This is a genomic window from Massilia terrae (assembly GCF_024753145.1).
GTDB classification, from domain to species: Bacteria; Pseudomonadota; Gammaproteobacteria; order Burkholderiales; family Burkholderiaceae_D; genus Telluria; species Telluria terrae.
Map to the genome: position 1 here is coordinate 167,804 of NZ_JANUGU010000003.1, position 115,343 is coordinate 283,146.

Below are 115,343 nucleotides of genomic sequence, written 5' to 3' on the forward strand. Positions count from 1 at the left end.
GAAGAAGCGGCTGCGAATGCGTATACGATGTGCAGAATAAATTCGAGAACTCGCGAGTATAGACCCGATACGACAAGCGGTCAACCGCTTTGCCTTCCTGCCGGGGCAGGACGGGAGGTGGCGCGCCGGTTTTGGGCCAGGATGTGGCAAAGTCGACACAAACCTGGGCGGCGTGACGGGGATGGCTTTTCCCTTGGCAATGCGGATAATAGCGGACTTTCGCCCGCCCTGCCCTTCACCGATGCGCTCGCTGCTCCGTCCCGCCAACCTGTACGTGCTGCTGACCTACCTGGCCCTGTCGCTGGTGCCCTTCGCGCCCTGGCTGTACGGGCACGTGGTCGAGCATCCGGGCCAGGTGGTCGCCATCGAATTCCTGTGCTGGGTGACGGCCTGGGCCCTGTTCGGGCGGCCGGCCCGTTTCCACTGGCTGCTGCTGCCGGCCTTCCTGTCGCTGCCGATGGAGCTGTACCTGTTCGCGTTTTATGGAAAAGGCATCTCCTCGCACCAGCTGGGGGTGGTGCTGGAGACCAGTCCGGCCGAAGCGATCGAGTTCCTCGGCAGCAAGATCTGGCTGGTGGCGGCGATCTTCATCGGCGTGCTGGCATGGTGGGCCAGCAGCTGGCGCGCGGCCTGGAACAGCCGCGACCTCGACTGGACCGACGTATCGCGCCGGGTGGTGCTGGCGGCGCTGGGCCTGGCGGTGGCGCTGGTGATCTATGGCGCCACGGTCGGCGTGGCGCCGCCCAAGGTGGCGGCCGCGCCGGCGCCTGTTTCTTCCGGCTACCACATCAAGGTGGAGGCCAGCCCGTCAACGCAGCCGGCGCCGCCACCCTCGGGGCCGGTCCAGTTCGGTTCGTACCCGCTGCCGCTGCTGCCGCACTGGGCCAAGGCGCCGTTCGACAAGGACAGCTTCGCCCAGTCCTGGCCGTTCGGGCTGGGATCGCGCTACTACGATTTCTACCGCGACCGGATGTACCTGGCCGAACTGAACCGGCTGTCGGCCAATTTCCGTTTCCAGGCCCACCCGGCCACGCCCGGCGACAGCCCGCAGCTGGTGGTGCTGGTGATCGGCGAATCGTCGCGCTACGACCGCTGGAGCCTGAACGGCTACGCCCGCGAGACCAACCCGCTGCTGTCGAAGGAAGCCAACCTGGTCACCCTGCCGGACGTGATCACCTCGGTCTCGGCCACTCGCCTGTCGGTCCCGGTGATCATCTCGCGCAAGCGCGCAACCCAGAGCCTGCGCGACGGCTTCGCCGAGAAGTCCTTCATCACGGCCTACAAGGAAGCCGGTTTCAAGACCTTCTGGCTGTCGAACCAGATCTCGTTCGGCAAGTTCGACACCCCGGTGTCGGTGTTCGCCAAGGAGGCCGACGTGGTCGAGTTCATGAACCTGGGCACCTACAACGACGAGTCGAGCTTCGACGAGATCCTGCTCGGTCCCCTGAAGAACGCGGTGAACGATCCGGCGCAGAGGAAGCTGGTGGTGATCCACTCGCTGGGCAGCCACTGGAACTACAGCCACCGCTACCCGGCCAGATTCGACAAGTGGCAACCCTCGCTGTTCGGGGTCGACAAGCCGGTGTACACCGACCTGAAGATCAAGCCGCAGCTGAACAACAGCTACGACAGCTCGATCCTGTACACCGACTGGTTCCTCGACCACGTGATCGGCACGCTCAAGGACAGCGACGTATCGGCCTCGATGGTCTACGTGGCCGACCATGGCCAGACCCTGTACGACGGCAGCTGCCGTATCGCCTTCCACGGCCATAACACCCAATATGAATTCCACGTGCCGGCCTTCGTCTGGTATTCGGACGCCTACCGCGAGCAGTTCCCCGGCAAGGTCGACCAACTGCTGCGCCACCGACGCGCGCACCTGGCGACCGAGAACATGTTCCACACCCTGCTCGACCTGGGCGACATCCGCTACCCGGACGACCGCCTGGATTGGAGCTTCGTGAACAGCCGCTTCAGGCAGCACACGCGCTATGTCGACAGCTATGGCTGGACCGACTACGACAACGCGGTGCTGAAGGGCGACTGCCATGAAGTCATTGCGAAGGGCAAGCCGCTGCGGCGCTGACCAACAAGAGAACGTCATTCCCGCGAAGGCGCGTTAGCGCCGCCGGTGCCGACTTCGGATGAGAAATGGGGTTCCCGCCTTCGCGGGAACGACGATCTCTATAAAGCCGGGATTGCGATCGGCTCCGATAAGCGCTGACCGAGCCATTGCGCAAAGCGCGCCGCCTTGTCGCTGATCTCCGGCGCGAAACCCTGCCCGGCCAGCAGCGCCACCCCGTTGGTCTCCACCAGCACGCCCGGCCGCAGCGTCAGCCCGCCGGCGTCGCGCGCGATGCGGTACGGGTCGAGCCAGCGCGCCAGCAGCGACGCCAGCACCACGTTGTGCGACGAGACCAGCACCAGTCCGCGTGCGGCCAGCGTGTCGAGCACCGCGGCGGCGGCCGACACCGATTCCACGTGATTGGTCCCGCGGAAGATCTCGTCGATCAGGAACACCGCCGCGCCGCCGCTGTCGGCCGCCTGCAGCAGCTCGCGTGCCCGCCGCAGCTCCGCGATGTACAGGCTTTCGCCGCCCAGCAGCGAATCCTCGTTCTGCATGCTGGCGTACAGCGGCAGGTCCGGCAACCGCGCCGCGTGCGCATAGGCGAAGCCGAAGGCGCGCGCGGTGGCCAGCGACAGGCCCAGCGTGCGCAGGAAGGTGCTCTTGCCCACGCCGTTCTGGCCCGAGATGAAGGCGCCCTTGCCGTCAAGCGCGATCGACAGCGGGGCCGCGCCGGCCAGCAGCGGATGCACGGCGCCATCCAGCGCCAGCGCGTCCGGCGCTGATGCCGCGGCCCAGCACCAGCGCGGCGCCGCCTGCAGGTGGCGGGCCAGCGCGACATCCGCCTCCAGCACCGCGCAGCGCTCGTAGCAAGCGGCCAGGAAGTCGCGCTCGGCGAACACCCGTCGCATGCTCTTGAAGTAGTGGTTGACGTTGGCCAGCGCGAACCAGTCACCGTATTCCTGCGCGCCGGGCAGCCATGCGGCGCCGCGCGACAGCGCTCGGTCAAGGCGCCCGGCCTGCTCGCGGCCAAGCGCGAATCCGCCATCGGCCAGCGCCTCGTCCTCGCCCAGCACCCAGCATGTCGCCAGCAGCATGCGCAGCGTGGCCACCGACTGCTTCCATTTCTGGACCCGTTCGTGGTAGCGCATCTGCAGCGCGATCAGCACGTACAGGACGAAGGCCACGCCCAGCCACGCGAACGGCGTCAGCGCCACCGCCGCGATCGAGGCGGCCAGCGCCAGTGGCAGCGGCCAGGTGCGGCCGGCCCACGCGGGAACCGGCGCGCAATCGCCCTCGTACAGCAGCGCGGCCACTTCGGTGTCGGCGTCGCGCAGCGGGCGCAGGCGGCGCTGCAGGTCCTCGAGGCGCGCGGGATCGGCCAGCAGTGCGCGCACCCGGCCGCACTGCGCGTCGCGCCCCGGCTGCGCCGCGCCCGCGCGCAGGCGACGGTACAGCTCCTGCTTGCCGAAGATGCTGGTCTCGCGCGTGAGCTCGTCCAGCCAGGGCTGCAGCAGCAGGTCGTTCCAGGTCTGCCCATCGAGCGCGGGCACGCCTTCGCGCGGCCGCACGCGGTGCAGCTGCGCGACGTCGCCCGGGACGAAGGGGTAGTCCAGCGGCGGCCGTGCGGGACCGGCGAATGCGGCCCGCAGGTGCAGGCCAAGGTGACGCAGCTTGCCGGCGATGGCGCTCATGCTGCCTTTCGGTAGTGGGACAGCCGCCGATGTATGGCCAGCCCGACAATATTCAAGTGCCCACCTGGGGTCAGGTCGTCCAAAGAATCATGATTGCAGCAGAGGAACTCGGCGTGAAGTAGTTGAATTGGAACTTTGACTCATTGGACGACCTGACCCCAGTAGAGGAGCGCCGCCGTCCGTCCGGACGCTGTCCGCGCGTGCCGGTGTCCGGACGCCGCGGACACATGCATGGACCTTAAAAATCAAGCACTTGGCGTTGGCACGCTTCCTGCATTGGATGTGCGCCATCGATACCTGGAACGAAAACCATGATTCGCGATACCTCCGCCCAAGACGCCGTGCTGATCCCGGCACGGTCGCACAACTACAAGAAACCCGCGCTGCTGATCGGCGGCGCGGTCGCCATCGTCGCGCTGGGCGCCATGCTGCTGTCGGCCTGGCGCAGCAGCGACGAATCGGTGAGCGCGGCGCGCATCCGCATCGCCGAAGTCGGCCGCGGCACGCTGGTGCGCGACGCCGCCGTCAACGGCCGCGTGGTGGCCGCCGTCAGCCCGACCCTGTTCTCCACCGCCAGCGCCACCGTCTCGCTGAAGGTGCAGGCCGGCGACACCGTCAAGAAGGGCCAGGTGCTGGCCGTGCTCACCTCGCCCGACCTGTCCGATGCGCTCAAGCGCGAGCAGACCGCGTTCGAACAGCTGCAGGCCGAAGTGGCGCGCCAGGAGATCCTGTCCAAGAAGCAGAAGCTGCTGGCCCAGCGCGAAGCAGACACCGCCGAGATCGAGCGCCTGTCGGCCCAGCGCACGCTGGAGCGTTACCAGGGCGTGGCCAACGACGGCATCATCGCCAAGATCGACTACCAGAAGGCCAAGGACGCGCTCAACTCGGCCGAGATCCGGGCGCACCACGCCGCCGCCGCTGCGGTGCTGGAAAAGGATGACGTCGCGCTCGCGCTCAAGACCAAGAAGAGCCAGCTCGAGAGCGAGCGCCTGTCGCTGGGCGAGGCCCAGCGCAAGGTCGACGAGCTGACCGTGCGCGCCCCCGTCGACGGTTTCATCGGCACCCTCAACGTGCAGGACCGCGCGGTGGTCCCGCCCAACGCGCCCTTGATGACGCTGGTCGACCTGTCGCGCCTCGAGGTCGAGATCGAGGTGCCGGAAAACTACGCGGCCGACCTGGGCATCGGCATGCCGGCCGAGATCACGATCGGGAACAGCACCGTCAAGGGCAAGCTGTCGGCGCTGTCGCCGGAAGTGGTGAAGAACATCGTGCTGGCGCGCCTGCGCTTCGACGGCAAGCAGCCGGACGGCCTGCGCCAGAGCCAGCGCGTGTCGGCGCGCCTGCTGATCGAGGAGAAGCCGAACGTGGTGATGGTGCAGCGCGGCCCCTTCCTCGAAAGCGAGGGCGGGCGCTTCGCCTACATCGTCAACAACGGCATCGCGGTGCGTACCCCGGTGCAGGTCGGCGCCACCTCGATCTCGTCGGTCGAGATCCTGTCCGGCGCCAAGCCGGGCGACCGCGTCGTCATCTCCGGCACCGACACCTTCAAGAACGCCCAGCGCGTGGCCATCAACAATTGACCGAAGTCCCAATGCACATTCCAAAGGAGTCCTCCATGCTGCGCATGAAAAACCTGTCCAAGGTGTACCGCACCCACATGATCGAGACCCACGCGCTGCGCGGCTTCGAGATCGACGTCAAGCAGGGCGAATTCGTGACCGTGACCGGCCCGTCCGGCTCGGGCAAGACCAGCTTCCTGAACATCGCCGGCCTGCTCGAAACCTTCGACGGCGGCGAGTATGTGCTCGACGGCGTCAACGTCAGGGGCCTGGACGACAACGCGCGCTCCAAGCTGCGCAACGAGAAGCTGGGCTTCATCTTCCAGGGCTTCAACCTGATCCCCGACCTGAACCTGTTCGACAACGTCGACGTGCCGCTGCGCTACCGCGGCTTCAACGCCACCGAGCGCAAGGAGCGCATCGAGGACGCGCTGACCAAGGTCGGCCTGGCCTCGCGCATGAAGCACTTCCCGGCCGAGCTGTCCGGCGGCCAGCAGCAGCGCGTCGCGATCGCGCGTGCGCTGGCAGGTTCGCCCAAGCTGCTGCTGGCCGACGAACCGACCGGCAACCTGGACACGCAGATGGCGCGCGGCGTGATGGATCTGCTGGAGGAGATCAACGCGCAGGGCACCACCATCCTGATGGTCACCCACGACCCCGAGCTGGCGGTGCGCACCCAGCGCAATGTGCACATCATCGACGGCCGCGTGTCGGACCTGGTGCGCGCCACCCCGACCCTGGTCGCGTAAGGAGCTGCCATGTTCGGCTACTACTTCAAACTCGGCGTGCGCAGCCTGCGCCGCAACCCGGCGCTGACCGCGCTGATGGTGATCACGCTGGCGGTCGGCGTGGCGGCGTCGATGTCGACGCTGACCATCCTGCACATGATGTCGGGCGACCCGATCCCGCAGAAGAGCCAGCGCCTGTTCGTGCCGGTGCTGGACTCCGGCCCCAAGGAAGGCTGGAGCCCGGGCCAGGATCCGGACGATATCCAGATGACCTACCGCGATGCGACCAACCTGTACGACGCCGGCAAGGTCGGCGAGCGCCGCGCCATCATCTACGGCGTGAGCATGGCGGTGGAGCCGGAGCGCAAGGACCTGGGCGCGTTCTCCGAGCAGGGCCTGGCCGCGACCCACGACATCTTCCAGATGTTCGAGGTGCCGTTCAAGTACGGCCAGCCGTGGACCGCGGCCGAGGACAAGGGCGCGGCCGACGTGGTGGTGCTGTCCACCGGCCTGGCCGAGCGCCTGTTCGGCAACGTCAACCCGGTCGGCAAGCGCGTGCGCATGAAGGGCGTGTCGTGGCAGGTGGTGGGCGTGGCCGACCACTGGAAGCCGCTGCCGCGCTACTACCACATCATCTCCGGCAACGGCGAGTACGGCGAGGAAGAAGGCTTCTATGTGCCGTTCGCGACCGCCATCCGCCACGAGACCCAGCACAGCGGCAGCATGAACTGCAACGAGCGCAACGCCATCCCGGGCTTCAACGGCATCCTGCAAAGTAACTGCACCTGGATCCAGTTCTGGATCGAGGCCGCATCCGCCGGCGACCGTGGCGACGTCTCCAGCTATCTCGACAACTACGTGCACGAGCAGAACCGCATGGGCCGCTTCCCGCGCAACCAGCCGGCCAAGCTGTACAACGTGATGGAATGGCTGGACCTGAACAAGGTGGTCGGCAACGACAACCGCCTCGCCGTGTGGCTGGCCTTCGGCTTCCTCGCGCTGTGCCTGGTGAACACCATCGGCCTGCTGCTGGCGAAATTCTCGGTGCGCGCGCCCGAAGTCGGCATCCGCCGCGCGCTGGGCGCCTCGCGCCGCGAGATCTTCACCCAGTTCCTGATCGAGACCGCCGTCGTCGGCCTGGTCGGCGGCGCCATCGGCCTGACACTGGCCTACGGCACGCTCGGCCTGCTGTCGATGGGCTCGGAGAGCATGAAGAACCTGGCGCACATGGACGCCTCGATGCTGGCGCTAACCCTGGTGCTGTCGATCGCCGCCGCGATCCTCGCCGGCCTGCTGCCGACCTGGCGCGCCTGCCAGGTCACGCCGGCGCTGCAACTCAAATCCCAATAAAGGAGCGATCATGGAACTGCGTCCCATTCTTTCCGCGCTCATGCGCAACAAGACCGGCCCGGTCCTGGTCGCCGTCCAGGTCGCGCTCAGCCTCGCGATCCTGGCCAATGCCCTGCACGTGGTGAACCTGCGCCAGCAAACCAGCGCGCGCCCGAGCGGCGTGGCCGACGAGCACTCGGTGTTCTATATGCGGGTGCGTAACCTCGATACCGCCGGCTTCGAGCAGGTCATCGCGACGCGCGAACACGAACTGGCCACATTGCGCGCGGTCCCGGGCGTGGTGTCGGTCGCCGAAGTGAACCAGATCCCGCTGTCCAACAGCGGCAACAGCAACGGCTGGTCGGTGGACCGCAACCAGCTGCGCCCAACCGGCAATGCCGCCACCTACGACACCACCGGGAACCTGATCAAGACCTGGGGCCTGAAGCTGGTCGAAGGCCGCGACTTCAGGCCGGACGACCTGGTCAACTTCGACCCGAACAAGGATGCCAGCACGACCGCGGACCAGGTCATCATCACCAGCGCCATCGCGCAGAAGGCCTTCCCGGGCCAGTCGGCGGTCGGCAAGTCGCTGTACAACGGCACCGGCGAAGATGCGCGCACCCTGCACATCATCGGCGTGGTCGAGCGCCTGCAGTCGCCGTGGGCACCGACCGACGAGAAAGCCGAATGGTCGGTCATCCGGCCGCTGCGCTTCGCCTTTGGCGGCGCCAGCTACAGCGTGCGCGCCGAGCCGGGCCAGCGCGACCGCGTGATGCGCGAGGCCGAAGAGGCGATCCGCAAATCGTCGCCGACGCCGAAGGTGATCACCACCGAATCGCTGGATGAGGCGCGCACCAAGCGCTACGCCAGCGACCGCGCGCTGTCGTGGACCCTGATCACGGTGTCCGGCCTGCTGCTCCTGGTCACCGCCAGCGGCATCGTCGGCATGGCCAGCCTGTGGGTGACCCAGCGCCGCAAGCAGATCGGCGTGCGGCGCGCGCTGGGCGCCCGGCGCATCGACATCCTGCGCTACTTCATCACCGAGAACCTGATGATCACGTCGACCGGCGTGGTGGCGGGCGTGCTGCTGGCGATCGGCCTGAACAACCTGATGGTGTCGAAGCTCGAAATGGTGCGCCTGCCGCTGGGCTACCTGGGCGCCGGCGCCGGCCTGTTCTGGGCGCTCGGCCTGCTGGCGGTGTACGGCCCGGCGTGGCGCGCGGCCTCGATTTCGCCGGCGCTGGCCACCCGCACCGCCTGAGCCCAGCAGTCCGATGGTATGCTTGCGCCCATGCCGACCGTACTGATCATCGACGACAACGCCGCCGTGGCGATGGCGCTGGAAGTGCTGTTCTCGCTGCACGACATCGCCGCCCTGCGCGCCGCCTCACCCGAGGAAGGGCTGGCGGTGCTCGCGCGCCAGCCGGTCGACCTGGTCATCCAGGACATGAACTTCACGGCCGACACCACTTCGGGCGAGGAAGGCACGGCGCTGTTCCGCGAGATCCGCAAGCGCCATCCGGACCTGCCGGTGATCCTGCTGACCGCATGGACCCACCTCGACGCGGCGGTGGAGCTGGTCAAGTCGGGCGCGGCCGACTACCTGTCCAAGCCCTGGAACGACGACCGCCTGCTGGCCACCGTCACCAACCTGGTCGAGCTGGGCCAGGCCAACCGCGCGCTGCGCGAGCACCTGCAGCGCGAACGCCGCGCAAGGCGCGAACTGGAAACGCAGTTCGATTTGCGCGGCATCGTGTGGGCCGATCCGGCCACCGAACGCGTGCTGCACCTGGCCTGCCAGGTCGCGCGCTCGGACGTGCCGGTGCTGGTCACCGGTCCCAATGGCACCGGCAAGGAACGCATCGCCGAGGTCATCCAGCGCAATTCGCACGTCGCGGACGGGCCCTTCGTGGTGCTCAACTGCGGGGCCCTGCCCGCCGAACTGATCGAGGCCGAGCTGTTCGGCGCCGAAGCGGGCGCCTACACCGGCGCCTCGCGCGCCCGCGAGGGCAAGTTCGAGGCGGCCGACGGCGGCACCCTGTTCCTCGACGAGATCGGCAACCTGCCGCTGGCCGGGCAGATGAAACTGCTGCGGGTGCTGGAGACCGGCCGCTTCGAACGGCTTGGCTCGAACCGCGAGCGCCAGGTCAAGGTGCGCGTGGTCAGCGCCACCAATGCCGACCTGCAGGCCATGATCCGCGCCGGCGCCTTCCGCGAAGACCTGTACTACCGCCTGAACGTGATCGAACTGCGCCTGCCGCCGCTGGCCGCGCGTCCGGGCGACATCGTGCCGCTGGCGCACAGCTTCCTCGGCAATGGCAAGACCTTGCACGCCTCGGCCGAGGCGGCGCTGCTGGCCCACGCCTGGCCCGGCAATGTGCGCGAGCTGAAGAACGTGATGGCGCGCGCCAGCCTGCTGGCCGCGGGCGACGTGATCCGGCTCGATGACCTCGGCCTGCCGGCGCCCCAGGCCGCGGCCGACAATGAACCGGACCGCGAAGCGATCACCCAGGCGCTCGCGCGCGCCGGCGGCGTCATCGCCCAGGCCGCGGCGGAACTGGGGCTGTCGCGCCAGTCGCTGTACCGGCGCATGGAACGGCTGGGCATTGGCCGCGCCGCATGAGCAAGCCGCGCAGCCGGCCGCGCGGACGCCGCCTTTCACTGGTGGCGCGCTGGTCGGCGCTGGCCGGCACCCTGCTCACCGCCGGCATCGCCATCGCCCTCACCCTCGACTGGTATCTGCCCGGCCAGCCGCTGCTGGTATTCGGGATCTGCCTGGTGGCCGTGGTGCCGATGGCGATCATTACCATCCGCGCCGAGATCAGGCCGATGCTGTCGCTGTTCCGCGCGCTCGAGGGGACGGTGGCCAGCTACCGCGACGGCGACTTTTCGTTCAGCCTGCACTGGCCGCAGAACGACGAGCTGGCCGACCTGATCGCCGCCCACAATGAGCTGGGCCACGTGCTGCGCGACCAGCGCCTCGACCTGGTGCAGCGCGAGCTGCTGCTCGATACGATGGTCCAGAACACGCCGGTGGCGATGCTGCTGGTGGCCGGTTCGGCCAGCCGCAACGGCCTGATCGTGTACGCCAACAGCGCCGCGCGCCAGCTGCTGGCCAAGGGCCGCAAGCTCGAGGGACTGCAGCTGGACGAGCTGCTGGCCCAGGCCTCCACCGCGCTGCGCGACGCCATCGCGCGCGGCGGCGACGGCCTGTTTTCGGTCGGCGACGGCGAGGAGGAAAACGTGTACCACCTGGCGCGCAGCAGCTTCACCCTGAACGGCCGCAAGCACGAGCTGCTGCTGCTGCGCCACCTGACCTCCGAGCTGCGCCGCCAGGAAGTGCAGACCTGGAAGAAGGTGATCCGCGTGATCAGCCATGAGCTGAACAATTCGCTGGCGCCGCTGGCATCGCTCGCGCATTCCGGCGCGGAGCTGGTGCGGCGCGGCCAGCCGGAGCGCCTGCCGCAGATCCTGGAGACCATCGGCGAGCGCACCCGTCACCTGGAGAGCTTCATTCTCGGCTACGCGCGCTTTGCGAAGCTGCCCTCGCCGCAGCTGGAGCCGTGCGCCTGGGACGCCTTCGTCGATCGGCTGGCGTCGCAGGTGCGCTTCAGGCTGGTGGGCGAACTGCCGCCCGAACCCGCGCAAATCGACGCCGCGCAGATGGAGCAGGCGCTCCTGAACCTGCTCAAGAATGCGCACGAATCCGGCTCGCGCCCGGAACAGGTCGAGCTGCACGTGCGGCGCGTCCAGGACATGGTGCGCATCGACGTGTTCGACCGCGGCAGCGGCATGAACGAAGCGGTGCTGACCAACGCCCTGGTGCCGTTCTACTCCACCAAGCGCAGCGGCACCGGCCTGGGCCTGGCGCTGGCGCGCGAGATCGCCGAAGCGCACGGCGGGCGCATCCTGCTGGCCAACCGCGAAGGCGGCGGCCTGGCCGTCAGCCTGATCCTGCCCGGGCTGCCGCTGCCGGCCTGACGGGCAATCTGCTAAGATCGGCCTTTGCGCCGTTCCCGAGCCCCTGCATCATGTCGTCCATCCCGCCGCGCGCCGATCCGCGCTTCGCCCAGCCGGGCCATCCTCCCGCCACCGTCACCGAATTCGAAGGCGTGCGTTCGCTCCACCTTGGCACCTCCTGGGTGCAGGGCGCGATGCGCCTGTCGCGCCCGGACACCATCGAGCTCGAATACGTGCGCATGATGATGATGTGGATGCTGTTCCAGCCGGCGCCGCGCCGGATCGTGCAGCTGGGCCTGGGCAGCGCCGCGCTGACCAAGTTCTGCCACGCGCGCTTTCCGGAGGCGCAGGTGACCGCGGTCGAGCTGAACCCGAACGTGATCGAGATCTGCCGCGCGCTGTTCGGCCTGCCGCCGGACGACGCAAGCCTGCAGGTGCGCGAAATGAACGCGCTCGATTTCGTGAACGACCCGGCCAATCATGGCAAGGTCGACGTGCTGCAGGTCGACCTGTACGACGAACACGCGCGCGGCCCGGTGCTCGACACGCCGGAGTTCTACCAGGCCTGCGCCGACTGCCTTGCGCCGGACGGCATCATGACCGCCAATGTGTTCGGCGACGACTTCTCCAACTACGACAAGAACCTGCTCGCAATGGAACAGGAGTTCGACGCCGTGGCCTGGCTGCCCGAGGTACACGATGCGAACGTGATCGTGATCGCCTTCAAGCACGCGCCGCAGATCGACTTCGCGCTGCTGTACGACCGCGCGGCCGACATCAAGCGCCGCCACAACCTCGACGCCAAGCGCTGGGTCAACGGCCTGAAGGAGTGGATGCGCGACCACGCGGGCTAGCGGCAGTCCGGCGGCAGCACCTGCTCGCGGATCCCTTCCGGCGCACACTTCCAGATCACGGCGCCATCCGTCACGCTATGCCTTCACCCGGCAGTTCAGGCTGTCGGGTGGCATCAGCAATGTGTTCGACACTTATCCGACACGCTGGGACACGGTGAAGGCTGCGCCCTTCCCGCAGCTTGGCTTCGCCTACTGCTGGGAGACCTGCCCGTTCGGCATCAATGGGCGCTCGATGTACCTGCGCGTGGATTGCCGCTTCTGATGCCTCAGCGCCGCTCGCGCCACCACAGCGCCAGCATCGCGAGCGCGAACACGATGGCGAAGGGCCAGCGCGGAAGCGCGCCGGGACGCCCCCGCGTCGCGACCGGCGTGCGGGCCGCGTAGCGCGCCGTGGCTGCGCGGCGCTGGGCCGCCTGCCATTGCGGCCACTCGCGTTCCGAGTACACGTAAATCGCCGTCTTCGCGCCGCTGTCGGGGCTCTCGATGTCGAGCCAGCCGGGTTTCGCCGGCCACACCGCCACGCATGAGGCATCGATGCGATCGGGCCGGCGTTGCCATGCCAATGTCTGGTGCAGGCTCGGGAATACAGCGGAGCCTTTCACGCCGCGCGCGCAGGCCTCCAGGCGTTGCCCCGGCAGCGGCATCTCCTGGGGATCCAGCCACTCGACCGCTTGCGGCCGCGTCACGCCGAGCGCGTCGAGCGTGGACTGCCACCACAGCGCGAGCGGCATTGGATCGCTGATCGCGTAGTGGTGCCAGTTGGCGGCGCCGAGCCAGCCGATTCGCCCAGCGTGCCATTCCCGGGTCCACAGGAGGCTGCCGGCCTTGTGCCACGGGCCGCGCTCCACCGGATTGAAAGGCGCCACCGACATCGCCAGCGGCGCGCCTTCGGTGGCATTGTCGGGCTGCGGTTTGAGATCCAGCTCCAGCACGCGCGACCACGCGCCCGGATCGGCGGCGTTCTCGCCCAGGATCAGCAGCGAGGCGCCGCGCTCGACCTGCGCCAGCATGGCGCTGCGCTGGGCCGGCGCCGCGTGTTCGAACCACGCGGCATCGACCAGCAGCAGGTTGGGGTCCCCAAGCGCTTCGGCCGGGGTCTCGCTGCGGGTGAGCGATTTGCCCAGCGTGATCTGCCAGTCCAACAGCGCATTGCTGTTGGCGAGCAGTGAGTCCAGCGCACGCAGGTCGAACGACGGCGCGCCAAAACGGCCTTGCACACGCAGCGGCTCCGCCTCGCTGACGCTGAACGGCACCGGCCCCTCGACGATCAGGCTGCGGTCGGCGCCAAACAGGCGCGCCCGCAGCACCATCCGCTCCGCCACCGAGGGCAGCCATTGCACGGTCAGGTCGCCGTCGCCGTGCGCCTCGGACAGCACCCAGCCGTTTTCGGCGACCAGCTGCAGGCGCGCCTGCGTATGCGCGGGACGGCGCACGGTCAGCACGAACATGCGGCCGAGCGAGATCTGGCGCGGGAAATCGAGCTCGATGCCGCCCTTGCCGGCATCATCCCATGCCAGCGGGCGCGCCGGCAGGTCGTCCCATTGCGCGGCGCGCAGGCCGTCGCCCTTGAGCCTCAGCGCGCCGACGCCATCCAGCGAATGCGGCGGCTTGCGCGCGTCGATGGCCAGTGTCGCGGGCGGTTGCACCGGCAGCGCAATCTCGCCGCACAGCAGTACCAGCGCGACCGCCGCCACGGCGACCAGCGCAGCGTCGATCCATTTGCGGCGCCACAGGCTGGCGGCAAGCGCCAGCAGGCCGATGCATGCAATCGCCAGGATCACTTCTTCTCCTCCGCGCGCCAGGCTTTGGTAAATGCGGTCTCCACCGCCGGTTTCGCCTGCAGCCTCACCTGCGGCGTACCGACGCCGCCACGCAGCCAGGCGCGCAAGGCGGTGCGGCACGGTGCGCAGCCGTCCTCCACGTCCTGGATCGAACGCTGCGCCGCCAGTCGCTGCGCATCGTTGTCGATGCGTTCGCGCACCCAGTCGTGCGCGGTGCGAGTCCACAGCGCCGGCAGCGGGCCGTCGGCGGACAGCGCCTGCAATAGCTCGCGCATCTGCTGTGGCACCTTGTCGGGCGCCTCGTCCTGCGTGCGCTTGCTGCTTGCGCTGCCGGCCATGTCGCCGGTCATGCGCTTGTCTTCCTTGATCGGCGGCGGCACGAAGGCGGTCTTGTGCAGGTAGATGCGGTCAGCCTGCTGCAGTTCCTTGACCGCATCGAGCGCCTTGTATTCGGGCGGCAGCGCGGTCTTGGGGGTGATCGCGCGCAGCGCCTTCTCGGCGTCCCACATGGCGGACAGCGCGCGCCGCAGGATCTTCTTGGTAGCGTCGTCGAACAGCGTGGCGTTCTCCGGCTGGTCGTGCGCGTGGCCGAATTCATGCAGCACGTCTTTCTTCTCGCCCGGATGGTCTTCGTCGTGGTCGTCGCCGCCGAACAGCGTCGATTCTTCGCCGAGGAACTGGCCGTAGCGGCGCCGCAGCTGGCCCTGGTCAGAGGCAATCCTCTCGCTGCGGTCGCGCACCGTTCCCTCGCTCATATGCTTCGCCTTCATATCCGCCACCAGCTGCTCGGTGTCGATGATGATCTGGCGTTGGCTGCGCAGGCTCTCCGGCTTGACCAGCATCGGCAGCGCCGAGGTCTGGTTGTCGTCTTCCTGCACCGGCGCGGGCAGGCGCAGCGTGTAGGTCGGCGACTGCACCGTGTGCGGCCGCGGCGCGTTGTCGCTGGCGCGCACGAAGAAATACAGCTCATCGCCCGGCTCCATTCCCAGCTCGGCCAGCGTCCACTGCTTCGACCAGTCGCGCCGGCGCGGATCGCTCGATTCCGGCAGCGGCATCTCGCGGTCCGAGAAGCGGATGTTCTCGCCGCTGCCGCGCGCCAGCGTCAGGTGCAGGGTGGAGCGCTGCACGCGGTAGTCGTCGCGTACCGAGACCGCCACCACCGCCGTCTTCGCGTCCTTGCGCAGCTCGTGCACCATCTCGGACGGCGCGGTGACGGTGATTTCCGGCGGCTGGTCCAGCGTCACCTTGATGTTGTAGCGCGCCCCGTGCCAGCGCCAGAAAACGGACTCGTTCGCAGTCCAGCGCACGCAGGGCTGGCCGGCCGGCAGCGACTGTCCGCCACTCATTTCGACCGGCGCATCGAGCGGCGCGCCGCTCTTCTCGCACCATTCGACCTCGCTGTATTCCGGCACTTGCAGGTCGCGCAAAGCGCCCTGGCTGGCGGCGGCGCCGGTGTAGGCTGGCGGCGTCACCTTCAGCACCAGCTCCTGGCGCGGCACGGCCTTGGGCGGCACCGCGCGCGGGCCCGGCGCCTGCCTGGCGGCGGTGGCGAGTGGATGGGACGATGCCAGCCACACGGCCGCAGCCGCGAGCACGCTCAGTCCCAGCCAGGGAAGGCCGGGCGCGATGCGTGCGGCGGCGATCTCGCGCACGGCGGCCCCATCGAGGTTCGCATCGAGACGCTTGAGCAGGCGTGCGCGCTGCATGCGCGCGACCGGAGTCTGCGCCTCGACCAGCAGGCCGCTGCTGTCTTCCAGCTCGGGCAGCGCATCGTCCAGCCAGCGCGGCCAATGTGCCGCTGCCTTACGATGAACCTGGTAAGCGTCCCATGCACACCAGGCGGCCCATGCGGCAACGCCGGCGGGCATGCGCACGACGATCCATGGCAGCAGCCCGGCAGCCCACACGGGCGCACGCCGCAGCAAGGCAGCGCGGCCGATGCGCGCTGCGATGTCAGCGGCGGCGCGCATGTGCCAGGATCCTTTCGAGGGCAAACAGGCCAACGATCAGCCAGGCCAGCATGGTGCGCAGCTCGCCTTCGGCCTCGCCGGACTGCCACACGCGGCTGGCCGCGGTGGAGTACGAAGGCGTGGTGTACGGCACGGGTTCGTAGTGCAGCCGCTGCCAGTCGGCGAACAGGCGGCGCGCACTGTCGGGGTCTTTCGGCGGCCAGGCGGCATCGCTCCACAGGCGGCCGTGCGCGCTGTCGGCGTAGCGCATACCGTCGACCTGCTTTGCGTCGCGCAGCTCGGGGAAGGCGCTGGTATCGGCCACCCACCACAGTGGCGCGTGCAGGCTTGCGGCGGGCGCTTGCGGCACGTCCCAGATGACCAGGTCGGCCTTTGAGCCCGCCTCTGCGTCGATCACGTAGCGGTCGCCTCCGTCCAGCGCGTCGAACAGCCGGCGCCACTCCTGCGCACGCGCGCTCACGATCGCGACGTGGCGCACGACGGCCTCGCGCGGCGCACTGACAGTGTGCAGCTCGAAGCGGCGGCTGAACTTCGGCTCGGAAGCCGGCATCGGCACGTCGCCCAGCACCAGCACGCGCGAATGCGGGCGCCACTCGCGCTCGTGGCTGAGCAGCCAGTCCAGCACCTGCGCGGCCGGCAGCTCGATCCGCTGCGCCTCCTTCAAGCCCGCCGCCGTGATCTGCTTGTCCGTCCACCCTGCATCGGTGCCCTTCGCCACCACGACCGAATCCGGCCGCCACGGCAGTACCGGATCGGCCAGCCACGCAATGACGGCCGCCAGCAGCAGGCAGCGCACGATCAGCAGGACGACGTCGACCCAGCGCCAGACGCGCACCTGGTTCGGTTCCACGCGCGGCACGAAGCGCGCGGTCGCGAGCGGCAGCGCGCGCGTCTGCTCGCTTTTCTTCCGGTGCCACCAGATGGGCAGCAGGAGGACCGGGAGCGCCAGCCACCACAAGCTGTTCATGCGCGCCCCGGCTGGCGCAGCCACATGCGCAGCACTTCACCCGGCGGCTGCTCGATCCGGGCTGAGGTCAGTGGAATGTCATGCTTGCGGCACTCGGCCTTTACGGCGGCGAAGTGCGCGTCTCGATTGCGCCGGTAGGTCTCGCGCGCCGCGGCATCGAAGCTGAACACGCCCTCTTCCTGCTCGGGGTCGCGATACGCCGGGCCGGCGTCGAAACCGGCATCGCACTCGGCCTGCGTCTGCAGGCACAGCGCGCGCACGTCGTGGCGCATGTGGCGCAGGCGCACCAGCGCCTCGGACAGCGGCGACGGCCAGTCGAGCATGTCGCCGGCGGCGAACAGCACGCTGGGCGAGCGCACGAAATGCAGGGCGCTGCGCAGCGCCTCACCTTCGGGCAGGCTACCGGCGGCATCGGCGCGCGCCATCTGCGCCAGCACACGCTGCAGCTGACGCGGCCCGCGCGACGCCGGCGTGAACTGCACCGCGCCGTCGCGCAGCACGAGCAGGCCAAAGGCGTCGCCCTGGCGCTGCGCGATCGCCGCCACACAGCCCAGCAGCGCACGCGCATACGTCAGCTTGTCCAGTCCCTCGACCGCGCGGCTCTGCTCCCCCATCGAGGCGCTCGCGTCGAGCACCAGCCACACCGCGACATGGCTGTCGCGCTCGGCCTCGCGCACGTAATAGCGGTCGGCGCGCGCGAGCAGCTTCCAGTCCACGCGCCGCCACTCGTCGCCGGGCGCATAGGCGCGGTACTCGGAGAATTCGACGCCCGCCCCGCGCTCACGCCCGGCATGGATGCCATGGCCGAGCCCCGCCAGCACGTGACGGATCACGAGGTCGAGGTCTTTCGTGTGCGCGATCAGCGCCGAACTTGCCAGCGCCAACTCAGTCGACCTTGATCTCGCGGCGCAGTGACTGCAGGATGTCGGCGATCTCGATGCCGTCGGCTTCCGCCTCGAAGTTGCGCAGCACGCGATGCGCCAGCACCGGCAGCAGCATGGCGCCGATGTCTTCGCGGGTGACCGCCAGCCGGCCATGCATCAGCGCGCGCGCCTTCGACGCCAGCACCAGCGCCTGGCCGGCGCGCGGACCGGCGCCCCAGCCGATATGCTTCTGCACCGCCGGCACACTGGTCTCGCCCGGCCGCGTGGCGCGCACCAGGCGGGTGGCGTAGCGCAGCAGGTGTTCGCCAATCTCGATGTCGCGCACCAGCAGCTGCAGGCGCAGCAGGGTCGCCACGTCCATCGCCGGCTCGGCATCGTCCAGCCCCGCATGGGTGGTGCGCGAAACCATCAGTACTTCTTCTTCCTCGGTCGGGTAGCCGACGTCGATGCGCAGCAGGAAGCGGTCCAGCTGCGCCTCCGGCAGCGGATAAGTGCCGGCCTGCTCTATCGGGTTCTGCGTCGCCAGCACGAAGAAGGGCTTGGGCAGGCGGTGCGTGGTGCCGGCGAAGGTGACGGCGCGCTCCTGCATCGCCTCTAGCAGCGCCGACTGGGTCTTGGGCGGAGCGCGGTTGATCTCGTCGGCCAGCAGCACCTGGGTGAACACTGGCCCTTGCTGGAAGCGGAATACGCGCTGGTGCGATTCGACGTCTTCCTCAAGGATCTCGGTGCCCACGATATCCGATGGCATCAGGTCGGGCGTGAACTGGACGCGCCGGAATTCCATGTCCGTGGCCTGCGCCAGCGACTTCACCAGCAGGGTCTTGCCCAGCCCCGGTACGCCCTCGACCAGCGCGTGGCCGCCCGCCAGCAGGCAGGTGATCAGCAGCTCGATCACGTTTTCCTGGCCGATGATCACGCGGCCCATGCTGCGCTTGAGCGCATCCACTTTCGCCGCCAGCTCCGCGACCTCGTTCTCGTTCCATGCTATCGCGTCACGTTCCGACACAGCTCAGGCTCCCAATGCGTATTGAATGATGTTGATGGCGAAGCGGGTGTTGTCCACCGCCAGCCAGCGCTTGTTGCGAAAGTCGTAGTCCCACTCGCAACCGTAGTCCTTGTTCGAGTACAGCACGCGTATCCTGCCGTCGATCTCGATCGCCTTCAGGTATTCGTGCACCAGGTCGTCGCCCCAGCCGTTCAGCTCCACCGCCGTATTGGGCGGGCCGTCGAACTTGAAAAAGCACGAATACAGCCGGTGCGTATTCGGGATCTTCTTCAAGGCTTTCGGCCCGAAGATGCGTGCCATCTCTCCCTCGAACGATTTGGCGAACAGGCCGTCGACGTCGTGGTTGCAGTCATCCACGAACACGAAGCCGCCGCCTTTCACGTAGCGCTCGAAGTTGCGCCGCTCGCTCGGGGTGAACTGCACCAGCTTGTGCCCCGCCAGGTAGCAGAACGGCGCTTCGAGCATCTTCGGATCCGACAGCGCCACCAGCCGCTCCGCCGGATCGACCCGCAACGTCGTATATTCGACCAGCGAATTGAGCACGTTGCTGGGCATGCGGATATCCACGTCCCAGTCGCCCGACTCGTAGGTCAGGCGCGTGAAGTAGAAATCGTACTGCGCCATTTACATCAGACCGCGTCGGACAGTGACGTGAAGTTGAAGTCGCGCAGGCGCATCGGCGGGATCACCATCTGGAACCGCACTTCATCCGGGCCGATCACCACCGGCTTGCCCAGTTCGTCGACGTTGTTGAGCATCGAGACCGGGCTCTCGTTGAAGCGGAAGTTCTTGATCGGGTACTTGATCTTGCCGTTCTCGACGTAGAAGGTGCCGTCGCGCGTCAGGCCGGTGAGCAGCAGCGACTGCGGATCGACCATGCGGATGTACCAGGTTCGCGTGACCACCACGCCTTTCTTGGTCGATGCAATCAGCTCCTCCAGCGACTTGGTACCGCCGGCCATGATCATATTGCCGGGACGGCCCACCGCGCGCTCGCCCTTCTTCTGCGCCCAGAAGCGCGAATAGTCGAGCGAGGCGACCTTGCCGTCCTTGATCAGGTTCTGGCGTTCGCGCGCCAGCATCGAGCCGCTGTCCCACGGCAGCACCGGCACGTCCTTGTCCCACGGGTCGGACCACACGTTGACCTGCTCGTCGAACAGCTTCTCGCCGAGGCGGTTGCCGCCGCCCTTCCTGGCGAGGAAGCTGCGGCCCTCGTCGGCCTGGCGCGCCCCGAAAGCGCCGAACATGCGGCCCACGATTTCCGACGTCGCGGCCGGCTCCAGGATCACGGTGTAGCGGCCCGGCTCCAGCGCGCGCGCGTCCACCGAGCGCAGCGCCTTTTCGATCGCCACGTCGGATGCCTCGCGCGGGTCGAAGTGGCGGGCGTCGGCGGCGGTGCGCGTCACCCAGCCGGAACCGCGCCCGTCTTCGGTGCGTACGGTGCAGGTGTAATCCAGGCCGGTGTAGTCCTGGTGGCCGAACACGCCCTTGGAGTTGGCGATGGCCTGGAAGCCGGCGGTATCGGTGAAGAAGCCGGCGGCGACCAGGTTCTTCTTGCGGCAGGCAAGGATGGCCTGCGACGCCACCTCAGCGCGGTAGTCGGGATCGATCGCGGCGGTCTGCGAGATGAAGGTCTGCGAGGGCTTGAATTCCTGCTTGCCCGGCGCCGGCATGAACTCGGGATTCTCGGGCGCGAGGCGGGCGATGTCCTCGGCGCGCCGCACCGCGCGCTCCAGCGCCTTGTCGTCGAACTCGTTGACGGTGGCCGTACCCTGGCGCTTGCCGAAGGAGACCGTCACCGCCAGGCTGGTGTCCTCGGTCACGCCGGAAGTGGAGACGCCGTTGCGCGCAAAGCGGATATTGCCGACGCGGCTGCCATCGATGCGCACACTGCACTCGTCGGCCCTGGACAAGCCGATCACGCGGTCGCAGATGCGTTTTGCTTCTTCCTGGTTGAGCTGTTTCATGCTGTCCCTTATCCGATCTTGCGAGCAGTGTTGATCACATTGATGCCGTTGAAGCGCGTGGTGCTCGAACCGTGCGACACCGCGCTCACCTGGCTCGGCTGGCCTTTGCCATCGAAGAACGAGCCGCTCATGCGCCAGTCGCGCTCATCGCAGGTGGCCACGCAGGCATTCCAGAATTCCTGGGTATTGGCCTGGTAGGCCGCGTCTTCGACCGGACCGGTGATCTTGCCGTCCTTGATCTCGTAGTACAGCTGGCCGCCGAACTGGAAGTTGTAGCGCTGCTGGTCGATCGAGTAAGAACCGCGGCCGAGGATGTAGATGCCGCGCTTGACGTCCTTGACCATCTCGTCCGGCGTCAGGCGCTTCTTGCCCGGCGCCAGCGACACGTTCGGCATGCGCTGGAACTGCACCGTGCTCCAGCTGTCCGCGTACGAGCAACCGTGCGACTCCTTCTCGCCGATGATGTGGGCCTGGTCGCGCGTGGCCTGGTAGTTGACCAGGATGCCGTCCTTGATGATGTCCCAGCCCTTGCAGGCCACGCCTTCGTCGTCGTAGCCGACCGCGCCGAGCGAACCGGGCGTGGTCTTGTCGGCGACGATGTTGACGTTCTTCGAGCCGAAGTTGAAGCGCTTGCTCTCCCACTTGTCCAGCGTGCAGAAGCTGGTGCCGGCGTAGTTGGCTTCGTAGCCGAGCACGCGATCGAGCTCGGTCGGGTGGCCCACCGACTCGTGGATGGTCAGGAACAGGTTTTCCGGCGCCAGCACCAGGTCGTATTTGCCCGGCTCGATCGACTTGGCGGTCAGCTTCTCGCGCGCCTGCCTGCCGGCCAGGCGGGCCTCGCCGACGATGTCGTAGGACTTGGTGTACAGCGTGGTCACGCCACCAGCCGCCTGCACCTGGTCTTCCTTGCGCGCGTCGAAGTATTCGTAGCCCATGCCGACCGGCGAGCCGAGGCCGTCGCGCGAACGGAACTTGCCGCTGGCCTTGTCGATGGCGGTAGCGGTCAGCGGCGCCCACAGGCGATGGATGTCCTGGTCGATGTAGGAGCCGTCGGTCGAAGCGAAGTACTTCTGCTGGTTGACCTGGAACAGCTGCGAGCGCATGAAGCTGGCGCCCGCGTCCATGCCCGCCTTGTTCGCGGCCAGCAGCATCTCGGCCTTGTCCTTGATCGGGACCGCGCGCCAATCCTTCTTGAACGGCGTGGCCCAGCTCACCTCGCCCACGCCCTTGAGCGGCGCCAGCTGCAGCGGCTCGCTCTGCAGCTTGGCGTTGGCCTTGGCGATGGCGACGGCCTGGCGCGCCGCGTTGGCCACGGCGTCTGGGGTCAGCGAATTGGTCGCCGCGAAGCCGTAGGCGCCCTTGGCGATCACGCGGATGCCGATGCCGGTCGATTCGGTGTTGGTGATGCTCTCCACGTGCAGGTCGCGCGTGGTGAGGAACTGGTTGAGGTAGCGCCCGATGCGCACGTCGCAGTAGCTGGCGCCGGCTTTGGTGGCCGCGTTCATGGCGGTGTCCGCGAGCGACTTCTTGAAGCTCGCGGCCATCGGGTTGAGCAGCTCCTCGGCGGCAATGGCATTGCCGAATACGGGCACCAGCATGGCGCCGGCCGCGCCGGCGCCCAGTTGCAGAAATCTACGTCGTTCCATAATCGTTTATTCCGTTTACACCGCGTCCGACAAGGAGGTGAAGTTGAAGTCGCGCACTTTCATCGCCGGCAGCAGCATGCCGAGCGAGGACTCTTCGCCACCGATGTCCACCGGCTTGCCGATCTCCTCGATGTTGTTGAGCAGCGTGACCGGGCTCTCGTTGAAACGGAAGTTCTTGATCGGGTATTTGATCTTGCCGTTCTCGATGTAGAAGGTGCCGTCGCGCGTGAGGCCGGTGAGCAGCACCGACTGCGGATCCACCATGCGGATGTACCAGGTACGGGTGACCAGCACGCCCTTCTTGGTGTTGGCGATCAGCTCGGCGGTCGACTTGTCGGTGCCGGCCATGATGATGTTACCCGGCCTGCCGACAGCACGCACACCCTTCTTGGCCGCCCAGTACTTGGAATAGTTGAGCGAGGCGACCTTGCCATTCTTGATCAGGTCCTGGCGTTCGCGCGGCAGCAGCGAGCCCGCATCCCACGGCGTCACCGCCACTTCTGGGTTCCACGGATCGGCCCAGATATTCACCTGCTCGTCGAACAGCTTGTCGCCCAGGCGGTTGGCGCCGCCCTTCTTCGACAGGAAGCTGCGGCCCTCGTCGGCGCTACGCGCATCGAAGCCGAAGAACATGTAGTTGAGCAGGTCGCTGGTGGCGGCCGGCTCAAGGATCACGGTGTAGCGGCCTGGCTCCAGCGCCTTGGCGTCCACCGAGCGCATCGCCTTCTCGACGGCGACCTCGATCGCTTCGCGCGCGTCGAAGCGACCGGCATCGCGGCCCGTGCGCTTGACCCAGCCGGAACCGCGGCCGTCTTCGGTGCGCACGGTGCAGGTGTAGTCCAGGTGGCTGCGTTCCTGGTGGCCGAACACGCCGTTCGAGTTTGCCACGGTCTGGAAGCCGGCGCCGTCGGTGAAGAAGCCGGCGGCGACCAGCTTGTTCTTCTTGCAGGCCTCGATACTGTAGGCCGCCACTTGCGCGCGGTATTCCGGGTCGATGTCGGCGGTGCTCCTGGCGAAGGTCTGCGAGGCCTTGAATTCCTGCTTGCCGGAAGTCGGCATGAACTCCGGATTATCCGGAGCCAGGCGCGCCAGTTCTTCGGCGCGGCGCACCACTTTTTCCAGCGACTTGTCGTCGTACTCGTTGATGCTGGCGGAGCCCACCTTCTTGCCGAAGGCGACCTGCACCGAGATGCCGACGTTGTCCGCGAGGCCCGCGGTGGACACGGCATTGCGCGCGAAGCGGATATTGCCCTCGCGGCCGCCGCCGACGCTCACTTCGCACTCGTCGGCCTTGGTCAGGGACAGGATGCGGTCGCAGATTTTTTTGGTTTGGTCCTGGGTCAAGATAGTCATGTCTGGTCCTCTCGCCTTAGCCGATCTTGCGAGCGGTGTTGATCACATTGATGCCATTGAAACGCGCGGTCGACGCGCCATGCGACACGATCGAGACCTGCGAAGGCTGGCCCTTGCCGTCGAAGAAGGAGCCGCCCATGCGCCAGTCGCGCTCGTCGCACACGCCGGCGCAGGCATTCCAGAATTCCTGGGTGTTGGCCTGGTAGGCTACGTCTTCCAGCATCTGGCCGATCTTGCCGTCCTTGATTTCGTAGAACAGCTGGCCGCCGAACTGGAAGTTGTAGCGCTGCTGGTCGATCGAGAACGAGCCATCGCCGACAATGTAGATACCGTGCTTGATGTCCTTGACCATCTGGTCCGGCGTGAGCTGTGTTTTGCCCGCCTGGAGCGACACGTTGGGCATGCGCTGGAACTGCACATTGCTCCAGCTGTCGGCGTACGAGCAACCGTCCGACTCCTTCTTGCCGATGATGTGGGCCTGGTCGCGCGTGGCCTGGTAGCTGACCAGCACACCATCCTTGATGATGTCCCAGCGCTTGGTCCTGACGCCTTCGTCGTCGTAGCCGACGCAGCCCAGCGAACCCGGCGTGGTCTTGTCGGCCACGATGTTCACGTGCGGCGAACCGTACTTGAAGCTGCCGCTCTTCCACTTGTCGAGTGTGGCGAAGCTGGTGCCGGCGTAGTTGGCTTCATAGCCGAGGACGCGATCGAGCTCGGTGGGGTGGCCGACCGATTCGTGGATGGTCAGCCAGATGTGCTCCGGCGACAGCATCAGGTCGTATTTGCCCGGCAGGACCGACTTCGCGGTCAGCTTGGCCTTGGCATCGCGGCCCGCGGCGCGCGCGTCCTCGATGATGTCGTAGGAGCCGGTGTACAGCGTGGCGACACCGCCCGCCGCCTTGATCTTGTGTTCCGGCCGCGCGTCGAAGTACTCGTAGCCCATGCCCACCGGGGCCGACAAGCCGCCGCGCGAGCGGAACTTGCCGGTGGCCTTGTCCACCGCGGTGGCCGATAGCGGGGACCACAGGCGCTGGATGTCCTGGTCGATGTAGGAACCGTCGGTGGACGCGAAGTACTTCTGTTGGTTCACCTGGAACAGCATCGACTGCATGAAGTTGGCGCCGCCTTCCATGCCGGCCTTGTTCGCGGCCAGCAGCATCTCGGCCTTCTCCTTGATCGGCACCGCGCGCCAGTCCTTCTTCACCGGCGTCGCCCACGACACCTCGCCCACGCCTTTCACCGGCGCCAGCTGCACCGGCTCGGACTGCAGCTTGGCGTTGGCCTTGGCGATCGCGACCGCCTGGCGCGCCGCGCCGGCCACGCCGTCCGGCGTCATGTCGTTGGTCGCGGCGAAGCCGTAGGCGCCGTTGCAGATCACGCGCACGCCGACGCCGGCCGATTCGGTGTTGGCCACGTTCTCGACGTTCAGGTCGCGCGTGGTGATGAACTGGTTGAGGTAGCGGCCGATGCGCACGTCGCAGTAGCTGGCGCCGGCCTTGGTCGCCGCGTTCAGCGCGACGTCCGCCAGTGTTTTCTTCAGGCCCGCAGCCATCGGCGTAAGCAGTTCTTCGGCCGTGATCGCGCGGCCCACAACCGGGATCAGCATCGACCCGAAAGCCAGGCCACTGATGTTAAGGAAGGTGCGACGTTCCATTCTCTCTCCTGTGATCAACCCACGTTTGTCGGCCGCCCCGGTAGGGACTGCCACCTCGTATTTACATTGTTCTTGATGGGGTTCCGCCGTCCATCTTTGCTGGTCGGCAAACTCTAAAACCATAGCAGCAACTCACCATTTTGGATAGGCAATGACCCCGTCCACGCAGGCTGTTTTTCGCCTATTTCGATGGCGCGCCGCAGCAAGCTTGTGAGATGTATGCATATGGTCTGTATGAGTGGCAACAAGCCGATACGCGGCGCCTCTTGCGGCAGCCCAGCCGTAGCGTGAGAATCTGCGCATTTCAAACTGACAAGCACGTGTATATTGCGTCAGCACTCTCAGCCATACGACAACGACAGGGACACATGAACTTCGCTCGCATTTCCGCCATCGTCCTCCTCGCCGCGGCCGCCGTTTCCGCCCATGCCGGGGACAGCACCACGCCGCCGCCGGCGCCCGCCGTCGCCACCGCCGTCAGCAATTCGGTGGTCAAGGTCTTCTCCACGATCCGGCGCCCGGATCCGCTCAAGCCCTGGGCCAAGTCGGCTCCGCAGAACGTCACCGGTTCGGGCGTGGTCATCGACGGCAAGCGCATCCTCACCAATGCCCACGTGGTCAACTACGCCAGCCAGGTCGAGATCCAGGCCAGCCAGTCGGGCGACAAGATGACGGCCAAGGTGGTGGCGATCGCGCGCGGCATGGACCTGGCCCTGCTCAAGCTCGATGACGAATCCTTCTTCGACACGCATCCGCCGGTGCCGCGCGCGAAGGCGCTGCCGGACGTGGGAGAAGCGGTGTTCGCATATGGCTATCCGATCGGCGGCAACTCGCTGTCGACCACCAAGGGCGTGATCTCGCGAGTCGAATTCGTCTCCTACAGCTACGGTAATTCGGGCCTGCGCATCCAGGTCGACGCACCGATCAATCCGGGCAACAGCGGCGGCGCGGTGGTCGCCGGCGACAAACTGGTCGGCCTCGCGTTCTCGGGCGTGGCCAACGCGCAGAACATCGGCTACATCATTCCGGACGAGGAGATCGAACTGTTCCTGAAGAGCGTGGCCGACGGGCGCGAGGACTACAAGCTGTCGGTCTGGGACGACCTGCAGACACTGGAGAACCCGGTGCTGCGCCAATACCTCAAGCTCGACCGCTCGGTCGAAGGCATGGTGGTGGCCCACCCGGCCAGCAAGGACGCCTCGTATCCGCTCAAGGAATGGGACGTGATCACCCACATCGGCCAGTACCCGGTGGACAACCAGGGCATGGTGAGGCTGGGGCCGACGCTGCGGGTGCGCTTCCAATACCACCTGCAGCACGTGGCCAAGGACGGCAAGGTGCCGATGACGGTGATCCGCAGCGGCAAGCCGATGCAGGTGCAGGTGCCGGCCACCAGCACCCGCAAGTTGCTGATCCCGGACCTGAACGGCGGCTATCCGTCCTACTTCGTGTATGGCCCGATCGTGTTCACGCGCGCCACCGTCGAGTATCTGTCCTTCATCAGCGCGAACGCGCAGGCGCTCAACATCTACAGCTTCAACGCCAACCCGCTGGTCACGCGCCGCGGCGACCTGCCGGATGCGCAAAACGACGAGCTGGTGGTGGTGGCCGCGCCCTTCTTCCCGCACAAGCTGGTGACGGGCTACGGTTCGCATTTCGGCAATGTGCTGGAGTCGGTGAACGGCGTGCACATTCGCAGCCTGAAGCACTTGGTGCAGGTGCTGCGCGACCTGAAGGACGATAATGTGGTGCTGCGTTTCGACCAGCGCTACGGCGAGACCATGGTCCTTCCGCGCAAGGCGATGCTGGAAGCGACCGATGGGATCTTGCAGGACAACGATATCCGCAGCCAGGGTTCGCCGGACATGATGGCGGTGTGGAACGGGAAGTCGGCCTGATCGCCGCCAACTGACCAGGTAGAAGAGAGAACGTGGTTCCCGCTTCCGCGGGAACGACGTTCTCTTTTTTACTTACGTCCGATCGTTCGCTCAGCCAGCCTTCTTCACCGGCTTGAAGGTCAAGTCCTGGAAGTCGTAGCTGAAGTCGGTCTCTTTCGAGATCGGCTGCATCTTCATGCGCTCGATGCTGCCGTCGGGGTTGAGCGAGAAGGTGACGTAGGCGTCGGCGTTGAAGTTGCGCTCCTTCCAGCGCACGATGAAGGTGTCGTGCTGGAAGTGTTCGAGTTCGCCGGCCAGGTCCGGCGTGCGGCTCAAGGTCAGCACCTGCTTGCCGCCAACCTGGCTGATGGTGGCCTTGCCATACCAGGCATCCTCGTACTCGCCATCGTAGGCGGCCAGCGCCAGCGAGGGCTGCGACCTGGCCGCGCGCGCGGCAGTCGCCTCCTTCAGGCGCGCCATCTCCTTCGCGTGCTGCTCCTCTTCCGCATCGGCCACGACCTTGATCCAGTCCGGGCCGCTCACGCCGAGGTAGTGATCGAGCAGCGCATACTGCAGCGCGTTCAGGGAGCCGCCGCTTTCGGCATTGGTCAGGATCGCGATGCCCAGCTTCGCCTCCGGCACCAGCACCACTTTCGAGTAGAAGCCTTGCAGCGCGCCGCCGTGCATCGCCACCAGCTTGCCCTGGTAGTCGCGCAGCTGGAAGCCCAGGCCGTATGCCATGAAGTTCGGCCTGGTCGCGGCCATCGCGCCGGTCGATTCGCCGATGCGCATCGGCGTCTGCGCGGTCCAGAGTTCGCGCGCCTGCTTGGCGCTGAACAGGCGCACTTCCTTGCCGTTTGCATCCACGCCCACACGGCCGCCGTCGAGCAGCACGCGCATCCACTTGGCGATGTCGTCGGCATTGGTGTTGATGCCCACCGCGCCCACCGCATTCGGCACCGGCATGTCCTTCACCGCGGCGATCTTGCCGTTGATTTTGCTGTGCGGGCTGGACACGTCCGGATTGCCGGCGTTGTCGGCCACGCTGGTGGTGGTGCCGGTCATGCCGACCGGGTTCAGGATGCGCTCACGCACGGTCTCGCCCCAGCTCTTGCCGGACTTGGTGGCGATGATCTTGCCGGCCACGATGTACAGCAGGTTGTCGTAGGCATAGCTGCTGCGGAAGCTGGTCGCGGGCGCGATGTAGCGCAGCTTGTGGATGATCTCGTCGGTGCTGAAATTGGTGGTCGGCCACCACAGCAGGTCGCCGGCGCCGAGGCCAAGGCCGCTGCGGTGGGTGAGCAGGTCGCGCACCGTCATCTCGTGCGTGACGTAGGCGTCGAACATCTGGAAGTCCGGCAGGTGCTTGGTGACCGGGTCGTCCCATTTCAGCTTGCCTTCGTCGACCAGCATCGCCAGCGCGGCGGCGGTGAAAGCCTTGGAGTTGGAGGCGATCTCGAACAGCGTCTTGCCATCCACCTTGGCCGGCTCGCCCAGCTTGCGCACCCCGAAGCCCTGCGCCGCCACCACCTTGCCGTCCTTGACCACGGCGATCGCGATGCCCGGCACGTCGAAGGATTTCATGGTGCGATTGACTTCGGATTCGAGGCTCCACGCACTGGCGACGGCCGGCGCTGCGGCGGGAGCGGCGCCGCCCTGCGCGAACGCGCCGGCGGCGGAGAAAGCGAGAAGAAGTGCTGCTGCGATGCGGTTCATGCGTCGTCCTTTTGTTGGGGCCACCGGCACAGCCCTGCCGGGCGCGAGCAGGATAGCACTTCCCGTTGGACGGCGAAAGCAAGAGCCGCCGGCTAGCGCCCCTTCGCGGCCAGCGGCGCCGACTGCGTCACCCACACCGGCGCGGACCACAGCAGGTTGCCATCCGACTGCGTCACTTTCGCGTAGTAGAAATGCTCGCCGGGTGCGGGCGTGATGGTCGCCGTGCCGCTGCTTGCCAGCTGCGTGACCGTCCCGTTGCGGCCCGGGACGCCCTCCATGATCGCCACCGCCGCCACCGTCTTGCCGGCGCTGCTTGCGAAATTGGCCACCAGCGCCAGTGGCCCGCTGTTGGCGAAACGTTCGCCCATCAGGCGGCCGTTCGCGGTCAGCACCAGCTGCGATTCCTTGTCCATGGTCGCGAACACGCGCCGCGCGCGCACCGCCTCGAGGAAGCTGTCCAGCGTGAGCGCGGTGCCGGCGGGGATCAGCACGCCGGTGCGGTTGGTGTACGAAACGCCCCAGTTGGCGCAGTGGTTGTCCTGGTCGCTGCTGAAGGCGACGTGGTAGCCCGCCTCAAGCAGCCGGTTGCAGGCCATCTCGAAATTGCTGCGGCGGGTTTCGGTCTCGCTGTCGTTGGCGGAGAACGCGGTGCTGTTCAGGACCTCGCACATGGCCATCACCTCGTCGCCATCGGGCGTATAGGCCAGCGGCACGCCGTTGACGATGAACTGGCCGGAGATCGACGGGTGGTTGAACTGGCCGATCCAGCCGCGCTGCTTCATCAGCGTGTACAGGCCCGCGTAGTCGCTGCGCGCAGACAGGGTATCGGCCAGCAGCTCGCCCTTGGCGTTTTTCTCCCATCCCAGCAGCTCGTTGGAATTGAAGATGTTCAGGTGGCCGCCGTTGGCGATCACGCCCCACTCCATGCCGTAGATGGCGAGGAAGCCGGGATTGGCGGCGTTGAAGTCGCGCGCGGCCGCCAGCCCCTGCTGGTACAGACCCTTCGTGTGGCCGGCGTCGGCGTCGAGGTTGGTGACGTCGGAGCCGTCGAACATGTGGTTGTGCTCCGACGTCATCAGGATGTCCAGGCCGCGGCCGCGCGCGAAGGCGTAGGCGTCGGCCGGGCCATAGCGCCCGGTCTGCGGCTGCTGCGCGCCGTTGCAGGAGGCGAGATCGGCGCCGCCGTCGCTGTGGTTGGTCTGGCTGTGCAGGTTGCCGTAGTAGACCGTGTAGGGCAGCGCCCCCGTCGATGGCGCGGCGCGCGGCGCCAGGGCCTTGTGCGCGGACGGCAGCGGCTCCAAGCGCGGCATCGGCGCTGCGGCGGCCGGGCCCACGTCCACGTCCCATGCCTGCTCGACCGCGTCCTCGGGCGGATCGCCGCGCACGCTGGCGCGCATGCGCACCGTGTACACGCCCGGCGCCGGCGCCCTCCCTTTCACGCGGCCGTCCCACGCGATGGTCTCCGTCACCGGGACGGTGCGCATGGTGCGTGTGCCGCGCCAGTTGATGAGCGAGTGCTTTGCCGGATCGATCAGGTCGACGCGCCAGTCGACCACCTTGGGCTGGGCCATGCCCGGGTAGTCGAAGATGAGCGTGAAATGGCGCGCGTCCGGCCGCGCGGGCGGCGCCTTGGGATCGCCGTGGAAGGGCGCGAACAAGGTGGCTTCGAATTCGCGATGCTCGATTTCGGCGGCGGCCGGGATGGCGCAGCAGGCGAACAGGATCGCGGCGGAGAGGTGGGGGATGTATGAGGTATGCATGATGCAATTTTTGCAATTGCATCGATGCTGGCCTTGCGCTGGGCGGGCGGGGAATTGCTAATTCAACAGCAACGATTGACGAAAGGACAATTCCCGAAAGATCGCCCTGCCTGCTGGAAAGTTTAAGTTATCACCGTCGTTCCCACGATGGCGGGAACGACGATATCTCGATAAACGCTATCGTGGACAGCGCGTTTAGAAGTGGTACTCCGCCCGCACCATCGGCGTGCTCGCGCGCTGGCCCTGGTTTCCGGTGGTCCGCTCGGTATTGCCGAACTTGTTGTTCCAGAACTCGTACTCGACGCCCAGCCGGAAGCGGTTCTTTGGCTGGTTGAAATGGCGCCCGATGTCGTACATGAGTTCCATGTCGAGGTGGGTCTCGGCGCCGGTGCCATTGCCGACCTCGTCGCGCCCCTTGGCGGCGATGAAGTTGAGATAGCCCTCGAACGACCAGCCGTCCGCCACCGGCACGCCCCAGCTGGCCGACAGCATCGGGTGGGTGTCGTAGGTATAGCGGCCCGTGACCTGCGAGATCGGCGGGAAGGCGCCACTTGGCGCATTGCTTTCGCGGAGCAGCAGGATGCTGGTGTTGAGGAAGCCCGGCACATCCCACATCAGCGTGGGGCCGAGCACCAGCATGCGCTTGCGCGAGTTGTAGCCGACGTCGTTCTTGGTGTTCCAGTCGAAGCCGATGGTGGCGCCGACGCCCTTGACGTAGCCATAGGACAGCTCGCGGTCCAGCACCTTGCCGATATCGGTGGTGTTGCGGTACACCACATAGGCTTCCTGCGCGCCCGACTTCTGCGTCAGGGAGGCCGGGTCGTTATGGTCCGACTGCAGCAGGTCGATATTGAAGAAGTTGCTGCCGTATTTGTAGCCGCTCGCATAGGTCAGCGCGAAGATGTCCTTGCTGATACGCTTGGGATTGAAAGGCTCGCGGAAAGCGTCGCCGTGGCGCCAGCTGATCGCGGCGTCGCTCCATTCGGCGGCATGGCTCGCGCCGGCGGCGAGCAGGAAGGCGGCAAACGCCGCCAGGCTTGTTGTTCTACGCATGAGAGAAATTCCGGGGGACGGGCACATGAACTAGTGTAGCGATTGGCGGCGCCAATCGCGGCCGTATTGTCTCATGTGCGCCATACCGTCGCGGGATGCGGCCCCGCCGGACCACTACACGGCGAGGGCGACGCCGCCGGCCACGTGCCAGGCCTGCGCAAAGCCGAAGCGGCGCAACTGGCGGGCCGCCTTTGCGCTGCGGTTGCCGCTGCGGCAGAGGAAGACCCGCGGCGTATCGCCTTCGCGCAGCCAGCTTGCCGCATGCTCGGCCATGCGCGACAGCGGCACGCTTTGCGCCACGCGTCCATGCAGCGTGACCGGACCGGCCGCATGCTCCGATGCCTCGCGCACGTCGACCAGCACCGCGTCGGGATGCGCCTGCAGGAAGTCCTCCAGCGCGGCGGGCGCCAGGTGCATCTCGTGCTCGTCGAATGCCGCCTCGGCGCCGATCGCCGACCAGCCCAGCGCATCGTCATCCGCATTCCGGCACAAGATGGTGTCGGCACAGGCGCATTCGCATGCCGCCTGCGATGCGCCGATGAAGGCGTACTCGACGCGCGGCAGCGTCTCGCCGTGCACAGCGCCCAGCAGGTAGCCGCCATCGGCGTTCGCCAGCCACTGCGCGCCGATACGGATCGCGGGTGCGCGAAGGCCGCCGGCCAGCGCCACTTCCGCCGTCGCGGCCGGCCAGCCCGCGTGGAAGGGCACGCCCAGCTCCGCCAGCGCCGAACACAAGGCGCTGCTGCACGCGGCATCGCCGAGGATCGCGCGCACCGTGTAGCGGCGGGCCTTGGCCAGCGATGCGATACGCGCGGCCATCGGCGCAGGAATGTCGATCGCCACGCATGATTTTTCGTCCGCGTCGAACACCAGCCAGCCGGCGCAGCCTTCCGCGTTCACCTGCAGCAGGCCGTGATGTGCGGAAGGCGCCAGCACCAGCGGATCCGCGCGCAGCGCCTGGCTGCAGCGGCGAATGCGCTCGCAGGCCGCATCGATGAAGGCTTCATCGGCCTGCGGCCCGAACGACAGCCGCACCGCCGATGCCGCGCGCCACAAAGGCAGGCCCATCGCCTGCAGCACATAGCTCGGCTGCGCCTTCGACGCCGAACAGGCCGAACCCGCGCTCACGCGGATCGCGGCCGCGTCGAACACATCGAGCACGTCGCGGCTCGACAGGCCGGGCACGGAAAAATTGATGGTGGTCGGCAGCGCATGCTCCAGCGGCGAATTGAAAACGATGCCGGGGAAGGCCTCGCGCAGCGCCTGCACGACGCGATCGCGCGATTCCACCAGGGCGTCGTGGCCGCGGAATACCTGTCCCTGTTCCAGGGCCTTGAGCACGGCGCCGAACGCGGCGATGCCGGCCATGTTCTCGGTGCCGGAACGCTGCCCGGCTTCCTGGCCGCCGCCGGCAACCAGCGGCGTGAACGGCGCGCCGGCCCGCACGTACAGCATGCCGATGCCTTTCGGCGCGCACAGCTTGTGGCCGGAGAACGGCGCGTAGTCGATGCGCGTGGACGCCAGCGCCAGCGGCAGCTTGCCCAGCGCCTGCACGCAATCGACCATCCAGTAGGCGCCGCTGCCGGTCTCGCCGAGCACGCGCGCGATTCCCTCGAGGTCGGACACGGTGCCGGTCTCGTTGTTGGCCGCCATCGTGCACACCATCGCCGCATCCGGCGCCAGTTCGCGCAGGACGTCGAGGCGGTGGCGGCCCTCGCCATCGACCGGCAGCACGGCCAGTTCGAGATTCGTCCCCAGCAGCCGGTTCCAGTGCGCCAGGCTTTCCGGCACCGCCTTGTGTTCGGTCGCGCCATACACCAGCAGGCGGCCGCAGGGCTGGCCCGCAAGCTGGCGTTCGCGCACCGACCACAGCACCGACAGCACCGCGGTCTGGATGCCTTCGGTGGCGCCGCTGGTGAACATCAGGCGGCCGTCGCCGGCGCCGATCACGCGCCGCGCGCAGGCGCGGGCCTCGTCCAGGATCGCCTTGGCGCGCAGTCCGGCCGCGTGGCTGCTGCTCGGATTGCCGAAGCGCGGGCCCAGCGCGTCGAGTGCGGCATCGATGGCGGCGGGCAGGACCGGGCAGGTAGCGTTGGCGTCGAGGTAGATCTCAGGAGTCATAAAAATAAAATTACTAAAAACTTACAAAAAGGCACAGACTTCATGCTATCGTTAAGCAATATGTTACAAAGTTGCGCGCGAGAAGACGTTCCAAAGTTTTCGTTTTATGGTCAAAATGCAGTATAAGTGTTCTCATAACTACCAATAACGGAAAATGAATTCACTCGATAAGTTTGATTGCGCAATCCTGGCTGCGCTACAAGCCGACGCCACCCTCTCCATTTCCGGCCTGTCCGAGAAAGTCGGCCTCTCCAGCACCCCCTGCTGGAAGCGCGTCAAGCGCCTGGAAGAGGAGGGCTATATCGAAAGCCGCGTGAGCATCGTCAACCGGGCCAAGGTCGGCCTGCCGGTGACGGTGTTCGTCAGCGTGCGCACCAGCGAGCACGATGAGAAGTGGCTGGAGCGCTTCGCCTCCGCCGTCATCGCCCTGCCCGAGGTGCTGGAGTTCCACCGCATGAGCGGCGACGTCGACTACCTGCTCAAGGTGGTCACCACCGACATCGAAGGCTACGACCGCTTCTACAAAAAGCTGATCAAGTGCGCGCAGCTGACCGGCGTGTCGTCCGCGTTCTCGATGGAGCAGATCAAGTCGACCACCTCGCTGCCGCTGGAACTGATCTCGCACGGCATGCCCGCCTGAGCTGCGATACCGCGGCGGCAGGAATCATGCGATGATGTCGCCCGTTCGATAACAACGGAGACAATCAATGCCATCGACCATGAAGGCCGCGCCGCTGATCGCCGCGCTGCTGCTCGCATCGAACGCCTACGCGGCGGATGAACAGGTAGTGAAGATCGGCGTGACCGGACCGCTGTCCGGCCCCAATGCTTTCGCCGGCAAGGACGACGAGAACGGCGTGCGGCTCGCGGTCGAGGAGCTGAACGCGCAGAAGATCAAGGTCGGCGGCAAGCAGTTGCGCTTCGAGCTGGTGTCGGAAGACGACCAGGGCAACCCGACCGCCGGCACCAACGTCGCGCAGAAGCTGGTCGATGCCGGCGTCAAGTTCGTGCTCGGCCCGTACAACTCGGGCGTGGCGATTCCCGCTTCGCGCGTCTTCAACAGCGCCGGCGTGCTGATGTCCACCGTGGGCACCAATCCCAAGATTACGCAGTCCGGCTACGGCACCGTGTTCCGCATGGTCGCCAGCGACACGCAGGTCGGCGGCACCATGGCCGATTACGCGGCCAAGGAACTGAAGATCAGGAAGGTCGGCGTGATCGACGACCGCACCGCTTTCGGCCAGGGCGTCGCCGATGAATTCGCGCGCCGCGCAAAGGCTGCCGGCATCACCGTCGCCGGACGCGAATTCACGCGCGATACCGCCAGCGACTTCGCCTCGATCCTCACCGCGCTCAAAGCCAAGGGCGTGGACGCGATCTTCTACGGCGGCTATGCGCCGCAGGGCGCGCCGATGGCGCGGCAGATGAAACAGTTCGGCATGACGGCCAAGCTGCTCGGCGGCGACACGCTGTGCAGCCCTGAGATGGCCAAGCTGGGCGGCGACGCGGTCGGCGACAATGTGCGCTGCGCTCAAGCCGGCGCGATCCTCGAAAAGCAGGCCGCCGGACCGGCCTTCATCGCGCGCTACAAGGCGCGCTTCAAGCGCGATCCGGACGTGTACGCGCCCACCTTCTACGACCAGACCATGTTCATCGCACAGGCCATGAAAGAGACCAGCTCGGTCGATCCGGCCAAGGTCAACGCGGCGCTGCATTCGATGAGCTACCAGGGCGTGGTCGGCAACTACGGCTACGACGCCGCCGGCAACTTGAAGAAGACCGCGGTCACGGTCTACACCTTCAAGAACGGCGCGCTGGCGCCGCTGGCCAGCTACTGATACGCCGCATTCCGGCATCCCGGCGGCGCGGGCCACAAGCCCGGCGCCGCCTGAAGCACATCCAACCCGACGGATCCGACACATGAAACACACCATCAAGCTTGGCGCGCTCGCGATCGCCGCCGCGCTGGCCTGTGCGAGCGCATCGGCCGACATCGCGGCGGCTGCCGCGCCAGCCGCCGCCAAATCCATCGCGAGCAGCGAGACCGCCAAAAAGCTCGGCGCGCTGGCCAATGAATACTGGGACGCCGAAGCACGCTTCGACCCGGTGATGGCGGGCGAAGCCGGCGACAACCGTTTCGCCGACCAGATCGGCATGACGATTTCGGCGGCCGAACGTGCGAAGCAGTTCGCGCTGTACCGCGACTATCTCAAGCGCCTGCACGAAATCGCACGCGAGCAGCTGTCGGCGCGCGACCAGACCAGCTACGACATCCTCGACTACGAGCTGAAGTCCGCGCTGCGCTTCGAAGCCTTCCCCGAGCACCTGCTGCCGCTGAACCAGATGGACGCCATGCCGGTCACGCTGGCCAACTACGCCAGCGGCCAGGGCGCGCAGCCGCTGAACACGGTGCGCGACTACAAGGCCTACCTGAACCGCCTGCAGCAGCTCGGCCCGTGGATCGACTTGGCCATCGCCGACATGCGCGAAGGGATCAAGGCCGGCATCGTGCAGCCGCGCGCGATCATGCAATCCGCCCTGCCCCAGTTCAAGCAGCTGGTGTCGAAGACGCCGGAAACGAATATCTTCTACACGCCGGTGAAGAACTTCCCGAAGAGCTTCTCCGACGCCGACAAGCGCGCGCTGGCCGAGGCCTACCGCGCGACGATCGAGAAGACGCTCAACCCGGCGCTGGCACGGCTGGCCACCTTCGTCGAGAAAGACTACCTGCCGCACTGCCGCGCCAGCACCGGCTGGAGCGCGCTGCCCAACGGGATGAACTGGTACCTGGCGCGCGTGCAGAGCCAGACCACGACCGATCTGACACCGGAGCAGATCCACCAGATCGGCTTGAAGGAAGTGGCGCGCATCCAGGGCGAGTACGCGCGCATCGGCCCGAAGATGGGCTACCACGGCCCTGCCAGCGGGCTGCCGGCCTGGGTGTCGCAGCAGGCCAGGTACAAGCCCTTCAAGACCGACAAGGAAGTGATCGCGGCCTACCGCAAGCTGGACGAGACGCTGCGCCAGAAGCTGCCGGCGCTATTCTCGCTGCGGCCGAAAACGCCGCTCGACCTGCGCCTCGAGCCCGAGCTGTCGCGCGCGACCGCATCGGACCACTACACGCCGCCGGCGGCGGACGGCACGCGTCCGGGCGTGTTCTGGTCGGTGGTGAACGATGCGAAGGAATACGGCAAGCCGGGCATGGTGACGCTGTTCCTGCATGAGGGCCAGCCGGGCCACCACTTCCACATCGCGCTGATGCAGGAGATGAACCTGCCGAATTTCCGCAAGTTCGGCGGGAACAATGCATTCACCGAGGGCTGGGCGCTGTATGCCGAAACGCTGGGCACCGAGATGAAGCTGTACGATGCGCCGGAAGACTGGTTCGGCCACCTGAACGACGAGATGCTGCGCGCGGTGCGGCTGGTGGTGGACACCGGCATGCACGCGAAGGGCTGGACGCGCGAACAGTCGATCAAGTACATGCGCGAGACGCTGGGCTATCCGGAGTCGGTCGCGCGCAGCGAGACGGAACGCTACATGGCATGGCCGGGTCAGGCGCTGGGCTACAAGATCGGCGCGCTGAAGATCCAGGCGCTGAGGGCCAAGGCGGAGAAGGCGTTGGGACCGAAGTTCAGCCTGCCGAAGTTCCATGAGGTGGTGCTGGATGAGGGGACGCTGCCGCTGTCGCTGCTGGAGGCGAAAGTGGATCGGTGGATTGCGGCAAACAAGTAAGCGCGGCCACTAACTTCAAACCGTCGTCCCGGCGAAGGCCGGGACCCATAGACCGCCTGAGCTATGGCGCTCTGGCCGCGTGCCTGCAAACTCAGCATGGGTCACGGCCTTCGCCGGGACGACGGGTTACTGCTATTGGCATTAACTATTTAGCGAGTTAATCGAGCATGAACACCGGATACCGCCGCCACTCCGGCTCTCGATAACACGCGCAGTTCGCGAACAGGAAATCGAGCACCGCCGACTGGTCCTTCAGCAGCGCCGGATTGGCCTGCTTCCACGCGGCGAACCTGGTGGCCAGCTCCGGCTCCTCGCGCAGCAGCCGCTCCGCCTCGTCTTCGAACACATAATCCGAATACGCTTCCTTCTTCTCCAGCACGCTGTTGAAGAAGCCCCAGCGGAAGAAGCTGTCGTGCGCCTGCGGCTCCAGCGTCTCGACCGCGTAGCGCGCGTTGTCCTGGTCGAGCGGCACGATGTAGTCGCCCGCGCGCAGCAGCACCTGGCCGCGGCGCTTCTCAAGCTGCACTTCGTCGTGGAACATGTGGCCTTCGTACGCGGTCGCGCGCGAACTCACCGACGCCAGGTGGTAGTACGACGCCTCCACCGTGCGCTCGCTCTCCACGCGTTCCATCCGCACGCCATTCCACTGCAAGCGCTCGATCACCTCGCGCCAGGCCTGCGGCACCACGTAGGCACGCGGCGCCTGCACCGTCACGTCGGGCGGGAAGCTGTTGAAGTAGGCGATGTCGCGCTCCCACGGGCTGTTGCGGTCGTAGTGCAGGCGCGTGTAATCGCCCAGCACGCTCGGCTTGTACTTCGCCTCAAAACCCTTGAAACGGAAGCTGGACGGATGCGCCTCGTCCATCGCCCAGTGCACCGGCCACTCGCGGCGCGTGCGTCCTGCCTCCTTCGCGGCGCGGCGCAGCGCCTTGACCTGCGCGCCGTGCCTGATGGTGAAGTCGAGCGCGGTCTCGACCAGCGCGCGCATCGAGTGGTAGCGGTCAGCGAAGGGCTTGAGCATGTGCGTCTCGGGCATGAAGCCAATCGTGTGATGCAGCGCCGCGTAGCCGGTCGAGAAGCGCGGCGTTTCGAGGAATTCGGCGATGCCGTGGTCCGGGCTATCCTTGACCGGATTGACGTAGGGGCAGGTCGGCCAGCCGCGGCGCTCCATTTCGCTGAACATGAAAGGCAGCATGGTCCCGCGCAGGAAGCCGCCGAGTTCACCGCCAAGCTTGTCGGCCTGGGTGTGAATCAGCGTCATGGTGTAGCTGTAGTCGGCGCCGTTGGATGTGTGGGTATCGACCATCACGTCCGGATCCCACGACGTGAAGAATTTGTTGAAGACCTGGGCGGCCAGGGTGTCGCACTTGACGAAGTCGCGGTTCAGGTCCAGGTGGCGGCTGTTGCCGCGGAAGCCGAACTGCTCGGGCCCGTCCTGGTTCACGCGCGAGGTGTTGTTGCGATTCAGGCTGCCGTCCACGTTGTACAGCGGGATGAACAGGAACACCGTTTCGCCCAGCGCAGCCAGGCGTTCCGGCTGCGTGCAAAAGTCGCGCACCAGCGCCATGCAGGCGTCCACGCCTTCCGGCTCGCCGGGGTGGATGCCGTTATTATTGAAGAAGACCGTGCGGCCGGACTGTTTGATCTGCGCGCGGTCGAACACGCCGTCGGCGCTGATCACACCGGCGTGGATCGGCACGCCGGCGTCCGAGGTGCCGATCGCGCCGAAGCGCAGCACGCCGGGGTATTGGCGTGCGAGCTCTTCGTACCAGGCGATGCATTCGGCCCAGGTGGTGGTCTGGTTCTGGTTGCCTTTTTCGAAAGGTGTCTTCAATTCGAGGGACATGATTGGACTCGATGGGTTGATCGAAGCCGCTACGATACAGCAGTTGCCCCCGACAGTGGCAGCGCGATGACGACGGTGGTGCCCTTGCCCGGTTCCGAATGCACCTCGATGCTGCCGCCCAGCGCATCCACCCGCTCGCGCATGCCGATGATGCCGATGCCTTCGGACGCGGTGCCGGTATCGAAGCCCTGGCCATTGTCGGCCACCTCGATGGACAGCACGCGGTCGGCGTCCGACAGGATCAGCGACACCTCCGCCGAAGTCGCGCCGGAATGCTTCATCACGTTCGACAGCGCCTCCTGCACGATGCGGTAAGCGGAGATCGCGAGCTCGCTGCCAAGCTTCGAAAAGTCGCCCTCGGAGTGGAAGGAGAAATCGATGCGCGAGCCGCTGTCGTAATGGCGCAGCATCTCTTCCACCGCGCCGTGCAGGCCGAGCATCTCCAGCACCTCCGGCCGCAGTCGACGCACCAGCCGCCGCCCGCTGGCGTAGAGGTCCAGCGCCAGCTTGGTGATGGACTGCGCCTTCTGCTGCACCTGCTCGACTTCCGGCCCCGGCGGCGCCTTGGCCGCAAGCGCGCCGATCGCCTGCGCTTCCAGCCGCACCGCGATCAGCGACGCATTCAACTCGTCGTGGATCTCGATCGCGATGCCCTTGCGTTCTTCCTCGATGATGCTGTTGACCTTCTGGATCAGCTTGCGCTTGTCGTCGTTGGCGCGCAGCGCCTCGTTGCGCGAGGCGACCAGGTCGCGCGTGCGCTCGGCCACCTTGTTCTCCAGGTCCTTCTTCGATTCGTCCAGCGCCAGCGACATCTCGCCGATCGATGCCTGCAGCTCGCCGACCTCGCCGCCGGTGGCGACCGGAAGGTTGACGTGGTAGTCGCCGCCGCGGATCTGGCGGAGCGCGTCGATCGCGTCCTTCAGCGGCACGGTCAGGCTGCGCGCCAGGATCCAGGCCAGCGCGCCGGCCGCCGCCAGCCCGAGCGCGGCCATCGCCAGCTCGACCCGGAAGCGGTGCGCCTGCTTGGCCATCATCACCGCGGGAGACATCTGGACCCGCACCCAGCCCACCACTTCGGTGGTCATGGTCGGCGGACGCGAATCGCTGGATGCCGACACGTGCGGCGTGCCGTTGTCCGAGAACAGGTTGATCCACAGGATCTGCTTCTTGATCGGCGCCTCGTAGTAATGGCCTTCCGAGTCGACCGCCGTATCGGACACGACGCCGACTGCCGCCTTGCCGCTGGCGTCGACCACGTCGATACGGTAGATGCTCTTGTCCGACTGGACCAGCCCATTAATGGTCAGGCGCAAGTCGGACAGGTTGCCGGAGATGAGGTTGTACTCGCTGGTCTCGGCCAGCGCGGTGGCCAGGATGCGGCCACGCTCGGTCAGCTCCTCGGCCACCTGGGCGCGGTGCGAATACCACGAGTACCAGACGAAGGACGTGAACAGAAGTGCCACCGGCAGCATGGTGATGAAGGCCATGCGCCGGCCGATGCTCCAGCTGCGCCAGAAGCGGAGCGTCATGGCGGCGGGGGCGCTGGCCGCGCGAAGTTACGCACGGCGTCGGATACGTGCACGTCGAGCGATTTGGCCACGCCTTCGTTGACCACGGTGCGGAAGTAGCGCGGGAACTGCGGCGCCGGCAGCACGCCGCTACCCACATACTCCGACGCCATCTCGGCCACCTGGGCGTTGATGTCCTCGATGTCGGAATAGGTTGTGGCGAGCGCGCCGGCCTTCACCATATCGGCCGAGAAGCCGATCACCGCCTGCTTGTGGCGGTAGGTGGAGAGCAGGATGTTGCGGATGTTCTCGGTGTTGTAGACGGCGCTGTCGGGCAGCGCCAGCAGCACCTCGGTCTGCGCGATGCGCGACAGGATGCGGTTGATGTCGTCGCCGCCGCCGAAGTCCTGCACCTCCACCGGGCCTTGCAGCGCGGGCTTGAGGAACTGGGTGTCGTGCCCAAGGATGGCGGCGATGCGCACCGGACGGCCATACAGCAGCGACACCAGCCGCAGCTGGTCCGCGGGCGCCGGTTCCGCGTACACCGCCGTCAGCGTCGACGCGCGCGCCGGCGGCAGGCCCGCCGCCACTGCCCGCAACACCTGGCTCGACGTGAAGGACGAGATCACCGCGCAGTCGCAGCGCTTGTTCGCAACCTCGTGCAGCGCGGCCGGGCCCACCGCCACCACCAGCATGCGGCGCCGCTGCGCGAGTTCGGTGCGGAACGCGGCGAAGATGGGGATCAGGCGCTTGGACAAGTCGTCGACGATGCGCCGCGTGAGGGCGCTGTCATCGGCGGTCACGATCTGGAAGCTGTAGCCCTTGACCGCGTCCACCGGTTCGGCACGCGCCACCAGCGCGAACGCGGCCGCCAAGGCAGCAAGCACGCAGCGCATGCGGTTCGCCGCGCCGGCCATGCGCTTAGGGTTCGATCAGGCCGTGCTTGACGGCCAGCTTGGTGATGTAGGCCTGGCGGTGCACGCCCAGCTTTTCCTTGACCGCCTGGCTGATGTTACTGATGGTCTTGGTCGACAGGTTGAGCTTCTCGGCGATCTCCGCGTTGGTCAGGCCTTCGGCCATCAGCTTGAAGATTTCGAGGCTGCGCTCGTCCAGCTGCGACTGCGGCGAGATGTCGCCCCGCACCGCGAGGCTGGCCAGCCGCTCGGCAATCTGCGGCATGAAATACAGCTTGCCCTCGTGCGCGAGACGCACCGCGGTGGCCAGGTCGGCCGGGTCGCAATCCTTGGTGATGAAGGCGTGCGCGCCGAGGCGGTAGGTTTCCTTGATCAGGCTGTCCTGGTCGAACTGGCTGAGGAAGACGATCCTGGCGTCCGGATGCGCGCGCAGGATCTGCTGGGCGGCGTCCAGCCCGGTCAGTTCGGTGCCGAAGCGGATGTCGAGCACGATCACGTCCGGCTGCTCGCGCTCTGCCATCGCCACCGCCTCGTCGGGCGTCCGGGCCTGCCCCACCACTTCCATGCCGTGGCCGGTCAGTGACATGGCAAAGCCGGTCATCACGATCGGGTGATCGTCGGCCAGCATCACGCGGATTGCTTTTTTCGCTTGCACGTTTTCTCTCCTGTTGCGGAACGCGCCTACCAGTCCCTGGCAACTGTGTGTGCCATTTCATGGAAAGCCAGAAGGATTATTCCACACAACGCTGCTTCTGGCGAGTGAACATCCCAGCACATCACGGCACACACGACTGGCAACAATATTTCTACTTACTGCTGTTGCGAATTGCTAGCACATAGCATATATTGATTCCCACAAAAGGAATTATACGAAGCATTCCGCGGACGAGAAAAAGGAGATCACCATGCATTTTTCGCACGTGAACAATGACGGCGCATCCAAAGCGGGCAAGTTCGCTGTCGTCGCCGGTTTGCACGTCCTGGTCGCCACTGCTTTCATCCACAGCATCAACACGCGGCAGATCACGCTGCCCAAGGTCCCCGAGGACATCTTGGTGATGCTCACGCCGGACGTGCCGCCGCCCCCGCCGCCTCCACCCGAGCCGCCGAAACAAATGGTGAAACCCACCATGCCGGATATCGTGGTGCCGAAGGTCGAAGTGCAGACCCCGCCGCCGCAGGAACCGCCGCCGGTGCAGGCCACCACGCAGGCTGACCCGACGCCCGCGCCGCCGGTACAAACGCAATCGACCAATGCGCCGGGCCAGCCTACGAACAGCAACAGCGGCGCCATGCGCAGCGCGGTGCTGGCCGACGCCAACGGCTGCGCGAAACCAGCCTACCCGCCGTCGTCGCTGCGCAATGAAGAAACCGGCACCGTGACGCTGGCCCTGCTGGTGGGCGCGGACGGCAAGGTGACAGCCTCGCGCATCCAGCATTCGAGCGGCTATCGCGACCTGGACAAAGCCGCCGTCAACGCGCTGAGCCTGTGCACCTTCAAACCGGCGATGAACAACGGCGTGCCGGAAGCCGGCTGGGCCCAGCTTGCCTACGACTGGAAGATCGACTGATTCCCTGTACTCGCTTTCCCCTTTTTGCCCGCCTTCCCCCTCCTGGCGGGCATTTTTTTTAAGTGAGAGCGTCATTCACACGCAGGCGGGAACGACGTTCACAAAAAAAGTAGCAAACAAAACAAGAGTGAGAGAAGAACGTGACAAACCGATCAGCCTTACCGGGTTTTCCCGGCCTGGCAGGATGCGCCGCGGCCCTTGCCGCCGTGTGCGCGCTTGCGTGGGCCAGCCTTGCCACCACCGCGCTGCCACCGCCTAGCGGCGCCGGCGCGCCCGCCGATGCCTTCTCCGCCGAACGCGCGGCGGTGCACCTGCAGGCGCTCGCGCGCACGCCGCGCCCGATCGCCAGCAGCATGAACGAACAGGCGCGCGAATACATCGTCGCCCAGCTGCGCGGCATGGGCCTGCAGCCCGAAGTGCAGGTCGCGACCGCCGTGCGCCAGTCGGTCGACAACTACCACAACGTGCACGTGACGCTGGCCGTCGTGCATAACATCGTCGCGCGCAAGCCGGGCGCCGCGCTGGACCACGCGCGCCGTCCGGCGCTGCTGCTCGCATCGCACTACGACAGCGACCCGGCCACACAAGGCGCATCCGATGCGGCATCGGCCGCGGCCATGCTCGAAACAGCGCGCGCGATGCAGTCAGGCCCGCCGCCAGCCGGCGACGTGATGTTCCTGTTCGCGGACGGCGACCGCGTGGGCGCGATGGGCGAGCAGGCCTTCGCGGAGCAGCACCCGCTGGCGCAGCGCGTCGGACTCACGCTGCGCTTCCAGCATCTTGGCAACGACGGGCCGGTGGTGCTGCAACGGGCGCACGGCGCGGCCGGCGCCGCGATCAGCGCGTGGGCGCGCGGGCCTTCACCGCGCGGCTCTTCGCTGGTGAGCGAGGCCACGAGCCTGATGCCGCAGGCGCGCGGCAGCGGTCCGCTGGCGTCGCTGCGGGCGCCGCTGCTGCAATTCGGCGCCGTCGAGGGCCGGCTCGGGAGCTGGGACACGCCGCAACGCTTTGCGCGCGCCACGCTGCAGCACGAAGGCGACACGATGCTCTCGCTGGCGCAGGCACTTGGCGCACGGCCGCTCGGCCACGCGGCCGCCAGCGGCGACCAGGTCTACTTCACCGCGCCGGCGCTGGGCATGGTCCACTACCCTGCCAGCGCCACCTGGACCATCACCAGCATTGCTTGCCTGCTGCTGGCCTGCGTCTGCGCCGCCGCCATCGAAGGGGACCGGCTCGAACTGACCGGCATCGTGAAGGGCGCCTTCGGCTACGCGCTGATCGCGGGTGGGCCGCTGGCGGTGCTTTACCTGGACGGACTGCACGGCGCGTTCTCCCACGTAATCGCGCCCGACGCGTCAGGCCTGCACTACGAACAGGGCGTGGCGCTGCTGATCGCCGGGCTGTTCGTGCTGGGCCAGCGCATGCTGTGCGCGCGCATCGGCGCACTGGCGGCGGCGCTGGGCGCGCTGGCCTGTCTGGCCGCCGGCCTCGCGGCGGTGACCTGGCTCGCACCCGGCATCAGCTACCTGCTGGCCTGGCCGCTGATTGCTGCGACCATCGCGCTGGCGGCGCAGCTGTCGCCGCGGGTGCAGGCGCTGACCGGATGGATGCGCTTCTCGCTGCTGCTGGCCGGCGTGCTGCCCGCCATTGCGCTGGCCATGCCGGCCGCGCGCGACATCTTCGCGATGCCGACGCGGTTTCGCATCCACATTCCCCTGTGGCTGCTGATGCTCGTGATGGGCACGGCGGTTGCGCTGCTCGGCGTGGCGGCACGCAGGCTCGCGGTGCGCGCCACCGTCATCGTGGGCGCGGCGCTGCTCGCGATTCCCGGCAGCGCCAGCGTGCCGGACAAGGCGCCGCCCGGCCCCAACCCGCTGGTCTACTACAAGGACATGCCGACGTGGAGCGAATGGTGGTTGTCGCGCCAATCGCAGCCGGACCAATGGACCCGCCAGCTGTTCCCTGACCAGGTGCGAGCGGTGAAGCTGGTGGACGTGCTGGGCTGGAACAGCCACGAGGTCTGGTACGCAAAGGCGCCGCGCAACGAGATCGTCTTCCCGCACGCGATCATGCTGGTGAACGATAAGGAGCCGGCGCGCCGGATCGTGTTCGACCTGACATCGAAGAACAGCGCGCCGCGCATCGAGCTGCACGTCGGCGGCGGCAAGCCGTGGCGCGCGCGCATGAATGAGCAACTCCTGTCGTACGACCCGGAGATCCGCAACTGGTCGATGTCGATCTACGGCATACGCGACCAGCGGATGCACTTCGATTTGGAGATGTTCGGCGGGATCGTCGGGGTGGGCGTCGAGGAGCACATCCCCGGCCTGCCCGACAGGTCGCTGGCAGTGCCCGAACCGGCCGGCGCCTACATCCCGATGAGCGGCGAGACCGTCGCCGCCGACATGTTGTGGTTTCGCTAGGGAAATGCTTTAATCGCTGGCGCACCCCAACCGGTGTGCCGACATGTTCAACTTCCCGCTCGAACCCATGAAGAAGCTCACCACCGCCACCATCCTGGCCACCAGCCTGGCAATGGCGTACCCGGCGCAGGCCGCCACCAAAGTCGTGGTCGGCCCGGTCGTCCAAGAGGCGCCGCTGCGCGCCCACCTCGATTTCCTGTCGTCCGACCTGGTCGAGGGCCGCGGCACCGGCCAGCGCGGCGGCCAGCTCGCGGTGAAATACCTCGAAACCCAGGCGCTGGCGATCGGCTTGAAGCCGGCGAACGGCAACAGCTTCCTGCAGCCGGTGAAGATCGCCGGCGTGAAGGCGCTGCCGGCGCAAAGTAGCGTGACCGTGGTCGCGGGCGGCCAGCCGCTGCCGCTGGCCTTCGGCACCGACTGGGTGTGGGCGCCGGGCGACGCGCAGCCGGTGCACGAGCTGGATTACGAGCTGGTATTCGCCGGCTACGGCATCACGGCGCCGGAAGAAGGCGGCTGGGACGACTTCAAGGGCCTGGACTGCAAGGACAAGGTGCTGGTGGTGATGGTCAACGACCCGATGCCGACCGAGGCCGAGCCGAACCGCTTCAACGGCAAAGGGCTGACCTACTACGGCCGCTGGACCTACAAGTTCGAGGAAGCCGCGCGCCGCAATTGCGCCGGCGTGCTGCTGATCCACACCACGCCGTCCGCATCCTACGGCTGGAGCGTGGTGCAGAACAGCTGGATGGGCGAGCGTTTCCAGCTATCCGAGCGCGAGCTGGGCACCGGCCTGCAGGGCTGGATCACCGATGACACGGCGAAGAAGCTGTTCGCCGCCAGCGGCTTCGACCTCGACAAGCTGCGCGCCGCGGCCGAGGACAAATCGTTCAAGCCGGTGCCGCTGGGCGCGCGCATCAAGGGCGAGACCCGCGCCGAAGTGCGCAAGCTGGACGAATTCAACGTGGCCGGCATCGTGCCCGGGACCGATCCCAAGCTGAAGGACGAGCTGGTAATCTACAGCGCGCACTGGGACCACCTGGGCAAGAACGGCGACGGCAAGGACAATATCTACAACGGCGCGGTGGACAACGCGTCCGGCAGCGCGGCGCTGCTGGCGATGGCACAGGAAGCGGTGCGCGCGCCGGCCAAGCGCTCGCAGATGTTCCTGTGGGTGGCGGCCGAAGAACAGGGGCTGCTGGGCAGCGCGGCCTATGCATCGAGCCCGCTGTGGCCGGCCGCGAAGACCGCCGCCGACCTGAACCTGGACAGCCTGAACTGGATCGGCCTGGTCGAGGACGTCGGCATCCAGGGCAGCGAGCGTACCGAACTGAACGCAATGGCCGTGGCCACCGCCAAGAAGATGAAGCTGGTGCCGGCGCCGGCGCATCCGGACCTGTCCGGCGGCTACTTCCGCAGCGACCACTTCAGCTTCGCGAAAGCGGGCATCCCGGCGTTCTCGGTTGGCGGCGGCCATGCGTGGGTGAAGGACGTGGAGGCCAACAACGCCAAGTCCAAGGCCTACGGGCCGCGCTACCACCAGGTGACGGACGAGTACGATCCGGCGTGGGATCTGTCGGGCATGGTGCAGCAGGCGCAGTTCACGCTGAACCTGGGGCAGGCGATCGCCAATGCGCCGAAGATGCCGGCGTGGAAGGCGGGCGATCCGTTTGGCAAGGCGCGCGCGACGTCGAACTAAAATGCGAAATGGGGTTCCCGCGTTCGCGGGAACCCCATCTTGCTAGCTCAGTGGCTTACTCAATAACGCCGCACACCAGCCGCGCGCCCCCGCCACCCAGCGGCGCCGGATGATCCGAGTGATTATCCCCGCCCACGTGTACCATCAGCGCCCGCCCCTTCACGTCAGCCAGTTTCAGGCGCGGCGCGAGCACGGGATTGCTGGCGTTACCGTTCATATCCACGAACAACGCAGGCAGGTCGCCGAGATGCCCATCACCCCAGGGCAGGCCGTGATGCTTGCTCCCGGCCGGATCGTAATGCCCGCCCGCCATGCCCCCTGCCACTGCCTTGCCGTCCTTCTGCGCCGGACCGCAGTTACCGGTTTCATGCACGTGGAAACCATGCAGTCCCGGCGCGATGCCGGACAGCGCCGGCGTGAACACCAGCCCGTACGGCGATTCCGAAATGGTGACCGTGCCCGCAGACGCGCCGATGCCCGTCTCCGACAGCACGTTCATCTTCACCTGCAGCTCCGCAGCCCCGGCTGAGATTGCCGCGCAGCACAGGCAAGCAGCCACAAAGAATTGTTTCTTCATGCTATTTCTCCCCTCCCAATTGAAGCGAAAATAGTACTTTCTCAACTTTGTGTAAGCTATCCCCATCCATGGGGGACATCGATGAGCATGTGCTTCACATACGCGAGACGGCCGGGCGCAGGATGGCGAGGAGACCCGCCTCCGATGTGCAGCCGAATTTTTCGTAGACCGCTTTCACACAGTCACGCAGCACGGCATCACTCACATCCATCCGTGCGCGCGCAGCCTCGCGCCCGCCACCCACGCCCATCCAGTATGCCACTTCCATCTGTTGCGGCGACAGTTCTACCGTGCTTAGCGCGCGCCAGATCCGCAGGGGCATCGGCACGACGTACTTGAGGAAGATGCCGATGGTACGGCTGTGGTCGGCTTGCAGCGAGGACGCCAGCGACAGGCCGCCCGAGCTCATCCACTGGGCGCGCGCCTCCAGCACCCCGCCCGCCATCGCCAGCGTGCTGGAGGGCAGGCGCCACGGGTAGCGGTCGCCATACATCACGGACTCGACCAGGCGCAGGCCGAACGGGGGCAGCTTCAGGCGGTCGAACGCGGCGCGCTCCTGCAAGGCGAGCTGGTCCAGCATGGCGCCCGCGGAATCGCTCAGGAACAGGATGTGGCCGCCTGTGGTCGCGAGCAGCATGGCCTCGTCCTCGATCACGCCCGACAGGCCGGTGGCCGGCGCCGATGCGTTGCGCAGCGCGAATTCAAAATAGGTGGCGACGCGGCCCAGGTCTTCCTCGTCGTCGGCATCGAAGGCCGGGCCGTTGCGCAGCAGGGTCACCGTGCCCAGCGCTTCGGCGCCGTGCTCGAGGGGTTGGTCGATCACGTGCTCGTAATCGTCTTCGCGCACCGCGGCGAAGCTGCTGGAGTCGCTGAAGTAATAGCCATTGGGCGGCGGCAGCGCGGCGACGACGGTGTCGTCCAGCGCCTGCTGTTCGCGCGCATCCGGGCTGTCGGCGCGCAGGAACAGCGTCGCGGCGGTGTTCGGGATCAGCTCCCGCACCAGCGCGAACGCATCGGGCACGATCGTCATCAGCGGCAGGCCGGTCGAGCACAGCACCCGCAAGCGCGCCCATTGACGGCTATTCTTTTTACGCGACACGAGGAATGTTGATTACAAGAAAGAGATTTACCGAATACTGATCTTTACAGGTCAAAATGTCAACTTTTGCCGGCTATTGAGCCTGTGTTGACACCACAGGCATACGGTCTATACTCGTCTAGACAAATTCACCGCATCGTCAAAGTGAGCACATATCGCACATCGCGGCAGCAGGCATGCGCGCCCTCCATCGGAGCGGCGGTGGATGCGTGCGCGCTCGCGCTGGCGATCGCCTGCCCCTCCCGCACGCGAGGCTACGCCTGGCTCTCTTTGGCTCGGTGAGGGCTTGAGAGAGGATCTTCGGATCCCCCCGCCCCGCCGAGCCTCCCATCTCCAAGACACGACCAATCCGGCGGCTCCGCCATGCCGCGGCGCAGCCGCCGCAAACGAATTTGAAAGACGATATGAAACCAGACCTGATTATTTCCTCGCGCGATCTCGAACAGATCGAGCAATTGCTCGCCCACCTGCCGATGTCGATGAACGCAATCAAGGATGCTTTGGCCGAGGAGCTGGAGCGGGCCGACATCCGCGAGCCGGACGAGATGCCGGCGGACGTCGTCACGATGAATTCCAAGGTGCGCTTTGCCGTGGAAAACACCTCGGACGAGTTTTCGCTGACATTGTCCTACCCTGCGCAACTGGCCGACGGGCCGGATCGCATTTCCATTCTGTCGCCGGTGGGCAGCGCGCTGCTCGGATTGTCAGCCGGCGCGCGCATCGACTGGCCGGGTCCGACCGGGCGCCTGAATGTGCGCGTGCTTGAAGTATTAAGCCACGCGGAAGCAACGGCTGGAGCGGGCCAATGACACGCGATTTCCGCCAGCCGCGCGTCACCGACCTGGCCGCCATCATGGCGATCCAGCGCGAATGCTATCCGCCCGTGCTGCGCGAAGACCGGCTGACCATCGAGGAACGCATGGCGGTCGCGGCTGAATATTGCTGGGTGGCGGAGGACGAGCACGGCATCGCGGCCTACCTGTTCGCCTATCCTTCGACGCTGGGAAAGATCACGCCGCTCGACGGCGCCTTTCGCATCGCGCCGGATGGCGATACGCTGTACTTCCATGATCTGGCGGTGCTCAAACGCGTGGCGGGAACCGGGCTCGGTTCCGACCTGGTGGACGTCGCACTCGCCAGTGCCGCCGCGCAGGGTTTTGCGCATGCGGCGCTGGTCGCCGTTCAAGAATCGTCGATGTTCTGGGAACGTATGGGCTATCGACGCCGTGACGAGCTCGACGAGGTCGAGCGCGAGAATCTTCAGACATATCCGGGCTCGCCGTTCTACATGGTCCGCGAAGTTCTGCCACCATCGGGCACCTGATAACTCAGCATGTCGTCCCGGCGAAGGCCGGGCCCCATGGACCCGCCGCGTAGCCGCACACTCGGCATCGATCCCTGCCTGCGCCGGGACGACGGTGCGCGTGAAGGAGAGCGCGCGCTTTACGTTGGCGATATCGAAAAAAAACGGCACCCGCGGGTGCCGTTTTTGCTGGGGTAGCTGACGATTACTCGCCGTCGCCCGGATGCGCTTCGGTTTCGTGCTGGGTGGCGTTGGCCTGGTCTTCCATCGCCTGCAGCTCGGCAGCCATATTGGCTTTTTCCTGAGCCAGCAGCTGGGCGCGCTCTTCCGCCTCCCACTGCTCCTTCTCCTTACGCGCACGGTGGAACGCGAGACCGGTACCGCCCGGGATCAGGCGGCCAACGATCACGTTTTCCTTCAGGCCGCGCAGACCATCGCGCTTGCCCATGATCGCCGCTTCGGTCAGCACGCGGGTGGTTTCCTGGAACGATGCGGCCGAGATGAACGAGTCGGTCGACAGCGAAGCCTTGGTAATACCCAGCAGCACGTTTTCGTACTGCGCCGGCAGCTTGTTGACGGCGTTGACGCGGTCGTTCTCTTCCAGCAGCTCCGAACGCTCCACCTGCTCGCCGACGATGTAGTCGGTGTCGCCGGCATCGGTGATCTGCACACGACGCAGCATCTGGCGCACGATCACCTCGATGTGCTTGTCGTTGATCTTCACACCCTGCAGACGGTACACGTCCTGCACTTCGTCCACGATGTAGCGGGCCAACGCTTCGATACCCAGCAGGCGCAGGATGTCTTGCGGATCGGCCGGGCCGTCCACAATCATCTCGCCCTTGTTCACCACCTGGCCGTCGTGCACCAGCACTTGCTTGTCCTTGGTGATCAGGAACTCGTGCTTGTTGCCGTCCATGTCGGTGATTTCCAGGCGCTGCTTGCCCTTGGTTTCTTTACCGAAGGCGACCGTACCGGTGACTTCCGCCAGCATGCCGGCATCTTTCGGCGAACGGGCTTCGAACAGCTCGGCAACGCGCGGCAGACCACCGGTAATGTCACGGGTCTTCTGCGATTCGGTCGGGATACGTGCAAGCACTTCACCCACCGACACTTGCTGGCCGTCTTTCACCATGATCAGCGCGCCGACCTGGAAGCCGATCGTCACGGCGTGCTCGGTGCCGGCGATCTTCACTTCCTGGCCTTCGTCGTTCAGCAGCTTGACCTGCGGACGCAGGGTCTTGCCCGAACCGCGGCGCTTGGCGTCGATCGCCACCAGGGTCGACAGGCCGGTCACTTCGTCCACCTGGCGGGCGACGGTCACGCCCTCTTCCACGTTTTCGAACTTGATCGTACCGGCGTACTCGGTAATGATCGGACGGGTCAGCGGGTCCCAGGTTGCCAGCACGGTGCCGGCCTTGACCGCCATGCCGTCCTTGACCACCAGGGTCGCACCGTACGGCACCTTGTGGCGCTCGCGCTCGCGGCCGTGGTCGTCGGTGATCAGCACTTCGCCCGAACGCGAAATGACGATCAGCGCGCCCTTGCCGTTGGTGACGTAACGCATGGTCGCGGTGAAGCGGATGGTGCCGTTCGACTTGGCTTCCACCGACGACGCCACTGCCGCACGCGATGCCGCACCACCGATGTGGAAGGTACGCATGGTCAGCTGGGTACCCGGCTCACCGATCGACTGCGCTGCCACCACACCGACTGCTTCGCCGCTGTTGACCAGCATGCCGCGGCCGAGGTCGCGGCCGTAGCACTTGGCGCACAGGCCGTAGCGGGTTTCGCAGTTCAGCGGGGTGCGGACCTTGACTTCGTCGATGCCCAGGCGCTCGATCTCTTCGACCATGTCCTCGTCCAGCAGGGTGCCGGCTTCGTACACGGTTTCTTGCGTCTCCGGATTGACGATGTCGGTGCCTGCCACGCGGCCGAGGATACGGTCGCGCAGGGCTTCGATCACTTCACCACCTTCGACCATCGCCTTCATCAGGGTGCCGTTGCTGGTGCCGCAATCGTCTTCGGTCACCACCAGGTCCTGGGTCACGTCGACCAGGCGGCGGGTCAGGTAACCCGAGTTCGCGGTCTTCAGCGCGGTGTCGGCCAGACCCTTACGGGCGCCGTGCGTCGAGATGAAGTACTGCAGCACGTTCAGGCCTTCGCGGAAGTTCGCGGTAATCGGCGTTTCGATGATCGAGCCGTCCGGCTTCGCCATCAGGCCGCGCATACCGGCCAGCTGGCGGATCTGGGCAGCCGAACCACGGGCGCCCGAGTCGGCCATCATGTAAATCGCGTTGAACGATTCCTGGGTGCCCTGGCTGCCGTCGCGCTTGGTGACCGGCTCGACTTTCAGCTGGTCCATCATGGCCTTGCCGACTTCGTCCGAGGTCTTGCCCCAGATGTCGACCACCTTGTTGTAGCGCTCGCCGGCGGTGACGAGACCCGATGCGTACTGCTGCTCGATCTGCTTGACTTCCGATTCGGCGGTCGAGATCAAGGTCTTCTTCACGTCCGGGATCAGCATGTCGTCGACCGCGATCGAGATGCCGGCGCGGGTCGCGAGGCGGAAGCCCGACTGCATCAGCTTGTCGGCGAACACGACGGTCGCGCGCAGGCCGCACTTGCGGAACGAGGTGTTGATCAGCTTCGAGATTTCCTTCTTCTTCAGCGCGCGGTTCAGCACCGAGAACGGCAGGCCTTGCGGCAGGATCTCGGACAGGATCGCACGGCCGACCGTGGTCTCGTAGCGGGTCAGGGTGCGGTCGAAGCCGCCCTGCTCGTTCTTCGGATGCTCGACGATACGGACGGTGATGCGGGTCGCCAGCTCGACTTCCTTGTTGTCGTAGGCGCGGATCACTTCCGACACGTCCGGGAACAGCATGCCTTCGCCCTTGGCGTTGATCGCCTCGCGGGTCGCGTAGTACAGGCCCAGCACGATATCCTGCGACGGCACGATCGACGGCTCGCCGTTCGACGGGAACAGGATGTTGTTCGAAGCCAGCATCAGGGTGCGGGCTTCCATCTGTGCCTCGATCGACAGCGGGACGTGGACTGCCATCTGGTCACCGTCGAAGTCGGCGTTGAACGCGGCGCAGACCAGCGGGTGCAGCTGGATAGCCTTGCCTTCGATCAGGACCGGCTCGAAGGCCTGGATACCGAGACGGTGCAGGGTCGGCGCACGGTTCAGCATGACCGGGTGTTCGCGGATGACATCTTCCAGGATGTCCCACACCACCGGCTCCTGCTGTTCGACCAGCTTCTTGGCGGCCTTGATGGTGGTCGCGAGACCCATCAGTTCCAGCTTGTTGAAGATGAAGGGCTTGAACAGTTCCAGCGCCATCAGCTTCGGCAGGCCGCACTGGTGCAGTTTCAGCTGCGGACCGACCACGATGACCGAACGGCCCGAGTAGTCGACGCGCTTGCCCAGCAGGTTCTGGCGGAAACGGCCGCCCTTACCCTTGATCATTTCAGCCAGCGACTTCAGCGGACGCTTGTTGGCGCCGGTCATCGCCTTGCCGCGACGGCCGTTGTCCAGCAGCGAGTCGACCGCTTCCTGCAGCATGCGCTTTTCGTTGCGCGTGATGATTTCCGGCGCGCGCAGCTCCATCAGGCGCTTCAGGCGGTTGTTGCGGTTGATGACGCGGCGGTACAGGTCGTTCAGGTCGGAGGTCGCGAAGCGGCCGCCATCCAGCGGCACCAGCGGACGCAGTTCCGGCGGCAGCACCGGCAGCACTTCCATGATCATCCAGTCCGGCTTGATGCCCGAGCGCTGGAACGCCTCCAGCACCTTCAGGCGCTTGGCGTATTTCTTGATCTTGGCTTCCGACTTCGACTCTTTCAGTTCGACGCGCAGGGCTTCGGCTTCGCGGTCGATGTCGATCGAGCGCAGCAGTTCACGGATGCCCTCGGCGCCCATGAATGCGGTGAAGTCGTCGCCGTACTCTTCGTACTTGGCGGCGTAGTCGTCTTCCGACATGATCTGGCACTTCTTCAGCGGGGTCATGCCCGGATCGGTCACGACGTATGCTTCGAAGTACAGGACGCGCTCGATGTCGCGCAGGGTCATGTCCAGCACCATGCCCAGGCGCGACGGCAGCGACTTCAGGAACCAGATGTGGGCGACCGGCGAGGCCAGCTCGATGTGGCCCATGCGCTCACGGCGCACCTTGGCCAGGGTAACTTCGACGCCGCACTTCTCGCAGATCACGCCGCGGTGCTTCAGGCGCTTGTACTTGCCGCACAGGCACTCGTAGTCCTTGATCGGGCCAAAGATCTTGGCGCAGAACAGGCCGTCACGCTCCGGCTTGAAGGTGCGGTAGTTGATGGTTTCCGGCTTCTTGACTTCGCCGAACGACCACGAACGGATTTTATCGGGCGACGCCAGGCCAATCTTGATGGCGTCGAAGCTCTCGTTTTGCTGAACTTGCTTGAATAGATCGAGCAGTGCTTTCATTGATCACTCCAGGTGATTGAATTCTTTACTTACTACTACCCGCTAAGCTCGTCGCTCCGGCGGAGGCCGGAGCCCATGCTGAGTGTCCGAAGTAGCAAACTCAGCATGGGTCCCGGCCTGCGCCGGGACGACGTCTTTACGCTAGCGGTGCGCGCTGGCTATGTCGATCAGGTACGTTCCAGGTCGATATCGATGCCCAGCGAACGGATTTCCTTCACCAGCACGTTGAACGATTCCGGCATGCCGGCGTCGATCACGTGGTCGCCCTTGACCAGGTTCTCGTACACCTTGGTACGGCCATTCACGTCGTCCGACTTCACGGTCAGCATTTCCTGCAGCACGTAGGACGCGCCGTAGGCTTCCAGCGCCCACACCTCCATCTCACCGAAGCGCTGGCCGCCGAACTGGGCTTTACCACCCAGCGGCTGCTGCGTCACCAGCGAGTACGGGCCGGTCGAACGGGCGTGCATCTTGTCGTCGACCAGGTGGTGCAGCTTCAGCATGTGCATGTAGCCCACGGTGACCTTGCGCTCGAACGCTTCGCCGGTGCGGCCGTCGTGCATCGTCACCTGGTTCTTCGACGGGGTCATGCCCAGGTGCTTGGCGATCTGGTCCGGGAAGGCCAGGTCCAGCATGCGGCGGATTTCTTCCTCGTGCGCACCGTCGAACACCGGGGTCGCGAACGGCACGCCGTTCTTCAGGTTGTTGGCCAGCGACAGGATCTCGTCGTCCGACAGGCTGTCCAGGTCTTCCGACTTGCCGGTCTCGTTGTAGATCTTCTGCAGGAAGGCGCGCACGTCGTCCGCTTGCGCCTTGGCGCGCAGCAGCTCGCCGATGCGCAGGCCCAGGCCCTTCGCCGCCCAGCCGAGGTGGGTTTCGAGGATCTGGCCGACGTTCATACGCGACGGCACGCCCAGCGGGTTCAGCACGACGTCGGCCGGGGTACCATCGGCCATGAACGGCATGTCTTCCACCGGCACGATGCGCGACACCACACCCTTGTTACCGTGGCGGCCCGCCATCTTGTCGCCCGATTGCAGGCGGCGCTTGACGGCCAGGTAGACCTTGACCATCTTCTGCACGCCCGGCTGCAACTCGTCGCCCTGGGTCAGCTTCTTGCGCTTCTCTTCGAAGGCCAGGTCGAACTGGTGGCGCTTCTCGTTGATCGACTCCTTGATCGCCTCCAGGGCGTTGGCGGTGTCGTCGTCGGCCGGGCGGATGTCGAACCAGTGGAAGCGGTCGAGGTCAGCCAGGTAGTCCTTGGTGATCGCGGCGCCCTTGGCCAGCTTCTTCGGACCGCCGTTGACGATCTTGCCAACGAGCATGCGCTCGAGACGCTGGAAGGCGTCGCCTTCGACGATGCGCAGCTGGTCGTTCAGGTCCAGGCGGAAACGCTTCAGCTCGTCGTCGATGATCTGCTGGGCGCGCTTGTCGCGCTGGATGCCTTCGCGGGTGAACACCTGGACGTCGATCACGGTGCCGACCATGCCCGAGGGCACGCGCAGCGAGGTGTCCTTCACGTCCGAGGCCTTCTCGCCGAAGATCGCGCGCAGCAGCTTCTCTTCCGGGGTCAGCTGGGTCTCGCCCTTCGGCGTGACCTTACCGACCAGCACGTCGCCGGCTTGCACTTCGGCGCCGATGTAGACGATGCCCGACTCGTCCAGGCGAGCCAGTTGGTTCTCGGCCAGGTTCGAGATGTCGCGGGTGATTTCCTCCGGCCCGAGCTTGGTGTCGCGTGCGACCACCGACAGTTCCTCGATGTGGATCGAGGTGTAGCGGTCATCCTTGACGACGTTTTCCGAGATCAGGATCGAGTCCTCGAAGTTCAGGCCGTTCCACGGCATGAACGCCACCAGCATGTTCTGGCCCAGTGCCAGCTCGCCCAGGTCGGTCGAGGCGCCGTCGGCGATGACGTCGCCGCGCGCCACGCGGTCGCCGACCTTGACGATCGGACGCTGGTTGATGTTGGTGTTCTGGTTGGAACGGGTGTACTTGATCAGGTTGTAGATGTCGACACCGATCTCGCCGGCCTGCGCTTCGTCGTCATTGACGCGAATCACGACACGGCCGGCGTCGACGTAGTCCACCACGCCGCCACGGGTCGCCTGCACGGTGGTGCCGGAGTCGACCGCCACGGTGCGCTCGATGCCGGTGCCGACGAACGGCTTCTCCGGACGCAGGCAAGGCACGGCCTGGCGCTGCATGTTGGCGCCCATCAGCGCGCGGTTCGCGTCGTCGTGCTCCAGGAACGGGATCAGCGATGCCGCCACCGACACGATCTGGCCCGGGGCCACGTCCATGTACTGGATGCGCTCCGGCGACACCAGGATCGGGTCGCCCGCTTCACGGGCCGACACCAGCTCGTCGAGCAGCGTGCCGTTCTCGTCCAGGGTCGCATTGGCCTGGGCGATGATGTAGCGGCCCTCTTCGATCGCCGACAGGTAGTCGATCTTGTCGGTCGCGACGCTGTTTTCCACGCGGCGGTACGGGGTTTCCAGGAAGCCGTACTCGTTCAGGCGGGCATGCAGTGCCAGCGAGTTGATCAGGCCGATGTTCGGGCCTTCCGGCGTTTCGATCGGGCACACGCGGCCGTAGTGGGTCGGGTGCACGTCGCGCACCTCGAAGCCGGCGCGTTCGCGGGTCAGGCCGCCCGGGCCCAGGGCCGAAACGCGGCGCTTGTGGGTGATTTCCGACAGCGGGTTGGTCTGGTCCATGAACTGCGACAGCTGCGAGGAGCCGAAGAATTCGCGGATCGCGGCCGAGATCGGCTTGCTGTTGATCAGGTCGTGCGGCATCAGGTTGTCCGCTTCGGCCTGGCCGAGGCGTTCCTTGACGGCGCGCTCGACGCGCACCAGGCCGGCGCGGAACTGGTTCTCCGCCAGTTCGCCCACGCAGCGCACGCGGCGGTTGCCGAGGTGGTCGATGTCGTCCACTTCGCCACGGCCGTTACGCAGTTCGACCAGGATCTTGATGACGGCCAGGATGTCTTCGTTCGACAGCGTCATCGCGCCGGTCAGCTCGTCGCGGCCGATGCGGCGGTTGAACTTCATGCGGCCGACGGCCGACAGGTCGTAGCGCTCCGGGCTGTAGAACAGGCCGTTGAACAGCGCTTCCACCGACTCTTCGGTCGGCGGTTCGCCCGGACGCATCATGCGGTAGATCGCGATGCGCGCGGCCATCTGGTCGGTGGTGTCGTCGGTGCGCAGGGTCGACGAGATGTAGGCGCCCTGGTCCAGGTCGTTGGTGTACAGGGTCTGGATCTCGTTGATGCCGGCGTCGCGCAGCTTGCCCAGCAGCTCATCGGTCAGCTCGTCGTTGGCGCTGGCGATGATCTCGCCGGTGTCCTGGTCGACGATGTTCTTGGCCAGCACGCGGCCGACCAGGTAGTCTTCCGGCACCGAGATGTGCTTGATGCCGGCGCTTTCGATGTCGCGCACGTGCTTGGCGTTGATGCGCTTGTCCTTGGTGACGATGGTCTTGCCGGTCTTCGGGTCAACGATGTCGAAGCGCGCGACTTCACCGCGCAGGCGCTCGGCCACGAATTCCATCTCGCCGCCTTCCTGGCGCAGCAGGAAGTTGTCGAACACGAAGAAGTTGGCCAGGATCTGTTCCGGCGTCATGCCGATGGCCTTCAGCAGGATCGTCACCGGCATCTTGCGGCGGCGGTCGACGCGGAAGAACAGGATGTCCTTCGGGTCGAACTCGAAGTCCAGCCACGAGCCGCGGTAAGGAATGATGCGGGCCGAGAACAGCAGCTTGCCCGAGGAGTGCGTCTTGCCGCGGTCGTGCTCGAAGAACACGCCCGGCGAACGGTGCAGCTGCGACACGATCACGCGCTCGGTGCCGTTGATGATGAAGGAACCGTTGGCGGTCATGAGCGGAATTTCGCCCATGTACACTTCCTGCTCTTTCATTTCCTTGACGACCGGCTTGGTCGGCGATTCCTTGTCCAGGATCACCAGGCGCACCTTGGCGCGCAGCGGCGAGGCAAAGGTCAGGCCGCGCTGCTGGCATTCTTTGACGTCGAAGGCGGGGTCGCCCAGCACATAGGACAGGAACTCGAGGCGTGCAAAGCCGTTGTGCGACACGATCGGGAAGATCGAAGAGAAGGCCGACTGCAGGCCCTCGTTCTTGCGTTCGACCGGAGCGGCAGTCTCCTGCAAGAACTGCTCGTAGGACTCGAGCTGGGTAGCCAGAAGATAGGGAACGTTGTGAACGTTGGCGCGCTTCGCGAAGGACTTGCGAATGCGTTTCTTCTCAGTGAATGAGTAGTGCATGGACACTCCGTGAGTGACAGAAAGGATGAGAATTCAGGATTTGCCAGTGGCTTGTGCCCACAACCAAGTCCTCAAGTCTCGCACTGCCCGCCAATTAAAAAGACTGCGTGCTGCGGTGCTACCAATACTTCCGTGCTGCCTTGCCGTTGTTGTTTCCGCGCGGGATTCCATTTCACTGACCGTGCTGTCCAGCTTAAAATGGCTTCCAACGCGCCCTGCTGCCCCACCAACACTACTTCTGCAACAGAGACGACAAAAGAGCCAAAGCCGCACGCCCCACCTTCCGGCGGGGTTTCGCAGGCTTTGACTCCGGCGACCGGGCGATCCGTGGACCGCCCATCGCGTACTGCTATTACTTGAGCTCGGCTTTCGCGCCAGCTTCTTCCAGCTTCTTCTTGCCGGCTTCAGCGTCTGCTTTCGGCAGGGCTTCCTTGACGGTCTTCGGTGCGCCGTCGACCAGGTCCTTGGCTTCCTTCAGGCCCAGGCCGGTGATTTCGCGGACGGCCTTGATGACGCCGACCTTGTTCGCGCCGACTTCAGCCAGCACCAGGTTGAACTCGGTCTGCTCTTCAGCAGCAGCTGCGCCGGCGCCAGCGGCACCGCCAGCTGCCGGCGCTGCCATTGCAGCGGCCGACACGCCGAATTTCTCTTCGAATGCCTTGACCAGGTCGTTCAGTTCCATGACCGACATTGCGCCAACTGCGTCCAGGAACTCTTCTTTGCTAATTGCCATTTGTAACTCCAGATTTTATTGAATGTAGTTCAGATGTGTACTTGAGAAAAAGACGTCGAGCCGATTACGCGGCTTCGGTTTCGCCTTTTTTCGCTGCAACTGCAGCCAGAACACGTGCAAAGCCCGACACCGGTGCCTGCATGACGCCCAGCAGCTGGGCGATGAGGACTTCACGGCTCGGGATGCTTGCCAACGCGGTCACGCCAGCTACGTCGAGCTGTTTGCCTGCGTAGTTACCAGCTTTCAGGACCAGCTTGTCGTTGGTTTTCGCAAAGTCAGCGATGACTTTTGCGGCGGCAACGGCGTCGTCCGAGATCGAGTAGATCAGCGGGCCGGTCATGGAATCTGCCAGCGGGGCAAATTGCGTGCCTTCCACAGCGCGACGTGCCAGGGTGTTCTTCAGAACACGCAGGTACACGCCCTGGGAGCGGGCTTTTGCACGGAGTTGCGTCAAGTGAGACACCTGAATGCCACGGTACTCGGCCACGACGATCGTTTGCGCAGTTGCTACTTTTGCGGAAACTTCGGCGACGACGGCCTTTTTGTCATTCAGATTAAGACCCACGGTCAACCTCCTAAAATGATGGTCGGCTGATGCCTTCCACCGGTTCGAACACGGCGTCCGAAGTTTAGAAGTCAAACTTACGCGGTGAGACTACGCAGCATAACTACAAAACTTGTTCGGGTTCGCCATCTGCGTTGGGTGGCGTATTAACCTCCTGCCTGCCTGCTGCATTCGGCCCAACGGTCTTTGATAACCTGGCGGGAAATCCCGCCAGCCCAAAGATGCGCCCCGCCCTTGCGGGCGAGGTCTTGATACTAAAAACCTTTACACCTGGATCCCGGCCTGCGCCGGGACGACGCTTCGCGTCGCTTAAGCAGCAGCCGCGCCGCCCAGGGTGGCGTGGTCGACGCGGACGCCGGCGCCCATGGTCGACGAGATCGCCACCTTGCGCAGGTAGATACCCTTCGACGTTGCCGGCTTGGCGCGGTTCAGGGCGTCGATCAGTGCGACCAGGTTGGACTTGAGCTGCTCGTCGCTGAACGACTTGCGGCCGATGGTCGCGTGCACGATACCTGCCTTGTCGGTGCGGTACTGGACCTGGCCGGCCTTGGCGTTCTTGACGGCGCCAGCGACGTCCGGGGTCACGGTGCCGACTTTCGGGTTCGGCATCAGGCCGCGCGGGCCCAGGATCTGGCCCAGGGTACCGACGATACGCATGGTGTCCGGCGAAGCGATCACGATGTCGAACGGCATGTCGCCGGCCTTGACGCGCTCTGCCAGGTCTTCCATGCCGACGATGTCGGCGCCGGCGGCTTTCGCCTGCTCAGCTTTTTCGCCCTGGGCGAACACGGCCACGCGCACGGTCTTGCCAGTGCCTGCCGGCAGGACCACCGAACCGCGGACCACCTGGTCCGACTTCTTCGGGTCCACGCCCAGCTGGACAGCGACGTCGATCGACTCGTTGAACTTGGCGGTTGCGAATTCCTTGATGATGCCGACGGCTTCGTCGAAGCCGAACACCTTGTTGCGGTCAACCTTGGCCTTCATGGCCTTGACGCGTTTGGACAGCTTAGCCATTAGATACCCTCCACCGTGATGCCCATCGAACGGGCCGAGCCAGCGATGACGCGCACAGCGGCGTCGACGTCGGCGGCGGTCAGGTCGGGCTGTTTGATCTTCGCGATTTCTTCAGCCTGGGCGCGGGTCAGCGAGCCCACCTTGTCGGTGTGCGGCTTGGCCGAGCCTTTGGTGACGGCGGCGAATTTCTTGATCAGGTAGGTCGCCGGCGGGGTCTTCATCTCGAAGGTGAAGGACTTGTCGGCGAAGGCGGTGATCACCACCGGAATCGGCATGCCAGGTTCCATGCCCTGGGTCTTGGCGTTGAACGCCTTGCAGAATTCCATGATGTTCAGGCCGCGCTGACCGAGCGCCGGGCCGATCGGGGGGGACGGGTTTGCTTTACCAGCCGGCACTTGCAGCTTGATAAAACCAACGATTTTCTTGGCCATGATGGCTCCTATGTTGGATCTGAGTAGTAGCGCCCCGCCGTGCTACTACGCCGCAAGCGGGGCTCCTCTTACCGGATTCCGCCTGACTGCTGCGACGCTCCGATTGGCGTTAGTAAACATGGGATCCCCGCCTGCGCGGGGATGTAATCGGCGCTGCCGATTACACTTTTTCGACCTGGCCGAACTCCAGTTCGACCGGTGTGGCGCGTCCGAAGATGGTGACCGAGACGCGCACTTTCGATTTCTCGTAGTTGACTTCCTCGACGTTGCCGTTGAAGTCGGTGAAGGGGCCGTCCTTGATGCGGACCTGCTCGCCCACTTCGTACAGCACCTTGGGCCGGGGCTTTTCCACGCCCTCCTGCACCTGCTGCATGATCTTGTCGATTTCGCGCGCCGGGATCGGGGTCGGCTTGTTGCTCTTGCCGCCGATGAAGCCGGTGACCTTGGGCGTGTTCTTCACCAGGTGCCAGGTCTCGTCGGTCATTTCCATCTCGACCAGCACGTAGCCAGGGAAGAAACGGCGCTCGGACACGGACTTCTGGCCGTTCTTGACCTCGACCACTTCCTCGGTCGGGACCAGGATCTGGCCGAACTGCTCGGTCATGCCGCCACGGGCGATGCGCTCGTTGAGGGCGCGCATCACGCTCTTTTCCATGCCGGAATAGACGTGGACGACGTACCAGCGCTTGTTGCTGACCGGAACACTTACCCCAGCGCCCGCCGGGTGAGCACCAGCGTCAGATGCCGGGACATCGCCCGGCACATTGTCTTGCACGTTTTCGCTCATTATTGTTTCCAGCCCAGTATGACGTCGTACAGCACAAATTCGAGGATCTTGTCCGTGCCCCACAGGAAAATCGCCATCATCAGCACGAAGGCAAACACGATGCCAGTGATCTGGGTGGCTTCCTTGCGGGTCGGCCACACGACCTTCTTGGTTTCGCGAACGGCTTCCTTGGCAAAGCCCAGGAATTCGCGGCCGGAGGTGGAGGTCCACAGCAGCAGGACGGCAAAAGCCAAACCAGCCACGAGGGCGCCGGCGGCGACCAGGGCTGGTTTGTTCTGGCCCTTCAGGATGAAGAAGCCAACGACGCCTGCAATCGTGGCAACCACCGCCAGCACAACCTTCAGCTTGTCGCCCGGGTTGCCGACGGTCTGCACGGATTGATTAGACATACTAGTTTTACTTTCGGTGCCCTGCACCAGATTCGGTGGCAGGGGCGGAGGGCATCGAACCCCCAACCTTCGGTTTTGGAGACCGACGCTCTGCCAATTGAGCTACGCCCCTACGAAAACTTCTCAGTTGAATCGGCTATTGTATCACCAAGCACACACTTGGTGGAAGCCTTTGTTGACGGGGCAGGGTGGTTGCGACCCTGCCCCGGCGCTGCAGCCGGAAAGGCTTAGGCGAGGATTTTGGCAACCACGCCGGCGCCGACGGTACGGCCACCTTCGCGGATTGCGAAACGCAGGCCTTCTTCCATCGCGATCGGGGCGATCAGCTTGACGGTGATCGACACGTTGTCGCCCGGCATGACCATTTCCTTGTCGGCCGGCAGCTCGATCGAGCCGGTCACGTCAGTCGTACGGAAGTAGAACTGCGGACGGTAGTTGTTGAAGAACGGGGTGTGACGACCGCCTTCTTCCTTCGACAGGACGTACACTTCGCCAGTGAAGTTGGTGTGCGGCTTGATCGAGCCCGGCTTGGCCAGGACCTGGCCGCGCTGGACGTCTTCACGCTTGGTGCCGCGCAGCAGCAGACCGACGTTGTCGCCAGCCTGGCCCTGGTCCAGCAGCTTGCGGAACATTTCGACGCCGGTGACGGTGGTCTTGACGGTGTCGACGATGCCGACGATTTCGATCTCTTCGCCGACCTTGATGATGCCGCGCTCGACACGACCGGTCACCACGGTACCGCGGCCCGAGATCGAGAACACGTCTTCCACCGGCATCAGGAAGGCGCCGTCAACGGCACGCTCCGGGGTCGGGATATAGGTGTCCAGCGCGTCGGCCAGGCGCATGATCGCGTCTTCGCCCATTTCGCCAGCCTGGCCTTCCAGCGCCATACGTGCCGAACCCTTGATGATCGGCAGGTCGTCGCCCGGGAACTCGTACTTCGACAGGAGTTCGCGCACTTCCATTTCGACCAGTTCCAGCAGTTCCGCGTCGTCGACCAGGTCGCACTTGTTCAGGAACACGATGATGTACGGGACACCCACCTGGCGAGCCAGCAGGATGTGCTCGCGGGTCTGCGGCATCGGGCCGTCGGCAGCGGAGCACACCAGGATCGCGCCGTCCATCTGGGCGGCACCGGTGATCATGTTCTTGATGTAGTCGGCGTGGCCCGGGCAGTCAACGTGAGCGTAGTGACGGTTGGCGGTCTCGTACTCGACGTGCGCGGTGTTGATGGTGATGCCGCGTGCCTTTTCTTCCGGCGCTGCATCGATCTGGTCGTAGGCTTTGGCTTCGCCGCCGAATTTCTTCGACAGAACGGTTGCGATCGCCGCCGTCAGGGTGGTCTTGCCGTGGTCAACGTGGCCAATGGTGCCGACGTTCACGTGCGGCTTGGTCCGTTCGAATTTTTCCTTTGCCATTTTAGACTCCTAACGTCCTAACGATTTACAAGAAGCCGGGCGCGCGCCCCGCCGTCGATTTTCAATATACTGCCAAATTCTGGTGCCCTTGACGTGGATTGAACACGTGGCCTCTCCCTTACCAAGGGAGTGCTCTACCACTGAGCTACAAGGGCTTTTAATTCGTTGCAAGCATGAATCACTGGAGCGGGTGAAGGGAATCGAACCCTCGTCTTAAGCTTGGAAGGCTTCAGCTCTACCATTGAGCTACACCCGCTTCGAGGTATTTCCTGCAACCGCTTTCGCGATTCCTGCGTAACTTTGGTGGTGGGGGCTGGATTCGAACCAGCGTACTCGTAAGAGGGCAGATTTACAGTCTGCTGCCTTTAACCACTCGGCCACCCCACCGCGAAGAACCGCAGAGTATGAAGCAAGCACAAAATGCTGTCAACCATTTTTGCCGGTTTTGAACCGGTTCAAACAGTGGCTGCGCTTCGGGCCGTGATTGTAACCGCTCGCCCTGCAAGAGTGCAAGGGCTGTTCGCCGACGATTTTTTCGCGCGTTTTCGCGGCCGCCGCCGGGTGTGCGGTTTCAGCAACAACGGAGCCCGTGCATGAACAGCGCACGCGACCGCGAGGCGAGCGGGCGCCAGCTGCTGGTGGCCAATCTCGCGGCCGCCCTCGCCTACCCCGTGCTGACCCGCCTGGCGGCCCTGATCGCGCTGGCGCCGGACTACCCCAGCCCGGTGTTCCCGCAGTCCGGGATCTACCTCGCGTTGGCGGCCGTGTTCGGCTGGCGCGTGCTGCCTGGCATTGCTCTGGGCCCCTTGCTCGGCGCCATGGCCGGCTCCTGGCCCGGCTCGGCCACGCACGGCCTCGCCTTCGCGCTCGCGGTGGGCGGCTCCATGACCGGCACCACGCTGCAGGCCTGGCTGGGCGCGCTTGCATTCCGGCGCTGGATCCACCCCGCCATCGACGCCGGCCGCGACGTGCTGTACTTCCTGCTGCTGGCGCCGGTCGCGTGCCTGGTCAGCGCCAGCATCAACGTCGCCAACCTGGCGGCGCTGGGGCTGATCGCGCCGCCGGCCGAGGCCGAAGCCTGGGTCAACTGGTGGGCCGGCGACACCATCGGCGTGCTGCTGGCGGCGCCGCTGACCTGGATCTTGTGCGCAGCACCGCGCCCGCTGTGGCGGCGGCGCGCCGGCGTGGTGGCGATCCCGCTGCTGGTGGCGGCCTGCGCGGTGCTGGTGATGTACGAGCAGGCGGTGGGCTGGGAACGCGAGCAGATGCTGCACGCGTTCCGCCTGAAGGCCCAGCAGGTGGGCGACCTGATGCAGTCGCAATTCAACGAGCACGGGCGTTTCGTGGAGACCTTCGCGCGCGCCCTCGCCGACGAGCCGACCATGCTGTCGCGCGAAAAGTTCCTGCGGGTGGCGGGCGGCTACGTCGGCCACCGTCCCGAGCTGCAGGCCGTGAACTGGGCCGCGCGCGTGCCGCTGGGCCAGCGCCCCCTGTTCGAAGCGTGGGCGCGGCGCAGCATCGCGCCCGATTTCGAGATCCGCGACATCGGCCCCGGCGGCAGCCTGCGCCGCGCCGGCGCGCGTCCGGTCTACTTCGCGGCCCTGTACACCACGCCGCCGGCCAATGTGGTCGCGCTCGGGGTCGATTACATGAGCGATCCGGCGCGCGCGGCCGCCGTGCGCCGCGCCGTCGCAACCCGCAGCCCGGTGGCCTCGGCCCCGGTCATGCTGGCCGTGACCCGCGTGCCGGGCGTGGTGCTGTTCCGCTGCGTGGGCCCGGCCGCGGGGCCGCCCGAGGGCCTGGTGGTGCTGGTCATCAACACCGGCCTGATGCTCAGGCGCGCCGGCGAGGAAGCCGGCTTCGGCGGCTACGTGCCGACCCTGCTCGACGTCACCGACGGCGGCGCCACCGCGCTGGTGGCGCCCGGCCCGCGCCAGACCGCCGACGATTTCGAGACCACGCTGTCGTTCGGCGGGCGCACCTACAGCCTGCGCTTCTCGCCGGTGGTGATGGCCCTGCGCCACGGCCTGGCCAGCTGGACCGTGATCACGGCCGGCCTGCTGATGACCGGCCTGCTGGGCGCGCTGATGCTGCTGATCAGCGGCGAGCGCGCGCGCATCGAGGGCATGGTCAGCGACCGCACCGCGCGCCTGCGCGACCGCGAGGCGCGCCTGCAGGCGATCCTCGACAACGCCGCCGACGCCATCGTCACGGTCGACCGCGGCGGCCTGCTGGTGTCGGGCAATGCCGCCACCGCGCGCCTGTTCGGCTATCCGCTGGCGCGCCTGCCGGGCCTGCGCTTCGACGCGCTGGTGCCGCCCGCGGCCGGCGAAAGCGGCATCGCGCTGCTGGCGCGGCTGGCCCATGCCAAGGCCGAGGAGCACGACCTGAAGGGCATGAACGCCAGCGGCGAACTGTTCCCGCTGGCGGTGTCGGTGGCGCGCGTGCTGCTGCCCACCGAGCACCTGTTCGTGTGCATCCTGCACGACCTGTCCGAGCAGTTCCGCTCGCAGGAGCGGATCTACCGGCTGGCCCACTACGACGTGCTGACCGGGCTGGAGAACCGCTTCGCGCTGCGGAAGCGCCTGGACGAGCTGCTGGCCCAGGCGCGCCGCGCGCACACGCCGCTGGCGGTGCTGTTCATCGACCTCGACCACTTCAAGAAGATCAACGACTCGTTCGGCCACCACGTCGGCGACCAGCTGCTGACGGCGGCCTCGGCGCGCATGAAGGAGCTGCTGCGCGACGTCGACACCCTGGGCCGGCTGGGCGGCGACGAGTTCGTGATCGTGCTGGCCGGGCCGCTGACCCCGGACAGCGTGTCGGCGGTGGCGGTGCGGCTGGTCGAGTCGCTGTCCGCGCCCTACCACCTGGGCGGCGGTTCGGTGCACAGCGGCGCCAGCGTCGGGGTCGCGCTGTTCCCCGGCGACGGCGCGGACGGCGCCACCCTGCTGCGCCACGCCGACACCGCGATGTACGCGGCCAAGCGCGAGGGCCGCGGCAACTTCCAGTTCTTCTCGCCGGCGATGAACGCCGCCGCCCACGAGCACCTGCTGCTCGAGAGCCGCATGTGGAACACGCTCGAGCGCGAAGCCTTCGAGGTGCACCTGCAGGCCCAGGTCGAGCTGGCCACCGGGCGCGTGATCGGCGCCGAGCTGCTGCTGCGCTGGCACGACGACGAGCTGGGCACGGTCGAGCCGAGCCGCTTCATCCCGATCGCCGAGGAGTCCGGCCTGATCCTGCCGCTGGGCGACTGGGTGCTGGCGCGCGCCATGCAGCTGCTGGCCGAGTGGCAGGCCAACGGCCTGGGCGCGCTGCGGCTGGCGGTCAACCTGTCGGCGCGCCAGGTGGCCGGCGAGGCCCTGCTGGAACGCCTCGACGCGCTGCTGGCCCAGCACCGCATCGATCCTTCGCGGCTGGAGCTGGAGATCACCGAGACCGCCGCCATGCGCGACCCGGAAACCACGCGCGCCCTGCTGCGCCAGCTGCGCGACCGCGGCTTCAAGCTGGCGATCGACGACTTCGGCACCGGCTACTCCTCGCTGGCCTACCTGAAGCTGTTCTCGATCGACCGCATCAAAATCGACCGCGGCTTCGTGCAGGACATCGAGACCAACCCGAACGACGCGGTGATCGTGGCGGCCACCATCGCGCTGGCCCATTCGCTCGGGCTGACGGTGGTGGCGGAAGGGGTGGAGACCGAGGCCCAGTACGGCTTCCTGCGCGACAAGCGCGGCGACGAGGCGCAGGGCTTCCTGTTCGCGCGGCCGATGCCGGTGCCCGAGTTCGCCGAATTCATCCGGACCCGAGCGCAGCCAGTACCTGGCTCTTGAGCGCCTTGATCAGCGAGGTCTCGTCGGGCGGCACGCCTTCCGGCGCGGTGCGGGTGCGGTCGGCGTAGAACAGGCCGAGCTGCACCTTGTTCACCACCAGCGGCAGCACGATGAAGCTCTTCGCGTCCGGCAGCAGCGCGCGGTGCCAGGACGGCAGCAGCTCGCGCATCTTGGCGGTGCCGGCGTCGGCGATCATCAGGTCGGCGTCGTTCTCCATCGCCAGGTGGAACAGGTCGCGCCGCGCCTCGGCCGGGAAGATGAAGCCGGCCTGCAGCGCCGCGTGCTCGGCGCCGAACGAGGCGCGGGCGCGGTACTGGCCGCTCTTCAGGTCGCGCAGCGCCACGGTGGCGAAGCGGAAGCCCATCGCCTGGTACAGGGTTTCGAGCACCGCCGACACCACTTCGTTGACCCGGGCGTGGCCGCCGGCGCGCAGCTGGATCACGTCCTGCAGGCCGGCCAGCAGCTGCTCGCGCGCGTTCTTCGGCTTGCCGCTGGCGTGCTTCTCGTCGGCGACGGCGCCGCCGTCCAGCGCGGCCTGCTGCAGCACGCCGGGCAGGCCGTCCGGTTCCGGCTCTTCCAGCCGCGGCGGCGCCAGGTGCATCGATTCGAGCAGGCCGTTCATCTCCTCGCGCACGGTGGCGAACAGGCCGTCGAAGGCGTCCTTGTCGAGCGCCAGCGCCTTGCCGTAGCGCGCCAGCAGGGCCTGGGCGCCGGCGCCGTCGGCCGGCTCGGCCTCGCGCCCGACCAGGCGCGCCACGTCCATCGACAGCGCCGCCACCTGGCGCATCCACTCGCCGCGGTTGGCGGCCGGCTTGAGCGCGCCGGCCGGCGGCGCCTGCAGCGCGCGCACGATCGGGTCCGGCATGTTCCACTCGCCCAGCACGGCCTCGGACAGGGTGTCGTAGCTGCAGCCCAGCACCTTCTGGGCCGCCTGCGCGACGCTATGCTTGCCGGTGGCGACCAGCTTGTTGATCTCGCGGTAGCGCTCGTGCTCGTGGGACGCGACCAGCAGCGGCCCCAGATTCTTGAACAGGGCCGCGATCGAGGCTTCCTCGGCGCCCGCGTGGCTGCTGCGGCGGCCCAGCTCGCGCCCCACCAGGCTGGCGCACAGCGAGGCTTCCAACTCGATGCGCACGCTGTTGGCGTGGGCGCTGGTGCCGAGCGCGTCGACCAGCATCATCGCCAGCGCCGCGGTCTTGACATTGTCGAAGCCGAGCAGCGAAATGGCGCGCGTGACCGTGGTGACCTGCATGCCGGAAGCGGTGCGGTAGCACACCGTGTTCGACAGGCGCAGGATGCGCTGGGTCAGCGCCGGGTCGGACAGCACGTAGTAGGCCAGGTCCTGGGTGCCCTGGTCGTCCGAGGTCGCCATCTGCACCACCCGCGCCACCGAACTGCCGAGCGCGAACATCTCCTCGTCGCCGCTGGCCTTGGCCATCAGCTTGCTGCGTACGTCGCGGGCCGCGCGTTCGGCCTGCTCCGCCTCGAATCCATCCACCATTTAGCCTGCCTTCTTGATCCGCGGACCCTTGTGGTACTTGCGCAGCACGACCTGGTGCAGTGCGACCAGGGCCGGCAGCTTGGGGTTGCGCGGGTCGAGCCGGCGCACGCTGTCGACCAGCGGCGGCACCTTGGCCGCCAGCCGCTCGTCCCAGCCGGCGTGCTCGAGGCAGCGCAGCAGCGCCAGCGCGGCGTTGAACAGCACCGAGGGATTGTTCGGCATCTTCTCGGCCGCTTCCTGCATCATCTCGACCGCGCCGCTGTAGTCGCCGGCGCGGGCGCGCGCGGCGCCGCTCGAGACCAGGTCGATCACCTGCTGGCGGCTCTCCTGCGCCAGTCGCGCGGCCAGTTCGCCGTGGCCGGCTTCCTGCAGCACGCCCATGGCCTTGTCCATCGCCGCGTCGTCGCTGGCGTTGCGCATCACTTCCTGCACCACCTCGGCCGCCAGCTCTTCCAGGCCGTTGGCCAGGCAGCTGTGGGCCAGCTCCAGCTTGAGATCGGACGACAGGCCGGGGGCGTCGCGGCAGGCGTCCGCCGCGGCCTGCAGGGCCTGGCCGAGGCGTTCGGTATTGCCGGTGTGCTGGTGCAGGATCATCGACGAAATCGCGCTGCAAGCCTTGGCGTTCTTCTGGTTGCCCATCGAGCGGTCGAGGTCGCGGATCACGGCCGCGGCCTGCTCGGCGTCGCCCTTGTTGACCAGCGCGCGCACCAGCTTGACGTGGTCCTCGGGGTCGCGGAACTCGGAATACTTGGCCTTGCTGACCACCTGGCGCAGGGTCTTCTCGGCGGTGTCGGCGTCGCCGGCGGCGAGCGCGGTCTCGCCCAGGGTGCGCAGGCGGCGCACCATGTGCGGCGACACCGCCACCGCATCGGCCAGCACCGCCTGCGACTTGTCCAGCTCCCCGAGGGCGGCGTGGGTGCGCGCCAGCCAGTCGTAGGCGTCGACGAAGTTCTTGTTGGTGCCGACCAGGTTCTGCAGGATGTCGTGCGCCTCGTCGAAGCGCTCGCGCACGAACAGGGTCTTGGCCAGGCCCAGGCGCGCCCACGGGATCGCCTTGGCGTCGGCCAGCGCGCGGTAGATCGGTTCGGCCTGTTCCGGCTCGGACAGGAACATGTGCAGCTCGGCGCGCAGGCGCAGCGCATCCAGCGCATAGCGCGGGAAGGCCTGCTCGACCTCGCGCAGGGCCTCGATCGCCTCGCGCTGGTGGCCGGCGTCCATCAGCGCGTGCACGTTCATGAACACCCGGCGCCGCTCCAGCGCGCGCGAGATCCGTTCCATCAGGCGGTCGGCGGTGAAGGGCTTGAGGATGTAGTCGGTCGGCGCCAGCTCGGCGGCGCTGACCACCTTGCTGTGGTTGCCCTCGGCGGTGACCATGAAGAACATGGTCGACAGCGAGATCAGCTTGTGGTGGCGCAGGTCCTCGAGCAGCTGCTGGCCGTCCTGGCCGTCGCCCAGCTCGTATTCGCAGAACACCATGTCGATCTGCTTGCCGGCCAGCTGCTTGACGGCCTGGTTCGAGCTGCCGACGCCTTGGATATTGGCCAGGCCGCACATCGTCAGCATGTTCTGGATGCTGGTGCGCATCCCCGCATGAGGCTCGACGATGAGCGCTGTCAGTCCATCCAGATTTTCCATATCAGGGGTTCCGTGTTGTCTCCACCGCCGTGAAGGGCGCTGCCTGGGCGCCTGATTTATACGCAACAGATATTACGGCGGAGTAAAGTATATTACGGCAGAGGAAAACTTTTGATGAGTGCGCCTTCACCCGGCCGTCATATTTCGCGGCGGAAAAGCGACACTCTTGCCAGAGCGGCAATCAGGACGAGCCGGCGGATGCCCGGCGCAGCGCGGTGCGGCGGCCGTCGACGCAGTCGCCGTGGCTGGCGCCGGCCAGGATGTTCTGGTAGCGCACTTCGTATTTGCCGGCCGCCAGCTTGTCGATGACGAGGCGCCCGCGCGGCTGGACGTAGGCGTGGCGCACGTTCGAGCCGCGGTCGAGGTCGTAGATCTTGACGAACACCGGCGAGGGATTGGCGCTGTTGTCGACCACCACCTGCATCTCGTCGCCCATATTGCCGACCGGGTAGCCCGTCAGGTAGCCGGACTGGACCGGCCACGGGTCGCCGTTCGGCGCGACCAGGCTCTGCAGGTCGGTATCGCAGTCGGGCGCCCGCGCCGGCACCACCAGCTGGGTCACGGCCAGGGCCTTGATGTCGGGCGCGCTGGCCTGCGGTTCGGCGCCGTAGGGAATGGCCCAGCTGTCGCGGGCCGGATTGGCGGCGTCGGCGCGCATGGCGGCGTTGGTCTTGGCGCCCCAGGCCAGCGCCGAGGGCAGCAGGTGCGAGGGCGGCGCCAGCAGCAGCGCGCAGGCGGCGCCGGCCACGAAGCAGACCGCCATGCCCAGCCACCAGCGCGGGTCGCGCAGCATGCGCGCGCGCGGCAGCGGCACCGGCCGCGCTTCCCAGTCGCGCCCGTGGCGCTCGCGGCCGTCCTCGCCGTGGGTGCTTTCCAGCCAGTCGATTTCCCATTCCTCGGCCGCGATCCACTCGTCGTGCTCCTTGCGGCGCACCGGGTCGGACAAGGTGTTGTAGGCGGTATTGACGATGGCCATGATGCGCGCGGCCTTCTCGTCGCCGGGATTCTTGTCGGGATGGTATTTCTGGCTCAGGGCCTTGTATGCCGCACGAATGACTTCCTGCGGCGCCTGGCGCGCTACCTTCAGGTTGTCATAGTGGGTGTGGATCTTGGCCATGGTTTTGCGGGCGTGGGGCGCCCCGTGCGCCCTTCACGTTGAACTTATGATAGCCGATCCTGCTTTTCGCGCAATTAATTATCAAGCCTACAATTTGTGGCTGCGGTCGGCGCGCGCGATCTCATCCGGCAAGGCGACGCCGCGGCCGACCGCCAGCACCTTGAACAGCTCGCCCATTTCGCTGGGCGAGACCAGCTTTTGCACGGCGCGCGCCTGCGGCAGGTAGCGCAGGGCGTCAAGCGGGTCGGTGCGCGTCAAGAGCTCGCCGATGCCGGCCGACAGCAGGAACTGGGCCTGGCTCATATAGGCCAGCACGTCGAGCCCGGCGTCCTGGGCCGCCAGCGCCATCGCGGTGAAATCGACGTGGGCCGTCACGTCCTGCAGGCCGGGCAGGAAAAAAGGCTCGGGATGGGCGTGGTGGCGGTAGTGGCACATCAGGGTGCCGGTGTCGCGCTGCGGGTGGTAGTACTCGTGCGCCGGGAAGCCGTAGTCGATCAGCAGCGCCGCGCCCCTGCCCTGCCCGAACAGCCTGGCGAGCGAGGCCATGAAGCCGCAGGCCACCGGGTGCACCTCGCTCAGGTAGCCGTCCGGCAGGGCGTCGGCATCCGGCACCTGGCGCGCGATGTGGTCCACCAGGGCCGCGTCCGGCGCGGCGTCGGTCCAGGCGAAGGCGCCGTCTTCCACGCTGACCATGCGGCGGCGCCAGCCCGGTTCGGTCTTGACCACCAGCTCGACCGGCATCGCGTCCAGCACCTCGTTGGCCAGCACCACGCCGCTGAAGTCTTCCGGCAGGGTGTCGGACCAGCGCACCATCGGGAAACCGGCCAGCAATTCCTGCTGGCGCGCGCGCAGCTCGCCGGACAGGTCGATGATGGTGTAAGTGGCAACTTCGACGCCCAGGTCGGCCAGTGCGGTCAGCACGTCGCGCGCCAGCTTGCCGGTGCCGGCGCCGAATTCGATGAGATGGGGCGCGCTTTGGGCGATAATAGCGGCTGCCACGCGCGCCAGGCTGGCGCCGAACAGCGGCGTGGTTTCGGGCGCGGTGGTGAAATCTCCTTCCGCGCCGAGCTTGGCCGCGCCGCCGCTGTAGTAGCCGAGGCGCGGCGCGTACAGCACCAGCTCCATGAAGCGCGAAAACGGGATGGCGCCGCCGTGGTGCGCGATGTCGGCGGCGATGTGCTGCTGCAGGGCTTGCGACGCGGCCAGCGCGTCCGGATCTGGTGCGGGGAGAGACATGGCGGCATTGTAGCAGCCGCCGATTGGCGAACTATGCAAGATATTGCATACAACATGAACAACACAGACAAAGCACAAGTGGCGCTGGTGACCGGCGGCGGCAAGCGCATCGGGCGCGCGATCGCGCTCGGGCTGGCGCGCGCTGGCTGGGACGTGGCGGTGCATTACCGCGCCTCGGAAGCGGAAGCGCTGGACACGGTCGAGGCGATCCACGCGCTGGGCCGGCGCGCCTGCGCGCTCAAGGCCGACCTCGCCGTCGAAGCCGAAGTGCGCGCCCTGCCCGCGCGCGCGGCGGCGGCGCTGGGCCATGTGGCCTGCGTGGTCAACAATGCCTCGCTGTTCGAATACGACAGCGCGACCACCTTCTCCCCGCAGCTGCTGGCGTCCCATATGCAGGCCAACCTGGCCGCGCCGCTGCTGCTGGCCCAGGCCCTGCATGCCGCGACGCCGGCCGGCCGCCAGGCCGTGGTCATCAACCTGCTCGACCAGAAGCTGTACAATCTCAACCCCGATTTCCTGTCGTACACCTTGTCCAAGGCCGCCTTGCACACCGCGACCACGATGCTGGCCCAGGCGCTCGCGCCGGCGGTGCGCGTGGTCGGCGTGGCGCCCGGCATCACGCTGGTGTCGGGCGAGCAGACCGCAGAAGGCTTCGCCAAGGCGCACCAGCTGACCCCGCTGCAACGCTCGTCGACGCCGGACGACATCGCCGATGCCGTCGTGTACGCCGCCACCGCGCGCGCCCTGACCGGCACCACCCTGCTGGTCGATGGCGGCCAGCACCTGATGCCGCTGGCGCGCGACGTGATGTTCCTGACTAACTAATCAAACCGATACCACTATGATGTCCGCCCTGTACCACCCGAGCCTGCTCGACTGCCGCCGGCTGTTCCTGCGCAACTACGAAGTCATGATCAACATCGGCGTGCACGACTTCGAAAAGAAGGGCGAGCAGCGGGTGCTGATCAATGTTGACCTGTACATTCCGCTGGCGCAATCGACGCCCAAGGCCGACCAGCTGTCGGAAGTGGTGGACTACGACTTCATGCGCGAGACCATCGCGCGCCGCATGGCCGAGGGCCACGTGCATCTGCAGGAAACCCTGTGCGACGACGTCGCCCGCTCGATGCTGTCGCACCCGCTGGTGCGCGCGGTGCGGGTGTCGACCATGAAGCCGGACGTCTATCCCGACTGCGAAGGCGTGGGCGTGGAAGTGTTCCAGATCAAGGACGCAGCATGAGCGCGGCGGCCATCTCCGAGGCGCCGAGCGCGAAGCAGCTCGACAAGATCGCGCACGAGAACAACAAGCTGCACAAGCGCCTTTGCCGCCAGGTGGGCCAGGCCATCGGCGACTTCAACATGATCGAGGACGGCGACAAGGTGATGGTCTGCCTGTCCGGCGGCAAGGACAGCTACGCCCTGCTCGACATCCTGATGACGCTGCGCGAGCGCGCGCCGATCCATTTCGACATCGTCGCCGTCAACCTCGACCAGAAGCAGCCCGGCTTCCCGGCCGAGATCCTGCCGGCCTACCTGGAAAAGCTCGGCATTCCCTTCCACATCGAGAACCAGGACACCTACAGCATCGTCAAGCGCCTGATCCCGGAAGGCAAGACCACCTGCTCGCTGTGCTCGCGCCTGCGCCGCGGCATCCTGTACCGCGTGGCCGATGAGCTCGGTTGCAACAAGATCGCGCTGGGCCACCACCGCGACGACATCCTCGAAACCTTCTTCCTGAACATGTTCTTCGGCGGGAAGCTGAAGGGCATGCCGGCCAAGCTGGTGTCGGATGATGGCAAGCACATCGTGATCCGGCCGATGGCCTATGTGAAGGAAGCGGACACCGAGCGCTACGCCGAGGTCAAGCAGTTCCCGATCATCCCGTGCGACCTGTGCGGCTCGCAGGAAAACCTGCAGCGCAAGCAGATCAAGAACCTGATGCGCGAGTGGGAGAAGAAGCATCCGGGGCGGGTGGAGAACATCTTCTCCTCGCTGTCGACGGTGGTGCCGTCGCACCTGATGGACCGCTCGCTGTTCGGCTTCACGGGCCTGCAGGCGACCGGCGTGGCCGATCCGGCGGGCGATATCGCCTTCGACGAGGAGCCGTGCTCGACGCCGGAGACAAATACCATTTCGCTGCAGCGCTTGAGTTAACCATGACCGTCGTTCCCGCGGAAGCGGGAACCCCATTTTCGACGCGCACCGCGGCAATCTGACGAAGTGGCCGGCACACGAAATGGGATTCCCGCCTGCGCGGGAATGACGGTTTACAGCTAACACTTAACGCAAGCAACGCTGCCCCCCCAAAAAAAAGACCAGGCACGCAGCCTGGTCTTTTTGCTTTTACCCTTCGAACTTAGAAGGTGTAAGCGCCGGTCACGCCGATGGTGCGGAACTGCGGCGACCAGCCGTCACGCCAGGTGATCGGACCACCCTCTTTCAGGATGTTGTTGATGTACAGGCTCAGGCTGACGTGCTTGATGCCACGGTAGGCCAGGTTGTAGTCCAGGGTGTGGCGCGGCTTGACGCGGTCGCAGGTCGCAAACCATTCCGCCGCGACTTTCTGCGTGGTGCAGTAGGTCGGCGACGAGATGCTGTTGGTGCTGTAACCGCTCAGGTAGTTCAGGGTCATGCCGTTGTCCCAGTCGCCCTTCTTCCACGAGCCACGGATCTTCACGCGCAGCTTCGAACCGAAGTCGTAGGTGCCCGACTGGTCGGCGGTGTAGGCGCCGTCCGCCTGGCTGAAGGTCTGGTATTTCAGCGTGTAGTTGCCTTCCAGGCGCAGGCGCAGGTCGCCCCACTCTTTCAGGTTGAAGCGGGTCGAAGCGTCGAAGTCGAAGCCCGAGACCTTGGTCTTGTTGCTGTTGACGTAAGGGTTGTACACCAGGCCCAGCTTGCCGACGCCGCCGTAGTTGACGGTGTTGTTCGGCACGTATTTCTTGACCAGGGCCAGGAACTCGTTGTCGACCGCGCTGTTGTCCGTACGGATCAGCTGGCCAGCCGGCAGCGAGGCTTCGCCTTTCAGGATGTCGGTCACCGAACGGGTGCCGATTTCGTCCTTGCGCTCGATGCGGTAGTAGTCGAGCGCGAACGTGGTGTTCTTGATCGGCTCGAACACGGCGCCCAGGGTCAGCGAGGTCGAGGTTTCCGGCTTCAGGCCCGGGTTCGACGCGACGAAGCTCGGCAGCGAGCTGGAGCAGTCGGCGTTGCGGTAGCCGTTGGCCAGCGCCTTGTCGCTGGCGGTGACGCCCGGCGCGTTCTGCACCAGGTTGTTCAGCGTGGTGGCGATCGGGCAGCGACGCAGGTCGTTGACGCCGTTGGCCACCGAGCTGCGGCCCAGGCCGTTACCGGATTCGACGATGTTCGGCGCGCGGAAGCCGCCCGCCGCGGTAGCGCGCAACAGCAGGCTGTCGAGCACGTTGTAGCGCAGGCCCAGCTTCGGCGACAGGTGGGCTTTCGCGTTGTCGCTCTTGTCGGCGCGCAGCGCGACGCTCGCTTCCAGCTTCTTCACCACCGGGATGGTCGCTTCCGAGAACAGCGCGTAATGGCTGACGGTGTCGTTCACCTGCAGGCCGAAGATGCCGACCAGGTCGCCACGCAGCACGTTGTCCGAGCTCTTCATGTCGTAGTGTTCGCGGCGGATGTCGGTACCGAACGCGACGTTCAGCGGACCGGCCGGCAGCTTGGCCACTTCACCGGAAATGGTGCCGTCGATGAAAGCGATGCGCGCATTGCCGATGGTGGTACGGACCGGGAACATGGTGTTCAGCAGGGCCGGATCGTTGGTCTGGTTGAACTTGTAGGTGCCGTTGGTGATCGCGTCGCTATAGCCCTTCATGCTGGTGGCGCGAGTGGCCTTGACGGCCTTCGAGTCCATGAAGCCGGCGGCCGATTTCCAGTCCCAGTCGCCGAGCTGGCCGGTCAGGGCCAGCATCACGCGCGACTGGCTCGAGTTCGTGCTGTTGAAGTTGAACCCGTTACCGGTGTCCATCAGGCGCGCACGCAGTTCGACCGGGGTCGAGTACGGGTTGTACGGATGGCCCACCGGGAGTTTCGGGTAGAAGAACGGTCCGACCATCTTGCCGTCGAACACGTTGTACCAGGTGCTGCTGGACGTGGTGGACGGCGTGGTCATCGGCGCCACGATGTAATCGTTGATGGCGCCGGCGGCAGTGATTTCGAAGTTGGCGTCGATCGACTGGCCGATGCGGAAGTGGGTGTTGCTGACCGCTGCCCAACGCTTGTTGTTGGTGGTGATGCCGGCATACGGGTACTGGTCGAATTTGCACTGCTTGTCGGCCGGGTCGATGTTGGCTGCCGGGCAGCCCGGCGCGGCGACGATGTTGGTGCTGCTCAGGAAGTAGTTACCGGTCGGCGAGTAGGCGCTCAGCGCGTCGTAGGTCGAACGGCCCGGGGTCAGGCGGTGCCAGTCCGGGTAGAGGCTGGCCAGGTCGCCCTGGCTGTAGCCGTCGCGCTTGTAGCCTTCGATGCTCAGGTAGGTGTTGAAGCCGTCGCGGTCGACGTCACCGTAGCCGAACAGGCCCGAGGCGTTGCGGTTGCGGTAGTCGCTGAAGCCGTCGGCCGTGTTGTAATTGGCCTTCAGGCGCGCGCCGACGAATTCCTTGCGCAGGATGATGTTGACCACGCCGGCAACCGCGTCCGAACCGTAGATTGCCGAGGCGCCGTCCTTCAGGATCTCGATGCGCTCGATGGCGTCCGAAGCGATGGCGTCGAGGTTGGTGAAGTTCTCTTGCGCGCCGTCGGACAGGCCGTACTGGGCGATGCGGCGGCCGTTGACCAGCACCAGGGTCGAGACCTTGCCGAGCTGGCGCATGTCGACGCCGGACGAACCGGTCGCGAAGCTGCCCGAGCTGGCGGTGGCCGAGTTGATGCCGGTGTAGGTCGCAACCGAGGTACGCAGGATTTCCAGCGCGGTGGTGGCGCCGGTGCGGTCGATGTCGTCACGGGTCATCACTTGCACCGAGCCGGCGGCTTCGATGTCGGTACGCTTGATGCTCGAACCGGTGATTTCGACGCGCTGGATCTTGGCATCCGGGTCGATCTGGAGTTGGGCCACCGCGGCATTCGAGAATGCCAGGCTCAGTGCCGCGGCGAGCGCGGTCTTGTTCAATTTATTGTATTGCAAGGTTCTCTCTCCCTTTGCTTGGAATTATTGACTACGTAAATTGATCAACTTTACGGAAATTTACGCCCGTACATACTAATTGATATCTGCCAAGATTTAAGTAGTTTTTAATGATTGTTTTCTATTAACCACAAATCTTTGGAAAACTGATTCTTAGGGGAAAATGGGCTTGCCTTTTGTAAAAAACTACTGTAGCTGCGCGGCAGCCACTCTAGGGGCCGCCCGATTTCTGCGGCAGGCACGGCTGGGAAAACGATTTCGCCAGCCACGCTCAAGGAAAAGGCGCATACTCCAAATCGCCGATGCATAAGTGCGAGGTGCTCCCCATGCGCCGTGACCAAACCACTGCTCCGCAGATGTTCTATCGACATCGCTTGCCGGTGCGAGTGATGCACTGGATCAACGTAATCTGCTTCTTCATCATGCTGATGAGCGGGCTCGGCATCTTCAACGCGCACCCGCACCTGTACTGGGGGCGCGAATCCGATTTCGACGCGCCGCTGCTGTCGATCACGGCGGTGGACGGGGCGGACGGCATGCCCCACGGCGTCACCCAGGTCGGCGAACACGAATTTGCGACCGATGGCGTCCTTGGCGCCTCGCGCGTCGGCGGCCGGAAGATGGAACGCGCGTTCCCGGCCTGGGCCACGATTCCCGGCCCGCAGTACCTGGCGACGGCGCGCAACTGGCACCTGTTCTTCGCCTGGGTGTTCGTCATCAACGGCATCGCCTACATCGGCTACACGATCGGGAGCGGTCACCTGCGGCGCGACCTGGTGCCGACCAGGCCCGAGCTGCGCGGCATCGGTACGTCGCTGCGCGAGCACCTGCTGCTGCGCCATCCCGGCGGCGAGTCGGCGCGCCGCTACAACGTGCTGCAGAACCTGACCTACCTGCTGGTGATCTTCGTGCTGCTGCCGCTGATCGTGGTGGCCGGGCTGGCGATGTCGCCGCACATGGATGCGCTGTTCGGCGTGGGCTGGGTGGACTGGCTGGGTGGCCGGCAGTCGGCGCGCACGCTGCATTTCATCGCGGCGTTCAGCCTGCTCGCCTTCGTGCTGGTCCATGTGTTCGAGGTGATCGTCACGGGCCTCTGGAACAACCTGCGTTCGATGGTGACCGGGAAGTACCGGCTGCCGGCCGACCGCCACGAGGCCGGATCATGAGCATCGGCCGCCGCGCTTTTCTCCTTGCCGGCGCCGGCTTGCTGGGCGGCTGCGACCGCCTGTCCGACAGCGCCTCGTTCACCGCGATGCTGCGCCAGGCGCAGTTCCTCAGCCGCTGGGCCCAGAACCACGTGACCGGAGCCGGCGCGCTGGCGCAGGAATTCGGCGAGGACGAAGTCAGCGGCGAATTCCGCAGCAACGGCACCAGCATGCCCGACAGCGCGATCTACCGCGGCCTGGTGGCGAACGGCTTTCACGACTGGTTGCTGCAGGTGGACGGCGCGGTGCGCCAGCCCTTGCAGCTGAATCTCGCGCAGCTGAAGATGCTGCCGCCGCGCACCCAGGTCACGCGCCACGACTGCGTGGAAGGCTGGAGCGTGATCGGCAAGTGGACCGGCGTGCAGCTGGCGCGCGTGCTGAACCTGGCCGGGCCGCTGCCCCGCGCCCGCTTCGTCGTGTTCCACTGCGCCGATCCGATGGACGGTTCGGACCAGACCGCGCCGCTGTCGACCTACTACGAAAGCATCGACCTGGCCGAGGCCTACCATCCGCAAACCATCCTCGCCTACGGGTTGAACGACGCGCCGCTGCCGGTCGCCAACGGGGCGCCGCTGCGCCTGCGGGTCGAGCGCCAGCTGGGCTACAAGCAGGCCAAGTACCTGATGCGCATCGAGCTGGTGGATCGCCTCGACGGCATCCGCGGCGGCAAGGGCGGCTACTGGGAAGACCTCGGCTACGAGTGGTATGCCGGCATCTGAGCATTATCCTTGTGATAACATCCGTGCCATCTTGTCACGGTAAGGATGAGCATGACCACCAAGTTGATGCGCGCGCTGCCGCTGGCCGCCGCCCTGCTGGCCCCTGCCTGGGCGCTGGCCGAACCGAGCGCGATCTACATCGTCCGCCATGCGGAGAAAGGGCTTGAAAGCAAAGACCCGGACCTGACCGCGACCGGCCGCCAGCGCGCCCTGAATCTCGCCACCATGCTGCGCAAGGCCGGCATCAGCCACGTGTTCAGCACGCCGACCGCGCGCACCCGCCAAACCGCCGAGCCGGTGGCCGTCGACAGCCACGTGGCATTGGCCGCTTACGACCCGCGCAATCCGCAGGCGCTGGTGGACCAGGTGCGCGCGCTCGACGGCGCGGTGCTGGTGGTCGGCCATTCGAATACCGTGCCGGACCTGGTGCGCCTGTTCGGCGGCGCCGAGGCCGACAAGGAAATTCCGGACAGTGAATACAGCCGCCTGTACCAACTGACGCCCGGGCCGGACGGCCAGATGCGCACGGTCAGGCTGACGTCCCTGCCGTAAGCATGGGTAAGCGATCCGCAGTCGTTGTTGACGCGCAACCTTTAGTTCACAGAAGCATGCAACTCGGGTAGATTTGTGAAAAATCCGTTAACGCGAATAGACAAATTGACAAATGGACCTGTCCCAGCAGCGCTTTGACCGACTCGTCAACCTCACCTACGACACGCTGGACAACAAGCAGGCGTGGAGCGCCCTGATCGCGTGCCTGAACGAGGCGCTGGACACCCGCGCCGTGCACCTGCTCGCCTTCGACAAGGCGCAGGGCGCGCTGTCGTACAGCGAGGGCGCGGACATGGCGGCGCAGATCGACATGGACTACATCCGCCGCTACCAGTACATCGATCCGCGCGTGCAGAGGATGCACGCGCAGGGCGAAAACGAGTGGATGCACTGCCACGAGCATTTCGACGAGGCCTTCGTCGCCAACGATCCCTTCTACCAGGAGTTCCTGCTGCCGAACGACGCGCGCTACCTGTCCGCGTTCAAGCTGGTGGCGAACGACGACGCGTCGGTGCTGATGGCCCTGCTGCGGCGGCCAAAGGACGGCCCGCTGCCGCGCGAGGCGATCGACTTCCTCGACCGCCTGCGGCCGCACCTGACGCGCGCCTGCCGCATCGGCATGCGGCATTTCGTGTATTCGACCCAGGCGCTGGTCGGCCATGCGCTGGTCGACAAGATGAACCAGCCGGTGCTGCTGATCACGCCGGAGGGCAAGGTCGCGCACCAGAACGCCGCCGCGCGCCGGCTGCTGGAATCAAGCAAGCTGCTGCGGGTGGTGGACGGGCACCTGAAGCTGCCCGAGCCCTACCAGCGCGCCTTTTACGACCGCTGCGCCGAACTCGAAGACGAGGTGCGCTTTGCCGGCGCGCCGGGCTGCGACCCGGGCTACAGCGCGCTGCACCTGGCGAGCGAGCCGGGCGCGCCGGCGGACAGCATGTACGGCTTCTTCACCACGCTGCTGCCGGAACAGGTGATGAGCAGCTTCGGCATCCGCCCGCTGGTGATCCTGTTCCTGTACCATCCGCAGTCGGCCGAACACGTGGACAGCACGCTGCTGTCGGCCGCGTTCGGACTGTCGCAGGCCGAATGCCGGGTCGCGCTGCTGCTGGCCGACGGCATGCCGCTCAAGTCCATCGCCGATACGCTCGGCGTGCAGTACGACACCGTGCGCAAACAGCTGGCGTCGATCTACCAGAAGACCGCCACCAACCGCCAGCCGGAACTGGTGCGCCTGCTGCTGCGCCTGCCCTCGGCGCCGCTGCCGCCGGCGGTCCAGCCCATCGCGCTGCCGGGCCGGCGCGCCTGAGAAAATAGACCGCCGTTCCCGCGCAGGCCGGAACGACGGTATTTCGCTTACGCCGCCGGCACGCCGATCAGCTTGGCCGCCGTCAGTTCGGCCGTCTCCTGCAGGTGGTTGCCGTTCAGGTCAGTCCAGATCGTGACCTGGACCTTCTCCACGTTCTTCAGGTAGTCGGTCTCGCTGCCAGCGTTCACCTTGAACAGGTAGCCCGCGTTGTATGCCGCCAGGTCGGCGCCGGTCGACTGCGCGTTCAGGGCCACCAGCTGCACCGCATCGGCCGCCGCCTGGCTGGCGACGAACACTTCCAGCACGTCCACCGCCGCCGCGCCCGAAGGATCGGTGCCGCCGTTCGCGCCGCCGTCGATGTAGTTGACGCCGGCGCCGGTCACGAAGTGGTCGCCGAACGCGGTGCCGCTGACGGTGTCGCCGCCGCCATGGGTCTGGATGTCGGCGCCGCGTCCCAGTTCGGCCATCAGCGCTTTCACCTGGTTCGACAAGGCCGCATCGGCGCTGAAGGTCTCGCCGTGCAGGCTGCCGCTCACCGTCGCCAGCCATGGCAGCGTGGACAGCTTGGCGCCGGTGGTGTCGAGGGTCGGGTCGACGAAGGCGCGCACCGTCTCGGCAACCGTGACGCCGATCTGCACCGTGGTGCTCATATAGCTCGCGATGTTCTGCTCATCGGCGAGCTTCCACTGCAGCGTCACAGATGCGCCGGGCGCCGCGCCGGCATTGGTGTAAGCGATGCCATGCAGCGCGCGGTTGACCAGGCCCTGCGTCGCGGCGTCGCTGAAATGGATCACCAGGCTGCCGCCCGATTGGTCGACCGTGCCGATCGCGGTGCCGCCCACGCTCAGCACGTGGTTGGCGAAGCTGACTTCACCGCTGGCCACGAACACGTCGTCCGCACTGGCGCCGCCCTGGCGGGCGATGTTCAGCGAGGCGTAGGCGTAGTTGCCCTGCCCCGCCAGCTCGGCGTCGTACAGCGCGCCGTTAAAGGCCAGCAGTGCCGGATGCAGCCCGTCGGCCTGGACGTTGAAGGGCAGCGAGTTGGCATACGGCGTGCCGAAGGTCGAGTCCAGGCTGCCGTCCATGTTCAGGCGCACCAGCGCCATGCTGGCGTCGGCGTCGACATTGAAGCTCGATATGCCCAGCACCACCAGCTTGCCGTTGACCAGCGCGAGACCGGCGGCGCGGTTGTCCATTCCTTGCAGCGCGAGCGCCACCACGCCGTGGTTGCCGAAACCGCTGTCGAGCGAGCCGTCGGCGTTCAGGCGGGTGACGGTCAGCGCGCCGCCGTTGGCGGTGCCGCCGCTCCAGCCGGCGGTGACGATCTTTCCGTCGTCCTGCACCAGCATGTACTGGCCGCGATCCACCGCGCCGCTCTGGTGCAGCACCACCTTGCCGCCGCTGCCGAAGCTGGTGTCGACGCTGCCGTCGGCGTTGAAGCGCGCCAGCGCCAGGTCGGCGGCGGCGCCGTTGAACGCGTCGCCGGCAAGCAGGATTTTGCCGTCGCCTTGCACCACCACCGAGTAGGCACGGTCGTCGCCCGTCCCCACCGGCAGCAGCACCTTGCCGCCGCTGCCGAAGCTGGTGTCGAGCGAGCCGTCGGCGTTCACGCGTACCAGGGCGAAGTCGAGGTCGGACGCGCCGGCCGCGGTCCCGGCCAGCAGCAGCTTGCCGTCGCCCTGCAGCACGGCGGCGGAAGCGCGGTCGATGCCGGCGGACGCCGCCACCACCAGCGTACCGGTGCCGTTGAAGGCCGTATCGAGCTGGCCGCTGGCGGTGAGGCGCACGGCCGCCATGTCGCCGCCGCTGGCGCTGCCGGCGTTACCGGCAACGACAATCTTGCCGTCGGCCTGCACCATCAGCTTGGTCGGCGTATCGCTGCCCGCGCCGAGCGAGACGATGGCCGCGCCGTTGGTGCCGAAGCTGCCGTCGACCGTGCCGTCGGCGTTCAGGCGCACCACCTTGAAGTCGGCGCCCGGCGCCCACGTCGACGACACCGCCATCAGTACCTTGCCGTCCGCGAGCACCACCGGCGGTGCGATCACCGAGCCGAAGCTGACCGGCAGCAGCACCATGCCGCCCGAGCCGAAGCTGGTGTCAAGCGAACCGTCCGGATTGTGACGCGCCAGCGCGGTGGTGTAGTTGTCGCCGTTCGCGACCATGTCCATCAGCGACAGTGTCAGCATGCGGCCATCCGCCATCGTGGCCAGGCCGGTCGGCGTGAAGTCGAAGCCGGCCCGGATCAGCGCCACGCCCGCCGGCGCACCGGCGAAGCTCGGCGGGCTGTCCGGCACCAGCGTGATCATGCGGCCGAAGGTCACTTCGTTTGCATCGGTTCCATAGTCGCGCTGACCGTTGTGGTTCAGGTCATTCCAGATCATCACGCGCACGTCCTCGATGTTCTTGACGTAGTCGATCTCGCTGGTCCCGTTGGCGATCTTGAAGCGGTAGCCCTCGGCGTAGGCAGCGCCGTCTGCGCCGCTCATGTCCGCGGTCAGTGCTGTCGACGTGACGGCATCGGCTTCGGCCTGGCTGGACACCATCATCTCGAGCACATCGCGCGCCTGGTTGCCGGACGCGTTGCCCGGCAGGTTGGCGCCGCCATCGGCCTTGTTGACGCCCTTGCCCAGGTTGATGTTGTCGGCGTAGTCGCTGCCGACCACGACGTCGTTGCCGTCGCCCATATCGATCCAGGCGCCGGCCTTGTACTGCCCCATCAACGCGCGGGTGGCCGCCGACACGTTGGCGCTGACGCTGAAGCTGTCGTCGCCGGGACCACCGTAGGCCCAGGCCATCTGCGGGAGCGTGTTCAAGGTCGAATTCGGCGTCACTTCGTCCACGACCAGCGAGAACGGGATGCGGCCGTACCAGCTCATCTCGCTGCCTTCGCGCTGGCCGTTGTGGTTGGCGTCGGTCCAGTTCCAGATGTTGGCCACCTCGATGTTCTTCACGTAGTCGATCTCGGCGCCGGCCATGATCTTGTACGTGTAGCCTGCCGCGAAGGCGGCGGCGTCGGTGGCGTCGCTCATGCCGGTGGTGAGCTTGAGCGAGCTCACCGTGGTGCCCGGCGCGACGTAGATGTCGAGTTCATCGCGCGCCATCACGCCGTTCGGGTTGGTGCCGCCGTTGGCGCCGCCGTCGGCGTAGTTGGTGCCGCGCCCAAGTTCGACGGTATCGCCCCAGGCCGAGCCGACGAAGGTGTCGTTGCCGTCGCCCAGGCTGGCCCACACGCCGCGTCCGTACTGGTCCATCAGCGTACGCGTCGCGGCGCTGACGTCGGTGGCGACGTTGAAGCTGTCGTTGCCGTACCAGCCGTTGGCCCAGGCGAAGTTCCATGCGTCCTTCAGCGGGTGGCCGGCGGTGTCCTTGGTGGCGTCGGTCGGGCTGACCGGGAGCTCGTTCACCGACAGCACCAGCGACTCGCCGCGGGCGTAGACCGTCTCGCCGCTCTGGCGCAGGCCGTCGTCGTTGGAGTCGGTCCAGGTGAAGATGTTGACCTGCTCGATATTCTTCAGGTAGTCGATCTCGGCGCCATTGGTCACCTTGACGTCGTAGCCGGCGTCGAAGGCGGTCTTATCGGCGCCGGTCGCAGTCGCGTCCAGCTTGACCACGGTGACCGCATCGGCCGCGGCCTGGCTAGTGGCGTAGACATTGACGATGTCCTTGCCGGCCGTGCCGTTCAGTGTGCCGGCCTGCGCGCCGCCATCGACCTTGTTGGTGCCGGCGCCGAGGACGAACAGGTCGCTGTAGCCGGTGCCGGTGACGTTGTTGTCGCCCGGCCCCATGTCGTAGTAGCCGCCGTGCTTGTACTGGTCCATCACCGCGAGCTGCGCGGCCGAGAAGCCGGTCGCGCTGTCGAAGCTGTCGGCTGCCGCGGTGCCGTTCACCACGCCCGGATAGGTCAGCGTCGCCAGCGGCGTGCCATCAGGCGCGTTGGCCGGATTGTTGACCGAAGCGACCTTCTCGTACACGCGCATCCCGATCTGCACGGTGGTGCTGCCGGTGGCCGACAATGCGCCGCCGGTGCCCTGCGCGCCGCTGTTCCCGTCCGAGAAGGTCCAGTCCATGATGACCGAGGACGGCGGCGTGGCGCTGGTGTTGGCGTAGCCGATGCCGTGCATGACGCGATTGACCAGGCCCTGGGTGGCGGCGGCGGTGAAGGTCAGCGTCAGCGTGCCGGCGTTTTCCGTGCCCGTGGCGACAATGACGGTCCCGATCATCAGGTTGCCATTGTCGTCGGCGGTCAGCTCGTTGACCGGGAAGTAAGTGTCGTCCGCGCTGGCGCCGCCGTGGCGCGCGAAGGTCAGCGTGGCGCCGGCGTAGCTGCCGGCCTTGGAAAGCTCGGCATCGAAGATCGATACGTTGGCGTCCAGCGCGACCGGATGGATGCCGTCGCCCTTCACCGTCCCGCCCAGCGAGGACGGGTTGCTCACGCCGAAGGTGGCGTCCGGCGTGCCGTCCGCGTTCAGGCGCAGGATGAAATTACTGGTGTCGTATTTGCCGTCATTGACGCTGCTGCCGAACACCACAATCTTGTCGCCTACCAGCGCCAGCGAATTGGGCTGCTCGGAGATGCCGTGCACCGTCGTCTTGGCGACGCCGCCGCTGCCGAAGCTGGTGTCGAGCGTGCCGTCGGCGTTGTAGCGCAGCACCGCGACCTGGCCATTCATGCTCGACGAATTGAAGCCGCTGTCGGACAGTACGAGGATCTTGCCGTCGGCCTGCACCTTCATCGCCACCAGGTTGTCGTTGAAATTGCTCAGGTGGGTCTTGACCACGCCGGCCGTGCCGAAGGTGGTGTCGGCGCTGCCGTCGGCGTTCAGGCGCACCAGCGCCGGATCCCAATCGGTGGTCGAGTCGGCGCCGGTCCTGGCGTACCCGCCCAGCAGGATCTTGCCGCTCGCGAGTACCTCGACGGTGGTCGCCAGGTTGGCGCCGGGGCCGATCGGCATCAGCACCTTGCCGCCGCTGCCGAAGGTGGTGTCGAGCGTGCCGTCGGCATTCATGCGCACCACCGCGACTTCGTTGACGCTGCCGTTCGGCGCGAAGCCCGCCAGCACCAGTTTGCCGTCGGCCTGCACCGCGACCGCGTTGGCGGCGGCGTTGCCGGCGCCGAGCGACAGGGTGAATTTGCCGCTGCTGTTGAAGGAGGTGTCGAGCGAACCGTCCGCGTTCAGGCGCACCACGGCGAGGTCGCGGCCGGTGGCCGATTCGGTGTTCCCGACCATGACGATCTTGCCGCTGCCGTCGACCAGGATCTTGCGCAGCGACTCGGCGCCGCTGCCCAGCGAGACCGTGGTCGAGCCACTGGCGCCGAAGGTGGTGTCGACGCTGCCGTCCGCATTCATACGCAGCACGCGGAAGTCGGCCGTGGCGCCATAGGTCGAGACGCCGACCAGCAGCTTGCCGCCGGAGAGTTCGAGCGGCGCCGCGACGCTGCCGTACGAGGTCGGGATCTGCACGCGCCCGCTGCCGCCGCCGAAGCTGGTGTCGACGCTGCCGTCGGCGTTGGCGCGGGTCAGGTAGATCATGTAGTCGGCGCCGGGCGTGGTGCCGTAGGACACCGTCAGCAGCTTGCCGCTGGCGAGCGCGATGCCGCCCAGCGCGCCGTAATCGGCGCCGAAATCGCTGACCGCGACGCCGGCAGGCACGCCGGTGAAGGTCGGCGCGGTGTTGGGCGCGACCGGCGGCGTGGTGAGGTCGATCGAACGCGCGAAGGTGACCTCGTTGGCCGGATCCGTGCTGGATGCGAAGTCGGGCAGTCCGTTGCCGTTCTTGTCGGTCCAGATCTGGATGTTGACCTGCTCGATGTTCTTCACGTAGTCGGTCGAGACGCTGCCGTTGACCACCTTGTGCGTGTAGCCGTCGGCATAGGCCTGGCCATCGGCGCCGGTCATGTCGGCGGTCAGCTTGGTGACGGCGACCGCGTCGGCCGCGGCCTGGTCGGCTACCAGCAGCTCGAGCGTGTCGCGCGCGGCGTGGCCGGTGGTGTCGGTGCCCTGGTTGGCGCCGCCGTCGATGTGCTTCACGCCGGCGCCGGCGCGGATATAGTCGCCCCAGTTGGAGCCGACGACGGTGTCGTTGCCGGCGCGGGTGTCGACGAACACGCCACGGCCCACCTGCGCCATCAGCGCGCGGGTGGCGGCGGTGACGTCGGTCGCGGCGTTGAAGGTGTCGTTGCCGTTTGTGCCCTCGCCCCAGGCCAGCTGGCCGTAGGTGGACAGGAGGTTGCCGCCGCTGTCGCGCGTCGGGTCGGTGGTGCTGACGCTGACCTCGTCCACCAGCATCGACAGCGCGATGCGATGGTGGTACTGGACCTCGCCGTTGTCGCGCACGCCGTTGCTGTTGGCGTCGGTCCAGGCGTTGACGTTGACGACCTCGATGCCCTTCACGTAGTCGATCTCGGCGCCAGCCATGACCTTCCAGGTGTAGCCGGCCGAATAGGCGGCGGCGTCGGTGGCGTCGCTCATCCCGGCGGTCAGCGCGACCACGCTGACCTTGCCGGCGTCGGCTGCCGCCACGGTCACGTTGAGCTGGTCGCGCGGCTGGCCACCCCACGGATTGCTGCCGCCGTTGGCGCCGCCGTCCACGTAGTTGGTGCCGGTGCCCATGTCAAACCAGTCGGCGTAGGCCGAGCCGACCGCGGTGTCGTTCCCCGCGCCCGTGTTCACCCATACACCGCGGCCGTACTGGTCCATCAGCGCGCGGGTCGCGGCGCTGACGTCGGTGGCGGCGTTGAAGCTGTCGTTGCCGTTCCAGCCATTGGCCCAGGCAAAGGCAGAGTAGGTCGAGAGCGGCGTGCCGCCGTTATCCTTGGTCGGATCGGTGGCGCTCTGGACGATCTCGTTCACGCCCAGCACCAGCTGCACGCCGCGCGAGAAGGTGGACTCGTTCGACTGGCGCAGGCCGTCGCCGTTGGCGTCGGTCCATTGGAAGATGTTGACCTGCTCGACGTTCTTCAGGTAGTCGATCTCGCCGCCGTTGACCACTTTGACGTCGTAGCCGGCGTCGAACGCGGCCTTGTCGGCGCCGGTCGCGCTGGCATCCAGCTTGACCACGCTGACCGCATCGGCCGCGGCCTTGCTGGTCGCGTAGACGTTGACGATGTCCTTGCCCGCCGCGCCGTTCAGCGTGCCGGCGTTGGCGCCGCCATCGACCTTGTTGGTGCCGCCGCCGAGGATGAACAGGTCGCTGTAGCCGGTGCCGGTGACGGTGTCGTCGCCCGGCCCCATATCGAAGAACGCACCGTGCTTGTACTGGTCCATCACCGCGCGCTGGGCCGCGGAGAAGCCGGTAGCGCTGTCGAAGGTATCGGCTGCGGCGGTGCCGTTCACGACGCCGGGATAGTTGAGGTTTGCGAGGAGGGTACCGTCCGGCGCGGTGTCGGGGTTGGTGACCGAGTGCAGCTTCTCGTACACCTGCATCCCGATCTGCACGGTCGTACTGCCGGTAGCCGACAAGGGGTGGCTTGCAGTCCCGTCGGAGAATGCCCAGTCGATCGTGACCGACGACGGCGGCGTGCTGCTGGCGTTGGTATAGCCGATGCCATGCAAAGCGCGGTTGACCAGGCCCTGGGTGGCGTTGGTGTTGAAGGTGACGGTCAGCGTGCCTGCGGACTGGGTCACGGTGCCGATCACGATGGTCCCGATGATCACGTTGCCGGTAGCGTCGACAGTAACCTCGCCCACCGGGCGGAACACGTCTTCGGCATTGGCGCCGCCATGGCGCGCCAGGGTCAGCGTGGCCCCCGCATAGTTGTCGCCCGAGGCCAGCTCATAGTCGTAGATGGCCGCGTTGGCGTCCAGCGCCACCGGGTGGATGCCATCGACCTTGATGGTGCCGCCGAGCGAAGTCGGATTGTTCACGCCAAAGGTCGTGTCAGGCGTTCCGTTCGCGTTCAGGCGGACGATCACATTGCTGGTGTCGAAATTGGTGTCATTGACGCTGCTGCCGAACACCACGATCTTGTCGCCGACCAGGGCCAGCGAATTGGGCTGTTCCGCAATGCCGTGGATCGTTATCTTGGCGACTCCGTTGTTGCCGAAGCTGGTGTCCAGAGTGCCGTCGGCGTTGTAGCGCAGGACCGCCACCTTGCCGTTCATGCTCGACGCGTTGTAGCCGGTGTCGGACAGCATGACGATCTTGCCGTCGGCCTGCACCTTCATCGCCAGCACGTTGTCGTTGAAGTCGCTCAGGTGGGTCTTGACCACGCCGCCGGTGCCGAAGCTGGCATCGGCGCTGCCGTCGGCATTCAGGCGCACCAGCGCCGCATCCCAGTCGGTGCTGGCATCGGCGCCGGTCCTGGCATACCCGCCCAGCAGGATCTTGCCGCTCGCGAGCACTTCGACCGTGGTGGCGAGGTTGGCGCCAGGGCCGATCGGCATCAGCACCTTGCCGCCGCTGCCAAAGGTCGTGTCGAGCGTGCCGTCGGCGTTCAGGCGCACCACCGCGACCTCATTGAGGCTGCCGTTGGGTGCATAACCCGCCAGCACCAGCTTGCCGTCCGCCTGCACCGCGACCGCGTTGGCGACGGCATTGCCGCTGCCGAGCGACAGGGTGAACTTGCCGCTGCCGTTGAAGGTATTATCGAGCGAACCGTCCGCGTTCAGGCGCACTACCGCGAGGTCACGGCCGGTGGCCGATTCGGTGTTCCCGACCATCAGGATCTTGCCGCTGCCGTCGACCAGGATCTTGCGCAGAGAATCCGCGCCGCTGCCGAACGAGACCGTGGTCGAGCCATTGGTGCCGAAGGTGGTGTCGACGCCGCCGTCGGCACTCAAGCGCAGGACACGGAAATCGCCCGTGCTGCCATAGGTCGAGACGCCGACCAGCAGCTTGCCGCCGGAGAGTTCGAGCGCTGTCGCCGTGGTGCCGAACGAGGTCGGGACCAGCACACGGCCGGTGCCGCCGCCGAAGCTAGTGTCGATGCTGCCGTCGGCGTTGGCGCGGGTCAGGTAGAGCATGTAGTCGGCGCCCGGGGTCGCGCCATAGGAGACCGTCAGCAGCTTGCCGCTGGCGAGCGCGATGCCGCCCAGCGCGCCGTAGTCGGCGCCGAAATCGCTGACCGCCACGCCGGCAGGCACGCCGGTGAAGGTAGGCGCGGTGTTCGGAACAGGCACGGGCGGCGGCGCCAGGTCGATCCACTTGCTGGTGCCGGTCGCGGACTCGTGCAGCCAGATGCCTTCGATATTCTTCAGGTAGTCCTTCTGGGTGCTGCCGCTGCCGTAGGTGACCATGAAGGCGTAAGCCGGATCGTCGGACACAGCGACGGTGATGGCAGCCATCTCGGCGGCGCCGCCAACGGTGATGTCGAACACGTCGCGGCCCTGCTGCCCGTCGGGAGCGATTTCGGTGCCGCCGTCGATCTTCGAATTGCCCTGACCGTTGCGGAAGTAGTCGGCATAAGCGGTGCCGGTGATGACGTCGTTGCCGGCGCCACCGTCGACGTAGACACCGTGCTTGTTGGTGGCCATCGCCGCCTTCAGGGCGCTGCTCAGCAGCGGCGTGTCGCCGGACAGGTCGATGGTGTCGGCGCCGGCGGTGCCTGTGACCCAGGCCAGCGTGCTGCCCTTGACCGCGTTCGGATCGGAGGTGTTCACCTCCTGTACCAGCACCGTGAGCGGGATGTCGCGCGCCCAGGTCGTGCTGCCGTTGGCGCCCGCGACCTGCACCGTCACGCGCTCGATGTTCTTGATGTAGTCGGTCTCGCCACCCGCCACCACCTTGTACGTGTAACCGTTGGTGAAGGCCTGTGCGTCCGCGCCGCTCATGCCGGCGGCCAGCTGGGTGACCTGAACCGCGTCCGCTGCGGCCTGGTCGGCGACCGTCACGCGCAGCACGTCGATGGCCTTGCCGCCCCACGGCGGCGAGCCTGCGTTGGCGCCGCCGTCGACGTAGTTGGTGCCGGCGCCGGCGTTGATGTCGTCGCCGTAGCCGCTACCGGTCACGGTGTCGTTCCCCGCGCCCATGTCGACCCACACGCCGCGCTGGTGCTGATCCATCAGGGTGCGCGTAGCGGCCGAGATGTCGGTGGCGGCGTTGAAGGTCTCGTCCAGCGCCGTGCCTTGCGCCCAGGCGTAGTCCAGCGAATTGGCGAGGTCGCCGCTGGATGGAATCTCATACACGGTCTGCGCCAGCGCGATCCACTTGCCGGTGCTGGTGCCGGTGACGTTGATGCTGACCGCCTCGATGTTCTTCAGGTAGTCCTTCTGCGTGCTCCCGCTGCCGTAGGTGACCATCCACTGGTAGGCCGGGTCGTCGGACAGGCTGACCTGGATCGCGTTCAGCTCCGCGGTAGAGGCCACCGCGATCTCGAACACGTCGTTGCCCTTGGCGCCACCGGGGCCGGCGTTGGCGCCGCCATCGATCTTCGAGTTACCGGGGCCGTTGCGGAAGTTGTCGGCAAATGCGGTGCCAGTGATGGTGTCGTTGCCGGCCCCGGCATCGACCCAAACGCCGCGCCCGCGCGCCGCCATCGCCGCCTGCAACTCGCTCGACAGCAGCGTGCTGCCGCTGGACAGGTCGATGCTGTCGTTGCCCGCGGTGCCGTTGACCCAGGCCAGGTGGTAGTAGTTGACGCTGGCCGGGTCGGCCAGGTTCGCTTCCTGCACCACCACGGTCAGCGGCACGTCGCGCGCCCACGTGCTGCCGCCGCCATTCGCGGCGACCTCGATGCTCACGCGCTCGATGCCCTTGATGTAGTCGGTCTCGGCGCCCGCCACCACCTTGTGCGTGTAGCCGTTGGTGAAAGCCTGCGCGTCGGCGCCGCTCATGCCGGCCGTCAGCTGGGTGACCTGCACCGCGGCGGCCGCAGCCTGGTCGGCCACGGTCACGTGCAGCACGTCCTGGGCCTTGCCGCCCCACGGCGGCGAGCCGGCGTTGCCGCCGCCGTCGACGTAATTGGTGCCGGCGCCCACATTGATGTCGTCGCCGTAAGCGCTGCCGGTCACGGTGTCATTGCCCGCGCCGAGGTCGACCCAGACCCCGCGCTTGTGCTGGTCCATCAGCGTGCGCGTGGCGGCCGACACGTCGGTCGTGGCGTCGAAGTGGTCGTCCTGCGTGGTGCCCTGCGCCCACGCGTAGTGCATCGAATTGGCGAGGTCGCCACTGGCGGCGATTTCGTTGACGTTGACCGCCAGCGGGATCCACTTGCCGGTCGTGGTGCCGGCGACGTTGATGGTGATCGCCTCGATGTTCTTCAGGTAGTCCTTCTGCGTGCTTCCGGAACCGTAGGTGACCATGTACTGCCAGGCAGGATCGTCCGAGGCGCTGACCTGCACGGCGCTCATCTCGGCGGTGGAGGCCACGGTAATCTCGAACACGTCCATGCCGCCGGCGTTGGCGCCGCCGTCGATCTTCGAGTTGCCCGCACCGTTGCGGAAGTTGTCCGCGAACGCGGTGCCGGTGATGGTGTCGTTGCCGGCGCCGCCGTCGACCCACACGCCGTGCCCGCGCGCGACCAGCGCCGCCTGCAGCTCGCTCGACAGCAGCGTCGAACCGCTCGACAGGTCGATGGTGTCGGCGCCCGCCGTGCCATTGACCCAGGCCAGGTGGTAGTAGTTGGCGCTGGTGTCGGCCAGGTTCGCTTCCTGCACCACCACGGTCAGCGGAATGTCACGGGCCCAGGTCGAGCCGCCATTGGCGGCCGCGACCTGCACGCTCACGCGCTCGATGCCCTTGATATAGTCGGTCTCCGCGCCCGCCATCACCTTGTGCGTGTAGCCGTTGGTGAAGGCTTGCGCGTCCGCGCCGGTCATGCCGGCGGTGAGCTGGACCACCTGCACAGCGTCCGCTGCCGCCTGGGTCGCGACGGTCACGTGCAGCACGTCCTGCGCCTTGCCGCCCCACGGCGGCGAACCGGCGTTGCCGCCGCCGTCGACGTAGTTGGTGCCGGCGCCAACGCTGATGTCATCGCCGTACGCACTGCCGACGACGGTGTCGTCGCCCGCGCCAAGATCGACCCAGACACCACGCTTATGCTGGTCCATCAGCGTTCGCGTCGCTGCCGAGATGTCGGTGTTGGCGTCGAAGCTGTCGTTGAATTGCGAGCCCTGCACCCACGCGAGGTCCAGGTTGTTCGAGACGTCGGTGCTGCCGTCCGCCTCCATGACATTGATCGCCAGCTGCACGGTCTTCGCGAAGGCATAGCTGCTGCCCGAGGAGACGAACACGTTCACCTGCTCGACGTTCTTCAGGTAGTCGATCTCGGTGCCGTTGCTGACCTTGATCCGGTAGCCGGCCGCATAGGCTTCGCCATCGGCTCCGGTCGCGGCGGCGTCGATCGCCACCACGGTCAGCGCATCGGCGGCGGCCTGGCTGGCCGCGAACACATTGAGAACGTCGCGCGCGCGTGCGCCACCGGGCAAGGTGCCCTGGTTATCGCCGCCGTCGGCGTAGTTGGTGCCGTCGCCGAGGTTGAACGTATCGCCATAGGCCGAGCCGATGACGGTGTCGTTACCCGCACCCATATTGACCGTGATGCCACGGCCGTAGGTGGCCATCAGGGTCCTGGTGGCCGCGCTGATGTCGGCGGCGTCGAAGGTCTCGGCGGCGGCCGTGCCGTTGGCGATGACGAAGAAGTACTGGCTGGCCAGCGTGGGACCCCAGGCGGTCTTGGTGTTGTCGGTCGGGTCGACCGGAATCTCGTTGATGATGACAGTGTTCGAAGTGGTCATGTCGGTGTCCTCGGTGCGTCCGTGTCAGGTGCGTTTGTTATTGCCGGCTCAGGTACCGGGGAAGGTGTTCGGGGGCAAAGTCGGCGCCTGCGTCGGCGCTGCAGTCGGTGCCTCCGTCGGCGTCGGAGTCGGCGCCGGCGTGGGAGCCTGGGTCGGGGCCGCGGTCGGAGCCTGGGTCGGCGCGAGCGTCGGCGCAAGCGTCGGCGCCTGTGTCGGTGCCGGTGTCGGTGCGTCGGTCGGGGCGGGAGTCGGCGACACGGTCGGCGTCGGTGCTTGTGTCGGGGCAGGGGTCGGTGCTTGGGTTGGAGCCTGGGTCGGAGCCTGGGTCGGAGCCTGGGTCGGCGCCGGGGTCGGAGCTACGGTCGGCGCCGGTGTTGGTGCCTGCGTTGGAGCCGGTGTTGGGGCCTGCGTCGGCGCTTGCGTCGGAGCCGGGGTCGGTGCTTGCGTCGGCGCGGGAGTCGGTGCTTGCGTCGGCGCGGGCGTCGGCGCCTGGGTCGGAGGCCAGGTCGGAGCCGGCGTCGGGGCTTGCGTCGGCGCCGGGGTCGGCGCAGCCGTCGGAGCCGGCGTCGGCAAGCCGCTCACCGGCAGCTGGTCCACTGCGCGCTGCACGCTTTCAAGAATGGGCTGCGCCTGCGAAGATGCCGACGGGATGGACGGCATGTTGGCGGTCGCCGCCGCCAGCGCCATCACCGACGGCGCGACGCCCGCATCGCGCACCACGGCTTCGAGCCGCGGCGGGTCGCCGGCCGGCGACTGCGCCACCTGGGCGGCACGCTGGGACGCGGCGACCTGCGCCGACTGGATCACCGCCAGGCGCGAATCGACGTAGGTGACGAGGCCCGCCTGCAGGGTCGAGCCGCTCGCGTCCGGGGCCATCTGCAGCAGCTGGCTGAGCGCGACCGCGACCGTGGCTTCGGCCAGGCTGCCGATGTCGGCCGCCAGCGGACCCGCGGCGTGCGCGGCCGGACGGTTGGTGAAGAAGCGGTCCTGGTTGGCAACCGCGCCGCTGATGATCGATGCGGCGCTGGGCAGCGCCGCGCCCGTTCCCATCGCGGCCACCTGGCGCACGATTTCGGCGCCGACGGCCTGCGCCACGCGCGCCATCGACGCCGCGCTGTTGCTTTCGGTGCCGGCCTTGTCGCTCGCGGCCAGCACTTCCATCGCCTTCTGCAGCGCGACCATCTTCTGCAGCAGCGCCTTCTCGGTGCCGGCGATGCTCAGCGGATCCTTGTCCAGCGCCGCCACCGACGACAGGCCGAGCGCCTTGGCCATCGTGTCGCGCGCCTGCGCCAGCGACGGCACGGCGCCTGAAGCGACCATGCCGGCGATGATCGAGCTGACCGGGGACACCGGCACCGACGGCTTGCTGGCCGCGTCCTCGACCAGCGCGCTCATGGCGCCGGTGAAGGGTTTTCCGGTCGAATTGTCGGTGCCGCCGGTCGCGCGCAGGCGCTGGCCGTTGATCTGCGCCACCGACAGGCTGGCGGCCAGCGAGTAGCGGCCGGCGCTGTCCGTCACCGCGCCCGGTTCGTCGGCGTCCTTGACGTTATTGTTGTTCAGGTCGAGCCAGACCGTGGCGCCGCTGACGTAGCCATCGGCGACGATGCCGGTGAGCGTGGTGCTGACGGGTGGCGGTGGCGGGTTGTTCGAGCCGCTGCCGGGATTGGGGGCCGGGTCGCCGCCTCCGCCTCCGCATCCGGTCAGGGCCAGGGTGATCGCCAGCGCGAGAGTGCTGGGTTGGGGTGCACGGTGTTTGATGGTCATGGTCTTCTCTCGTGAAATCTGATCGCGCGCGTCGTGCGCGAGGCGAGAAGAACAGACAGGCAGCGGCGCACCCGGCCCTCGGCAAGGCTGCGCCTGACGCTCCGGCGTGAGACGGAACGGCTCCCTTTTCGTGACTCTCCCCGCCCGCGGTTTGGTGTTATTTGTCAGTACGCGCAGGCCGGATCGAGACTATGAGAATTATTAAACAGGAGCAATTCCCCATTTGGGGTATGGACGTTGTTGGCGGGACGCGGCAGTCATTCTTTGGAGCAAACTTCCTTTCATCAATTTCATGTAACCGTGATACGCTTGGACCGCCGTACTTTTGGTGCGCCGCCGCGGCATGGCGCACGCTTGATCCAGCGCGAAATGCGGGAACGCTGCCCGGCTAGCATCCCGCGAGACAAGTCCAGACACGACAACATGAAAGAGACGATTTTCGTCAGCATCGCGTCCTACCTCGACCCGATGCTGTTCTTCACCCTCAACGACGCAGTTGCCAAGGCGCGCCATCCGGAACGGCTGTCGTTCGCGGTCGTCGACCAGAGCGTCGAGGACCAGCGCGAAGCGATCGGCGGCCTGCCCTTCGCGCAGCAGGTGCGCTACGTGCACGTGCATCCGCAGGACACGCTCGGCGTCTGCTGGGCGCGCGCGACCGCGTTTTCGCTGTACGACGGCGAGGACTACATCCTGCAGATCGATTCGCACATGCTGTTCGAGGAGGATTGGGACCAGAAGCTGCTGGCGCAGCACGCGAAGCTCAGGCTGCGCTCGGCCAAGCCGATCGTCAGCACTTATCCCTACCGCTTCGACTTTGTCGACGGCGTGCCGCAGCCGATGAAGAACGAGGGCCGCACGGCTCTGGTGCTGCGCCCGCATCCGGAGAAGAACCCGACGCAGGAGGACGCGGTGCTGCGCTTCATGGCCCGCCACCTGTTCACCGACGAGCCGGTGCTGGGCTGCCACGTGTCCGCCGGCTTCCTGTTCGCGGGCGGGAGCTTCGTCGAGGAGGTGCCTTACGATCCCTACCTCTACTTCCATGGCGAGGAGCAGAGCCTTGCGGTGCGCGCGTTCACGCGCGGGTGGGACATCTTCCATCCGCTGCTGATCCCGGTCTACCACTTGTACAAGAGCGAAGGGACGGCTTACCAGACGCACCACTGGCATGGCGAGAACGAGGCCAGGCGCGCCTTCCGGTCCAGCTACCTGCTGGAGCGCGCGCGCAAACGACTGAACCGGCTGCTGATGGGCGACGGCCTCCCGGGCGCGTATGGGCTGGGCAGCGTGCGCACGCTGAAGCAGTACAGCGAGATGTCGGGGATTGATTACGCCAATCAGAGGATCAGCGATCCGTTTGGTGGGAAGCTTTGCTGAGCTGAGCTTTCGAAGGCAAATGGGGGTTCCCGCTTTCGCGGGAACCCCATTTTGCAAGCGAAACGCTAGCGCTTACAGTACCGTGTTCGTGCGCATCACCGGATACAAATCCAAGCGCTCGTCCCACGACGCATGGCGGTGCGCGAAGAACTCCAGCCGCGCGCGCGGGTTCTTGGCGAATGCCTCATCCGTCTCGACCTTGCGCTTGAACTCCGCCGCCAACGCCGGATCGGCCGCCATCTGCTCGCGCGCCACGTCCTCGGCCACATAGGCTTCCATGTACTCCTTGCGCTCGTAGGCATTATTGAAGAAGCCCCACTGCAGCAGGGAGTCCGGCGCCTGCGGCTCCAGGATGGCCATCACCAGCCGCGCCTTCGGCTGCGCGATCGGCACGAACAGCGAACCCTTCGCGATCGCGCGGGCCTCGTTCTTCCAGCTGCCCTGCAGCGACAGCCGCTGGTGCGATTCGAACGAGGTCTTGGCAAAGCTGACCTGGTCGGCGCGATAGGTCTCGACCTCGGCGCGATCGCGCGCCTTGTCCAGCACCCGGTAGGCGATGCCGTGCAGCTTGAGCTTGTCGCCGACCAGCTGGGCGAACGCGGCCGGCACGATGTAGCCCGCGCCGGGAGCGGTCGCCTGCACATCCGGCACCACTTCGTCGCGCAGCGGAACGCGCCACACCTGTGGCTTCGTCTCATCGTAATGGATCATGACGGCGCCCGACACGTCCGACTGGGTGCGCGTGTAGGCATAGCCGTTGAAGTCGACCATGTGCGAGCGCTCGGTGGTCTTGTACGACAGCGCGACCGGCTGGCCGGCGAGCTGGCGCGCGCGCTGGTCGGCGGCCGCCGCCTCCTGCTGCCACTGGCGGCCGTGCTGCGCCACCTGCTGCAGGATCGAAAGCACTGTGTTGCGGGTGATGCGCACGCGGGTCGGGTAGTCCTTCCACGAGTGGGTCTCGACCAGCACGCTGATCCGGTTACGCAGCTGGAAGTAGCCGGTCGAGAAACGGGGCTCGTACACCATGTCCGAGAAACCGGAGGACGGATCGTCGGTCTTCAGGAAGGACATGTAGTAGGACTGCGGGCTCGATCCCTGCTTGCTGATGTAGGCGATGATTCCGCTGCGCAGCGCCAGGCCGGCCTTGCGGAATTCCGCATCGCCCGAGTTGACCGGTTCGGCCTGGATCGAGACGTCGTGCTGGAACTTGGCGCCGTCGGTCACGTGCAGGTCGACCTGGACCAGCGGGTCCCAGGCGTTGATCAGCGCCAGCATGGCCTGCATCTCGGGCGCGTCGCCCTTCACGTAGTCGCGGTTCAGGTTGAAGTTCTGCGCAGTGGTGCGCCAGCCCATTTCGAGCGGGCCACGCTGGTTGGGGCGGTTCCACTTGGCGAAGCGTTCGTGGCCGTCGACGTTGAAGACGGGGACGAAGACCAGCACCTGCTTGTCGAGCGCGCCCTTGCCGACGCGGCCTTCCAGCAGTTCGCGCAGCGCGAGGAAGCCGGCGTCCTTGCCGTCGATCTCGCCGGCGTGGATGCCGCCCTGGATCAGCGTGACCGGCAGGCCCTGCTTCTTCGCCGCCTGCGGGGTCAGCGCGCCGCTGCCGTTGACGACCAGCGCCAGCATCGGCCGGCCTTCCGGCGTCACGCCGTACTGGACGCACTTCACCTGCTTCGGCCAGGCTTGCTGGAAGGCGGCGCAGAGCTTGACGACTTCGTCGTAGCGGCCGGTCTGCTCGAAGCCGGAGCGTTCGGAGAATGTGGCGAGGTCGGGGGCAGCGTGCGCCAGCGGCACGGCGGCCAGCAGCGCGGTCAATACGGCGGCACGAATCATCGAAAACTCCGGCTAATTGGAAGCCGGAGATTATAGTCGCGTTCGTGACGGCTGCGACTGCGTTCGACGCTGCGGGCGTCGCCACGAAATGGGGTTCCCGCGTTCGCGGGAACGACGAACTGTCAAGGGGAACGGTTTATAAGGTTTATACCGTTCCCCTGCGGCGTCGTCAGTGCCGGCGTTGCGGCAGCACTTTGACGGAGGCGGCCTCGGGCCGCACCAGGTCGAGCGCCTGCATGCGCGCGCCGGCGTTGGCTGTGACCGGGCAGGTCCGGGTCTGGTTGTAGGACAGCGCCGCGGCAAGCATGCCTTCGGCGGTGTCGCCCTGGGCGTGGCTCATGTCGTCGGACACGCTGCAGGTCGGCGCCAGGCCGTCCGGGTAGTCGCCGAAACCCTTGTTGTTCACGCCCATGAACTCGATCGAGAAGTAGGTCGTGCCGCAGTTCGGCGTCGGCGTGAATCCATACGGCTTGCCGCAGGTGGTGGCGCCGATGATGTTGACCTCGACGTCGACGCCGCGCAAGCCATTGATGACCGACTCGCTGGCCGAGCAGGTGCCCTTGGTGGTCAGCACGGTCACGCGCTTGAGCCCGAGGTAAGGCAGCGCGGTGCCGGCCGCGATCGGGCTGGACGCGGTGAAACCGTAGGCGGTCGAACGGAACTCGATCGGGGCCTGGCTTGGCGACTTGTCGTTGTACTGCAGGCGTTCGAAGGTCTTGCCCGAGGTCGCGCCGGGGCCGGCGATCATGTAGGCCAGCTCGCTGGCGACGTACAGCAGGCCGCCGCCGTTGTAGCGCATGTCGATGATCAGGTCGGTGACGTTGGCCGCCTTGAGCTGCGTGATCGCGTCGACCAGCTGCTTCTCGGAGACGTTGTTGTGGCTTTCGAAGTCCATGTAGCCGACCTTGCCGGCCGGGGTGTCGATCACCTTCACGTTCTTCACCGGCGCCACGCTGACCGTGATCGCCTTCATGGTCGCGTCGTAGTTGGCGCCGTTGCGGCGCAGCGTCAGCGTATGGGATTCGCCTTCGGCCACCGGGAACAGGCCGGCGTTGATCTTGTCGACCGATGCCTTGTCCGAGGCATTGACGAAGTCGACGCCATCCACGTACAGCAGCAGGTCGCCGCGCTGCAGGCCGGCGGTGGCGGCCGGCGAACCCGGCTCGATGACGGTAGCCAGCCAGTTACGCGGCGCGGTCGAGCTGTTGGACGCCCAGGTGATGCCGTAGCCGAGGTTCAGGCCAGCGTTCATCGCGTCCCAGTCGGCGGTGGAATAGGTGAAGTGGTACTTGTCCTTGGGTTTGCCGGCTGCGGTCAGCGCATTCGTCTTCAGTTTGGCGAAGTAATCGATCGCCGTGCTGTAGTCGGCCATGTGCAGGTTGGTCGGGATCTCGCTGTACCACAGGTAGTAGGCGTTGGCCCAGCCGCGCAGGAACAGCATCTCGTCCTGCAGCGTGCCCTGGCGGTCCGGGAAGGCCTTGCCGCTGGCATCGAAACCCGTGCGCGGCTTGGCGCACGAGTTCCAGTAGTTCCAGAGCGTGCTCTCGGTCGGGATCGGGTCGGCCGTGACGCCGCCGCTGGTGTCCGGCGGCGGCGTCGTGGTGCCGCCGTTGGAGCTGGAGTTTCCGGAGTTGCCGCCGATATTCGGCGCGCCACCGCCGCCGCCGCATGCAGCCAGCAGCAGGGCCGCGGCCAGCGCGGACGTGAACAGTCGGGCAAGTGCGGTCGTACGACCAGGGCGTAGGTATGTCATGCAGCCGATTATAGACGTGCCCGCCTGCCGCAGTGAAACGAACTGTAACGTGAGGAAAAAAACCTGAACCGGCTTCGATCCGGCTCAGGTTTTCATGGAGCAATGTGGCGCGAAACGGACAGGATTTGCCCGTCTTGCATACGCCGCTTCAGTCAGCCGGCACGGGGTTGCGGAAGCTCACGCTGAGCAGGTTCCAGCCGTTGATGGTGGTGATCGCAAAGCCGAGCTCGGCGATTTCCTCGTCGGTGAAGTGCTGCTGCAGCATAGCGAATTCCTCGTCGGACGGGTCGCGCTGGGGGATATTGCTCACGATCTCGGCCCAGCGCAGGGCCGCGCACTCGCGCTCCGTAAAGTACGGCGCCTCGCGCCAGCCGGCCACCGCGTTGATGTGGCGCGGATCCATGCCCAGCTTGACGAGGTCCTTCCAGTGCATGTCCATGCAGTAGGCGCAGCCGTTGATCTGCGAGACGCGCATGAACACGAGCTCCGTGAGGCGCGCGCCCAGCAAGTCCTTGCGGATCGAATTGGACAGGTTGTACATGGCCTGGAAAGCCTTGGGGGCGAGCTTGAAATACGGCAGGCGGGCTTGGTGCGTCATGGAGTTCTCCTTTGGTCAGCGGCGGCCGCTCCTTGCGGCTGCCCATGTCCATTAGACGCAGCGGCGCGCGCGCTTGTGACAGGCGCGCGAAAAAAATCAGCCGGCGGCGATGCGCGCCAGCTTGTCAGGATTGCGCACCGAGTAGATGGCGGCGATGCGGCCGCCGTCGAAGGCAAAGGCCTGCGCCGACTCCAGCACGCCGTCGACGTAGCGCAGCAGGCCCGGTTCGCCGTTGATGGTGGCGGCGCGGTAGCTGATGGTCGGGCCGTTGCGGCGCCAGGTGACGTAGTACAGATTGGCCAGGCGCAGGGCGCCGCTGATGAGCTTTCCGAAGGACGGCACCTTGCCGCCGCCGTCGCTGACCATGTGCACGTCATCGGCGAACAGCGCCATCATCGCGGGCCGGTCGCCGGCGCGCGCCGCGTGGATGAACTTGTCCACCAGGGCTTTGTGGGCGGCGCGCGGAACTTCGAAGCGCGTCCGCTCCTGGCGCACGCGCTCGGCGGCGCGATGCACCAGCTGGCGGCAGGCCGCTTCGCTCTTGCCGAGGGTGGCGGCGACGTCGGCGTAATCTTCATCGAAGGCCTGGCGCAGCACGAAGGCGGCGCGCTCCTCGGGGCTCAGCCGCTCCAGCACCCACATCAGCGCGAGCGACAGGTCGCTGGCCTGCTCGGCCAGCCGTTCCGGGGTCTGCTCATCGACGTCGACCAGCGGCTCCGGCAGCCAGAAGCCGGTGTAGGCTTCGCGCTCGGACCGGGCCGCGCGCAGGCGGTCGATCGACAGGCGGGTGACGATGGTGACCAACCAGGCTTCGGGCGACTGCAAGTCGTCTTTACTGCTGGCGTTCCAGCGCAGCCAGGCGTCCTGCACGACGTCCTCGGCTTCGGCACGGATGCCGAGCATGCGGTAGGCGATCGAGAACAGCCGCGGTCGCAGCTCGGCAAAGATGACGTCGGGGTCGGTCCCCGTGGATGGGCTCATGAGAATTCCTGGAAGGGTCGCATAAGCATAAGACGAAACGCGGCGGCTCGCTGTGACAGCCCACCCCAAAAAAATCCCAAACCGGGGTCAGGTCGTCCAATCAATCAAAATTTCAACAGCGAAATTTGGGCGGCCTAAAGTGCTTACTGTTTCGCAATTTTGATTCTTTGGACGACCTGACCCCAGGTGAAAAAAACGCCGTGCCCGCAGGGGCGGGAACGGCGTTCTGTTTTTGCTGCTTAATCCAGCTTACGCGGCGGCGGGGGTACCGACTGGCGAGTTGAAGGCGGCCAGCAGTTCGGCTTCCTTCTTCTTGGCCGCCGCCAGGTTGCGCTCCTTGACGTGGCCGAAGCCGCGGATTTCTTCCGGGATGCTGGCAATCGCCACCGCCTGCGCCAGGTTCTCGGCGGCGAGCTTCGACAGCAGCGTGTCCACCGTGCCGCGGTACTGGCCGATCAGGGCGCGTTCGGTCTTGCGTTCTTCCGTGTAGCCGAACACGTCGAACGGCGTGCCGCGCAGGCCCTTGAGCTTGGCCAGAACGCCGAAGGCCTTCAGCATCCACGGGCCGTATTCCTGCTTCTGCAGGTGGCCTTCCTTGTCGCGCTTGGCCAGCAGCGGCGGCGCGAGGTGGAACTTGAGCTTGATGTCGCCTTCGAACATGGCGCCGATCTTCTGCATGAAGGCCGGGTCGGTGTACAGGCGCGCGACTTCGTACTCGTCCTTGTAGGCCATCAGCTTGTACAGGTACTTGGCGACGGCTTCGGTCAGGCGCGAGCCCTTGCCAAGCGGCGCTTCGACCGCGCGGACTTTTTCGACAAACGATTTATATTGTTCCGCATAGGGCGCGTCCTGGTAGGCCGCCAGCAGCTCGACGCGGCGCGCGATGATGTCGTCCACGCTCTGCGAGCGCTTGAACTCGATGACCTTGGCCGGCAGCGCCAGCCTGGTCACGCTGGCCAGGTCGTGCGCGGCGGCGCGGCCCCAGTTGAAGGCGGCCTTGTTGAACGCGACCGACACGCCATTGAGCTCGACGGCCTTCATCAGCGACGCTTCCAGCAGCGGCACATGGCCCTTCTGGAAGGCGTAGCCCAGCATGAACATATTGGTCGCGATCGAGTCGCCCAGCAGCGCGGTCGCAACCTGTCCGGCGTCGACGAAATCGACATTGCCGGCGCCGCAGGCCTGCACGATGGCGCCTTTCGAGCCTTCGGCCGGGAACTGCCAGTTCGGGTCGCGGATGAAGGCGGCGGTGGTGGCGCCGGTGGAGTTGACCACGGCCCAGCTGCGGCCCTCGCCCATGCGCGACAGCGCGTCGCGGCTGGCGGTGACGATCTGGTCGCAACCGATCACGAGGTCGGCGTTGCCGGTGCCGACGCGGGTCGAGTACAGGTCGGCCTGGGTGTCGGCCAGCTTCACGTGCGACATCACCGGGCCGCCCTTCTGCGCCAGGCCGCTCATGTCGAGCACCAGCGCGCCCTTGCCTTCGACGTGCGCGGCCACCGCCAGGATCTGGCCGACCGTGACCACGCCGGTGCCGCCGATACCCGTGACGAGGATGCCGAACGGCGCCGTGGTGGCCGGGATCGCCGGCATCGGCAGCTGCGGCGCGGTGGCGCTGTCGCCGGCCGCGGCCTTCTTCGGCTTCTTCAAGCCGCCGCCTTCGACGGTGACAAAGCTCGGGCAGAAACCGGTCACGCAGGAGAAGTCCTTGTTGCAGCTGGACTGGTTGATCTGGCGCTTGCGGCCCAGCTCCGTTTCGAGCGGCTCGACCGACAGGCAGTTGGACTGCTTGGAGCAGTCACCGCAGCCTTCGCACACTGCCTCGTTGATGACGGCGCGCTTGGCCGGATCGGGGTACGCGCCTTTCTTCCGGCGGCGGCGTTTTTCGGAGGCGCAGGTCTGGTCGTAGATCATGGCCGACACGCCCTTCACCTCGCGCAGTTCGCGCTGCACGTCCATCAGCTCGGCGCGGTGGCGCACGGTGACGCCGGCGGCCCAGGGATAATCGTCCGGGTATTTTTCCGGCTCGTCGGTGACCACGATGATCGGCGTGACGCCTTCGGCCGCCAGCTGGCGCGAGATCTTGCCCGGGTCGAGCGGGCCGTCGACGGTCTGGCCGCCGGTCATCGCCACCGCGTCGTTGTACAGGATCTTGTAGGTCATGTTGACCTTGGCCGCCACCGCCGCGCGGATCGCCAGGCTGCCCGAGTGGAAGTAGGTGCCGTCGCCGAGGTTGGAGAAGATGTGGCCTTCGCTGGTGAACGGCGCCTGGCCGATCCAGGGCACGCCCTCGCCGCCCATGTGGGTGAAGGTCGAGGTCTCGCGGTCCATCCACAACGCCATGTAGTGGCAGCCGATGCCGGCGGTCGCGCGCGAGCCTTCCGGCACCTTGGTCGAGCTGTTGTGCGGGCAGCCGGAGCAGAAATACGGAATGCGGTCGGTCTCCGGATTGGCCTTGGACGGGATGTTCTTGAGGACCAGCTCCTTCGCTTCGAGGAAGGCGATGCGCTCCTTGACGCGCTGCTCGACCGGGTGGCCGGCGCAGTAGTGCGAGATGCGCGAGGCGATGGCGCGCGCGATCTGCGCCGGGTTCAGCTCATAGGTCGCGGGCAGCAGCCAGTCGCCGTGGCCCATGCGGTTCTTGTTGTGCCATTCGCCGGTGTCGTCGAACTTGCCGACCACGCGCGGACGCTCGCCGTCCGGCAGGTTGTACAGCTCTTCCTTGAGCGCGTATTCGAGCACCTGGCGCTTCTCTTCCACCACCAGGATTTCGTCGAGGCCGCGCGCGAAGTCCTGGATGCCTTCCGCTTCGAGCGGCCAGGTCATGCCGACCTTGTACAGGCGCAGGCCGATGTCGGCGGCCGCCTGCTCGTCGATGCCGAGGTCGGCCAGCGCCTGGCGCGTGTCCATGTACGATTTGCCGGCGGTGATGATGCCGATCTTGGGCATCGGGCTGTCCCAGATGACGCGATTGAGCTTGTTGGCGCGGGCGTAGGCCAGCGCGGCGTACCACTTCTGGTTGGTCATCCGCACTTCCTGGTCCAGCACCGGATCGGGCCAGCGGATGTTCAGGCCACCGGGCGGCATGTCGAAGTCGGTCGGGATCGCGATCTGCACGCGGTCCGGGTCGAGGTCGACCACGGCGCCCGATTCGATGATGTCGGTGACGCACTTCATCGACACCCACAGGCCGGTGTAGCGGCTCATCGCCCAGGCGTGCAGGCCGTAGTCGATCATCTCCTGCACCGACGACGGGTACAGCACCGGGATGCCGCAGTGGTGCAGGATGTGGTCGGACTGGTGCGCGGTGGAGGAGGACTTGGCCGCGTGGTCGTCGCCGGCCAGCACCAGCACGCCGCCGTTTTTCGCGCTGCCGGCATTGTTACCGTGCTTGAAGACGTCGCCGCAGCGGTCCACGCCCGGCCCTTTGCCGTACCACATGGCGAACACGCCGTCGTACTGCGCGCCTTCGAACAGGTTGGTCTGCTGCGAGCCCCAGACTGCGGTCGCCGCCAGGTCTTCGTTCATCCCGGGATGGAACTTGACGTGGTGGGCGTCGAGGTACTTCCTGGTCTTCATCGCAGTCTGGTCGATCTGCGTGACCGGCGAGCCGCGGTAGCCGGTGATGTAGCCGGCCGTGTTCAGGCCGGCCTTCTCGTCGCGCTCGCGCTGCAGCATCGGCAGGCGGATCAGGGCCTGGGTGCCGGTCATGAAGGCCTTGCCGCGCTCGAGCGTCCATTTGTCGTCGAGCGTGATCTCGTGGGCGGACGCGAAGGCGGCGCGATCCTGGGGTGCGTTCATTTGTTGTCTCCGTTATTCCTGTGGGCGCGTTTTCCCGCACCTCTTGCAGCGACTCAGGCGGTCGCGGTGGGATCCTTCAGCACGCCGCGGCGGATCTGGTCCAGCTCGATCGACTCGAACAGCGCGCGGAAGTTACCCTCGCCGAAGCCCTGGTCGCCCTTGCGCTGGATGATCTCGAAGAAGATCGGCCCGATCACGTTCTGGGTGAAGATCTGCAGCAGCAGCTCCTTGCTGCCGTTCTCCGGCGTGCTGCCGTCGATCAGCAGGCGCAGGCGCTTGAGCTCCGCGACGTCCTCGCCATGGCCCGGCAGGCGGCGGTCGACCAGCTCGTAGTAGGTGTCGATCGTGTCCTGGAACGGGATGCCGGTCTTCTTCATCGCGTCCACCGAGGCGTAGGCGTTGTCGGTGCCGAGCGCGATGTGCTGGATGCCCTCGCCGCGGTATTCGTCGAGGTATTCGGCGATCTGCGATTTGTCGTCGGCCGACTCGTTGATCGGGATGCGCACCTTGCCGCACGGGGAAGTCATGGCCTTCGAGGTCAGGCCGGTGAGCTTGCCCTTGATGTCGAAATAGCGGATCTCGCGGAAGTTGAACAGCTTCTCGTAGAACTCGGCGACTTCCTTCATGTGGCCACGGTAGACGTTGTGGGTCAGGTGGTCGATGTAAGTCAGGCCGTGGCCGACCGGGTTCGGCTCGGCGCCCTCGATGGGCACGAAGTCTACGTCGTAGATGCTGATGTCGCCGATCGCGCCCTTGGTGGTCTTGCCGCGCCAGCGGTCGACCAGGTACAGCAGCGAATCGCCCACGCCCTTGATGGCGGGGATGTTCAGTTCCATCGGTCCGTTGTGGGTGTCGAAGCCCCACGCGCCCAGTTCCAGCGCGCGCTTGTAGGCGAAGGCGGCGTCCTGCACGCGGATCGCGATCGCGCACACCGACGGGCCGTGCGAGCGCGCGAAGCGCTGCGCGAACGAATCCGGCTCGGCATTGATGATGAAGTTGATCTCACCCTGGCGGTACAAAGTCACGTTCTTGTGGCGGTGGCGGGCAATGGCCACGAAGCCCATTTTTTCGAACAGTTCGCCCATCGCTCTGGGATCGGGTGCGGCGAACTCGACGAATTCGAAGCCGTCGGTGCCCATGGGATTTTCCCAGGTCGTGAATTGCATGGTGGTCTCCTCCATTTGATGGCGACAGTATAGACGCGAGCTACCGGCAGTAAATTTCAAATAATTCCCCCGTGCGCTCTGAATGCGCAATAAAATGCCGCTGCGACCACCACATCCGGAGGATTCATGTCAAAAATCGAGCTCGACAAAACCGACCGCAAAATCCTGGAAATCTTGCAATCCGACGGACGGCTGTCGAACCAGGATATTGCCGAGCGGGTGAGCCTGTCGCCCTCGCCCTGCCTGCGCCGGATCAAGCGGCTGGAGGAAGCGGGCGTGATCCGGCAATACGTGGCGCTGCTGGATCCGGACAAGATCGGGCTCGGGCTGCTGGCGTATGTGAACGTGCGGCTGGAAAAGCACAGCGAAGGCTCGTCCGGCGGACGCCTGCCGGCGCACTCGCCGCGCACCGACTTCGCGCAGGCCGTGTCGACCTGGCCGGAGGTGGTGGCGTGCTATGCGATGACCGGGGAGATGGATTTCCTGCTGCGGGTGCATGTGGAGGACATGGACCACTTCTCGCGCTTCATGATGGCGACGCTGCTGCGGCATCCGGCGGTGCTGGATGTGAAGTCGAGTTTTGCGCTGCAGAGGATCAAGGAAACCACGGCGCTGCCGCTGGTTTGATGGTTAACAGATGAACCGTCGTCCCGGCGCAGGCCGGGACCCATGGACCGTTCGAGCCGTCGAAAAGCAGCCGCGTTCACGCACACTCAGCATGGGTCCCGGCCTGCGCCGGGACGACGGTTGCGGGTGTTGTGGCAAGGAGCGAGCAGGCGCCGCGCACGCACAGCATGGGTTCCCGCCTGCGCGGGAACGACGGGGGTGGCGGTTATTTTTTCGGCGTCAGCCACTTGATCGCGGCGCGGGCGTTGGCTTTCACGGCGTAGTCGATCAGCGCGAACTGCTCGTGGAAGGCCTCCTGCAGCACGCTGCCGGGACTCGGGGGCGGCAGGTGCAGGTAAGCGTCGGCCTCGCCGTACTCGCGCTTGATCTCCATGCCGGCCTTTTTCGCGATGTGCATCATGGTCCGGTTCGACGACAGGCACTGCATGTACAAGGTGTCGATGTCCGAATTGCGGCAGTGGATGGCGGCGCGTTCGAACAGCGCGGTGCCCACGCCCTTGCCGCGCGCCGAGCCGGACACCGACACGCCGAATTCCGCCACGCGGTCCTTGGTGGTGGCTTTCTCGCGCTCGCCGTGCTTGTCGAGGAAGGCCAGGTGGCCGACGCCCATCAGCTGGAAGCGCCGGTTGAGCACACCGAACACGATGTCGCGCGTGAAGTCGATCTTGCGCACATAGGCCTCGATCTGCTCGTCCTTGAGGCGGATGCCGAAGCGCAGCAGGCGGTCGTTGTCGTTGAGTGCAAGGAAATGCCGCAGCATGCGCCTGCGATCGCGCTCGCCGAGCTCCTTGACCGGCACGTGCCGCTGGCGCAGCCTTGCCAGCAGCCGTCGGAAGGGATTGTTCTGCATGTTCCTGCCCCTTTGTCTACCGCGACATCAGGCATTCTAGCGGAGTCGCGCCGATCCGGGCCGCGCACGGGATCAAGAAGGCGCCCATTCGGCTTCGCGACTGATGACGAACACGCCCTTGCCGGCCTGCTTGGCCTGGTACATGGCCTTGTCCGCCGCCGCCAGCAGTTGTTCCGGGTCGTGCGTGAGGCCTTCGCGCCCGCGCACGCTGGCGATGCCGATGCTGGCCGAGATGACCACCGGATGGCCGTTGGCCTGGTCCACGCTGCGGATCGCGTCCAGCGCGGCCTGCGCCACGCGCAACGCGCCGTCGGCCGAACCGACTTCCTCCAGCAGGATCACGAACTCGTCGCCGCCAAGGCGCGCCAGCGCATCTTCCGCGCGCAGCCGCGCCTGCACGCGGCGCGCGACCTCCTGCAGCACCACGTCGCCGGTGGCGTGGCCCCAGGTGTCGTTGACGGCCTTGAAGCCATCGAGGTCGATGAACATCACCACCACCACGGTGCCGCGCCGGCTGGAGCGCACCAGCGCGTGTTCCATGAGGCGGGTGAGCTGGCGCATATTGACCAGCCCCGTGAGGCCGTCGTGCTGGGCCAGCAGTTCGAGCTGCTCCGATTGCGCCTGCAGCTCGGCGGTGCGCTCGGCCACGCGGTGCTCGAGGTTCTCGTTGGCGGCGACCAGGCGCTGGTTCACTTCGCCGATGATGCGGTAGCTGCGGCGCAGGCGCTGGCCGGCCCAGGCCAACAGCGCGAGCAGCACCGCCGAGTAGGCCACCAGCCAGCCGCGGTAGCGCTGGCGCTCCAGCAGCACGCCGTCGAAGGCGCGGTCGAACTGGCGTCCCAGCTCGTCCATCGCTTCGCCGGTGTTGGTGGCGGCGATGCTGGTTTCCAGCGCGTTTTCCAGCGGCCGGTTGACGAGGATGATGCGGCTCTGGCGCGCGATGGCGTCGATGGCCTCGACAATGGCGGGAGAAAAGGCGATCTCCTGCGCCTCGATGTCGCCCAGGGTGTCGCGGATGCGCGCGGCCAGCTTGTCGCTGGGCGACAGGTTGTAGCGCAGGATCTGGCTGAGCAGGTCGTTGAGCGAGGCGTCCAGCCGCAGCACGATACGGGCCGGCGCCAGCGCGCCGCCGATGCCGGCCAGCTCGGTCTTGAGGCTGGCCACCGCCGGCGGCAGATAGAGCAATGCGGAACGCAGCGGCTGGTTGCGGCGGCCGAAGGCGTCCACCAGCTGTTCCTTGTATTTGAAGGCGAGCGCCAGGCGATCGTAGGCGGCGCCGGCGGCCGGGCCGCGGTTCATCGGCAGCGCGTCGTGCAGGCGCTCCATCAGTTCGCGCATGCGCGGCAGCGGCGCGGTCAGCGCGCGGTTGCTGGAGCGCGGGCCGACGTGCGCGCGCAGGATGGCGGTATCCCACTCGGCGTCCATCTTCTGCAGTTCGCGCAGGTTCAGCGTGACGCTGCTTTGCGCGTCGATGTCGACCGCGGCGGTGCGGATGAACAGGAAGGCAAACAGCAGGACCAGGACGAGCACCCCCGCAAGGCCCAGCTGCAGGCGGCGGCGCGGGGACAGCCTTTTCAGGCGCCGCGCCAGAACGGCAAACATCGGATCCTCCGTCATGACGGCTTCAGCCAGCAGAGGATAACAGAGCAGTTGCGTTCCACATCAGGACTCGTGAAGGGCAGCCTTGACGGCGGAGACGCGGGCGGCATGGACCGCCTCCGGGATGCGGGCTCTGTCCTCGCCGCAGCGGGCCGCGACCGCGCCGGCGTCGACCGCGCGCGCGGCGGCCAGCGCCTTGAGCAGGTGCGGGCCCTGGGGATAGTCGCGGCTGCGCATCTCGTGCCCGTCACCGCCGCGGCCGCGGTAGTCGCACTCGGCGGCCAGCAGCAGCTGCTTGAAGCGATCGGGCTTGCGGAAGCCGTCGCAACGCTCGAACAGGCTGACCATGGTGTTGGCGCGCAGCTCCAGCGCGCGGTGGACGTCGCCGTGCTCGCGGGCGGCCATCAGGGCCAGGTCGCGGCAATCGTTGGGCACGCGCAGGCGCTTGGACAGCGCGGCCACCAGTTCGGCGCCCATGCCTTCATGGCCGTGGTGGCTGGGCCAGGCCGCGTCCGGGGTGGCGCCCTTGCCCAGGTCGTGCACCAGGGCGGCGAAGCGCACCGGCAGCTCGAAGCCGCGTTCGGCGGCGTAGTCGATCACCAGCAGCGTGTGCACGCCGGTGTCGACCTCCGGATGGTGCCGCGGCGGCTGCGGCACGCCCCACAGCGCGTCCAGCTCGGGCATGATGCGCTCCAGCGCGCCGCAATCCCGCAGCACTTCGAACATGCGCGAGGGTTTCTGCTCCATCAGGCCGCGCGCGATCTCCTGCCACACGCGTTCGGGCACCAGCGCGTCGGCCTCGCCCTGGTCGACCATGTGGCGCATCAGGGCGCGGGTCTCGTCGGCCACGCGGAACTCGGGGAAGCGCGCGGCGAAGCGGGCCACGCGCAGGATGCGCACCGGGTCTTCGGCAAAGGCCGGCGACACGTGGCGAAACAGGCGCGCCTGCAGGTCGCGCTGGCCGTGGCAGGGATCGATCACGCTGCCATCCTCGGCGCGCGCCATCGCGTTGATGGTCAGGTCGCGCCGCACCAGGTCATCCTCGAGCGTGACGCTGGGTTCGGTGTGGAACACGAAGCCGTGGTAGCCGGGCGCGGTCTTGCGCTCGGTGCGGGCCAGCGCGTATTCCTCCTGCGTCTTCGGATGCAGGAACACCGGGAAGTCCTTGCCGACCGGGCGGAAGCCGGCCGCGATCATCTGCTCCGGCGTGGCGCCTACCACGACGTGGTCGCGGTCGGACACCGGCAGCCCAAGCAGCTCGTCGCGCACGGCGCCGCCGACGACATAGGTCTTCATCTCAGTCCGGCAGCTCTTCTTCGTGCTTGGCCGCGATCTCGGTTTCGGCCAGCGCCTCCGCCACCCAGCGCGCGACGGCCGGATGCGCCTTCACGCGCTCGCAGTAGGCCTGCAGGGCCGGCGCCAGCGCCACGCCATAGCTGTTGAAGCGCATGACCACCGGCGCGTAGAAGGCGTCGGCGATGCTGAAGTCGCCGAACAGGAAGTTATGGTGGCCAAAGCGCGACAGGCACTCTTCCCAGATTTCGCAGACGCGGCCGATGTCGGCCTGGGTGTCGGCGGTGCGGCCGCGGCCCGGCAGCCTGGCCTTGATATTCATCGACATCGAGGTGCGCAGGCCCATGAAGCCTGAGTGCATCTCGGCCGTCACCGAACGGGCCATCGCGCGCGCTGCCACGTCCTGCGGCCACATATGCTTGTCGGGGAACTGCTCGGCCAGGTATTCGCAGATGGCCAGGCTGTCCCAGATCGTGATCTCGCCCGCGACCAGCACCGGCACCCGGCCCGATGCCGAGTAGCGCGAGATGTTGGCGGCGGTGTCGGCCTGGTCGAGCAGGACCCGCACCTCGGTGAAAGGGATGCCGAAGGCGGTGGCCGCGACCCACGGCCGCATCGACCACGACGAGTAGTTCTTGTTGCCGATGACGAGCGTCAGGCCGGGCTGGCGCGCCTGGTCGAGCGTTTGCGACAGGGTGGGATCGAGTTCGGTGGTCTGCATTGTGATGTCGGTCGTGGATTAGCGCCCGGCGCGGGCGCGGAATTTGTCGAAGCGCTCGCCGACCGGCGCGAGATAGTGCGGGGCGACCGCTTCGAGGGCTGTGAGCTTGATTCCCAGCGTGTCCGCTGTCAAGGCCTGGATCGCGGGGTCGATCACATTATCGACCTTCATCGAGTCGAGGTTGTCGCGGCTCATCAGGGTCTTGCCCGGCATGAGTTCCAGCAGGCCCGCCTGCAGGTAGCCGGCCCAGTCGGGCAGCTCGACGATGGGACGTTCGTGGTGCGAGTAGCGCCCGGCCAGGCGCACCAGTTCGGCCAGGGTGTAGATCTGCGGGCCGCCGAGGTGGAACACGAGGTGGCGCGTCTTGGGCTCGGCCAGCGCGCGGCAGAACGCGGCGGCGACGTCGCCCACGTACACCGGCTGGAAGGTGGCGTTGGCGCCGGCCAGCGGCATCAGCGGCAGCCAGCGCTGCAGGCGCGCGAACATATTGAGGAACTTGTCCTCCGGCCCGAACACGACCGATGGCCGGAAGATGGTGGCCGCGACTTCGGGATGGCCGCGCGCCATCATCTCGCCCTCGGCCTTGGAGCGCTGGTACATGGAGGGACCGTCGCGGTTTGCGCCCAATGCGCTCATGTGCAGGTAGCGCGGCACGCCTTCGAGCGCGCAGGCGTCGACGATCTTCTTCGGCAGCTCGACGTGGGCGCGCTGGAAGTCGGGGCCCCAGGGCGTGCCGCGGCGAGAGTGCAGCAGGCCGACCAGGTTGATGGCGGCGTCGCGCCCGCGCACCAGTTCGCGCAGCTCGCCGGGGTCATGGACATCGGCCTCCACCACGTCCACGCCGGGCAGCGGGATCAGGTGCTTGCCGGTTTCGAAACGCCGGGTCGGCACCAGCACGCGCACGCCGCGCGCGGCCAACCGGGCCACCAGGTGGCTGCCGATGAAGCCGGAGCCGCCGAACACCACCACCTTTGTGTCTCGCATGGGGACCTCGCAATCAGGGAAGAATGCTGGCGCCTCTCGGCGCGATGGTTCCGATCCGCGCCTTGAGCGACTGCGGGCGCTTTTCGAACATGGCTGCGTAGTTGGTCGCGTTCGCCATCACGTTGCGCACGTAGGCGCGGGTCTCGGGGAACGGGATCGTCTCGATGAAGATGGCGCCTTCCATCGGCGCGCTGAGCGTGGAACGCCAGGCGCGCGCGCGGCTCGGGCCGGCGTTATACGCGGCGGTGGCCAGCACCTGCGAGCCGTCGGCATTGGCCAGCACCATGTTCATGTAGTTGGCGCCGAGCGTGATGTTGGTGCGCAGGTCGCTGATCATGTCGTGCACGTAGTCGCCGATGCCGACCTTGGACGCGACCCAC

The 115,343-nt window shown here is 66.5% G+C and carries 77 protein-coding genes and 4 tRNA genes (1 of these 81 cut by a window edge); 28 read left to right on the forward strand and 53 right to left on the reverse strand.

Going from position 1 to position 115,343, the window contains the following annotated elements:
• Positions 1–241: 241 nt before the first annotated feature.
• Positions 242–2,089 carry a phosphoethanolamine transferase gene (locus NX778_RS11725; RefSeq protein WP_258811923.1) on the forward strand — a complete coding sequence of 616 codons (1,848 nt, stop codon included), beginning with the start codon at positions 242–244 and terminating at the stop codon, positions 2,087–2,089.
• 98 nt (positions 2,090–2,187) lie between these two features.
• Here NX778_RS11725 and NX778_RS11730 read toward each other — a convergent pair whose 3' ends face one another.
• Positions 2,188–3,762 carry a MutS-related protein gene (locus NX778_RS11730; protein WP_258811924.1) on the reverse strand — a complete coding sequence of 525 codons (1,575 nt, stop codon included), beginning with the start codon at positions 3,760–3,762 and terminating at the stop codon, positions 2,188–2,190.
• A gap of 311 nt (positions 3,763–4,073) precedes the next feature.
• On the opposite strand from NX778_RS11730, the gene NX778_RS11735 reads away from it, so the two are divergent.
• From NX778_RS11735 to NX778_RS11770, 8 genes are all read left to right on the forward strand, one after another.
• Positions 4,074–5,342 carry an efflux RND transporter periplasmic adaptor subunit gene (locus NX778_RS11735; RefSeq protein ID WP_258811925.1) on the forward strand — a complete coding sequence of 423 codons (1,269 nt, stop codon included), beginning with the start codon at positions 4,074–4,076 and terminating at the stop codon, positions 5,340–5,342.
• A 35-nt stretch (positions 5,343–5,377) separates the two neighbouring features.
• Positions 5,378–6,070 carry an ABC transporter ATP-binding protein gene (locus NX778_RS11740; RefSeq protein ID WP_258811926.1) on the forward strand — a complete coding sequence of 231 codons (693 nt, stop codon included), beginning with the start codon at positions 5,378–5,380 and terminating at the stop codon, positions 6,068–6,070.
• A 9-nt stretch (positions 6,071–6,079) separates the two neighbouring features.
• Positions 6,080–7,399 carry an ABC transporter permease gene (locus NX778_RS11745; protein WP_258811927.1) on the forward strand — a complete coding sequence of 440 codons (1,320 nt, stop codon included), beginning with the start codon at positions 6,080–6,082 and terminating at the stop codon, positions 7,397–7,399.
• Between the two features lie 10 nt (positions 7,400–7,409).
• Positions 7,410–8,642: an ABC transporter permease gene (locus tag NX778_RS11750; RefSeq protein ID WP_258811928.1), complete on the forward strand. Its 1,233-nt coding sequence runs from the start codon at positions 7,410–7,412 to the stop codon at positions 8,640–8,642.
• Positions 8,643–8,672: 30 nt separating this feature from the next.
• A complete protein-coding gene (locus NX778_RS11755) occupies positions 8,673–10,004 on the forward strand; it encodes a sigma-54-dependent transcriptional regulator (protein WP_258811929.1) in 1,332 nt (443 codons plus the stop codon).
• Positions 10,001–11,362: a sensor histidine kinase gene (locus NX778_RS11760; protein WP_258811930.1), complete on the forward strand. Its 1,362-nt coding sequence runs from the start codon at positions 10,001–10,003 to the stop codon at positions 11,360–11,362. Before NX778_RS11755 ends, NX778_RS11760 begins: the two co-directional genes overlap by 4 nt.
• Positions 11,363–11,412: 50 nt before the next feature.
• On the forward strand, positions 11,413–12,195 hold the full coding sequence (locus tag NX778_RS11765; RefSeq protein WP_258811931.1) for a spermine/spermidine synthase domain-containing protein: 783 nt from the start codon (positions 11,413–11,415) through the stop codon (positions 12,193–12,195).
• A gap of 121 nt (positions 12,196–12,316) precedes the next feature.
• Positions 12,317–12,457 (forward strand): hypothetical protein, encoded by a 141-nt coding sequence (locus NX778_RS11770; protein ID WP_258811932.1) that lies wholly within the window; start codon positions 12,317–12,319, stop codon positions 12,455–12,457.
• 4 nt (positions 12,458–12,461) lie between these two features.
• Here the strand turns inward: NX778_RS11770 and NX778_RS11775 are convergent, their stop codons facing one another.
• Genes NX778_RS11775 through NX778_RS11820 form a run of 10 tightly spaced genes read right to left on the reverse strand, consistent with a single transcriptional unit; the run spans position 12,462 to position 25,423 of the window.
• Positions 12,462–13,976 (reverse strand): hypothetical protein, encoded by a 1,515-nt coding sequence (locus NX778_RS11775; protein ID WP_258811933.1) that lies wholly within the window; start codon positions 13,974–13,976, stop codon positions 12,462–12,464.
• Positions 13,973–15,946: a hypothetical protein gene (locus NX778_RS11780; RefSeq protein ID WP_258811934.1), complete on the reverse strand. Its 1,974-nt coding sequence runs from the start codon at positions 15,944–15,946 to the stop codon at positions 13,973–13,975. The genes NX778_RS11775 and NX778_RS11780 overlap by 4 nt, the downstream gene beginning before the upstream one ends.
• A complete protein-coding gene (locus tag NX778_RS11785) occupies positions 15,930–16,913 on the reverse strand; it encodes a BatA domain-containing protein (protein WP_258811935.1) in 984 nt (327 codons plus the stop codon). The genes NX778_RS11780 and NX778_RS11785 overlap by 17 nt, the downstream gene beginning before the upstream one ends.
• Entirely contained in the window at positions 16,910–17,797 is an 888-nt protein-coding gene (locus NX778_RS11790) for a DUF58 domain-containing protein (protein ID WP_258811936.1), read from the reverse strand. Before NX778_RS11790 ends, NX778_RS11785 begins: the two co-directional genes overlap by 4 nt.
• Before the next feature lies 1 nt (position 17,798).
• Entirely contained in the window at positions 17,799–18,803 is a 1,005-nt protein-coding gene (locus NX778_RS11795; protein WP_258811937.1) for an AAA family ATPase, read from the reverse strand.
• 3 nt (positions 18,804–18,806) lie between these two features.
• Positions 18,807–19,427 (reverse strand): DUF4159 domain-containing protein, encoded by a 621-nt coding sequence (locus NX778_RS11800; protein ID WP_258811938.1) that lies wholly within the window; start codon positions 19,425–19,427, stop codon positions 18,807–18,809.
• A 5-nt stretch (positions 19,428–19,432) separates the two neighbouring features.
• Complete coding sequence (locus tag NX778_RS11805; protein ID WP_258811939.1) at positions 19,433–20,770, reverse strand: TldD/PmbA family protein; 1,338 nt, start codon at positions 20,768–20,770, stop codon at positions 19,433–19,435.
• A gap of 8 nt (positions 20,771–20,778) precedes the next feature.
• Positions 20,779–22,416 carry a TldD/PmbA family protein gene (locus NX778_RS11810; RefSeq protein ID WP_258811940.1) on the reverse strand — a complete coding sequence of 546 codons (1,638 nt, stop codon included), beginning with the start codon at positions 22,414–22,416 and terminating at the stop codon, positions 20,779–20,781.
• A 15-nt stretch (positions 22,417–22,431) separates the two neighbouring features.
• Positions 22,432–23,769 carry a TldD/PmbA family protein gene (locus tag NX778_RS11815; protein ID WP_258811941.1) on the reverse strand — a complete coding sequence of 446 codons (1,338 nt, stop codon included), beginning with the start codon at positions 23,767–23,769 and terminating at the stop codon, positions 22,432–22,434.
• A gap of 16 nt (positions 23,770–23,785) precedes the next feature.
• Complete coding sequence (locus NX778_RS11820) at positions 23,786–25,423, reverse strand: TldD/PmbA family protein (protein WP_258811942.1); 1,638 nt, start codon at positions 25,421–25,423, stop codon at positions 23,786–23,788.
• A 368-nt stretch (positions 25,424–25,791) separates the two neighbouring features.
• On the opposite strand from NX778_RS11820, the gene NX778_RS11825 reads away from it, so the two are divergent.
• Positions 25,792–27,321, forward strand: a complete 1,530-nt coding sequence (locus tag NX778_RS11825) for a S1C family serine protease (protein ID WP_258811943.1) — start codon at positions 25,792–25,794, stop codon at positions 27,319–27,321.
• A 90-nt stretch (positions 27,322–27,411) separates the two neighbouring features.
• Here the strand turns inward: NX778_RS11825 and NX778_RS11830 are convergent, their stop codons facing one another.
• The 4 genes from NX778_RS11830 to NX778_RS11845 form a co-directional block, all read right to left on the reverse strand.
• Positions 27,412–29,016, reverse strand: coding sequence for a serine hydrolase (locus tag NX778_RS11830; protein WP_258811944.1), 1,605 nt, complete (start codon positions 29,014–29,016; stop codon positions 27,412–27,414).
• A 92-nt stretch (positions 29,017–29,108) separates the two neighbouring features.
• Entirely contained in the window at positions 29,109–30,776 is a 1,668-nt protein-coding gene (locus NX778_RS11835; RefSeq protein ID WP_258811945.1) for a CehA/McbA family metallohydrolase, read from the reverse strand.
• Positions 30,777–30,971: 195 nt separating this feature from the next.
• Positions 30,972–31,829 (reverse strand): outer envelope protein, encoded by an 858-nt coding sequence (locus tag NX778_RS11840; RefSeq protein ID WP_258811946.1) that lies wholly within the window; start codon positions 31,827–31,829, stop codon positions 30,972–30,974.
• A 114-nt stretch (positions 31,830–31,943) separates the two neighbouring features.
• Positions 31,944–33,950: an aminotransferase class V-fold PLP-dependent enzyme gene (locus NX778_RS11845; RefSeq protein WP_258811947.1), complete on the reverse strand. Its 2,007-nt coding sequence runs from the start codon at positions 33,948–33,950 to the stop codon at positions 31,944–31,946.
• Between the two features lie 154 nt (positions 33,951–34,104).
• Here NX778_RS11845 and NX778_RS11850 point away from each other — a divergent pair, with 154 nt between their 5' ends.
• The 3 genes from NX778_RS11850 to NX778_RS11860 all read left to right on the forward strand — a co-directional run bounded on the left by NX778_RS11850 (position 34,105) and on the right by NX778_RS11860 (position 37,685).
• The gene (locus tag NX778_RS11850; protein ID WP_258811948.1) at positions 34,105–34,590 is read left to right on the forward strand and encodes an Lrp/AsnC family transcriptional regulator; all 486 of its coding nucleotides are present in this window, start codon (positions 34,105–34,107) and stop codon (positions 34,588–34,590) included.
• Between the two features lie 67 nt (positions 34,591–34,657).
• Complete coding sequence (locus tag NX778_RS11855; protein ID WP_258811949.1) at positions 34,658–35,788, forward strand: branched-chain amino acid ABC transporter substrate-binding protein; 1,131 nt, start codon at positions 34,658–34,660, stop codon at positions 35,786–35,788.
• 82 nt (positions 35,789–35,870) lie between these two features.
• On the forward strand, positions 35,871–37,685 hold the full coding sequence (locus tag NX778_RS11860; protein WP_258811950.1) for a DUF885 domain-containing protein: 1,815 nt from the start codon (positions 35,871–35,873) through the stop codon (positions 37,683–37,685).
• A 157-nt stretch (positions 37,686–37,842) separates the two neighbouring features.
• Here the strand turns inward: NX778_RS11860 and NX778_RS11865 are convergent, their stop codons facing one another.
• From NX778_RS11865 to NX778_RS11880, 4 genes are read right to left on the reverse strand one after another with little or no spacing between them, the layout of a single operon-like run.
• On the reverse strand, positions 37,843–39,531 hold the full coding sequence (locus tag NX778_RS11865) for a M14 family zinc carboxypeptidase (protein ID WP_258811951.1): 1,689 nt from the start codon (positions 39,529–39,531) through the stop codon (positions 37,843–37,845).
• 29 nt (positions 39,532–39,560) lie between these two features.
• Entirely contained in the window at positions 39,561–41,060 is a 1,500-nt protein-coding gene (locus NX778_RS11870) for a HAMP domain-containing sensor histidine kinase (RefSeq protein ID WP_258811952.1), read from the reverse strand.
• A complete protein-coding gene (locus NX778_RS11875) occupies positions 41,057–41,935 on the reverse strand; it encodes a type 1 periplasmic-binding domain-containing protein (RefSeq protein ID WP_258811953.1) in 879 nt (292 codons plus the stop codon). The genes NX778_RS11870 and NX778_RS11875 overlap by 4 nt, the downstream gene beginning before the upstream one ends.
• A 25-nt stretch (positions 41,936–41,960) precedes the next feature.
• Entirely contained in the window at positions 41,961–42,608 is a 648-nt protein-coding gene (locus NX778_RS11880) for a response regulator (protein ID WP_258811954.1), read from the reverse strand.
• 250 nt (positions 42,609–42,858) lie between these two features.
• Here NX778_RS11880 and NX778_RS11885 point away from each other — a divergent pair, with 250 nt between their 5' ends.
• The 3 genes from NX778_RS11885 to NX778_RS11895 all read left to right on the forward strand — a co-directional run bounded on the left by NX778_RS11885 (position 42,859) and on the right by NX778_RS11895 (position 47,643).
• Positions 42,859–43,524 carry an energy transducer TonB gene (locus NX778_RS11885; RefSeq protein ID WP_258811955.1) on the forward strand — a complete coding sequence of 222 codons (666 nt, stop codon included), beginning with the start codon at positions 42,859–42,861 and terminating at the stop codon, positions 43,522–43,524.
• 140 nt (positions 43,525–43,664) lie between these two features.
• Positions 43,665–45,947 (forward strand): M28 family peptidase, encoded by a 2,283-nt coding sequence (locus NX778_RS11890; protein WP_258811956.1) that lies wholly within the window; start codon positions 43,665–43,667, stop codon positions 45,945–45,947.
• 67 nt (positions 45,948–46,014) lie between these two features.
• Positions 46,015–47,643, forward strand: coding sequence for a M28 family peptidase (locus NX778_RS11895; RefSeq protein ID WP_258812173.1), 1,629 nt, complete (start codon positions 46,015–46,017; stop codon positions 47,641–47,643).
• Positions 47,644–47,698: 55 nt separating this feature from the next.
• Here NX778_RS11895 and sodC read toward each other — a convergent pair whose 3' ends face one another.
• Together sodC and NX778_RS11905 are read right to left on the reverse strand one after the other, a co-directional pair.
• On the reverse strand, positions 47,699–48,220 hold the full coding sequence (gene sodC, locus NX778_RS11900; RefSeq protein WP_258811957.1) for a superoxide dismutase [Cu-Zn] SodC: 522 nt from the start codon (positions 48,218–48,220) through the stop codon (positions 47,699–47,701).
• Between the two features lie 94 nt (positions 48,221–48,314).
• A complete protein-coding gene (locus tag NX778_RS11905; RefSeq protein ID WP_258811958.1) occupies positions 48,315–49,319 on the reverse strand; it encodes a helix-turn-helix transcriptional regulator in 1,005 nt (334 codons plus the stop codon).
• Between the two features lie 404 nt (positions 49,320–49,723).
• Here NX778_RS11905 and rnk point away from each other — a divergent pair, with 404 nt between their 5' ends.
• Together rnk and NX778_RS11915 are read left to right on the forward strand one after the other, a co-directional pair.
• Positions 49,724–50,128 (forward strand): nucleoside diphosphate kinase regulator, encoded by a 405-nt coding sequence (rnk, locus tag NX778_RS11910; RefSeq protein ID WP_258811959.1) that lies wholly within the window; start codon positions 49,724–49,726, stop codon positions 50,126–50,128.
• Positions 50,125–50,643 (forward strand): GNAT family N-acetyltransferase, encoded by a 519-nt coding sequence (locus NX778_RS11915; RefSeq protein ID WP_258811960.1) that lies wholly within the window; start codon positions 50,125–50,127, stop codon positions 50,641–50,643. Before rnk ends, NX778_RS11915 begins: the two co-directional genes overlap by 4 nt.
• Before the next feature lie 184 nt (positions 50,644–50,827).
• Here the strand turns inward: NX778_RS11915 and rpoC are convergent, their stop codons facing one another.
• From rpoC to NX778_RS11980, 13 genes are all read right to left on the reverse strand, one after another.
• Complete coding sequence (gene rpoC / locus NX778_RS11920; protein ID WP_258811961.1) at positions 50,828–55,078, reverse strand: DNA-directed RNA polymerase subunit beta'; 4,251 nt, start codon at positions 55,076–55,078, stop codon at positions 50,828–50,830.
• 167 nt (positions 55,079–55,245) lie between these two features.
• The gene (gene rpoB, locus NX778_RS11925) at positions 55,246–59,355 is read right to left on the reverse strand and encodes a DNA-directed RNA polymerase subunit beta (RefSeq protein WP_258811962.1); all 4,110 of its coding nucleotides are present in this window, start codon (positions 59,353–59,355) and stop codon (positions 55,246–55,248) included.
• 352 nt (positions 59,356–59,707) lie between these two features.
• On the reverse strand, positions 59,708–60,088 hold the full coding sequence (gene rplL, locus NX778_RS11930) for a 50S ribosomal protein L7/L12 (protein WP_258811963.1): 381 nt from the start codon (positions 60,086–60,088) through the stop codon (positions 59,708–59,710).
• Positions 60,089–60,152: 64 nt separating this feature from the next.
• Positions 60,153–60,653 (reverse strand): 50S ribosomal protein L10, encoded by a 501-nt coding sequence (gene rplJ / locus NX778_RS11935; protein ID WP_258811964.1) that lies wholly within the window; start codon positions 60,651–60,653, stop codon positions 60,153–60,155.
• A gap of 309 nt (positions 60,654–60,962) precedes the next feature.
• On the reverse strand, positions 60,963–61,670 hold the full coding sequence (gene rplA / locus NX778_RS11940) for a 50S ribosomal protein L1 (protein ID WP_258811965.1): 708 nt from the start codon (positions 61,668–61,670) through the stop codon (positions 60,963–60,965).
• Positions 61,670–62,101 carry a 50S ribosomal protein L11 gene (gene rplK / locus NX778_RS11945; RefSeq protein ID WP_258811966.1) on the reverse strand — a complete coding sequence of 144 codons (432 nt, stop codon included), beginning with the start codon at positions 62,099–62,101 and terminating at the stop codon, positions 61,670–61,672. The genes rplA and rplK overlap by 1 nt, the downstream gene beginning before the upstream one ends.
• Positions 62,102–62,261: 160 nt before the next feature.
• Positions 62,262–62,888: a transcription termination/antitermination protein NusG gene (nusG, locus tag NX778_RS11950; protein ID WP_258811967.1), complete on the reverse strand. Its 627-nt coding sequence runs from the start codon at positions 62,886–62,888 to the stop codon at positions 62,262–62,264.
• Positions 62,888–63,277 (reverse strand): preprotein translocase subunit SecE, encoded by a 390-nt coding sequence (gene secE, locus NX778_RS11955; protein ID WP_258811968.1) that lies wholly within the window; start codon positions 63,275–63,277, stop codon positions 62,888–62,890. The genes nusG and secE overlap by 1 nt, the downstream gene beginning before the upstream one ends.
• A 36-nt stretch (positions 63,278–63,313) precedes the next feature.
• Positions 63,314–63,389 (reverse strand) — tRNA-Trp (locus NX778_RS11960).
• A 115-nt stretch (positions 63,390–63,504) separates the two neighbouring features.
• Positions 63,505–64,695 carry an elongation factor Tu gene (gene tuf, locus NX778_RS11965; protein ID WP_258811969.1) on the reverse strand — a complete coding sequence of 397 codons (1,191 nt, stop codon included), beginning with the start codon at positions 64,693–64,695 and terminating at the stop codon, positions 63,505–63,507.
• 80 nt (positions 64,696–64,775) lie between these two features.
• Positions 64,776–64,850 (reverse strand) — tRNA-Thr (locus NX778_RS11970).
• Between the two features lie 27 nt (positions 64,851–64,877).
• Positions 64,878–64,951: transfer RNA gene (locus NX778_RS11975), tRNA-Gly, on the reverse strand.
• A gap of 45 nt (positions 64,952–64,996) precedes the next feature.
• Positions 64,997–65,082 (reverse strand) — tRNA-Tyr (locus tag NX778_RS11980).
• A gap of 206 nt (positions 65,083–65,288) precedes the next feature.
• Here NX778_RS11980 and NX778_RS11985 point away from each other — a divergent pair.
• A complete protein-coding gene (locus NX778_RS11985) occupies positions 65,289–68,528 on the forward strand; it encodes an EAL domain-containing protein (protein WP_258811970.1) in 3,240 nt (1,079 codons plus the stop codon).
• Here the strand turns inward: NX778_RS11985 and NX778_RS11990 are convergent.
• The 4 genes from NX778_RS11990 to NX778_RS12005 form a co-directional block, all read right to left on the reverse strand.
• Entirely contained in the window at positions 68,491–70,029 is a 1,539-nt protein-coding gene (locus tag NX778_RS11990; protein WP_258811971.1) for an HDOD domain-containing protein, read from the reverse strand. The two genes, NX778_RS11985 and NX778_RS11990, sit on opposite strands and share 38 nt — an antisense overlap.
• Positions 70,030–71,664, reverse strand: a complete 1,635-nt coding sequence (locus NX778_RS11995; RefSeq protein WP_258811972.1) for a tetratricopeptide repeat-containing response regulator — start codon at positions 71,662–71,664, stop codon at positions 70,030–70,032.
• A 181-nt stretch (positions 71,665–71,845) separates the two neighbouring features.
• Positions 71,846–72,781, reverse strand: coding sequence for a J domain-containing protein (locus tag NX778_RS12000; protein WP_258811973.1), 936 nt, complete (start codon positions 72,779–72,781; stop codon positions 71,846–71,848).
• 87 nt (positions 72,782–72,868) lie between these two features.
• Complete coding sequence (locus NX778_RS12005; RefSeq protein WP_258811974.1) at positions 72,869–74,017, reverse strand: class I SAM-dependent methyltransferase; 1,149 nt, start codon at positions 74,015–74,017, stop codon at positions 72,869–72,871.
• Positions 74,018–74,071: 54 nt separating this feature from the next.
• On the opposite strand from NX778_RS12005, the gene NX778_RS12010 reads away from it, so the two are divergent.
• From NX778_RS12010 to ttcA, 3 genes are read left to right on the forward strand one after another with little or no spacing between them, the layout of a single operon-like run.
• A complete protein-coding gene (locus NX778_RS12010) occupies positions 74,072–74,842 on the forward strand; it encodes an SDR family oxidoreductase (protein WP_258811975.1) in 771 nt (256 codons plus the stop codon).
• Positions 74,843–74,858: 16 nt separating this feature from the next.
• The gene (locus NX778_RS12015; protein WP_258811976.1) at positions 74,859–75,257 is read left to right on the forward strand and encodes a dihydroneopterin aldolase; all 399 of its coding nucleotides are present in this window, start codon (positions 74,859–74,861) and stop codon (positions 75,255–75,257) included.
• On the forward strand, positions 75,254–76,171 hold the full coding sequence (gene ttcA, locus NX778_RS12020) for a tRNA 2-thiocytidine(32) synthetase TtcA (RefSeq protein WP_258811977.1): 918 nt from the start codon (positions 75,254–75,256) through the stop codon (positions 76,169–76,171). Before NX778_RS12015 ends, ttcA begins: the two co-directional genes overlap by 4 nt.
• Positions 76,172–76,373: 202 nt before the next feature.
• Here the strand turns inward: ttcA and NX778_RS12025 are convergent, their stop codons facing one another.
• Positions 76,374–79,163, reverse strand: a complete 2,790-nt coding sequence (locus NX778_RS12025) for a TonB-dependent receptor plug domain-containing protein (RefSeq protein WP_258811978.1) — start codon at positions 79,161–79,163, stop codon at positions 76,374–76,376.
• A gap of 326 nt (positions 79,164–79,489) precedes the next feature.
• Here NX778_RS12025 and NX778_RS12030 point away from each other — a divergent pair, with 326 nt between their 5' ends.
• The 4 genes from NX778_RS12030 to NX778_RS12045 all read left to right on the forward strand — a co-directional run bounded on the left by NX778_RS12030 (position 79,490) and on the right by NX778_RS12045 (position 82,945).
• Positions 79,490–80,329: a cytochrome b/b6 domain-containing protein gene (locus NX778_RS12030; protein WP_258811979.1), complete on the forward strand. Its 840-nt coding sequence runs from the start codon at positions 79,490–79,492 to the stop codon at positions 80,327–80,329.
• Complete coding sequence (locus NX778_RS12035) at positions 80,326–81,087, forward strand: molybdopterin-binding protein (RefSeq protein ID WP_258811980.1); 762 nt, start codon at positions 80,326–80,328, stop codon at positions 81,085–81,087. Before NX778_RS12030 ends, NX778_RS12035 begins: the two co-directional genes overlap by 4 nt.
• Positions 81,088–81,138: 51 nt before the next feature.
• A complete protein-coding gene (locus tag NX778_RS12040) occupies positions 81,139–81,639 on the forward strand; it encodes a SixA phosphatase family protein (protein ID WP_258811981.1) in 501 nt (166 codons plus the stop codon).
• Between the two features lie 112 nt (positions 81,640–81,751).
• A complete protein-coding gene (locus NX778_RS12045; protein WP_258811982.1) occupies positions 81,752–82,945 on the forward strand; it encodes a helix-turn-helix transcriptional regulator in 1,194 nt (397 codons plus the stop codon).
• Between the two features lie 47 nt (positions 82,946–82,992).
• On the opposite strand, the gene NX778_RS12050 is transcribed toward NX778_RS12045, so the two are convergent.
• A complete protein-coding gene (locus NX778_RS12050; RefSeq protein ID WP_258811983.1) occupies positions 82,993–95,619 on the reverse strand; it encodes a hypothetical protein in 12,627 nt (4,208 codons plus the stop codon).
• Positions 95,620–95,667: 48 nt separating this feature from the next.
• Entirely contained in the window at positions 95,668–97,383 is a 1,716-nt protein-coding gene (locus tag NX778_RS12055; RefSeq protein WP_258811984.1) for a hypothetical protein, read from the reverse strand.
• A gap of 423 nt (positions 97,384–97,806) precedes the next feature.
• Between NX778_RS12055 and NX778_RS12060 the strand changes: the two genes are divergently transcribed.
• Positions 97,807–98,757 carry a GlcNAc-transferase family protein gene (locus tag NX778_RS12060; protein ID WP_258811985.1) on the forward strand — a complete coding sequence of 317 codons (951 nt, stop codon included), beginning with the start codon at positions 97,807–97,809 and terminating at the stop codon, positions 98,755–98,757.
• 72 nt (positions 98,758–98,829) lie between these two features.
• Here the strand turns inward: NX778_RS12060 and NX778_RS12065 are convergent, their stop codons facing one another.
• The 6 genes from NX778_RS12065 to hppD all read right to left on the reverse strand — a co-directional run bounded on the left by NX778_RS12065 (position 98,830) and on the right by hppD (position 108,889).
• A complete protein-coding gene (locus NX778_RS12065; protein WP_258811986.1) occupies positions 98,830–100,590 on the reverse strand; it encodes a M14 family metallopeptidase in 1,761 nt (586 codons plus the stop codon).
• A 169-nt stretch (positions 100,591–100,759) separates the two neighbouring features.
• The gene (locus NX778_RS12070; protein ID WP_258811987.1) at positions 100,760–102,343 is read right to left on the reverse strand and encodes a S41 family peptidase; all 1,584 of its coding nucleotides are present in this window, start codon (positions 102,341–102,343) and stop codon (positions 100,760–100,762) included.
• Positions 102,344–102,491: 148 nt separating this feature from the next.
• Positions 102,492–102,941, reverse strand: coding sequence for a carboxymuconolactone decarboxylase family protein (locus NX778_RS12075; RefSeq protein ID WP_258811988.1), 450 nt, complete (start codon positions 102,939–102,941; stop codon positions 102,492–102,494).
• Between the two features lie 96 nt (positions 102,942–103,037).
• Positions 103,038–103,922, reverse strand: a complete 885-nt coding sequence (locus tag NX778_RS12080) for an RNA polymerase sigma-70 factor (RefSeq protein ID WP_258811989.1) — start codon at positions 103,920–103,922, stop codon at positions 103,038–103,040.
• Positions 103,923–104,171: 249 nt separating this feature from the next.
• A complete protein-coding gene (locus tag NX778_RS12085; RefSeq protein ID WP_258811990.1) occupies positions 104,172–107,723 on the reverse strand; it encodes an indolepyruvate ferredoxin oxidoreductase family protein in 3,552 nt (1,183 codons plus the stop codon).
• Between the two features lie 53 nt (positions 107,724–107,776).
• Complete coding sequence (gene hppD, locus NX778_RS12090; protein WP_258811991.1) at positions 107,777–108,889, reverse strand: 4-hydroxyphenylpyruvate dioxygenase; 1,113 nt, start codon at positions 108,887–108,889, stop codon at positions 107,777–107,779.
• Between the two features lie 126 nt (positions 108,890–109,015).
• Between hppD and NX778_RS12095 the strand changes: the two genes are divergently transcribed.
• Positions 109,016–109,516, forward strand: coding sequence for an Lrp/AsnC family transcriptional regulator (locus NX778_RS12095; protein WP_258811992.1), 501 nt, complete (start codon positions 109,016–109,018; stop codon positions 109,514–109,516).
• 205 nt (positions 109,517–109,721) lie between these two features.
• Here the strand turns inward: NX778_RS12095 and NX778_RS12100 are convergent, their stop codons facing one another.
• The 6 genes from NX778_RS12100 to NX778_RS12125 form a co-directional block, all read right to left on the reverse strand.
• Positions 109,722–110,366, reverse strand: a complete 645-nt coding sequence (locus NX778_RS12100; protein WP_258811993.1) for a GNAT family N-acetyltransferase — start codon at positions 110,364–110,366, stop codon at positions 109,722–109,724.
• A 72-nt stretch (positions 110,367–110,438) separates the two neighbouring features.
• Positions 110,439–111,968: a diguanylate cyclase domain-containing protein gene (locus NX778_RS12105; protein WP_258811994.1), complete on the reverse strand. Its 1,530-nt coding sequence runs from the start codon at positions 111,966–111,968 to the stop codon at positions 110,439–110,441.
• 60 nt (positions 111,969–112,028) lie between these two features.
• Positions 112,029–113,261: a multifunctional CCA addition/repair protein gene (locus tag NX778_RS12110; protein WP_258811995.1), complete on the reverse strand. Its 1,233-nt coding sequence runs from the start codon at positions 113,259–113,261 to the stop codon at positions 112,029–112,031.
• A 1-nt stretch (position 113,262) separates the two neighbouring features.
• Positions 113,263–113,979, reverse strand: coding sequence for a glutathione S-transferase family protein (locus NX778_RS12115; protein ID WP_258811996.1), 717 nt, complete (start codon positions 113,977–113,979; stop codon positions 113,263–113,265).
• Positions 113,980–113,997: 18 nt separating this feature from the next.
• Entirely contained in the window at positions 113,998–114,963 is a 966-nt protein-coding gene (locus tag NX778_RS12120; protein ID WP_258811997.1) for a complex I NDUFA9 subunit family protein, read from the reverse strand.
• A 13-nt stretch (positions 114,964–114,976) separates the two neighbouring features.
• Positions 114,977–115,343, reverse strand: partial view of a lytic transglycosylase domain-containing protein gene (locus tag NX778_RS12125; protein WP_258811998.1) — the 3' end only. 1,694 nt of this gene lie beyond the right edge of the window; 367 of the gene's 2,061 nt are visible here — the last part of the coding sequence; the start codon falls outside the window, past its right edge — the gene reads right to left on this strand; it ends in the stop codon at positions 114,977–114,979.

Bases quoted from the DNA above. Each gene is read 5' to 3' on its own strand.
- NX778_RS11865 (WP_258811951.1), bottom strand. From the start codon at position 39,531: ATGTCCCTCGAATTGAAGACACCTTTCGAAAAAGGCAACCAGAACCAG.
- NX778_RS11785 (WP_258811935.1), bottom strand. From the start codon at position 16,913: ATGAACAGCTTGTGGTGGCTGGCGCTCCCGGTCCTCCTGCTGCCCATC.
- NX778_RS11765 (WP_258811931.1), top strand. From the start codon at position 11,413: ATGTCGTCCATCCCGCCGCGCGCCGATCCGCGCTTCGCCCAGCCGGGC.
- NX778_RS11850 (WP_258811948.1), top strand. From the start codon at position 34,105: ATGAATTCACTCGATAAGTTTGATTGCGCAATCCTGGCTGCGCTACAA.
- NX778_RS11885 (WP_258811955.1), top strand. From the start codon at position 42,859: ATGCATTTTTCGCACGTGAACAATGACGGCGCATCCAAAGCGGGCAAG.
- NX778_RS12050 (WP_258811983.1), bottom strand. From the start codon at position 95,619: ATGACCACTTCGAACACTGTCATCATCAACGAGATTCCGGTCGACCCG.
- secE (WP_258811968.1), bottom strand. From the start codon at position 63,277: ATGTCTAATCAATCCGTGCAGACCGTCGGCAACCCGGGCGACAAGCTG.
- NX778_RS11835 (WP_258811945.1), bottom strand. From the start codon at position 30,776: ATGCATACCTCATACATCCCCCACCTCTCCGCCGCGATCCTGTTCGCC.
- NX778_RS11985 (WP_258811970.1), top strand. From the start codon at position 65,289: ATGAACAGCGCACGCGACCGCGAGGCGAGCGGGCGCCAGCTGCTGGTG.
- NX778_RS12030 (WP_258811979.1), top strand. From the start codon at position 79,490: ATGCGCCGTGACCAAACCACTGCTCCGCAGATGTTCTATCGACATCGC.
- NX778_RS11735 (WP_258811925.1), top strand. From the start codon at position 4,074: ATGATTCGCGATACCTCCGCCCAAGACGCCGTGCTGATCCCGGCACGG.
- NX778_RS12035 (WP_258811980.1), top strand. From the start codon at position 80,326: ATGAGCATCGGCCGCCGCGCTTTTCTCCTTGCCGGCGCCGGCTTGCTG.
- hppD (WP_258811991.1), bottom strand. From the start codon at position 108,889: ATGCAATTCACGACCTGGGAAAATCCCATGGGCACCGACGGCTTCGAA.
- NX778_RS11725 (WP_258811923.1), top strand. From the start codon at position 242: ATGCGCTCGCTGCTCCGTCCCGCCAACCTGTACGTGCTGCTGACCTAC.
- NX778_RS12115 (WP_258811996.1), bottom strand. From the start codon at position 113,979: ATGCAGACCACCGAACTCGATCCCACCCTGTCGCAAACGCTCGACCAG.
- NX778_RS11760 (WP_258811930.1), top strand. From the start codon at position 10,001: ATGAGCAAGCCGCGCAGCCGGCCGCGCGGACGCCGCCTTTCACTGGTG.
- NX778_RS11845 (WP_258811947.1), bottom strand. From the start codon at position 33,950: ATGACTCCTGAGATCTACCTCGACGCCAACGCTACCTGCCCGGTCCTG.
- NX778_RS12060 (WP_258811985.1), top strand. From the start codon at position 97,807: ATGAAAGAGACGATTTTCGTCAGCATCGCGTCCTACCTCGACCCGATG.
- NX778_RS12110 (WP_258811995.1), bottom strand. From the start codon at position 113,261: ATGAAGACCTATGTCGTCGGCGGCGCCGTGCGCGACGAGCTGCTTGGG.
- NX778_RS11800 (WP_258811938.1), bottom strand. From the start codon at position 19,427: ATGGCGCAGTACGATTTCTACTTCACGCGCCTGACCTACGAGTCGGGC.
- NX778_RS11815 (WP_258811941.1), bottom strand. From the start codon at position 23,769: ATGACTATCTTGACCCAGGACCAAACCAAAAAAATCTGCGACCGCATC.
- NX778_RS12105 (WP_258811994.1), bottom strand. From the start codon at position 111,968: ATGTTTGCCGTTCTGGCGCGGCGCCTGAAAAGGCTGTCCCCGCGCCGC.
- NX778_RS12100 (WP_258811993.1), bottom strand. From the start codon at position 110,366: ATGCAGAACAATCCCTTCCGACGGCTGCTGGCAAGGCTGCGCCAGCGG.
- NX778_RS11895 (WP_258812173.1), top strand. From the start codon at position 46,015: ATGAAGAAGCTCACCACCGCCACCATCCTGGCCACCAGCCTGGCAATG.
- NX778_RS12000 (WP_258811973.1), bottom strand. From the start codon at position 72,781: ATGGCCAAGATCCACACCCACTATGACAACCTGAAGGTAGCGCGCCAG.
- NX778_RS11740 (WP_258811926.1), top strand. From the start codon at position 5,378: ATGCTGCGCATGAAAAACCTGTCCAAGGTGTACCGCACCCACATGATC.
- NX778_RS11830 (WP_258811944.1), bottom strand. From the start codon at position 29,016: ATGAACCGCATCGCAGCAGCACTTCTTCTCGCTTTCTCCGCCGCCGGC.
- NX778_RS12120 (WP_258811997.1), bottom strand. From the start codon at position 114,963: ATGCGAGACACAAAGGTGGTGGTGTTCGGCGGCTCCGGCTTCATCGGC.
- NX778_RS12015 (WP_258811976.1), top strand. From the start codon at position 74,859: ATGATGTCCGCCCTGTACCACCCGAGCCTGCTCGACTGCCGCCGGCTG.
- NX778_RS11875 (WP_258811953.1), bottom strand. From the start codon at position 41,935: ATGCGCTGCGTGCTTGCTGCCTTGGCGGCCGCGTTCGCGCTGGTGGCG.
- NX778_RS12055 (WP_258811984.1), bottom strand. From the start codon at position 97,383: ATGACCATCAAACACCGTGCACCCCAACCCAGCACTCTCGCGCTGGCG.
- NX778_RS12045 (WP_258811982.1), top strand. From the start codon at position 81,752: ATGGACCTGTCCCAGCAGCGCTTTGACCGACTCGTCAACCTCACCTAC.
- tuf (WP_258811969.1), bottom strand. From the start codon at position 64,695: ATGGCAAAGGAAAAATTCGAACGGACCAAGCCGCACGTGAACGTCGGC.
- ttcA (WP_258811977.1), top strand. From the start codon at position 75,254: ATGAGCGCGGCGGCCATCTCCGAGGCGCCGAGCGCGAAGCAGCTCGAC.
- NX778_RS11780 (WP_258811934.1), bottom strand. From the start codon at position 15,946: ATGCGCGCCGCCGCTGACATCGCAGCGCGCATCGGCCGCGCTGCCTTG.
- NX778_RS11755 (WP_258811929.1), top strand. From the start codon at position 8,673: ATGCCGACCGTACTGATCATCGACGACAACGCCGCCGTGGCGATGGCG.
- NX778_RS11805 (WP_258811939.1), bottom strand. From the start codon at position 20,770: ATGAAACAGCTCAACCAGGAAGAAGCAAAACGCATCTGCGACCGCGTG.
- rpoC (WP_258811961.1), bottom strand. From the start codon at position 55,078: ATGAAAGCACTGCTCGATCTATTCAAGCAAGTTCAGCAAAACGAGAGC.
- NX778_RS11810 (WP_258811940.1), bottom strand. From the start codon at position 22,416: ATGGAACGACGTAGATTTCTGCAACTGGGCGCCGGCGCGGCCGGCGCC.
- NX778_RS11745 (WP_258811927.1), top strand. From the start codon at position 6,080: ATGTTCGGCTACTACTTCAAACTCGGCGTGCGCAGCCTGCGCCGCAAC.
- NX778_RS11995 (WP_258811972.1), bottom strand. From the start codon at position 71,664: ATGGAAAATCTGGATGGACTGACAGCGCTCATCGTCGAGCCTCATGCG.
- rnk (WP_258811959.1), top strand. From the start codon at position 49,724: ATGAAACCAGACCTGATTATTTCCTCGCGCGATCTCGAACAGATCGAG.
- NX778_RS11840 (WP_258811946.1), bottom strand. From the start codon at position 31,829: ATGCGTAGAACAACAAGCCTGGCGGCGTTTGCCGCCTTCCTGCTCGCC.
- NX778_RS11915 (WP_258811960.1), top strand. From the start codon at position 50,125: ATGACACGCGATTTCCGCCAGCCGCGCGTCACCGACCTGGCCGCCATC.
- NX778_RS12085 (WP_258811990.1), bottom strand. From the start codon at position 107,723: ATGAACGCACCCCAGGATCGCGCCGCCTTCGCGTCCGCCCACGAGATC.
- NX778_RS12010 (WP_258811975.1), top strand. From the start codon at position 74,072: ATGAACAACACAGACAAAGCACAAGTGGCGCTGGTGACCGGCGGCGGC.
- NX778_RS11855 (WP_258811949.1), top strand. From the start codon at position 34,658: ATGCCATCGACCATGAAGGCCGCGCCGCTGATCGCCGCGCTGCTGCTC.
- NX778_RS12075 (WP_258811988.1), bottom strand. From the start codon at position 102,941: ATGACGCACCAAGCCCGCCTGCCGTATTTCAAGCTCGCCCCCAAGGCT.
- NX778_RS11825 (WP_258811943.1), top strand. From the start codon at position 25,792: ATGAACTTCGCTCGCATTTCCGCCATCGTCCTCCTCGCCGCGGCCGCC.
- NX778_RS12080 (WP_258811989.1), bottom strand. From the start codon at position 103,922: ATGAGCCCATCCACGGGGACCGACCCCGACGTCATCTTTGCCGAGCTG.
- sodC (WP_258811957.1), bottom strand. From the start codon at position 48,220: ATGAAGAAACAATTCTTTGTGGCTGCTTGCCTGTGCTGCGCGGCAATC.
- rplL (WP_258811963.1), bottom strand. From the start codon at position 60,088: ATGGCAATTAGCAAAGAAGAGTTCCTGGACGCAGTTGGCGCAATGTCG.
- NX778_RS11730 (WP_258811924.1), bottom strand. From the start codon at position 3,762: ATGAGCGCCATCGCCGGCAAGCTGCGTCACCTTGGCCTGCACCTGCGG.
- NX778_RS12005 (WP_258811974.1), bottom strand. From the start codon at position 74,017: ATGTCTCTCCCCGCACCAGATCCGGACGCGCTGGCCGCGTCGCAAGCC.
- NX778_RS11820 (WP_258811942.1), bottom strand. From the start codon at position 25,423: ATGGAACGTCGCACCTTCCTTAACATCAGTGGCCTGGCTTTCGGGTCG.
- NX778_RS12070 (WP_258811987.1), bottom strand. From the start codon at position 102,343: ATGACATACCTACGCCCTGGTCGTACGACCGCACTTGCCCGACTGTTC.
- NX778_RS11870 (WP_258811952.1), bottom strand. From the start codon at position 41,060: ATGACGCTCCGCTTCTGGCGCAGCTGGAGCATCGGCCGGCGCATGGCC.
- nusG (WP_258811967.1), bottom strand. From the start codon at position 62,888: ATGAGCGAAAACGTGCAAGACAATGTGCCGGGCGATGTCCCGGCATCT.
- NX778_RS11990 (WP_258811971.1), bottom strand. From the start codon at position 70,029: ATGGTGGATGGATTCGAGGCGGAGCAGGCCGAACGCGCGGCCCGCGAC.
- NX778_RS11750 (WP_258811928.1), top strand. From the start codon at position 7,410: ATGGAACTGCGTCCCATTCTTTCCGCGCTCATGCGCAACAAGACCGGC.
- NX778_RS11860 (WP_258811950.1), top strand. From the start codon at position 35,871: ATGAAACACACCATCAAGCTTGGCGCGCTCGCGATCGCCGCCGCGCTG.
- rplA (WP_258811965.1), bottom strand. From the start codon at position 61,670: ATGGCTAAGCTGTCCAAACGCGTCAAGGCCATGAAGGCCAAGGTTGAC.
- NX778_RS12065 (WP_258811986.1), bottom strand. From the start codon at position 100,590: ATGATTCGTGCCGCCGTATTGACCGCGCTGCTGGCCGCCGTGCCGCTG.
- rpoB (WP_258811962.1), bottom strand. From the start codon at position 59,355: ATGCACTACTCATTCACTGAGAAGAAACGCATTCGCAAGTCCTTCGCG.
- NX778_RS12095 (WP_258811992.1), top strand. From the start codon at position 109,016: ATGTCAAAAATCGAGCTCGACAAAACCGACCGCAAAATCCTGGAAATC.
- NX778_RS12040 (WP_258811981.1), top strand. From the start codon at position 81,139: ATGACCACCAAGTTGATGCGCGCGCTGCCGCTGGCCGCCGCCCTGCTG.
- rplK (WP_258811966.1), bottom strand. From the start codon at position 62,101: ATGGCCAAGAAAATCGTTGGTTTTATCAAGCTGCAAGTGCCGGCTGGT.